Source organism: Actinomadura chibensis NBRC 106107, assembly GCF_001552135.1.
Lineage (GTDB): Bacteria > Actinomycetota > Actinomycetes > Streptosporangiales > Streptosporangiaceae > Spirillospora > Spirillospora chibensis.
The window spans coordinates 1-113,002 of sequence record NZ_BCQP01000002.1; the positions used below are offsets into that span (position 1 = coordinate 1).

The window sequence follows — 113,002 nt, forward strand, 5'->3', positions numbered from 1 at the left end:
CGCGGCCCGGGAAACGGCCCCTCGCTCCGCGGGTCGTGCGGCCGGAGGGCGTGGCCGCCCTCCGGCCGCACGACCCGTGACCCCGGCTCAGGTTCCCTCCAGGGGGGTGTAGAGGCTGTTCACCGCTGGTTGGCCTGTGTAGTTGGGGCCTGCTTGGTCGTCGGCGCCTATGTAGGTGTAGGGGAGGGTGATCTCTTTTCGGCCTCGGCGGGAGATTCGGTGGGTTCTTGGGGTGTAGGTGAAGCCTGCCTGGCGGAGGGCCCTTGTCAGGCGGCGTCCGGCCGGGGTGCCGTCGGGGTGGCGGATGCTTTGTGTGTCGAAGTTCGCTATTAGGAGGCCGTTTTCGGTTAGCCAGTTCGCCGCCTTGGTCAGGACGCCCAGCTTGTCGCCTATGTAGTGCAGGCCGTGGACGCAGGTGATCAGGTCGAAACGGGTTTTCGGGGCCCAGGCGGTCGCCGAGGCGGTGATCAGGTGGAGGGCGGCCGGGTGCGGGCCGGGGACGAAGTGGTCCACCAGGTCCACGCCCACGATCTCCGCGCCGGGGGGCAGGGCGAGGGCCGCCTCGGTCAGGGCGCGGGCGGATCCGCAGCAGAGGTCCAGCCAGCGGCCGGAGCCGGTCTCCGCGAGGGGCGCGATGCCCAGTTCGCGCGCATAGGCGGAAAGAGTTCGCCCGCGGTTCATCTCGCAGTTGGCCACCACGGGCGAGCGTTCCAGAGTGGTGTCGTCCAGGGGCATGGGGGGATTCTGTCAGCGTGGGTCAGGCGGCCACGGTGTGGTCGGCGGCGGTGGCCACCACGGCTGTCAGGTCGCCGGTGGCCGCGTAGGCGGCGCGTTGGATGCGGGCGCCGTTGCCCCGGTCTAGGACGTTGCGCAGGAGGGTCCCCACGGTTTCCAGGTCGCCCGCCCGGTCCAGGGCGGGGGCGGTGTGGTCGAGGAGGGCGGCGACGACCTCGCGGGCGGGCGCGGCGCGGCGGGTCGCCGGGTGGACGAGGTCGTCGCGCAGCCCGGAGCGTCCGGCCCGCCACATCGCGAGGCGCATCAGGTCGGCGCGGACCGGGTCCGGCGGCTCGCCGTCGCGCCAGGCCGCGGCCGCCGTGTCGACCAGGGCGCGGACGAGCGCCGCCATCAGCACGGCGTCGTCGGCTTCCAGGCACACGTCCGGGACGCGGATCTCCACCGTCGGGTACCGCCGGGACAGCCGCGCGTCGAAGTAGATCATGCCCTCGTCGAGGATCGCGCCGGTGGCGAGCAGGCTCTCGACCGTGGCCCGGTACGCCCGGGCGGAGCCGAACAGCTCGGTCGGGCCGCTGGACGGCCAGCGCCCCCAGACCTGGTGCCGCCAGCTGTCGTAGCCGGTGTCCGCGCCCTGCCAGAACGGCGAGTTGGCGCTGAGGGCGAGCAGCGGGGGCAGCCACGGCCGGATCCGGTCCAGGACGGCGACGCCCTCGTCCGGCGACTCGACCCCGACGTGGACGTGGCAGCCGCAGGTGAGCTTCTCGTCCATCGCGGGCCCGTAGGCGTCCGCCATCCGCGCGTAGCGCTGCGACGGGGTGAGCGACGGCCGGACGGCGACCGGCGACGTCGCGAGCGCCGCGACCGCCACCCCGACGCCCGCCGCCGACTGCGCCGCCGCCAGCCGCGCCGACCGGACGTGCTCCGACAGCTCGGCCGGGGACACGCAGACCGGGGTGGCCGTCTCCAACTGCTCGCGCTGCAGCTCCGTCTCCAGCGTCCTCGACCGCCGCCCCCCGGTGAGGAACAGCTCGTCGTGCCGCTGGGCGTACCGGATCACCGACCCCGACACCGCCTGCGGGACGCCGGTGTCCGGATCGACGAGGAGAAGCTCCTCCTCCACCCCGAATGTCCGGCAATGCGTGTGATGTGCCACCAGATGGTTGTGCCCTCTGGTGCACGGGTCTACGTCCCCCGGGAGGGTCCTCGTGGGGAGAACGCCCTGCTTACAATGCGTGCGCTTGACCTAACGCTTGGTCGGAAAGTGGTGATATGTCGTACCTCGTTGGGCACTGGTCCGCCGGACGTCTCGGCAGGCGGGCGCTGCGCGCCATCATCGAGCACCCGGACCTCGAACTCGCGGGCGTCGTCGTCGACGGCCCGCGCGAGGCCGGGCTGGACGCCGCCGTCCTGGCCGGGACCGGCCGCCCCACGGGCGTGCTCGCCACCGCGGACCCGGCCGCCCTGCTCGCCCGCCGCCCGCACGCGGTCTGCCACACCGCGGCCGCCGATCCGCGCCGTCCCGGACGGGTGGCCGACGACCTGTGCCGCGTCCTGGCGTCCGGCGCGGGCGTGGTGTCGGCGGCGCTGCCCCCGCTCGCGCACCCGCCGTCCGCCGACCGGGCGCTCGTCCGGCGGCTCCGCGCGGCCTGCGCGACCGGCGGCTCGGCCTTCCTCGCCCCCGCGCCGGGGCCCGTGGCCGACATGCTCCCGCTGCTGCTCAGCGGCGCGTCCCGGCGGGTCGGGGCCGTCACGATCACCGAGATCGCCTGCCACGGCCGTCACGGCGCCCCGGCGCCGCGCGACCTCGGCTTCGGCGGGCCGATCGGGCACCGGCCGCCCGCGCTGCGGCCGGGCGTCCCGGGGCTGACCTGGGGGCCGGTCGTCCGGCTGATCGCCGATCAGCTCGCCGTCCCGCTGGACGAGCTCGCCGAGGACCACGAGCTCTGCCCGGCGCCCGAGGCGTTCGACGGCCCCGCCGGGCGGATCGAGAAGGGGACGGTCGCGGGCGTCCGGTTCCGGGTGTCGGGGCTGTGCCGCGGACGTCCCGTGATCACCGTCGAGCACGTCGCCCGGCTGCGCGAGGACATCGCCCCGCACTGGCCCGCGCCGCCGTTCGGCGAGCCCGGCGGCCACCGGATAGAGATCGCGGGCGAGCCGCCCTGGCGGCTGGACCTCGGCCACCCCGGCGCCGCCGTCCCGGACCCGCTCGCCACCGCGTCGCGCCTGGTCAACGCCCTCCCCGCGGTCGCGGACGCGGCGCCGGGCCTGCACACGCCGCTGACCCTGCCCGCGGTCACCGGGCGTCGACTGGTCCGTCCAGCCAGGAGCTGAGCAGCCTCCCGGTCTCGGCGAGCCGGTCGACGTAGAGCATGTGCCCCGACTCGATCTCGCTGATCGTGAGGCCCGGGCCGAGCGTGGCGCGGCAGTCCACGACGAACTCCGGGCGCACCAGGTCGGCCTGCGTCGCGATCACCAGGTGGGTGGGGACCTCCACCGGCGGCGGCACGTGCGGCCGGGCCATCTCCGAGTACGCGCCCACGATCGCGGCGGGCTCGAAGCGCCAGCGCAGCCGCCCGTCCGGGGTGGGTTCGAGGTGGGCCTCGACCTCCTCGTCCAGGAGGCCGGGGGACGCCTTCGGCCAGCGGGCCGCGCGGAACGCCCGCGCCTCGGCGGCGTCCGCGAACGACACCGGGACGAGGAACCCGCGCGCCTCCCGCGCCGCGAACGCCGGGTCGAGCCCGATCGCCGGGTCGAGCAGGACGAGCCGCCGCACCCGCTCGGGGGCCGTCCGCGCCAGGTGCAGGGCGATCATCCCGCCGAAGGAGTGGCCGACGACGTCCGCCCGCTCGACGCCCTCCACGTCCAGCATGGCGAGGACGTCCGCGACGTGCCGGTCGACGGTCCACGGCGGCTCGTACGGCGACCGGCCGTGGCCGCGCAGGTCGGGCGCGATGACGCGGCGGTCCGCGAGGTGCCCCTCGGCCGTCCGCCGCCACCGCGCCCCGTGTCCCGTGACCCCGTGCAGCAGGACGACCGGCGCTCCCGCCGAATCCCCATACCGATGCACAAACAATGCCGCGTCCGTCATGGAGTGAAGCGTAACGACCTGCCCTCTCCCTCAGGAGCGTTCCCAGCGCACCGAGCTGAGCGCCAGGAGGGCGACGTGGAACGAGACGCACGACTCCACGTCGTCGAGGTCGGCGTCAAGGACGCGTTCGATGCGCCGCAGCCGCTCGTAGAACGCCGGCCGCGACAGGTGCGCCTGCTGCGCGGCGACCGCCTTGTTGCGCCCCGATTCGAGGTAGAGCTCCAGGATGCGGGTCAGGTCGCTGCCGCGCTGGGCGTCGTACTCCAGAAGCGGGCCGAGCTCGCGCTCGACGAACGTCTGCACGCGGGCGTCGTCGCGCAGCAGGTGCAGCAGGCCGCGCAGCCGCAGGTCGGGCAGCCGGTAGAAGAGCCGCCCGCCGGACCCGCGGGCGGCGACGTCGGCGACCTGCTCGGCCTCCAGGAACGAGCGGCGCACGTCCCGGATCGTCTCCACGACCGAGCCCGCCGCCATGACCGTCTCGCCGGACTGCTCGCGGATCCGCGTCGCGACCGCGCCGAGCGCCGTCTCCACGTCGGCGCGGGCGGGCAGCGAGGCGAGGACGCCGACGCGGGCGTGCGGGCCGCCCTCGTCCAGCACGCCGACGAGGGCGGCGAGCCGGGCGTCCTTGCAGGCGGCGGCGGCCGTCTCGGCGAGCGCGGACAGCTCCCCGACCGGCGGCGGGGTGCCCGGGCCGCGGTGCCGCAGCACCACGCCGAGCAGCCTGCGGCCGGACAGCGGGACGCCGAGCGCGCGGGCCCGCGCGGCGGCCTCCTGCGGGTCGGAGTAGGCGTGCGCGAGGATGCGGGCGATGATCGTCCCGTGCGCCTGCCGCTCGACGCTCTCGGCGTGCCGGTCGAGCAGCCGGCCGAGCGCGAGCGTGGTCGCGGCCCGCTCGATCAGCACGGTCTCGCGGGCGGACGGCGGCGCGCCGAGGTCGATGATCAGGCGCCCCCAGTCCTCGCCGCGCGCGCCGACCATGGTCACGAGCCAGCCGGACGTCGCGTCGAACCCGGTGCGGCGGCCCGGCCGGACGGCCCGCGACCGCGTCTCCCACGCCGACAGCAGCTCGGCGGGGTCGGCGCCCGCCGCGTCGGCGGCGAGCACCTGGTGGGCGAGGTTCTCCAGCACGACGGGACGCCCGCCGAGCGTGGCGACCTGCCGGACGACCTCGTCCGTGGACGCGCCCTCCACCGAGAGCTGGGTGAAGATCTCGTGCAGCCGCTCGGACGCGCGCAGCTCGGCGAACTGGTCCTGGACGATCCGCGCGTGCACCGACTCGGTGATGTCGACGAACGCGGGCTCGTGCGCGAGGACGATCACCGGGAGCCGGTGGTCCTCGGCGGCCGCGATCAGCGCGGGCGGCAGGACGCTGGCGTACCGCCGGCCCAGCTCGATCATCAGGCCGCTGACCCCGACCTCGGCCAGCTCGGTGATGTAGGCGCGCAGCCGGTCCGGCTCGTCCGGCAGGGCTATGCCGGTGGTGAGGACCAGCTCGCCGCCGTGCAGCAGGTGGGCGATGTCGGTGACCTCGGCGACGTGCACCCAGCGGACGCGGTTGGCCGTCCGGTCGGCGCCCGCGACGACGTGCGGCTGGCCGCGGCGTACCGCGTCGAGCTGGAGGACGTCGTCGAGGGTGGGCAGCATCACCTGGGATGATATCCGGACAAGGCGTCAACGGCGCTGATCGGGCGGTCACCCCCTGTCGGGCGCCAGCAGAGCGTTAACGGGACGCCCGGGGTCCTGACACTCTGCGGGTTTCCGCAGCGTCCGGGAAGAACAAGACTTGAGACATGTCGGAACACGCGAATCTGCTCCGGCGCCACCGGGCGGTCATGCCGTCCTGGATGGCGCTCAACTACCAGGACCCCATCGAGATCGTCGGCGGCAAGGGCAACCGCGTGACCGACGCCGAGGGGAAGGGCTACCTCGACTTCTTCACCGGCATCCTGACCAACATGCTCGGGTACGACGTGCCCGAGGTGCGGGAGGCGGTGGAGCGGCAGCTCGCCACCGGCGTCGTCCACACGTCGACGGCGTACCTGCTGCGCGGGCAGGTCGAGCTGGCCGAGAAGATCGCCCGCCTGTCGGGCATCCCGGACGCGAAGGTGTTCTTCACGAACTCCGGGACCGAGGCCAACGAGACGGCCCTGCTCCTCGCCGCGTACGCGCGGCGCAGCGACCAGGTCCTCGCGATGCGGCAGAGCTACCACGGCCGGTCGTTCGGCGCGGTCGGCGTCACGGGCAACCGGGCGTGGACGAACCTGTCGTACTCGCCGCTGAACGCCCACTTCCTGCACGGCGCCGACCGGCACCTCCCGCAGTTCGCCGGGATGACCGACGAGCAGTACGTCGACGCCTGCGTGCAGGACCTGCGGCACGTGCTCGCGACCGCGACCGGCGGGGACGTCGCCGCGCTGATCGCCGAGCCGATCCAGGGCGTCGGCGGGTTCACGATGGCGCCGGACGGCCTGTTCGCCGCGTACAAGAGCGTCCTGGACGAGTTCGGCATCCTGTTCATCTCCGACGAGGTCCAGACCGGCTGGGGACGGACGGGCCAGGGCTTCTGGGGCATCGACAACCACGGCGTGACGCCGGACATGATGACCTTCGCCAAGGGCCTCGGGAACGGCTTCGCGGTCGGCGGCGTCGTCGCCCGCGGCGACCTCATGGACGGCCTGCACGCGATCGGGCTCTCCACGTTCGGCGGCAACCCGATCTCGATGGCCGCGGCCAACGCGACGCTCGACTACGTCCTCGACCACGACCTCCAGGCGAACGCCGCGAAGCAGGGGGCGACGATCATCGGCGGGCTGGCGGCGGCGGCCGGGCGGTTCCCGGTGGTCAAGGACGTCCGGGGCAAGGGCCTGATGTTCGCTATCGAGCTGGCCGACCCGGGCACCGGCGAGCCGAGCCCGCCGCTCGCCGCCGCGCTGATGGAGGCGGCCCGCGAGCGGGGCCTGCTGGTCGGCAAGGGCGGCCTGTACGGCAACGTGGTGCGGATGGCGCCGCCGATGACCCTGACCGAAGCCGAGGCCGCCGAGGGCCTCGGCATCCTGATCGCCTCGCTTGAGGCGGTCAACGAGCAGGCCACTTCTTGACGGAGCGAACTGGGGGTGTGGGGGACGTCCCCCCACAAGGAGGAAGCGGAAGCATGAGTGAGAGCAAGCACGTCACCCACTGGATCGGCGGGAAGCCGTGGGACGGGGAGGCGGCGCGGCGGGGCGACGTCTACGAGCCCGCGTCCGGCCGCGTCGCGGGGACGGTCGACTTCGCCGCCCAGGAGGACGTGGACGCCGCCGTCGCCGCCGCGAAGGCCGCGTTCCCCGGCTGGCGGGACACGTCGCTGTCCAAGCGGGCGCGGATCCTGTTCCGGTTCCGCGAGCTGGTGGAGGCGCACCGGGACGAGCTGGCGCGGCTGATCTCGTCCGAGCACGGCAAGGTCGTCTCGGACGCGGCGGGCGAGGTGGCCCGCGGCCTTGAGGTCGTGGAGTTCGCCTGCGGCATCCCGCACCTGCTCAAGGGCGGGTTCTCGGAGAACGTGTCGACGCGGGTGGACGCCTACTCGATCCTCCAGCCGGTCGGGGTCGCGGCCGGGATCACGCCGTTCAACTTCCCGGCGATGGTGCCGATGTGGATGTTCCCGGTGGCGATCGCGTGCGGGAACACGTTCGTGCTGAAGCCGTCGGAGAAGGACCCGTCGGCCTCGGTCCGGCTGGCGGAGCTGTGGGCCGAGGCGGGGCTGCCGGACGGCGTGTTCAACGTCGTCCACGGCGACAAGGCGGCGGTGGACGGCCTGCTCCGCCACCCGGACGTCAAGGCGGTCAGCTTCGTCGGCTCCACCCCGATCGCCCGGTACATCTACGAGACGGCGGCGGCGAACGGCAAGCGGGTGCAGGCGCTCGGCGGCGCGAAGAACCACATGCTGGTGCTGCCGGACGCCGACCTCGACCTCGCCGCGGACGCGGCCGTGTCCGCCGGGTTCGGCTCGGCGGGGGAGCGGTGCATGGCGATCTCCGTCGTCGTCGCCGTCGACCCGGTCGGGGACGAGCTGATGGCGAAGATCCGCGAGCGGGTCGCGAAGCTCAAGGTCGGGCCCGGCGACAACGCCGAGTCGGAGATGGGCCCGCTGGTGACGCGGGCGCACCGCGACAAGGTGGCGTCCTACCTGGACGGCGCCGCCGCCCAGGGCGCCACGCTCGCGATCGACGGACGCGACCCGGACGTGCTCGGCGGCGCGGGCGACGGCTTCTGGCTCGGCCCGAGCGTCCTCGACCACGTGACCCCGGAGATGGACGCCTACAAGGACGAGATCTTCGGCCCGGTGCTGTCGGTCGTGCGGTCCGGCTCGTACGCGGAGGCCATGGAGCTGATCTCCGCCAACCCGTACGGCAACGGCACCGCGATCTTCACCAACGACGGCGGGGCGGCGCGCCGCTTCCAGAACGAGGTGGAGGTCGGGATGGTGGGCGTCAACGTGCCGATCCCGGTCCCGATGGCTTACTACTCCTTCGGCGGCTGGAAGGACTCACTCTTCGGTGACAGCCACGCGCACGGGATGGAGGGCGTCCACTTCTACACGCGGACGAAGGCCGTCACGGCGCGTTGGCTCGACCCGAGCCACGGGGGAGTGAACCTCGGGTTCCCGACCAGCGGCTGAATCGGATCGCGGGCGCGGGCGACGCGCGGGTACGGCCGGTCGTCATGACCGGCCGTACACGCGTCCGCCTTGATAACGGTTAAACATCACCACATAGCGACAAACTCCCCCAAAGAGCGCTAGGTGGGGTCGCGCGGCGTGAATACCGGCCGTCCCACCGTGAGAACCCGCAGGTCGCCCCGCATGGGACTTTCCCACCGCGGGCGGCTTTCGTCGTAGATTTTCGTCGGCCGGCGGCGGGCGAATAATGCCAACAACCATTGACGCGCTCTGTGCCGGGCGACACAATCTGACTGTCTCCATTAATTGAGACCAAATTAAATGTCAGGGTCCGCCGTCAGAAACGCCGACTCCGGAGCCGCGGGGCCGGTGGGCGGGACGTGCAGGAGAGCCGCGCTATGACCGCAGTCGACCACCGGGCAGAGGTGGACGCGCTCGGAAGGCGATTTCCGGGCTGGACCATTTGGTTCGGCCCGTTCACCGGCCGCTGGTGGGCGCTCCCTCCGAAGGACCGTGACGTCGGCGACTTCCTCGAAGCCGACACGCCGCAGCTGCTCATCGCACGGATCGAGGTGGTCACTGACTCGGCATCGAGACGACCCGCGGTTCGGCCCGCCCGCCCGCGGCCGTCCCGCGACCCCCGCGACTCTCGCGACTCCCGGCCCGACGTGCGACGTCCCTCTAACCTCCGCCGTCTTGAGGGCGTCACACCGTCGCCGTTCGGCCGGGTGCCGGCGATCGCGTGGCCAGGCAGCACTGCAAGGTGATCCGCTGTTCCCCAACCTCGCCACGTCCGCCGGTGCCGCCGCGGCCCCGGGAAGGGCGGCAGCCCGCGCCATATCCCTCTCCAGCAACCTCCGTTATGGCGCGGACGCCAGCACCCGCCGTTCCCCCGGGGCCGTGGCGGTCTTTTCACGCCCCGGCCGGCTGAATCGGCCGGCCGGGAAACCGCCCCGCATTCGCGGGCATAATCGGTGGCCGAAAGGAAAGGCCGACCTTACCTCCGCGATATGAGAACCCCCGAGACCAGGTCGTGATCTTTGGTGGGCGAGGGCCGTTTCCCGGCTCGGCGGCGGCCGAATCCCGGATAACCGGTGATAAACGCGTCCGCCGTCGCGAGGGCTGAGGAGAATGGCGGGTCCGCCGGGTGCCGGACGCGGCCGCGCGGGGTCCGCGCCGCTCCGCCCCCGCCGAGGCGCTACGCTGCCGCTTGGCGCCGATCGGGGAGCGAGATGCGGTTCAAGGCCACGACACGGGTCAAGGCGGGGGCGGCCGTCGCGGCTGCCGTCGCGGTGGCCCTCGCGCTCGCCGCCGCGGGCCTCGGCGGCGGCGACGGCGACGACGAGCCGGTCGGCGTCGCCAAGGCCGCGAGCACCCTCGGGCCCGGCGAGGGCATGCTGAACCTCCTCGCGCTGCCCGGCTCGATCGAGAGCGGCGGCACCGACCCCCGCGTCGACTGGGTCACCCCGTTCCAGGAGCGCACCGGCTGCAAGGTCGGGCTGAAGGCCGTCAAGACCCCCGAGGAGATGGCCGACCTCATGCGCGACGCCGACCGCCGGTACGACGGCGTCGCCGCCCCGCCCGAGGTCGCCGGGCGCCTCGTCGCCGAGCACCAGGTCGCCCCCGTCAACACCGACCTCGTCGACGGGTACAAGAAGCTGGAGCCGAGGCTGCGCGGCCTGCTGCGGCGCGACGGCAAGACCTACGGCGTCCCGTACGTGTGGGGCGTCAACCTGCTCATGTACGACACGCGGGCCGTCCCGCCGCCGAGCGGCTGGTCCGCGCTGTTCGACCCCGCCCAGGCCCGCCGCTACTCCGGCAAGATCGTCATGCGCGACAGCCCGCTCGCCATCGCCGAGGCCGCGCTCTACCTCAAGGGCCGCGACCGCAAGCTCAAGATCCGCGACCCGTACTCGCTGACGCCCGCGCAGCTCGCCGCGGCCGGTCGCGTCCTGAGCAGGCAGCGGCCGCATGTCGGGGAGTACTGGGAGCGGCCCGCCGACGCCGTCAGCGCGTTCGCGGGCGGCCGGGCCGTGCTCGGGCAGGCGGGGCCCTACCAGGTGGACGTCCTGAACCGCGCGTCGCGTCCCGTCCAGGGGGTGCTGCCGTCCGAGGGCGTCACCGGCTGGACGGACGCCTGGATGATCGGCGCCCGCGTCCAGCACCCGAACTGCATGTACCAGTGGCTCCAGTGGACGGCGTCGCCCGACGTCCAGCAGCAGGTGGCCGAGTGGACCGGGGTGGCGCCAGCGAACCCGCAGGCGTGCTCGGGCGACCGGCTGAAGCCCGGCTTCTGCGCCGCCTACCACGTCGGCGACCGCGACTACCTGGAGAAGATCATCTTCGCCCACGCGCCCGCCAAGGCGTGCGACGCCAAGGCCAAGAAGAACGACTGCACCGACTACGCCGAGTGGACGAAGACGTGGATCGAGTCCACGAAGCTGTAGCGCGCTGACGCGCGCGGTCCGGAGAGGGGCCCTCCGGCGCGCCCGGCCGCCCCCAGCCGGGCGCGCCTATCGGGTGGTCCCGGACTTCCCCCCGAACGCCCGGGTCACCCTTCTCCCTGGAGAGCCCTCCATGGCGGCGGCTTCGGCCCAGCCGGTGTCCGGCACGGCGCCGGTCGGTACAGCGCCCTCCGTCCGTCCGGCGGGCGCCGCCGCCCTCGCCGGCGGCCGCTCTCCGGCGGGCCGTCCGACGCTCGTGACCGCCTCCCCCCGCCGCCGCGGGCGGCGGCGGGGCGCCGGCGGGGCGGGCGCGCACTCGTCGCACGCGAAGACCCCGGTCGAGTCCGGCAGCCGGCCGACGCGCACGCGCGGCCGGGGCCACTTCTTGCGGCAGACGACGCACGCCTCCCCGAAGCGCTGGGCCATGCTCAGCCCGCGCGGGTCCACCGTCGGCTCGTCCGGCTGGCCCATGTCCCCTCCCCCTTGGCGGGAGTCAACGTCACGTGACTTCCTTTATAGGGCGGTGAGGGTGTTGCCATTGTTACCGTGCGTGAAAAGGGCGGCAAAGGCTCACGTGTCGGGCGGCCGTCCACGATCGTCCGCGCTACGCGCCCGCGCGCGCGGGCTCCGCGCGGGCTCCGTGCCTCGGACTCCCTGGCGACCAGGGCATACGCGGACCATGCGGATACGCTCCGCGGTCGGGTCTTTTGCTGTTCCTTTGACGGATATTGCGTAGAAAGGAGGCATGTCGGTCCGGAACGCCGGGACGCGCGTCCGGCCGCGCGGGTCCGGTTCCGCGCGGGCGCGCGCGACGGCGCGGGCGCTCGCCGCGACCGCGCCCCCGCTGGCGGGCGCGGTGGTCGTGGCGGCCGGCGCGCTCTACCTGCTCGCCGACGTCCGCCGCACCGGCGTCCTGCTCACCGTGACCGCGCTGCTGTGCGCCGTCGCGGCCGGGCTCGCGGCCTGGGGCGTGCGGAGCGCGGTCGGCCGGGCGCTCGGGCCGGTGGAGCGGCTCGACGCCGACCTCGACCGGCTGCGCGGCGCCGACCTCGCCCGCCGGGTCGCGGTGCCGGCCAGCGGGGACGAGGTCGAGCGCCTCGCCGGCCGGGTCAACTGCCTGCTCGGCCGCCTGCAGGACGAGGCGCTGGAGCGGCGCGCGTTCATCACCGACGCCTCGCACGAGATCCGCACGCCCCTCGCCGGCCTGCGCACCCGCATCGAGGTCGCGCTCGCCGAGCCGGCCGACGCCGACCTCGTCGACACCCTGCGCGGCGCGCTCGGCGACGTGGACCGGCTGCACCAGATCGTCGACGACCTCCTCGTCCTCGCCCGGCTGGACTCCGGGGAGCGGGCGCCCCGCGAGCGCCTCGACCTCGGCGCGCTCGTCGAGGACGAGACCCGCCGCCGCGCGCCGCCCGTCCCGCTGTCGGTCAAGGCCGAGTCGGGCGTGCTCGTCGACGGCAACCGCGCGCGGCTCTGCCGCGTCCTGCTCAACCTGCTCGCCAACGCCGAGCGGCACGCCGCCACGGCGATCGGCGTCGAGGTGCGGGCCGAGGCGGGTGAGGCGGTCGTGGAGGTGCGCGACGACGGCCCCGGCATCCCGCCCGCCGACCGCGACCGGGTGTTCGAGCGCTTCGCCCGGCTCGACACCGCGCGCAGCCGCGCGGACGGCGGCAGCGGCCTCGGCCTCGCGATCGCGCGGGAGGTCGCGGTCGCGCACGGCGGGCGCCTGTACGCCGGGGACGCGGCGCACGGGGCGCGGCTCGTCCTGCGGCTGCCGCTCGCCCCGGCCGGGCCCGGGGAAGATCAGGGCGGCTGAGTGGCGGCGGGGGCGCGCCCCGCGCGCGGCGATGTCCGACAATGGTCCGGTGATGTCTCCCTCAAGCCCCGACGGGGCGGCCCGCGAGCTGGTCGTCCTCGGCTCCACCGGCTCGATCGGCACGCAGGCGCTGGACGTCGTCCGCCGCAACCCCGGCAGGTTCCGGGTGGCCGGCCTCGCGGCGGGCGGCGGGCGGGTCGACCTGCTCGCCGCGCAGGCGCTGGAGTTCCGGCCCGAGGTCGTCGCCGTCGCCAAGGCGTCCGCCGCGCAGGAGCTCCAGCTCGCCTTCTACGCCGAGGCCAAGCGGCGCGGGTACGCCTCCGGCGACTTCGCCATCCCGAAGATCGTCGCGGGTCCGGACGCGGTGGCCGAGACCGCCGCCTGGCCCTGCGACGTCGTGCTGAACGGGGTGACCGGGGCGCTCGGGCTCGCGTCCACGCTCGCCGCGCTGGACGCGGGCCGCACGCTCGCGCTCGCCAACAAGGAGTCGCTGATCGTCGGCGGGCCGCTGGTCAAGGAGCGGGCGCGGCCGGGGCAGCTCGTCCCGGTCGACTCCGAGCACTCGGCGCTCGCGCAGTGCCTGCGCGGCGGGCGCCCGGACGAGGTGCGGCGGCTCGTCCTCACCGCGAGCGGCGGACCGTTCCGCGGGCGGAGCCGCGCCGAGCTGGCGGACGTCACGCCCGAGGAGGCGATGAACCACCCCACCTGGGACATGGGCCCGGTCATCACGATCAACTCCGCGACCCTCGTCAACAAGGGGCTGGAGGTCATCGAGGCGCACCTGCTCTTCGACGTCCCGATGGACCGGATCGAGGTCATGGTCCACCCGCAGTCGGTGATCCACTCGATGGTGGAGTTCACCGACGGGTCCACGCTGGCGCAGGCGAGCCCGCCCGACATGCGGCTGCCGATCGCGCTCGGCGTCGACTGGCCGCACCGCGTCCCGGACGCCGCGCCCGGCCTCGACTGGACGAGAGCGCACACCTGGGAGCTGTTCCCGCTCGACGACGAGGCGTTCCCCGCCGTGGCGCTCGCCCGCCGGGCCGGTGAGCTCGGACGGACGTTCCCCGCCGTTTACAACGCCGCGAACGAGGAATGTGTGGACGCGTTCCGCGCGGGCCGCCTCCCGTTCCTCGGGATCGTCGACACGATCGCGCGCGTGATGGACGAGCACGAGCGCGGGGACGGCGGGGGCCGCGCGGGGGAGCCGACGCTGGACGGCGTCCTCGCGGCGGACGGGTGGGCCCGCGGCAGGGCCAGGGAACTGACCGGAACCGACTGAGACACCGGGGGCCCGCCTCCGGACGACGCCAAGGGGACCCGGATGGCCTTCTTCCTCGGCGCGGCGGCGTTCGTCGTCGCGCTCCTGGTGTCGGTGATGCTGCACGAGGGCGGGCACCTGCTCACCGCGAAGCGGTTCGGGATGAAGGCCACGCAGTACTTCGTCGGCTTCGGCCCGACGCTGTGGTCGACGCGCCGGGGCGAGACCGAGTACGGCGTCAAGGCGATCCCGCTCGGCGGGTTCGTCAAGATCGTGGGCTACACGCCGCTGGAGGAGGTCGCGCCGCGGGACCGTCCGCGCGCGTTCTACCGGCAGCCCGCGGGGCGCCGCGCGGTCGTGATCGGGGCGGGCGTCGTCGCCAACTTCGTGTTCGCGTTCCTCCTCCTCATGGTCATGGCGATGACGATCGGCGTGCGCGACCCCGGGACCGTGACGAGCACCGTGGACGAGGTGACCCGGTGCGTGCCGTCCGGGCTGCGGGCCGAGTGCGCGGCGGGGCGCCCGCCGTCCCCGGCCGCGCGGGCGGGGCTGCGGGCGGGCGACCGCGTCGTGTCCTTCAACGGCACGCCCGTCTCCGACTGGCACGACCTGACCAAGGAGATCGGCAGGGCGAAGCCGGGGCAGACGGTGCCGGTCGTCGTGCAGCGCCCGGGCGTGGCGCGCCCGGTGACGCTGCCCGTCACGCTCGCGGACGTGGACGGCGCGGCGTTCGTCGGCATGTCCGCGAAGGTCGTCGGCGCGGGCTACGACCGGACCGGCCCGATCGGCGCCGCCGTGTTCGCCGGCCGCGGCATCGGCCGCACCGTCGCGGGCATCGGCGAGGTCGCGGCGGACCTGCCGGCCGCGATCCCGCGGCTGTTCTCGCCGGAGCGGGAGAGCACGCCCGGCGGGCAGGTCGGCAGCGTGGTCGGCGCGACGGACGTGTCCGGCCAGATCTTCGCGTCCGACACGTCGGCCCGCGACAAGGCCGCGCTGTATCTGTCGCTGGTCGTCTCGGTGAACATCTTCCTTGGCGCGCTGAACGTGCTGCCCCTGCTGCCGCTGGACGGCGGCCATCTCGCGGTCGTCGGATACGAGCGGCTGCGGGCGGCGGTGAACCGGGTCCGCGGGCGTCCGGATCCGGGCACGGTCGACATGACCAGGCTGCTGCCCTTGACGTATCTCGCGGTGCTGTTGCTCGTGGGCCTCGGGGTGCTGCTGATCCTGGCCGATCTCGTCAATCCGCTCCACGTACCGGAATGACACAAAATGTTGACCTAGAGTAGTTGAATGGTCACGTGGCCGGTCGCGGGGCGCCGTCTCCCCGGCCGCGGACGACGCTTAGGCTTGTACGGGGCCCTGAGTAAGAGGAGAGGGATGAGCGTTTCACTGGGAATGCCGAACATCCGCGGCGAGGGCGATGGTCAGGGGGCGCCGCGGCTCGGAACTCCCCGCCGCGAGTCCCGGCAGATCATGGTCGGGAACGTGCCGGTCGGGGGCGACGCGCCGGTGTCGGTGCAGTCGATGACGACGACGCTGACCGCCGACGTGAACGCCACGCTGCAGCAGATCGCAGAGCTGACCGCCGCGGGCTGCCAGATCGTGCGGGTCGCGGTGCCGTCCCAGGACGACGCCGACGCGCTCCCCGCGATCGCCCGCAAGTCGCCGATCCCCGTGATCGCCGACATCCACTTCCAGCCCAAGTACGTGTTCGCGGCGATCGACGCGGGCTGCGCCGCCGTCCGGGTGAACCCGGGCAACATCAAGAAGTTCGACGACAAGGTCGGCGAGATCGCCCGCGCGGCGACCGACGCCGGGGTCCCGATCCGGATCGGGGTGAACGCCGGGTCGCTGGACAAGCGGCTGCTGGAGAAGCACGGCAAGGCCACGCCCGAGGCGCTGGTCGAGTCGGCGCTCTGGGAGTGCTCGCTGTTCGAGGAGCACGGCTTCCGCGACATCAAGATCTCGGTCAAGCACAACGACCCGGTCGTGATGATCGAGGCGTACCGGCGGCTGGCCGCGGCGTGCGACTACCCGCTGCACCTCGGCGTGACCGAGGCGGGCCCCGCCTTCCAGGGGACGATCAAGTCCGCGGTCGCGTTCGGCGCGCTGCTCGCCGAGGGCATCGGCGACACGATCCGGGTGTCCCTTTCCGCGCCGCCCGTGGAGGAGGTCAAGGTCGGCACCGCGATCCTGGAGTCCCTCGGGCTGAGGCAGCGCGGGCTGGAGATCGTGTCGTGCCCGTCCTGCGGGCGCGCGCAGGTCGACGTCTACACGCTGGCCGAGCGCGTCACCGCCGGGCTGAAGGACTTCCCCGTCCCGCTGCGCGTCGCGGTGATGGGCTGCGTGGTGAACGGCCCCGGCGAGGCGCGCGAGGCCGACCTCGGCGTCGCGTCCGGGAACGGCAAGGGGCAGATCTTCGTGAAGGGGCAGGTCGTCAAGACCGTCCCGGAGGCGCAGATCGTGGAGACCCTGATCGAGGAGGCCATGCGCATCGCCGACGAGATGGGCGTCGAGATCGGCGAGGACGGCGCCGTCTCCGGTCCGGGCGCCGAGGTGGTCGTGAGCTGACCGGCGGCCGCCGCGGGAGCGGCTGAGGGCTGACAAGAAGGCTGTACGAGGGCTCCGGGTGACATCACCCCGGGGCCCTTTTCGGTATGCCCGGACGCTTGGTTTCGGGCCGCTGAATATACGCGCCGCACGGCCCCGGATCCGGAACGTCCGCGGTGATCACGAAGTTCCGCTGATCTTGTCACGATTCCGCATCCACTCATGGGGGGCCCTGTCGGGCCCCGAGCGCAGGACGCCACAATCTTCACTCATTTACCCGTATGTCTGACTCAATCGGAGTCGGCACGTTTAGGGGGATTTGTGAAGAGGATCGTTGTCATGGCCGCGGTGGCCGGGCTCGGTCTCACCGGGCTGGGCGCCACAAGCGCGCAGGCCGCGGGCCCCTCCGCCGGATCGGCCGGAGGCTTCGAACCCGCCGCTGCGAAGTGGCACGCCTGTCCGGCGGACTTCGTCAAGCAGGTGCACGACCTGTACGACGTGATCTACCCGGTGTCGAAGATCGTGCAGTGCGCCGAGCTGTCGGTGCCGCTGGACTACGCCAAGCCGGGCGGCAAGAAGATCACGCTCCAGCTCACCAGGACGCCGCACACCGGCAAGGGCAAGGCCAAGGGCGACATCGTGGTCAACCCCGGCGGTCCCGGCGGCGGCGGCGCGCTCTTCGGGCCGCGGGTGTTCGCGCAGAACTCCGCTCCCATGCGCGACGCGTACAACGTCATCGGGTTCGACCCGCGCGGCGTCGGCATGAGCGTTCCGGCGCTCACCTGCGACAGGAACTACTCGAACGCCCCGCGGCCCGACTACGGCACCGGCGACCGCGCGTCCGTCAAGACCTGGCTGAAGCTGACCAAGGGCTACGCCGAGAACTGCGCCAAGAACGACAAGATCGGGCTCCTGAACCACATCAAGACCATCGACTCGGTCTACGACATCGAGTCGATCCGGCGCGCGCTCGGCAACGACAAGCTCGACTACTACGGCGCGTCCTACGGCACCTACCTCGGCTCGGCGTACGCCACGGTGTACCCGAAGAAGGTCGACAAGATGGTGCTGGACGGCAACGTCGGCCCGTCGGACGCCTGGTACGACGCGAACCTCAACCAGGACGTCCAGTTCGACAAGAACTTCGAGTACTACCTCGGCTGGATCGCCAAGTACGACTCGGTGTACCACCTCGGCAAGAAGCAGAGCGACGTGCGCGCCTTCTTCTACGGCCTGCGCGGCGCGCTCGCGAAGAAGCCGCTCCGCTACACCGACCCCGACACCAAGCAGACCCTCGCCGTCGGGCCGGACGAGCTGACCGACGTGATCCTCAACGCGGGCTACCGGCGCAGCCAGGCCGTCTGGCACGGGTACGCGGCCGGGCTCTCGGCGCTCGTGAAGGGCGACGTCGCGACGTTCGCGCAGACCTTCGGCGCGCCGACCACCGGCGGCTCCGACGACAACGGCAACGCCGTGTACCTCGCCGTGCAGTGCACCGACGTCCAGTGGCCGCTGAGCTGGAAGAAGTGGCAGCGCGACAACGACCGGATCCAGCGCAAGCACCCGTTCGAGACCTGGGCCAACGCCTGGTTCAACGCGCCGTGCCTGTTCTGGGGCGCCAAGCCCGGCAGGCCGGTCGACATCGGCCGCACGCGCGACCTGCCGAACAACATCCTGATGTTCCAGTCCACCGAGGACGCCGCCACGCCGTACGCGGGCGCCCTCGACATGCAGCGCCGCCTCAAGGGCTCGCGCCTCGTCGTCCAGGACGGCGACCGCACGCACTGCATCGTGCACCGCGGCTCGGCGGCGGTCGACGCCTACTTCGACGCCTACTTCCTGCGCGGCGAGCGCCCGAGCGCGCGGACGGTCCACGTCCCGCAGCTCGGCGACCCGACCCCGCCGGCGGCGGCGAACGCGAAGAGCCTCACGGGCGCCGGCGCGGCCGTCCGCATCGAGGCGGACGTCATCCGCTGACGTCCCCCCGCGGGACGTGACACCCGCGCCGGTCCACGGGCCGACGCCCCGCACCCGCCCGTCGCAGCACACGCGGCGGGCGGGTCGCGCCGGGGGGCGAACGCCCGGCCGCGTCACGAAGTTCCGCTGATCTTGTCACGATTCCGCATCCACTCTTTCCCGGCACTGCCGTCACACACGGCTGGACCGTCACAATCTCCACGCAATCCGCATCCGCTACGCATCGGTGGGGCTCCCCCCTCCGGCCCTCCGACCGGGGCCGCGGAGCCGCCGATCTGAGGGGGTCAGGTGAAAAGGATTCTTCTCGTCACGGCCGCGGCGGCCGTCGCGGCGGGCGGCACCGGAGCCGCCGTCGCCGCGAACGCCGACACCGGGCGGGCCGGCGCCGCGCCGGTCGCGGCCACCGGGGTCGACTGGGGCAAGTGCGAGGTCAGCGGGCCGGACGACCCGATGAACAAGGCGCAGTGCGCCCAGGTCGAGGTCCCCCTCGACTACTCCCGCCCCGGCGGCCGCAAGATCTCCATCGCGGTGTCGCGGTTCAAGCACACCGACGACAAGAACTACAAGGGCGTCCTGTTCGTGAACCCGGGCGGCCCGGGCGGGTCCGGCCTGCCGTACGCGCCCGCCCTCGCCCGCTGGATCGCCGGGACCGGGCACGCCGACGTCGCCGCCAAGTACGACATCATCGGCTTCGACCCCCGCGGCGTCGGCTCCAGCAAGCCCGCGCTGACCTGCGACCCGCACTTCTCCGACCCGATCAGGCCGGACTACGTCCCCTCCTCGAAGAAGGAGGAGGCGGCCTGGGTCGCGAAGTCGGCGAAGTACGCCAAGGACTGCGCGACCAAGTTCGGCTGGCTGCTGCCGCACATGCGCACCACCGACGCCGCGCGCGACATCGACACGATCCGCGCCGCCCTCGGCCAGCAGAAGATCAGCTGGTACGGCTTCTCCTACGGGACGTACTTCGGCGCCACCTACGCCACGCTCTTCCCCAAGCGCGTGGACCGGATGGTCCTCGACGGCAACGTCAACCCCAAGACGGTCTGGTACGACTCCCAGCTCGAACAGGACAAGGCGTTCGAGAAGAACATGAAGTCCTGGTGGGCGTGGATCGCCAAGTGGGACTCGGTCTACCACCTCGGCAAGACCGAGAAGGCGGTCGAGGCCACGTACTACGCGACGCGCGCCGGGGCGAAGAAGTCCCCCATCGCCGGGAAGATCGGACCCGACGAGCTGGACGACATCGTCCTGAGCGCCGGGTACAACACCGGCTACTACATCCCGTTCGCGCAGGCGCTGTCGGCGTGGGTCAACGGCAAGGACGCCTCGGGCCTCCTCGACTGGCTCAACACCGGCGGGGACGACAACGGCTTCGCCGTGTACAACGCCGTCCAGGCGGCGGACGCCAAGTGGCCGCGCAACTGGAGCAAGTGGCACAACGACGCGGTGAAGCTGTACAAGCAGGGCTACCGGTTCAACACCTGGAGCAACGTCTGGTACAACGCGCCCATCGCGTTCTGGCCGTTCAACGGCGGGCCGAAGCTCAAGCTGCAGGGTGCCAAGGGCCTGCCGGGGATGCTGCTCGTCCAGTCCACGCAGGACGCGGCGACGCCGGTCGCGGGCGGGCTTGAGATGCACAAGGTGTTCCCGTCCTCGCGCCTCGTGTTCGAGGTCGGCGGCAAGACGCACGCCAACACGCTGAACGGCAACGCCTGCCTGGACGACAAGGTCGCCGCGTACCTCGACACGGGTGCGCTGCCGGGCAGCCACCGGGGGCCGGACGCCTACTGCAAGGCCGTCCCGGAGCTGAACGACCCGAACCCGACGGCCATGCAGGCGAAGGCCGCCGGAGCGCGCGCGGGCAAGGACCTCCCGGTCGGACGCCCGTAGCACGCCGGACCACGACCGCGGCGTGCCCGCCCGTCCCCGAGCGCGGGCGGGCGCGCCGCACGATCGTGTGACACATCCCGGTTCGGAGGGGAATCGCGTGATCCCGGGGATGCACTGGTCAGACGCGTCCCTCCGGTAGAAAGCGGGTGTGCTGAACGATGCTTCGAAGAGGGCCGCCGCCGGGACGGCCGCCGCCGCGATCACGCTCGGGGCCGCCGCCCTCGCGGCGCCCGCCGCCGCCGCGCCGCGGGCCGACCCCGAGCCGCGTCCCGCCGGGCCGGCCTGGCGGGCGTGCCCCGCCAAGGACCCGGTCGAGGGCGGGCGGCTCAAGGGCCTCCAGTGCGCGTCGGTGCGCGTCCCGCTCGACTACGCGCGGCCGCGCGGCGAGCAGATCACGCTCGAACTGACCCGCGCCCGGCACACCGCGTCCCGCTCCCAAGGCGTCGTCCTGCTGAACAGGGGCGGCCCGGGCGCGCACGGACGCGACCTTGCCGCTTTCTTCAAGTCCTCGCTCCCCAAGGGGGTCGCCGCGTCCTACGACTGGATCGGTTTCGACCCGCGCGGCGTCGGGGCGAGCGAACCGTCCATGATCTGCGACCCGGCCTACCAGGACCCCGGCCGCGCACGTCCCGACACCATTCCGGCCGACGCCGCCGAAGAGCGGGCCTGGACGAACCGCGCCAGGGCGTACGCGAACGACTGCGCCCGCAGGTACGGAAGGCTCCTCCCGCACATGGGCACGGCCGACTGGGCGCGCGACATGGACCAGATCCGCCAGGCCCTCGGCCAGGAGAAGCTCAACTACTTCGGCTACTCCTACGGCAGCTACCTGGGCGCGGTGTACGCGACGATGTTCCCCGGACGGGTCCGCCGCATGGTGCTCGACAGCGTCGTCCGTCCGAGCGGGGTCTGGTACAAGGACAACCTCGACCAGAACGTCGCGTTCGAGAAGCGGATCCGCGCCTACTTCGCCTGGATCGCCCGCCACCACGAGGTCTACCGGCTGGGCGCGACGGAGCGGCAGGTCGCCGCCGCGTACGCCAAGGCGCGGCGGGCGCTCAAGGCCGACCCGCTCGACGGGAAGATCGGCCCGTCCGAACTGGACGACGTGTTCCTCGCCGACGGCTACGGCGACTACGCCTGGGACGCGCACGCCAGGGCGCTGTCGGCCCTCGTCGTCCGGCACGACGCGGGTCCGCTGCGCAGGGCGTGGCAGCCGCCGGGGCGGCTCGACCAGAACAACTACGCGGTCTACAACGCCGTCCAGTGCCGGGACGCGGCCTGGCCGCGCGCCTGGGGCCGCTGGCACGCCGACAGCGACCGCCTCTACCGCCAGGGCTACCGTTTCGAGACCTGGAGCAACACCTGGTACAACGCGCCCTGCGCGTTCTGGCCGGGGCCCGGCGGCCCGCCGCCCCGCGTGGCCGGGACCGCGGCGCTGCCGCCGCTGCTGCTCGTCCAGGCGACCGAGGACGCGGCCACCCCGTACCCGGGCGCGCTCGAAACGCACCGCGCCTTCCCGTCGTCGCGGCTGATCGCGCAGGTCGGAGGGCGCAACCACGGCGTCGCGATGTCCGGCGACCGGTGCGTCGACGGCGCCGTCGCCGGCTACCTCGCCGACGGCCGCGTCCCCGCGGGCAGGCCGGGGCCGGACGCGACCTGCGCCGCCCCGCCCGAGCCCGAGCCCGCCGGGGGCAAGCGGCCGGCGCGGGCGGAGCACCCCGCCGCGCAGCACTGAGCGGTCGCCTCCGGGAGGCCGCCGGCGGCCGGTCCGCGCCGTCTCCGGGGCCGCGGGGGGTGCGCGGACCGCCGACCACATAGGCTTGGCCACGTGGAGCTTTCAGTGGTGAGGGCCCAGCGGCGGCCGTTCCCGTCCCGGAGCCGGTAGCCGTGCGCATGCTGGGCTCGCTGCCGGTCCGCGTGCTGGACGACCGGCACCGCGCGGAGGCCCTCGCGATCCTCGACGCCGACCCGGTCTCCAACGTGTTCGTCGGGTCGCGCGTCCACGCCGCGGGGCTCGACCCCCGCCGGCTCGGCGCCCAGATGTGGGGTTACATGCGCGACGGGCGGCTCGTCTCGCTGTGCTACTCGGGCGCGAACCTCATCCCGGTCGCCGCGGGCCCCGAGGCGGTCCGTGCGTTCGCCGAGCGGGCCCGGGCGCAGGGGAGGCGGTGCTCGTCCATCGTGGGGCCCGTGGGGGCCGTGGGGGAGCTCTGGGAGATCCTCGCGCCCTACTGGGGGCCGCCGCGGGCGGTGCGGGCCGCCCAGCCCGTCATGGCGACGTCCGACGTTCCGGACGTGCCGCCCGACCCGGCCGTCCGCCGCGTCCGGATGGACGAGTTCGACATCGTCTACCCCGCGTGCGTGTCGATGTTCACCGAGGAGGTCGGCGTCTCGCCGAACACCGGGGACGGCGGCGTCCTCTACCGGGCCCGCGTCGCCGAGCTGATCCGCGACGGCCGCGCCTTCGCCCGCATCGAGGACGGCCGCGTCACGTTCAAGGCGGAGGTCGGCGCCGTCACCCCCCGCGCCTGCCAGGTGCAGGGCGTGTGGGTGCCGCCGGATTTGCGCGGGCAGGGCCGGTCGGTGTCCGGAATGGCGGCGGTGGTCGGGGAGGCGCTGCGCGCGATCGCGCCGACGGTGTCGCTCTACGTCAACGACTACAACACGCGGGCACGCGCCGCCTACCGGCGTGTCGGATTCACCGAGCTCGGTTCGTTCATGTCGATTCTTTTCTGACGTCGGCATTCTTTGCATACATGCCGCGTTCCACGTCGTCTGTCTGATTCAACTGACTTGTCATTGCCTGCCTGGTCTATCCGGATCCCTGAATCGATCTTCGCGGACGGGTACCATCCGGCCGTGGAGTTTGCCGGGGCATTACGCCAGGCCATTCAGGCCAGCGGGCTGACTCTGGAACGGATCCGCCACCGGCTCGGCAGGCGCGGACTGGCCGTCAGCGTGGCCACGCTCAGCTACTGGCAGCGTGGTCGCAGCAGGCCGCGCTCGCGCGCAGTGGTCGTCGCGCTGGAGGAGATCCTCCAGGTGCCGCCGGGTACGCTGACCGAATTGCTGGACGATCCCGCGCCCACCGCGCCGCAGGTGCGCGGCGGGCTCGCGGCGGGTCCGCCGGGCACGGGGGAGCGCAACCGCCCGGCGCGCGATCTGTGGCCCGACCCCGAGCGGTACGCCGACCTCGTCGGCCAGCTCGACCGGTCGGGCGACCACCGCCTCGAACGCCTCAGCATCCACGACGTCTTCCGGCTCAACGAGGTCCGCCGCTCGTGGACGCTGTCGGTGCGCACCGTGCTGCGCGCTGCGGGCGACGACATCGACCGGGTCGTGTGCGTCCACCAGATCGCCGGGGCGCGGCAGCCGGGCAACACCGGCGACGGCCACGCCGCGGGCTTCTCCGAGGACGGCGTGGGCGCGGCGGGGACGGCCGGCGCGTCCGGCGTGACGGCGAGCGGCGTGATGGCCGCCGCCGACCCGGCGGCGGCCGCAACCGGTCAGGCCGCCGCGACCGCCAGCGCGACGGCGGGGCTCGCCGAGGTGCGGTACTGCCGTCCCGGCCGGGTCCGCGCCGAGGGCGGGATGGTCGCGTTCGAGCTGGTCTTCGACCGCGTCCTGTCGGCGGGGGACACCGCCGTCGTCGAGTACGAGATCGGCCCCGTCGAGGAGCCCGCCTATGACAGCTACGACCGGCGCTTCGCCCATCCCGTCCACGACTACGTGGCGATCATCCAGTTCGAGGGCGAGCGGCTGCCCGCCCGCTGCTACGGCTACACCGCCGAGAGCTCCGAGGCGCCCCGGCAGCGGCTCGGCGAGCTGTGGATCGGGACGTCGGGCAGCGCGAACATCGCGGTCGGGGCCGTCCGGCGCGGCATCGTCGGCATCGAATGGGAATGGCATTGACGCAATGGCATGGGAAGGAGGAATGGCAGCCACGTGTCCGATTTGCGGGCATCTCGCGGACGGCGCGGGTAGGATGCGTCGCCAGGCACGGTCCGGGGTTCCGGTGCTCGGCGATGCGGTCGCCGGGGCTCACGGTTGTAGCAAGTTGCCTGTTGGCATCGGGCCACGGGGGACTTACAGTGAGCGCTGAAGTTGCAATTGCAGTAGTCAAGGCCGTTGTGCGGGGGCCGGCCGGAGCGGATCCGGAGGCCGAAAAATGCAGAGTGTCGCAGAGGACGATCTCCTACAGGTCCTGCAGTACGGTCCCTTCAACGTCGCCCTGCACGCGGCGATCCAGGCACGCGGGCTCAGCCTCGACTCGCTGCGCCGGCGCCTGGAGGAGCAGGGCATCGCGGTCAGCCTGTCCACGCTGAGCTACTGGCAGCGCGGCCGGACGAGGCCGGAGCGCGCCGACTCGATGCGCGCCGTGCGGGGCCTGGAGGTCATCCTCGAACTGCCGCGTCATTCATTGCTGACGCTGCTGAAGCCCACGGCAGAACGCTCCACCGGGCCGTGGCTGCCGGTGGAGGAGCTGTGCCCGGAGCCGGGCGTCCGCGATCTGCTGAACGAGATCGGCGATCGCGGCGAGCGGCAGCTCACCGGGCTCAGCATGCACGACCAGTACCTCATCGGCCGCCGCCGGGAGCTGCACGAGGTCCGCGTCCGCGCGGTCTTCCAGGCGCAGCAGCGCGGCGTCGACCGGTGGATCGCCGTGTACCACCATCCGCAGGGCGTCCTGCCGTCCTCGCGCACCGTGCGCGGGTGCCGGTTCGGGCGCGTCCGGATGGACGAGGCCAGCGGCCTCATCGCCGCCGAGCTGCTGTTCGACCGGTCGCTCGGCCGCGGCGAGACCTACCTGCTGGAGTACGGGTTCGGGTTCGACGAGACGGGCCCGCCGGTGAACGAGGAGGGCCGCGGCTTCCGCGCGCCCCAGCACGAGTACCTCATCGAGGTGCGGTTCCACCCGTCGGCGCTGCCCGCCCGGTGCTACCGGACGTGGCGCCCCGACGGCCACACCGCGCTCAAGGACTCCGCCGACCTGCGGCTGTCCAGCTACCACAGCGTCCACTTCATCGAGTTCGGGATGGCCGCGGGCTACCACGGCATCCGCTGGGAGTGGACGTGATCCGCGCTACCTGACCAGGAGGTCGAGGAGCCGATCCAGCTCGGCGGCCGGGTCGTCGGTGAGCCCGGCGTGCACCGGCCCCGGCTGGACGATCGTGCTGCGCGGCGCGGTCAGCCACCGGAACCGCGCGCCCGGCGGCTCCGCGGCGGCCTGCCCGGCGCGCTCGCCGCCGCAGCAGACCGCGTCCACGCCCTTGAGCGCCGCGCGGACGCCCTCCATGTCGAGCGAGGGGTCGAGGGCCAGCAGGCGCGGCTCGTCCAGGTGGACGCGGCAGCCGAGGTAGTCGAGGGCCCGGCAGTACACGACCACGCCGACGTTCATCGCCTCGCCGCGCTCGACCCGCGGCACGACCCGCAGCACCGCGTACTCGAACACGGTGGGCTGGTCCGCCGTCCTGATGTTGCTCCCGGGGCTCATGGCGCGCCGCCGCCGAGCCAGTCCGGCCGGTTCCGGCCGCGCGGCGCGGGCGTCCCGGACGCCCGCCCGGCGACGTCGAGGTCCGGCAGCCAGTCGCGCGGCTTCCCGGCGCGGGGCAGCAGGATGTCGACGTAGGCGTCGCGCAGCGCCTGCGGGCCGGCGAAGCCGGGCTCGCCGTCCAGCCACGGGTCGGGCACGAGCGCGGTCACCTCGCGCAGCAGGCCCTCGGTGAGCTTCGGCGCGAGCTCGGCCTCGGCGGCCTCCAGCCGGGTCGCGTACGGGGTGAGGACGTGGTCGTCCACGTCGTAGGGGCCGGAGAACAGGCGGGTCGCGTTCGTCCAGGCGTGGTGGAAGATCAGGCTCGCGCCGTGGTCGATCAGCCACACGTCGCCGTGCCAGACCAGCATGTTCGGGTTGCGCCAGCTCCGGTCGACGTTCCCGATGAAGGCGTCCAGCCACAGCACGCGGGACGCGAAGTCGGGGTCGGGGCTCCAGCCGAGCGGGTCGAACCCGAGCGACCCGGGCAGGAAGTCGACGCCGAGGTTCCAGCCGGGGCTCGCCTTGAGCAGGTCCTGCACGTCGGGGTCGGGCTCGTGCCGCCCGATGGCGGGGTCGAGGTCGATGAGCACCTGGTCGGGGACCCGGAAGCCGAGCCGGCGCGCCAGCTCGCCGGCGATCACCTCGGCGATCAGCGCCTTGCGGCCCTGCCCGGCGCCGTGGAACTTCATGACATAGGTCCCGAGATCGTCGGCCTCGACGACGCCCGGCAGCGACCCGCCCTCGCGCAATGGCGTGACGTAGCGGATGGCCGTCACATGTGGCAACACGTCGCAACGCTACCGGGTCGGCGGCGGGCCGGGATAATCGGCGGCATGGGCGTTGAGCTGCTCGACCTGTCCGTGCCGATCACCACGGGCATGCCCGTGTACCCGGGCGACCCGGAGGTGGAGGCCGTCCCGGCGCTGACCGTCGCGGACGCGGGCGTGAACGTGCTCCGCCTGCACATGGGCTCGCAGACCGGCACGCACGTGGACGCGCCGTTCCACGTCGACGACGCGCTGCCCCGCCTGGACGAGCTGCCCCTGTCCCGCTTCACCGGACCCGCCGCCGTCATGGACGCGCGCGGCCTGCCGCCCCGCGCCCCCATCGGCCCCGACCTGCTCCCGGACGGGCTCGCGCCCGGCGTCGTCCTGCTCATCGCGACGGGCTGGTCCGAGCACTGGGGGAGCGACGACTACCTCGCCCACCCGTACCCGGCGCCGGAGACGGCGGAGGCGATCGTCGCCGCCGGGGTGCGGACGGTCGGCATCGACGCGCTCAGCGTCGACCGCACTCCGCCGCCCGGCGCGGACGACTTCTCCCTCGCGGCACACCGCGTCCTGTGCGGCGCGGGCGCGGTGATCGCCGAGAACCTCACTGGGCTCGGCCGCGTCCTCGCCGCGCGCGACGCGGGCCGCGCGATCGAGGTGTCGCTGTTCCCGATCGCCCTCGCGGGCGCCGACGGCGCCCCCGTCCGCGCCGTGGCGCGGGTCGGATGGTGACCCATACTGGGAACGGGCGAGCGGAGGGACGGTGCCGTGAGGGTCTCGTGGGCGACCGAGCTGGGCAGCGCCGAACGCGGCAACGAGGACTTCGTGGCGGCGGCCGCGGGGGCCGTCGTCGTCCTCGACGGGTGCGGGCTGCCGCTCGGCACCGACCTCGGCTGCGTCCACGGCACCGCCTGGTACGCGCGCTCGCTCGGCGCCCGGCTGCTCGCCCGGCTGCTGGACGGCCTCGGCCCGACCGCGGGCGCGCCGGTCGGCCCGCCGGAGGGCGCGCACCGGCCCCGGGAGCGCCCGCTCGTGGCGCGGCTCGCCGGGGCGATCGCGGACGTCGCCGCCGCGCACCGGACCACCTGCGACCTGCGCCTCGCCACGACGCCCGCGGCGACCGTGCTGGCGGTGCGGCGGCGCGGCGAGCTGGTCGACTACCTGGTCCTCGCCGACTCCACGCTGATCCTGGACGGGCCCGGCGGCCTCCGGCCGATCACCGGCGGGCCGTACTACGCGGCGGCCGACCCGGCGGTGGCGGACGCGGCGATCACCGGGACCGTCCCGGCGGCCGAGCTGACCCGCGTCCTGCTGCTGACCGACGGCGCCACCCGGCTCGCCGACCTGTTCGGCGTCACCGACTGGAAGGGCCTCGCCGACCTCGCCTCGGGACCGGCCGGGCCCGGGGCGCTGATCGAGCGGACGCGCGCGGTCGAGCGCACCGACCCCCGGGCCGTCCGCTGGCCGCGCGGGAAGCCGCACGACGACGCGACGGTCGCGGTCTGCGCGTTCTGACCGGGTGTCCCGTCCCCAACCGAGCGGCTGTTTGGTTCGGTCGGTAGGGTGGGCGGCCGGATGTCCGCCGCCGAGAGGAGGCCGCGGGATGCGGCTCGGGATCACGATGTTCGCGACCGACCGGACCATGGCGCCGCACGAGCTGGCGCGCGCGGCGGAGGAGCGCGGGTTCGCGTCCGTCTACGTGCCTGAGCACACCCACATCCCGGTGTCCCGCGCGACGCCGCCGCCGACCGGCGACGCGGCCCTGCCCGCCGAGTACGCGCGGACGCTCGACCCGCTCGTCGCGCTCGCCGCCGCGGCCGCGGTGACGGAGCGGATCACGCTCGGCACGGGCGTCCTGCTCCCCGCCCAGCGCGACCCGATCGTCACCGCGAAGGCCGTCGCCACCCTCGACCGGCTCGCGGGCGGGCGGCTCGCGCTCGGCGTCGGCTTCGGCTGGAACGCCGAGGAGGGCGCGGACCACGGCGTCCCCTGGAAGCGGCGGCGGGCGATGGCGCGCGAGCACGTCCTCGCCATGCGCGCCCTGTGGACGGACGACGAGGCGTCCTTCAAGGGCGAGTTCGTGGACTTCGACGCGTGCTGGTCGTGGCCGAAGCCGTCCCGGCGGGTGCCGGTGCTGCTCGGCGGCGCGCCGGGGCCGACGCTGTTCGCGCACATCGCCGAGTACGGCGACGGGTGGCTGCCGATCGGCGGGGCGGGCGTCCGCGAGGCGCTGCCCGACCTGCGCCGCGCCTGCGCGGCGGCCGGGCGCGAGACGGTGCCGGTCGTCCCGTTCGGCACGAGCCCGACCCCGGAGAAGCTGGACTACTACGCGTCCCTCGGGATCGAGGAGGTCGTGCTGCGCGCGCCCGGCGCGGGACGCGACGCCGTCCTGCCCCTCCTGGACGAGTACGCCCGTGCCTACCTCTGACCCCGCGCCCGTCGGCTAGCGGATCATCCGGAAGCAGAAGAACGTCGGGAAGCGGACGTACTCCCCCTTCCCGGCCTTCACCGCGCCGATGATGGCGAACACGAACTGCCCGATCAACGACTCCAGGTACGGGGCGGCGAGCGCGACGAGGAACCAGGGCGACAGCACGATCGCGGGCGGCACGCAGAGGGCGGCCACCGCGAGCATGTGGATCAGCAGGGTGATCTCGTAGTTCAGCGCCTGCGCCGCGTGGTACCTCGTGAACGGCGAGCTGTTCTTCTTCACGCAGTAGATGACCAGCGGCGCGAGGAACCCGATCACGACGATCCCGATGTAGGAGAAGAGCGCCCAGGTCGTCTCCTCGCCGTGCCCGGGCCGCGGCATGCCGTTCGGGACCCCGGGCGGCCCGTACCCCCAGCGCGGGTCGTAGTGCCCGCCGGGCGGGGGCGGCCCGGGCGGCTGACCTGGCGGCGGTCCGTACGGGGGCTGGTCGGTCACTGCTCGTTCCCTCTGGTCCGGGGGCGGTCGGGAGTCACGCAGAACCTATCCAAAACCGGGCGCGCCGGGCATGCGACCGTCCAACTGATCGACCCCGGCGTTCGGAACGGTCCGCCGGACATCTTAGAATCGCGTTCGACTCATCGGGACGCAGGGGGCGTCCCGCTCGGGAGGGATGCATGACCGCGATGCCGGACGACCGCCGAAGGCTCGACGCGGCCGGGGCCGCGGCGCTGGCCGGGCTCGCCGCGCGCGTCCGCGAGCTGACCGAGGCAGCCGTGCTCACCGGCGTGGACGCCGCCGAGGCGGCCGCCGTCGCCGCCGAGGTCGCCGCCCTCACCGCCCGCCTCGGCGCGGAGCGCGACGGCGCGCCGCCGTTCGCCGCGTCCCCGGACGGCGTCCGCATGGACCGGCAGCTCGCCAACCCCGTCACCGGCCCGCTGAACCCGCTCGCGCCGCCGATCGAGCTGGAGGTCACCTCGGACGGCATCGTCCGCGGCGAGTTCACGCTCGGCCCCGTCTACGAGGGGCCGCCGTCGTACGTGCACGGCGGCGTGTCCGCGATGGTGCTCGACCAGGTCCTCGGCATGGCGGCGGCCGCGACCGGGACGCCCGGCATGACCGCGTCCCTGGAGCTGCGCTACCGGCGGCCGACGCCGCTCGGCGTCCCGCTGCTCGCCGAGGCGAAGGCGAGCCGCGTGGAGGGCCGCAAGGTGTTCGCGTCCGGGACGATCGCCGCCCCGGACGGCCGCGTCACCGTCGAGGCCACCGCCCTGTTCGTCATGCCGCAGCGCTTCGTCACGTCCCAGTACTGAGACCGGGACCGCTGACGGGCCGTCGGTAGACAGGGCGTCAGTACTCGTAGACCTTGACGGTCGGGTCGTGCCCGTACCAGGACGCGACCACCGACGACGTGTGCTTGTCGTCGAGGAAGTCGACGCGGAGCCAGCCCTCGGTCTGCGTGACCCGCGTCTCGTAGCCCGGGTTGGGCGTCGCCGACACGAGCCGCACCCGGTCCTTCTCGAAGGACATCGCGGCGCGCCCGCCGCGGGTCGCGAAGCTGCGCACGTTGTCCGGCGGCTTCGGCGGCGGCGCCTTGCCGGGCGGCCGGACCGTCGGCCTCGACGGGCGCGGCGCCACGTCCTCGCCGGTCACCGGGCCGGGCCGGGACGTCGGCGAGCCGATCGACGTCGGCCCCGGCGGCGTCGCCGGACTGGAGTGGATGACGGGCCCGGCGATCGGCGGCGGCGCCGACCGCTCCGACACCGCGCCGCGCACGACGTCGCGGACCCCGAGCCAGGAGAGCGCGACCGCGAGCGCCGTCGCCCCCGCCCACGGGGCAACATACGACATCGCGCGACGCATGGGCACATGGTGGCATACGGTTCCGCCATGGCGAGTGTTCTGGTGGTCGAGGACGACGCGAACGTCCGGACCGCCTTGATCAGGGAACTGAGCGCCCGGTCGCACGTCGTCCGCAGCGTCGGCACCGCGATGGACGCGCTGCGCGAGGTGACGCAGTCGCCGCCCGACGTCGTCGTCCTCGACCTCGGACTGCCCGACCTCGACGGCGCGGAGGTGCTGAAGATGCTGCGCGGCATCTCCGACGTGCCGGTCATCATCGCGACCGCGCGCGACGACGAGCCCGAGATCGTCCGGCTGCTGAACGCGGGCGCCGACGACTACCTCATCAAGCCGTTCTCCATCGAGCACCTGAGCGCGCGGCTCGCCGCCGTGCTGCGCCGGTCGGCGCGGTCCGGGCCGACCGCGGAGCTGAGCGTCGGAGGGCTGCACATCGACCTCGACCGGCGCGAGGCGGCGCTCGACGGCGCGCCGCTCGAACTGACCCGCCGCGAGTTCGACCTGCTGGCCTACCTCGCCGCCCGGCCGGGCCGCGTCGTCGCGCGGCGCGAGCTGCTCGCCGAGGTGTGGCGGCAGGCGTACGGCGACGACCAGACCATCGACGTCCACCTGTCCTGGCTGCGCCGCAAGCTCGGCGAGACCGCCGCGGCGCCCCGGTACCTGCACACGGTGCGCGGCGTCGGGGTCCGCCTCGCCGCGCCCGACCCGAGATCATGAGGCGGACGCTCGTCCTCGTGTCGCTGGCCGTGACCTCCATGGTCGCGCTGGCGTTCCTCATCCCGCTCGCGCTGACCGTCCGGGAGATCGCCCGGGACCGCGCGCTCACCACCGCCGAGCGGCAGGCGAGCGCGCTCGGCCCCGTCCTCGTCGTCACCGAGGACCCGCCCGCCCTCGAACGCGCCGTCGCCAGCACGCAGGCGGGCGCCGCCGGGCGGATGACCGTGCACATGCCGGACGGCGGCGTCGTCCCGCGCGACGCCCGCGGCGACGGCTCCGCCGACCCCGAGCAGCTCGCCGAGGCCGGCCGCCGCGGCCGCTCCTACACCGCCCGCGTCGGCGGCGGCTATGCGCTCCTGCAGCCCGTGGCGCTGGACGCCGGGCGCACCGCCGTCGTCGAGGTGTACCTGCCCGACGACGACCTCTCCCGCGGCGTGTGGAAGGCGTGGCTCGTGATGACGACCGTCGCCGCCGCGCTCGTCGCCGGGTCCGTCGCCGTCGCCGACCGGCTCGGCAACCGCATGATCCGCTCCACCCGGCGGCTGGCGGAGGCGGCGGGCGCGTTCGGGGACGGGGAGCTGTCGGTCCGCATCGAGCCGGACGGCCCGCCCGAGCTGGTCGAGGCCGGGCTCGCGTTCAACGCGATGGCCGACCACGTCGTCCAGCTGCTGGCCGCCGAGCGGGAGATGGCCGCCGACCTGTCGCACCGGCTGCGCACCCCGCTCGCCGCGCTGCGGCTGAACGCCGAGGCGCTCGGCGACGGCCCGGTCGCCGAGCAGACCCGCGAGGCCGTCGACCGCATCGAGCGCGAGGTCGACCAGATCATCCGGACGGTCCGGCGGCCGACCGGCCGGGGGAGCTGCGACGCCGCGAAGGTGCTGCGCGACCGCGTCGCGTTCTGGTCGGTGCTCGCCGAGGACGAGGGCCGCTCCTGCGAGCTGATCGGCGCGGAGCGCCCGGCGCCGCTGCCGCTGCCCGGCACCGAGCTCGCCGCCGCCGTGGACGCCCTGCTCGGCAACATCTTCCGGCACACGTCCGAGGGCACCGGGTTCGCCGTCACCCTCCACCAGGGCCAGGGCGTCACCGGCATCCTCGTCGCCGACGGCGGCCCCGGCATCGCCGACCCGGACGCGGCGCTGAAGCGCGGCAGCAGCGGCGGCGGCTCCACCGGGCTCGGCCTGGACATCGCCCGCCGCGCCGCCGAGTCCACCGGCGGCTACCTGCGCATCCACCGGAGCGTCCTCGGCGGGGCGCAGGTGCAGATGTGGTTCCGGACGAAATGGCTCCCGCCCGCCCGCCGCTCCCGCCGCCTCGTCCGCCGCCGCCACTCCCGCTCCCGCGGCTAGCGGTTCTCGACACGGGGGGATCGCCCGCCCGGCGTGCCCGAGCTTTTACGTCGGCAGATCCGGGACGTCCCGGTGGTAGCCGGTCGTGCTGTCGATCAGCTCGCGGACGATGTCCATGTGCCCGGCGTGCCGCGCCGTCTCCTCGATCATGTGGAGCAGCACCCACCTCAGCGACACGGTCACGCCGCGCCAGGAGGTGCCGAGGGCGTCGAGGTCCAGCTCGTCGATGGTCCGGTCGGACGCCGCCCGCGCGCGCCGGTAGTAGGCGACGATGTCCGCCGTCGTCTCGTGGGGCTCGGCGCGCATGTCGGCGTCGGGGTCGTCCTCGTCGTACGGGACGGCGTCGGACTCGCGGCCGAACGTCTCGCAGAACCACCCGTACTCGACGGACGCCAGATGCTTGGTCAGGCCGAGCAGGCTCGTCCCGGTCGGTGTCATCGGCCGCCTGGCCTGCTCCTCGTCCAGCCCTTCGAGCTTCCACAGCACCACGTCGCGGTGCCGGTCGAGGCTGGACCTCAGGTTCTCCTTCTCACCGCCGGTGTACGGCACGCCTTCCATACCGGCAGACGCTACCAACGGAGGCCGGGGCCGGCGCGCGGGCGCCGGCCCCGGCGCCGGCTCAGCAGTTGGAGTACCGCACGTACCACTTGCCGTTGTTGCCGGTGCCGAGCTTGTAGTCGGCGATCCAGTGCGTGCTGTTCGCGAGCCGCACCCAGAGGTAGCCGTCCCGGCGCTGGATGGTGTCCCAGTCCGTCGTGACGCGCGCGCCGCGGTTGAAGTGCCCGACGATGCCGAAGTTGCGCCCCGGCCCTCTGCGGATGTTCAGCCGCTCGACGACGACCGTCCCGCGGCAGAGGCGGACCCGCTGCTCGTCCTGGTCCACCATCCGCTGCAGCGCGATGGCGTTGCCCTCGGGCCCGACGAAGATCGCGCCGGGGCCCTGGCCCTCCTCTTCGACCGGCGCGGGCGCGGCCTGCGCCGACTGGTTCTGCCCCGGCTGCGGCGGGGGCGCCGAGGCCCCGGCGACCGCCCCGTGACTCAGCGCGCTCCCGGCCAGCACGAAGGCCGCCAGCCCCGCACCGAGCTTGACACCTAGCTCCATCTGTTCCCCTCCAGTGTGTTCCGACCTACACCCCGTCAAGTACCCAGTGTCATCGAGTAAATACTCTAAGTAATGGAGACTCTTCGTGAAGCAAGCCCCAAGCCCGAAAGCAAGGCCCGGCGGCGGGGACGCGGGTCGGATCACCAGGCCGCAGGAAGGGGCGAGCCGCGACTCGCGGCGATCTCGCAGGTGGAAATCACCAGCCATTGACGTTCTGGTGACTTAGCCGCACATGCGGGCCGTTCCCGTCCGGCTCAGCGACAACTCAACTCGTGAACCGGGGGCAACGAGGGGGTTCTTCTTGGTCGGCGACTTGGGCGGTGACGGAGGGGTGGGCGTTAGCGGTACTCGTTTCGCGCCTTCAGCAGGTCGAACAGTTCGTCGAACCGGTCGAAGCCGGGCGGCAGCACTTTGTGCAGTTCGCGGGCGAGAGCACGCTCTTTCCTGCGATTGCCGACCCAGTCGTGCTCCTTCTCGTGGCGCACGGTCTCGTCAATCAGCGCGGCCATGCCCGGATCGGGGAAGTTGAAGTCGATCAATGCCCGCTGCGCCCCGTCCTTGGCCCATTCCGGATACCGGGTGTCCGACTCGCCCGTGCCGACCTTCTTGGCCAGGTTGAGGAGCTGCTTCAAGTAGACCTCGTACTCCACGGCCTCCTGGCGGCGCTGCCGGATGAGGTCGTCGAGCAGTTCGGACATGCGGTCGTAGTACTTCGGATTCATCGCCCGCTCGTCGACGATCGTCTTGCGGACGTTGTTGACGATGGTCTCGGCCGAGGCCTCGGGATTCCCGCGGATGTTCGGGGGAAGGGCGTCGAGGGCGTCCTCGCCGCGCTCGACGATCAGCTCCACTATGCCCTTGTCGAAGGTCGCCACGACCTCGGACGGGTCGGCTTGGATATAGGTGTCGAGAAGGGCGCGCATGCCCGCCTCGAACCTTTTCGTGTCGACGTTCTCGCGGGCGCCCAACTTGACCTCGTCGCGGACGGCCACGTAGTGCGTGACCTCCGCCTTGATCGATGCGGCTTCGGCCGCCGTGTAGCCGGCCTCCGCCATCTCGTTGGCGATGGCGCCGTAGGCGCGGACCAGAGCGGAAACGGACTTGTAGAGCTCGACGCGCTTCGGCTCATTGCCCTTGATCTGAGCGGCGTCACCGGCCACGGCGGCCACGAAGTGACGCTGGTATTCCAGGGTCCCCTTCGGCGGCGCGACCGGCTCGGTAAGGGCGCGGATCCGCTCCAGCGCCTTGTCGAGATCCTTGCGGGCCTGCCCCACGCGGTCCTTGAGAAGGCCCTTGACGTCCCCCTCCTCGTAGCCGCCGAGGGCTCCCGAGGTGTAGTCGGTGATGGCGCTCTCAAGCGAGTTGAACAGGTCGCGGTAGTCGATGATGTAGCCGTAGGTCTTGTCGTCGCCGTCGAGCCGGTTGACGCGGCAGATGGCCTGGAAGAGCCTGTGGTCGCGCATCTTCTTGTCGATGTACAGATAGGTGGCGCTCGGGGCGTCGAAGCCGGTCAGCAGCTTGTCGACCACGATGAGCAGGCGCATCTGGCCCGGCTCCTCGACGAAGCGGCGCTTGACCTCCCTCTCGAACTCCTCGATCCGCGCGACGCCTTCGTCCTCGCCCACGCCGAAGAAGTCGGCCAGCATCCTGCGGTAGATGTCGTACTGGCGGAGCTTCTCGGTGGCGCCTTCCCCCGAGTCGTCCTTGGAGATGTCGCCGGGGTTGGGCACGTAGCTCGTGACGATGGCGGCCTTGCCCTTGAAACCGGCGTTGACGAACATCTCGTAGAACTTGCACGCCTGGTAGATGCTCTCGCCGACGAGCATGGCGTTGCCGCGGCCGCTCACCAGGCGCGGTTCGGTCTCCATGTCGAGCAGGATGTCCTGGACGATCTGCTTGGCCCGAGGCTCAGCGGATACGATCTTCTGAATCGTGCCCCATTTCCTCTTGAGCGTGGCCTTGCTGAGGTCGGTGAGGCCGGTCGTCTTCGCCTCGAACCATTTGTCGACCTTTCCGGGGCTGGTCAGGTCCTGGTCGATGTCGCGGGCCTCATAACGCAGGTCGAGCACGACGCCGTCGGCGACCGCTTCGTCGAACTTGTAGGTGTGGATGAACGAGCCGAAGGTCTCGATACTGGTCGCCTTGTCGGCCTTGAGCAGCGGCGTACCGGTGAAACCGATGAACATCGCGCCCGGCAGCAATTTCTTCATGGCGCGGTGCATCTTGCCCGACTGGGTGCGGTGCGCCTCGTCGACGAAGACGAACAGATTGCCCTTGGGCGCGAAGCCGGCCGGAAGGCGTGAGCGCAACTCGGAGATGAACTCCTCGCCCGCCTCGTCAAGATCCTCGTCGTCGTCCCCGCCACGGAATTTGTGGACCAGAGAGCAGATCAGCCACGGGTCGTGCTTGTTGAGCTGGGTCAGCAGGTCGGCGCCCGAGGTGGTGCGGTAGATCTGCTCGTTGACACCGCCGAAGACCTTCTCGATCTGGTCGTCGAGTTCGGTGCGGTCGGTGATGATCAGGACGCGGGGCTCGTCCCGCTGGTTCTCGCGGATCCACTTGGCGAGCCAGACCATGGTCAGGCTCTTGCCCGACCCCTGGGTGTGCCAGATGATGCCGCCCTCGCGCTCGGCGACGCGGGCCTGGGCCGCCTTGACGCCGAAGAACTGGTTGTGGCGGGCGGTCTTCTTGACACCGGAGTCGAAGACCATGAAGTCGTGGACGAGTTCGAGGAAGCGGTCCTTGGAGCACATCTGCGCGATGGCCCGGTCCAGCCGGCCGGGCACACCGGCCCCGACCGGGCTGTCCTCGGGTTCCTTCCACTCGAGCCAGTACTTCTCGGGCGTCTCGATCACGCCGTAGCGCAGGCCCTCGACGTCGTTGCCCGCGAACAGGAGCTGGACGGTCGAGAAGAACGGCCGGATGAAGTGCTCGCTCTGGTTGCCGATGTGCTGCCGGATGCCCTCGCCGACGCTCACCTTCGAGCGCTTGAACTCGATGACGCCGAGGGCCAGGCCGTTGACGTAGAGCACGACGTCGGGCCGCTTGTTGTGCGCGCCCGCGATGGCGACCTCCTCCGCCACGACGAAGTGGTTGGCCCTCTGGTCGCCCCAGTCGATGGGCCAGACGGTCTCGAACTGCTCGCCGACGCCGCGCTTGATCTTCACGCCGTAGCGCAGCAGGTCGTAGACCTCGCGGTTGGCTCCGTAGAGCGAGCGCGCACCGCCCACCGAAGCGGCCTTGCGCAGTTCGTTCACGGTCTTGCCGACGATCTCGTCGTCGTAGCCGCGGGCCAGCAGGTTCTGGCGCAGCAGGGCCTCCTCGATGTTCGAGTTGCCCGCGCGGTCCTCCCAGTCGCCGCCGTACTCGTAGCCCAGCCTCTCCTGGAAGAACGTGACGACGCGGTTCTGCGTCGCGCGCTCCAGCTGCCCGACGTCACTTCGTCCTACGTCGCTCTGCCCCGCGTCACTCATGCCGCGCCTTCCGCCACCAGGCGGGTGCGTCCGGTCAGAAGCTCCTGTGTCATGCCCTGCTTGATCGCGCGAGCGGTTTCGAGGCGACGTCCGAGGGCTTCGATCTCGGCGTCGGCGTCGAGGAGATATCCGGCGATCGCCCGCTGCTCGTCCGGCGGCGGCAACGTGACCTCGATGTTGGCGAGCACCCGCCAGTTGATATGGACGACCGCGTCTCCCTGCCCGCCCTGAGCCTTCCGGCTCGCGACTTCGGGGCTGTTGAGCAGCACCGCCAGAAAGACCGGGTCGTACCCGTCGCCTCGCAGCACGATGATGTCTCCACCGGCCACGGCCGGCGCGTCACCGATGTACGCGACGCTCATGCCGATCTCTTCCTTGGTCTCACCCGAGCCTGCGAACAGGATGTCACCCGGACGGATCGGGAGTGCGGTAGCGGCGACGGACGGATCGACATAGGAGACCGTTGACGCGGTGTAGTCCGCGTACGTCGTGTAGAGCTCGCCGTATCGGATGCAGGGCACTCCCGATGGGCGGACTTCGTCGCGCTTGATGCCACGGCCGCGCAGGAAGTTCCCGAGGTCCGACAGCCTGTGCGTCGTCCATTCGCCGGAAAAGCCCGGAAGCCGCGTGCGGCCGGTCAGCAGCTCCTGCGCCAGGCCCTGCTTGATCGCGCGCTTCTTGGCGATCAGCCGGTCGAGGCGCCTGATCAATTGATCGACGTCGTTGAGCGCGGTGGCGATGAGTCGTTGTTCGGCACGGTCGCCGGGCAGCAGCAACTCGAATTTCTTGATGCGCCCCAGCGCGAGTTTCGGCTGTGCGCCGACAGTGCGGATCGAGTCGATCTCGTTCTGGATCGGAGCACTTCGCAAGTAGTGCGAGAGGTAGTCGACGTCGCACTTGATGTCGGTCAGCCTGTCGGCGTTCTCGGTGAGGTTCGCGCCGTCGAGCCGAGGCGGGATCCTCCCGACGATCCCGAGGGTGCCGGCGACGCTGATGAAGATGTCGTTCTTGAAGATCCGGTAGGCGCGGATGGCGGGGGCGGCGGCGACCGGCACGTATCTGATGCCCGACTCGTCCACACCGCCGTCGCGCATGTCGGTCACCCGAATGTACGGATGCGGGGTCGGGTCGTCCTGAAGGGCGAACCCGGCGGGCAGCCGCTTTCCGCCCTTGACGCTGGCCACGGCGCCCACCGTCGTGGTCACCCAGTCCCGGGTCATTCCACGACCCCCATCGTCGTCAGGTGCCCCATCACTCTCGCGCTGAGCTTCTCGACCTCGGCGTCGAGGTCGCCGAGGGTCTCGGCGTAGCGGTCGGCCAGCACGGTCAGGCGGTCGACGAGCTTGCGGATCAGGACGCCCAGCTCAGCCTGCGCGCCGCGCTCGAAGCGGGCTCCCCACTTGTCGTCGATGACGAGGCTCTGGATCTCCTCGATCGAGAGCTCGGCGTACCGCGCGAACGTCCTGCGGTCGAGCTCGGCCTGGGCTTCCTTGGCGGCCTTCTTGGCCTCGGCTTCGGCGTTGTACAGCCCGATGAGCTCCTGGAGCGCCCTGGTCTCGTCGCCCTTCGGGTCCGCGTACCTCGCGGCCTTCAGCCGGGCGGAGGCCAGCGCCTTGCTGATCTTGTCGTTCTCCATGGCGGCGGCGAGCGGGCCCTCTTCGCCCGAGTTCTCCTCGATGAACTCCTCGACGGCCTGCCCCGCCTGCTCGGCGAGAGTGTTCAGCTCGTCGACCGCGGCCTGCTCGGCGGCGAAGTAGCGCGCCACGATCAGGCTCGGCGGAATCAGGTCGATCTTGTACTTCTTGGCGCCGCGGCCACTGCCGATGACGAGGTCCGGAGTCTCGTTGAGCCTGCGCGCCTTGTTCTCGATGGTCGGCCGCGGCTTGGCGGCGTCGTCCCAGCCCTCGGCCATGATCAGGGCGACGTCGTCGTGCATGACGTTGTTCCAGTAGCTCATGAGCTGCTCGTACACGCCGTACTCGTCGATGAGCGGGCGCTTGCGGAAGGCGTCGAGCAGGGTCTCGCCGAGCTCGTGGATCAGGTCGGCCGGCCGGGTGGTGGCGGTGATGCCTTCGAGCAGCTCGCGCTGCGTCCTCCACCAGTGCTCGACCGTCCCGGTCGTGGTCGAGGCGAACGCCTCGTACTCGGGCGAGCCGTTGATCGTGCTCTGGATCTCGGCGCGCTCGACGGCCAGCTCGCTGTAGCCCTCCCGCAGCGGCTTGAAGAGCGCGGTGCGCAGGCTCGGGAAGGCTTCCCAGTACGGCCGCAGGGCGTCCAGGTCGCGGTTCGGGACACCGCCCTTGATGTGGGCGCCGAGGTCCTGGACGTCCTCGGGCTCCGAGCCGTCTATGTAGCGCGGGATGTTGAGGTTGTAGTCGTTCTTGGCGTCGGCGATCTCGCTCAGCGGCACCATGCGGCTGTAGCCCTCGATCTCCTTCTGGTTCACGAAGGCGTCGATGATCTGGTGCATGTCGCGCGGACGCAGGCGGTTCTTCGGACCGTCCTTGGCGAAGCCCCGGCTGGCGTCGATCATGAAGATGCCCGTACGGTCCCGAGCGTCGCGCTTGTCGAGCACGATGATGCAGGCCTGGATCCCGGTGCCGTAGAAGAGGTTCGCCGGAAGACCGATGATCCCTTTGATGTAGCCCTTCTCGATCAAGGTCTTGCGGATGGTCGCCTCGACGTTCCCGCGGAAGAGCACGCCGTGCGGCAGGATCACCGTCCCGCGCCCGGTCGGCTTGAGGCTCTTGATCATGTGCAGCAGGAAGGCGTAGTCGCCGTTCTTCTCGGGCGGGCGGCCATAGCCATCGAAGCGGCGGTAGTCGTTCTCCAGCCCGCTCGTCCAGCTCTTGACGCTGAACGGCGGATTGGCGACCAGGAAGTCGAAGGTGTCCAGCTCGTCGTTCCGGACGAACCGCGGACTGGTCAGGGTGTCGCCCTGCTTGATGTCGGCGGTGGCGTTGCCGTGCAGGATCATGTTCATGACGGCCAGCGCCCGGGTCGCGTTGTCCTTCTCCTGGCCGTAGACCGTCAGGTTGTTCGGCGCGGCGTCGGCCACCTTGAGCAGCAGCGAACCCGATCCGCAGGTGGGGTCGTAGACGGTCGTCGAGCGCGGCGCGTCCGCCGGGATCTGCAGCAGCGCCGCCATCACACGCGAGACCTCGGCCGGGGTGTAGAACTGCCCCTTGCTCTTGCCCGACTCGGTGGCGAAGTGCCGCATCAGGTACTCGTAGGCGTCGCCGAGCAGATCGTCGCCCTCGGCCCGCGAGCCGGTGAAGTCGAGATCCTGGAAGATGCCGACCAGCTTGGTCAGGCGGTCGACGAGCTCCTTGCCGCGACCGAGTTTGTCGGGGTCGTCGAAGTCGGCGTTGTTGATGATGCCCTGCAGGTCGTTGGCGTCCGCCAGCCTGCGGATGGCGTCGTTGATCTTCTCGCCGATGTCCGGCTTGCCCTTGAGGTCCACGAGGTCGTCGAACGAACCGCCCTCAGGCACTTCAATGCTCGCGTAGGGGTCGGCCTTGGCCTTGTCCGACACGTACTTCACGAAGAGCAGCGTCAGGACGTAGTCCTTGTACTGGCTCGCGTCCATGCCGCCGCGGAGTTCGTCAGCACCGGCCCACAGCGAGCTGTACAGGTCCGACTTCTTCAACGCCAACGCCACTGCTCCAAGCCCTCATGCGCGCCCCAGGTGCGCCGCCCCGCCTACCGTGCCGATCCACCCGTAGAGGCTGGCCAGACCCCCCCGAGGCCGATCGCCATCACCCTACCGACGCCCACCGACACCCGCGGGCCGAACCACACGCCCCCGGCATGGAAGCGCGGCGATGACGAGTGCGAACCCGCCCGCGATCCAAAGCGCGCCATGGCTGCGACGCCTATCATGCATGGGTGCTCCCCGTGAACACGGGGTTGGTCCCTATAGCAGCCCAGGTGGTGAGTGCTCCCCGTGCACGCGGGGATAGCCGGTTGGCGCAGGGATCGCCTGCGCCACCCGTTTGCTAAGGCGCTGATTGGACGCGCTATTTGGCGACGAAATCCGTCAGCGTCTTAATTACCCAGTATGTCGCTTTCGCAACGACCCCTAAGAGAACAACCACCTTCGTGATCCCCTTGAGGCTGACCTTGGGCTTCTCTCGAACCAACTCTCCTCCTCCACTCCCATGATCGGGAGCTAACTATAGAAGCCCAGGTGGACGGTACGGCGAGATACGATTCGAGATTGGCATATCTCTGCGCTCCGATGATTCTTTTGGTAGAGCGCAATTTGTGAGTGGCCGGTGGCCCCTTTCTCCGAATTTAGGGCGATTTGCTGGACCTTGCGACGGTCGATGCCGCGTTCCTCGGCGAGGTAGAGCTGGGAGAGCGGGCGACCCGGACCGTTGAGGCTCGCTCTGTACCCGTCCAACATCGACGTTGCCTGGATGGGGCCGTCCACCGTGAACGGGACGAGCCGTGCGAGGGGGTTGGCCATGTGATGACGCGCCAGACCGCCCGGATGGTCCCCATGGCTTCCCCTTTCTGTTTTCGCAGGTCAGCGGCTCCCGAAGCGACTTCCCCGGACCTCCCTGGGCGGTGGCTGAATAAGGGTGGCTCAGCCCTTCCCTAAGTGAGGGTTAAGGGGGTTCTTTGTGAGGGTGGGGCGGCTTAGCGTTCTGGGTGTCACATCGGAGACACGGCCGGAGGTGCACAGGCGGAGAGCAGAGCGAACGTCGGCTGAGGTTCCGACTGAGGTTCCTGTATGAGACAGGTTTCTGGCCCGCACGGCCTTGTAACCCCGCTCTGGGGCCGTGCGGGCCAGAATCCTCTCTACGTGCGGGGGAGGGCGCCCTGGAGGAGCAGGCGGAAGGCGTCGGCGGTGCCGGTGGCGGCGGTGTCGCCGGTGGCGAGGCGGCGGACGGCCAGGCCGTAGAGGAGGGCGACGACCGCGGGGGCGTGGCGTTCGGCGTCGGGGATTCCGAGGGCGGTGAGGACGGCCGCGGCCAGGCGGTCGTACGCCTCGACGGAGCGGGCCGAGGTCTCGCGGAGGGACGGTTCCCGGGCGGCGTGCAGGTGCAGTTCCAGGTTGGCGATCTGCTCCGGGCCGTGGGCGAAGGCCGCGACCGCTTTCTCCACCTCGTCGGGGGCGTCGGCCGGGGTCAGGGCCGTGAGGGCCGAGACGTGGGCCGTGATGCGGGCGATCTCGGTCTCGACGAAGGTCTGCAGGGCCTCGCGGAGAAGGTCCTCCTGGCTGGGGAAATGGTAGGTGAGGGAGCCCAGGGAGACGCCGGCGGCGCGGGCCACGGCGCGGTTGGTCACGGCGCCGATGCCCCGCTCGCCGATCAGGCGGAGGGCGGCCTGGACGATCTCGTCGCGCGCGCTCATCGGTGCACAGTCTTCCGCAGGATCGGCGGCTTCTGTATCGTTCGTTCGAACGAACGATACACCGGGAGGCGTGTGTGGTGCTGGGGCTGGCCGGGCAGGCGGGCGCGCTGGCGCGGGGGGAGGCGTCCGCGCGGGAGCTGGTCGAGGCGTCCCTGGAGAGCATCGGGCGGCAGGAGTCGCTCGGCGCGTTTCGGGTCGTGCGGGCGGAGGCGGCCCGGCGGGAGGCGGTCGAGGCGGACAAGCGGCTCGCGGCGGGGGAGCGGCTGCCGCTGCTGGGCGTTCCGGTCGCCGTGAAGGACGACACGGATGTGGCCGGGGAGACGACGCCGTTCGCCGTGGCCGGGGACCATCGTCCGGCGGCGCGGGACGGGGAGGTCGTGCGCAAGCTCCGGGCGGCCGGGGCGATCATCGTGGGGAAGACCACGACGTGCGAGCTGGGGCTGTGGCCGTTCAGCGAGTCGCCCGGATTCGGGGCGGCGAGGAATCCGTGGAATCCCGAATACACGCCGGGCGGGTCGTCGGGCGGATCGGCGGCCGCCGTGGCGGCGGGAATGGTCGCGGGCGCGGTCGGTTCCGATGGCGCCGGATCGATCCGCATTCCGGCGGCCTGGACGGGGCTCGTCGGCATCAAACCGCAGCGGGGACGGGTCTCCGCCCATCCGCACACCGATCCGTTCAACGGGCTCACGGTCTGGGGGCCGCTCGCCAGGAACGTCGCCGACGCGGCGCTTCTGCTCGATGTGCTGAGCGGGAGCCATCGCGAGGATGTGTACCGGCTCGACCCGTCGGCGACGCCTTTCGCGGAGGCGGCGAGGAGGGAGCCGGGGAGGCTGCGCGTCGCCGTTTCGTTTCGGACGGCGTTCGGCGTCAGCGGGAAACTCGATCCGGAGATCCGGGGCGCTGTCGAGCGGGTGGCGCGGAGATTGACGGGGCTCGGGCACAAGGTCTTCCCCGCCGATCCCGATTACGGGTTGGTGGGGCTCGGGCTCATTCCTCGCGGCACGGCCGGGGTCGCCGAATGGCTCGACTCCATTCCGGGGGCGCGTCCGGAGCGGCGGACGGAGGTCGAGGCGCGGATCGGTCGCACGGTCGGCAGACGCCTGCTGCCCTTGGCGAAACGCATGGACCCTTATCTAAGAAGAAGGGTCGGGCGGATCTTCCAGGTCGCCGACGTGGTACTGACCCCGACGACCGCGCGCCCGCCGCTGAAAGTGGGCGCCTTCGACGGGAAGGGGTACCGGGAGACGCAGTCCGGAGTCGCCGCCGCGTGCCCCTACGCGTGGACGTGGAACGTGCTCGGCTGGCCCGGAATCAACGTCCCGGCGGGATTCACCGGGCACGGGCTGCCGATCGGGGCGCAGCTCCTCGGGCACGACTCCGATGAGGCGACGCTGATCTCGCTCGCCGCGCAGTTGGAGGCCGCCGAGGGATGGGCCGAACGGCGCCCGCGCGAACTCAGTAGCCCGCTCCGGTGAGCATTCCGCCGTCGACGAGGACTTCGCTGCCCGTGCAGTAGGACGAGTCGTCCGACGCGAGGTAGACGACGAGTCCCGAGACCTCTTTCGACTTTCCCATGCGGCCGAGGGGAAGGGCTTTCAGGAAGGCGTCGGCGCTGTCCGCGGTGGCGGCGACGACGTCCTCCTGGAGGGAAAGCGGCGTCAGGACGCCACCGGGATGAATGGAGTTCACCCGTATCCCGTATTGGCCGAGTTCCCGCGCGGCGGCCTTGGTGAGGCCGCGGACGCCGAACTTGCTGGCGCTGTAGGCGGCGAGGCCGGACGCGCCGATGAAGCCCTCCGTCGAGGACACGTTGACGATCGATCCGCCGCCCGCCGCCCGCATCGGCGCGATGACGGACTTCACCCCGAGCCACTGCCCGAGCAGGTTCACGTCGACGACCCGGCGGAACTCCTCGACGGACATCTCCTCGATGGTCTTGTGCCGGATGATCCCCGCGTTGTTGACGAGGACGTCCAGCCGACCGAAGACGGAGGTGGCGGTCTCGACGGCGGCGGTCCAGTCGTCCGGGCGCGTCACGTCCATGGCGACGAAGCGGGCGTCGGCGCCGAGGTCGGCGGCGAGCTTCGCGCCCTCGTCCGCGAGGACGTCGCCGAACACCACCTTGGCGCCCTCGTCCAGGAACCGGCGGACGTGGGACTTGCCCATCCCGCGCGCGCCGCCGGTGATCAGCGCCACCTTGCCGTCCAGTCGCCCCATCAACGCTCCTCCAGCCGTGCCGTGCCGCGCGCCCGTATGACCGTCAACCTAGCGAACGCTTGGTCAAGGGAACAAGCCTAGCCGGTGCGCAGGCCGTCGAAGAGGAGCGCCAGCATCCGGTCGGAGTAGGCGGACGGGTCGGAGGTGCGCTCGGCGGCGACGCCGATCGCGTTGGTGATGCGCAGCAGGTCGCGCGGGCCGACCTCGGGACGGATGGCGCCCGCGCGCTGCGCCCGGTCCAGCAGCCGCCCGAGCGCGTCGCAGATCGCGGCGGCGGCGGCGCCGAGCCCGGTGTGCGCCCATTCCGCCGACATCGCCTCGATGATCACCGTGGCGGTGCCGCGCGGGGTGGCCGCGCCGGTCAGGTAGGTGCGCAGCCAGCGGCCGAGCGCGGCCTCGGCGTCCAGCGCCTCGGCCTCCGGGTCGGGCGCGGGCTCGGCGAGGAGCTCGTCGGCGTGCGCGAGCAGCGCGTCGATCCGGTCGCGCAGGACGGCGTGCAGCAGGGCGTCCCTGGTCGGGAAGTGGCGGTAGAGCGTCCCGGAGCCGACCCCGGCCCGCTTCGCGATGTCGTCGAGGGACGCGCCCGTGCCGTGCTCCATGAACGCGGTGCGGGCCGTCGTGATCAGTCGTTCGTAGTTGCGGCGGGCGTCGGCCCGCATCGGCCGGGTGTCCAAGGGCACCGTCCAGCGGGTGTCGCGGATGACCTGGGGTTGTCACCGTCTACTTGCAGATGAGATTGCCATTTTCCGCAACTCCGCGCCACCCGCCGCCGCGCCACCCGCCCGGGCCCCGCCGTCCGGCCCGCCTCACGAGGCAAGGGCGTCGCGGGACAGGCGGTCCGCCCTGCGGGTCGTCTCCGGCAGCCGGTACCGGGGCGACAGGGCGAGGACGTTGCGGCACGCCGTGTCGAGGTCGGTGCGGTGGCCGACCGACACGAACACCGGTTTCACGCCGTCCTGCGTGCGGAGGACGCGTCCGACGACCTCGCCGCCGTCCACGAGCGGGCTGGTGTCGCCGCGCCGCGGTCCGGGCGGCGCGTACGTCCCGACGAACGCGGTCTTGCCCACGCCGACGCACGGCAGGCCGGTCAGCACGCCGAGGTGGCACGCGAGCCCGAACCGGCGCGGGTGCGCGACGCCGAACCCGTCGCAGACGAGCAGGTCGGGGGACGTCCTGAGGCCGCGCAGCGCGTCGAGCAGCGCGGGCAGCTCGCGGAACGCGAACAGCCCGGGGACGTAGGGGAACGCGGCCGTGCCGACGACGACCGACTCCTCGACGACGTCCAGGGTCGTCCCGTCGAGGACGACGACCGCGGCGGCGAGCCGGTCGCCCCGCCCGTCGCCCGCGTAGGAGACGTCGAGGCCCGCGACCGCGCGCGGCTCGGCGGGGCCGGGGACGTCCAGTTCCAGGAGCGGGCGCAGCCGGTCCTGGACCGCCTCGGCGGCCGCCGCGCCGGACGGCCACTCGTGCAGGTCCCGTACCTCCATGAATCCGAACATTACGCCGGATGTTATGTATTGATCGAACGGGATTCGGAGGTGGGCATGGACGGGATCAGCCTGACCGGGACGAGACTCGACGGCCGCACGGCGGTGGTGACCGGCGGCGCGGGCGGCATGGGACGCGCGATCTGCGCCGACCTCGCCGCGCTCGGCGCCCGCGTCGTCGTCGCCGACCGGGACGAGGCGGGCGCCCGCGAGGTCGCGGACGCGCTCGGCGGCGTCGCGGCCCCGGTCGACCTCGCCGACACCGGCGCCGTCGACGCGTTCGCCGCCGGGATCGGGCCGGTCGACGTGCTCGTCCACAACGCGGGCATCGCGATCATCGAGCCGTTCACCGCCAGCGACCCCGCGCACTGGGACCTGATGTGGCGCGTCAACCTGCGCGCGCCCATGCAGCTCACGCACCGGCTCCTGCCCGGCATGACCGAGCGCGGCTGGGGACGGCTCGTGTTCGTCTCCTCGGACGGCGCGCGTGCGGGCGGCGGCGGGGAGGCGGCCTACGCGGCGACGAAGTCCGGGCTGTTCGGGCTCGCGAAGACGCTGGCGCGGGAGGCGGCGCGCGGCGGCGTCACGTCCAACGTCGTGTGCCCCGGGCCGACGGACACGCCGATGCTGCGCCGGGGCGGCGCCGACCCCGACTCCGGGATGCTCGACAAGTTCGTCAAGCAGATCCCGCTGCGCCGGATCGGGCGTCCGGACGACGTCGCCGGGCTGGTCGCCTTCCTCTGCACCGACCGCGCCGGATACATCACCGGCCAGACGATCTCCGTCAGCGGCGGCATCACGATGCAGTGAGCCCCCGGCCGGCGGCCCGCGTCAGCCGAGGTGGTGGACGGGCTCGGTCGCCGGGTCGGCGGCGCGCCGGGCCGGGCGCGTGCGGCCGAACTCCAGCGTGAGCAGCGCGGCGGCCAGCCAGGCGATGTCGAACCACGACCGGAACACCACGTTGCGCGGCTTGTAGGACGGCCTGAACTTCTTGTCGAACAGGTACAGCGACTCCACCGCGATCCACGGGTCGAGCAGGTGCAGGGCGCGGTAGCCGACCTTCTCCAGGGGTGTGCGGTCCGCGGCGTCGAGCAGCTCGCGGAACGCGGCGAAGTTCAGCGACACGACGCCGTGCCCGCGCTCGCCCGCGTACTCGATCATGTCGACGATCAGCCGCTCGTTGACGCCGTTGGGCCCGTCCGGGTCGCGGCGCATCGCGTCCAGGCTGACGCCCTCGCCCGCCGTCACGTACCGCTGGAACGCGATGGGCTCCTTGTCGCGGTCGTAGGCGACGGCGACGAGCGCGCCGGGGTGGTAGCCGGTGAGCAGCTCGTCCAGGTTCATGGAGAAGCCGCGCTCGGCGGCGCCGCCGAGCGAGCGGGACGCGACCTCCAGCAGCCGGTCGCGCAGCGCGGGCGCGAGCTCCCGCTCCGGGACGATCTCGGACGTCACCCCCGCGTTCTCCGTCCGCCGCACCGCCTGCCGGACGTTGCGCATCGCCCGCCCGGACAGCGTGAACTCCTCCGGTCGGACCACGACCTCGTCGCCGAAGCCGATGGAGCGGAACCGCCCCCACACCGGGAGGAGGCCGTCGCTCGCGCCGAGCACGGCGGGACGCCAGCCGGTCGTCCGGCACAGCGAAAGGAACGCGCGGACGGCGGCGGCGTGCGAGGCGGGGTCGCCGACCGGGTCGCCGCCCGCCACCGCCAGCCCGAACAGGACGCGGTAGCCGATCGCGGCGCGCCCGTCCGGGCTGAACACGTACGCCTTGTCGCGGCGCAGCGCGAACGGGGCGAGGGTGTCGGAGCCGGGATGCGCGACGAGGCCCGCGACGCGGCGGCGCTCGGCCTCGTCGCCGGGCGGCGGCGCCGGGTCGGAGGCGAGCAGCGTGACGACGATGACGAGCAGCCCGGCCGCGCCCGCGAGCGCGAGCACGCCGGGCAGCCACGACGCGCCGTCGATGGGCGCGCCGGTCGCGCCGAGCCCGCCCGCGACCTGCCCGACCGACCGGACCGACAGGCCGCCGAGGACGAGCGACCCGGCGACCGCGCCGACCACGAGGAACGCCCCGGTCTTCACGGCCGCGCGGACGCGCTCGGGATGCGGCCGCACCGGGAACCGCCCGCGCTCCAGCCACAGCCCGCCGAGGACGGCGGTGAGCAGCGGCAGCCGCCAGGCCGGGTCGTCCCCGGTCAGGACGGCGAGCAGGCCGAGCAGCACCAGCAGGACGAGCGCGTACCAGGCGGCGCGGCGGCGCAGCAGGACGCCGCGCGCGACGAGCAGCAGCGCGAGGCCGAGCGCCACGGCGTGCGCCGGGAGCAGCGGGCTGCCGGTGACCAGCCGGGACAGCCGCCCGAGCCACTCCGGCGACCCGGTCGCCGCCGGGACGACGACCAGCGCGGCGACGGCCAGCGTGACGGCGGCGAGCGGCCACACCGGCCGCGCCCCGCCCAGTCGCGCGGCGGACGGGGCCCGCGTCGCGCCGTGCGCCGCGCCGTGCGCCGCGCATCCCGGCCGCGCCGGGAGTGAGGGGTCGTCCCCCCAGGATGAATCGCCTTGCACGAAGGACACCTCCGCTGGGCCCACAACCAAGATCCTTAGGAACTCATTCCCCGGACCGGACGTTGGTCATGTCCCCACACTTCAGGTTACGGCGGGGGCGGGCGCGCCCGGAAACAGATCCCTTCCCACGTCGGGGCCCTTCGCACACGGTCTAGTGTCGGAGTGGTGAAGAGGCTGCTGATCGTGCACCACACGCCGTCGCCGAACGTCCAGGCGATGTTCGAGGCGGTCCGGTCCGGGGCGGGCGCCGACGAGATCGAGGGCGTGGACGTCGTGACCCGTCCGGCGCTCGGGGCCACCGCCGTGGACGTCCTCGAAGCGGACGGCTACCTGCTCGGCTCGCCGGTCAACCTCGGCTACCTGTCCGGGGCGCTGAAGCACTTCTTCGACCAGGTCTACTACCCGTGCCTGGAGGAGACCGTCCGGCGGCCGTTCGGGGCGTACCTGCACGCGGGCAGCGACGCGGCGGGCGCGCTGCGCGCCCTTGAGTCGATCACCACGGGGCTGAAGTGGCGGGCCGTGCGTCCGCCCGTGGTCGTGACCGGGGAGCCGTCCAGGGCGGATCTGGAGGCGTGCTGGGAGCTCGGCGCGGTCACGGCGGCGGAACTCGCCGCCCTCTGAATGACCGGCGCCCGCTGACCTACGGTGCCAGGGCGGGCGGGTCCCGATAGCGTGCCCCCATGAGCGGATTCCGGCATGTGGCGATGTTCAGGTGGGCCGAGGGCACGACCACCGGCCAGCAGGACGAGGTCGCGGCGCGGCTGGGCGAACTGCCCGGCGTCGTCCAGGAGATCCGGGAGTACAGCCTCGGGACGAACGCCGGGGTGAACCCGGGCGGGTACGACTTCGTCGTGGTCGCCGACTTCGCCGACCGCGACGGCTACCTGGCCTACCGCGACCACCCGGCGCACCGGGCGATCGTGGAGGAGTACGTGACGCCGATCGCGGCGGAGCGCGCGGCCATCCAGTACGAGCTGTAGCCGCGCGCTCGCGGGGCGCCGACCTCGGCCGGACGCGCCGCGCCCGACCCCCTCGGGCGCCCCGCAGAATCCCCTAGCAAGCGCTTGTGCCTGAATGATTTTCAGGTTACGTTCCTGGAAGACGCCCTCCGGGGACGGATCGCGCCCCGTCCCCGGTGGGCGCCACGCCGTCCCTTTCCGCGTCCCGCCTCCCCGCGAGGGCTCAGCCCCTGCTCCGGATGCTGAGGATCTCCTCGCGGAGCTGCTGCGGAGTCGGCGCCTCCGCCAACCGCGGACCCCCGCGCGTCGGCACCAGCGCCCACCACGACCCGGTCGACTCGCCGTACCAGACCCGCACGCCCGGGAACTGCTCCTGCAGGCCGCGCGCTGTGGCGGCCCGCATGGCGGCGGGCGTGGGCTCGTCGCGACCGGCGGCGCCCCGTTGAGCCGTCATGCCGCCCTCCCCCCGTCGATCTCTCCGGTAACAGCGTCCCCACGGGCCAAAGCGTCACCCCTACTCGGCAAATTGTGACTAAGCACACTATGGGGCTTAGGGGACTCGCACCGTGGGATACCGCGCCGGGTGTACTCCAACGGATGTACACGGCCGGGCGGATGACACCGCGCGTCCGATGTGTCGGGGCCCGCCTAGAGGCAACGCTGTACCAGCCGTCACATTCCCCAGTGCCCGGACGTCAGGTCACCGACGGCGGCATGCGGACGGACGCATCCAGCCGGACGCACACAGACGACGCGGCACGCACACGAAGGTGGTTCCCCATGAGGCTGGCCCGGCTCGCCCGATTCTGCTATCGGCGGCGGCGCCTGACGGTGGCGGGCTGGATCGCCGGCCTGGTCGTCGCGCTGGTGGTCGGCTTCGGCTTCGCGGCCGAGCCGCTGAACGACTTCTCCGGCGGGAACTCGGGGTCGGCGAAGGCGAGCGACATCCTCGACGAGCACTTCCCGAAGCAGAGCGGCGACGAGATCACCCTCGCCGTCTACGCCCCGGGCGGCGTCCAGAGCCCCGAGGTCAAGGCGAAGGTCGAGCAGGCGATCGGACGGCTCGCCAAGACGCCGCACGTGTCCTCGGTGTCGTCGCCCTACGCGACGCCGGGGCAGGTGTCCAAGGACGGGAAGACGGCGTTCGCCGCCGCGAACCTGGACGTCACGTCCGACGAGATGCCGAAGTCCGACGTGAAGAAGCTGCTGGACGACGTCCGCACCGACTCCGGCCCGGTCCAGATCGAGCTGGGCGGCTCGGCCGTGGACTCCGCCGAGACGCCGGGCGGCGGGCCGTCCGAGGGCATCGGCGTGATCGCCGCGATGGTGATCCTGCTCGTCGCGTTCGGCTCGGTGCTCGCGATGGGCCTGCCGATCCTGACCGCGCTGTTCGGCATCGGCACCGGGCTCTCGCTGATCATGCTGATCGGGCACCTGCTGCCCGCACCGTCGTTCAGCCCGATCGTCGCGGCGCTCATCGGGCTCGGCGTCGGCATCGACTACGCGCTGTTCATCGTCACCCGCTACCGGGAGGAGCTGCACGCCGGGAACGACCCCGAGGACGCGACCGTCACCGCCGTCACCACCGCCGGGCGCGCCGTCCTGTTCGCGGGCACCACCGTGGTGATCGCGCTGATGGGCCTGTTCGTCATGCAGCAGAGCCTGCTGAACGGCGTCGCGGTCGCGGCCGGCGTCACGGTCCTGATGACGATGTTCGCCGCGGTGACCCTGCTGCCCGCCCTGCTCGGCTTCGCCGGGCGCGCCATCGACCGGCTCCGGCTGCCGGGCACCCGGCACGGCGCCGGGGGCGGGCGCCGCCCGCTCGCCGAGCGGTGGGCGCGGGTCGTGCAGCGGCACCCGGTCCTCGCGGGGCTGTGCGCGGCCGGGATCCTGCTGGTCCTCGCGGTGCCCGCGCTGTCGATGCGGCTCAGCCTGCCCGACTCCAGCGTCCAGCCGCACGACCACAGCGGCTACCAGGCGAGCCAGATCATGGCGCGCGGCTTCGGGCCCGGCACGGCCGCGCCGCTGATCCTCGTCACCGAGGGCGGGACGCCGGCCGACGCGGGACGGCTCGCCGAAGCGGTCCGGCGGACGCCGGGCGTCGCGGCGGTCCAGCCGCCGCGCACCAGCGCGGACGGCGCCGCGTCCATCGTCGTCGCGTTCCCGACGACCGGCGTGCAGGACGAGGCGACGCCGAGGCTCGTCCACACGCTGCGCGACGACGTCATCCCCGGCGTGAGCAAGGGGACGGGCGCGCACACCTACGTCGGCGGGCAGAACGCCGCGTCCATCGACTTCGCGGAGAGCGTGAGCACCCGGCTGCCGTGGCTGATCGCCGTCGTGGTCGGCCTGTCGCTGCTGCTGCTCGTCGTCCTCGTCCGGTCGCTGACGGTGGCGCTGCAGGCGGCGGTGATGAACCTGCTGTCGATCGCGGCGGCGTACGGGGTGGTGACGGCGGTCGTCCAGTGGGGCTGGGCGGGGCGCCTGCTCGGGTTCCCGACCGACATGCCGGTGACGACGTGGGTGCCGCTGATGATGTTCCCGATCCTGTTCGGGCTCTCGATGGACTACGAGGTGTTCCTCGTGTCCCGCATCCGCGAGACGTACGAGTCGGGCGTCGCGACCCGGGAGGCGGTCGCGCTCGGGCTGTCCCGCACCGCCCGCGTGATCACCGCCGCCGCGGCGATCATGGTGATGGTGTTCCTGTCGGTGCTGCTCGGCGCGGACGTCGCGGTCAAGCAGATGGGCCTCGGGCTCGGCGTGGCGATCCTGATCGACGCGACGGTCGTGCGGCTGGTGCTCGTCCCGGCGCTGATGGAGCTGTTCGGCGAGGCGAACTGGTGGCTTCCGCGCCCGCTGGCGAGGCTGCTGCCCCCGCACCGGGGCGAGTCCGCCGCGGCGCGGCCCCCGGCGGAGGTGCGCGGCTAGGGCGCCGGGGACGCGGCCGGGTGGACGTTGATGCCGTCGAACATCACCTTGAGGTAGTGCTCGGCGAGCCCCTCGGCGTCCAGCCGGCCGCCCGGCCGGAACCAGCGGACCGCGACCCAGATCGTGTCGCGGATCATCCGGTAGGTGAGCTGGGGGTCGAGGTCGGCGCGGAACAGGCCGCGCCGCTGGCCGGACGCGAGGGCGTCCACCCAGATCTTCTCGACCTCCTCCTCGGACCTCGTGAGGTAGGCGAACCGGTCCATGCCCTTGAGGTAGTTCCAGTCGTTTTGCATGACCGTGATCGCGGCGCGGTGCGGCTCCAGGCTCTCGAACGCGACCCGGACGAGCCCCGCGACCGTCTCGCGCGGGTCCGCGCTCTCGTCGACCACCCGCTGGTAGGCCGCCATGATCTCGGTGAAGAAGCCCGCGAGGATCTCGTCGACGATCGACTCCTTGGAGTCGAAGTGGTGGTACAGGCTGCCCGACAGGATGCCCGCCTCGTCGGCGATGTTGCGGACCGTCGTGGCCTGGAAGCCCTTCTCGGCGAACAGTTCCGCGGCCAGCCGCACGAGGTGCTCGCGCCGCTCCGACGCCGGGCCGGACGAGCCCCTGCCGCGGCGGCGGGACCCGCCCTCGCCGGCGGCGCGGCTTCTCGATCGTCCGGAGTCAGCGCTCGTGGTCGTCACCCCCTCATTATGCCGTGCCGGCATCGCCCGGTCGCCCAACCGCTTGCTCGGTAGGGAGTACCAGGGTAGGGGCTGCACCAAGCGCTTGGTACGGCCCGCCGAGGGGTTCGGCGGGGGCGCGTCCCGCATAGGGTCTGGGACATGTCCGATGTGATCGTTTTCGACCTGTTCGGAGTCATCGCCCGCGGCCAGGCCCCCGAGTCGGTGCGGCGGATCGAGGAGATCGCCGGGACGGGCGGCGCGCCGTTCTGGGAGGCGTACTGGTCGTGCCGCCCCGCCTACGACGCCGGGCGGGAGAGCGCGGCCTACTGGGCGGACGTCGCGGCCGTCCTCGGCACCGCGTTCCCCGACGTCCCGGCCCTGATCGAGGCCGACCTCGACAGCTGGACCGAGGTGGACGAGGAGATGGTCGCCCTCGTCCACGAGCTCGCCGACGGCGGCCGGACGCTCGGGCTCCTGTCGAACATCATCGACGACCTCGTGCCCCGCTTCGAGGCCCGGCACGGCGGCTGGCTCGGCCGGTTCGACGCGCTCACCTACTCCTGCCGCATCGGCGTGGCCAAGCCCGATCCGCGCGCCTACGAGATCTGCGCCGAACGGCTCGGCGTCGCCCCGTCGGACGTCCTGTTCATCGACGACACCGAGCGCAACATCGCCGCCGCCCGCGCCCTCGGCATGCGCGCCGAGCTGTTCGAGTCCCCGGCGCAGGTCCGCGCGTTGCTATGAGCGGGGCGGGGACTCCGGCGGGGGCGGCAGCTCCTCGGCGGCCTCGGCGGCCTTGGCGAGGCGTTCGCGCAGCGTCCTGACGAGCTCGTGACTCTGCCCGTTCAGCCGCTGGATCGCGGGCAGCGCGAGGTCCTCGCGGACGGTGTCGGCGAGCAGCTCGTCGTACTCGTGCGCCTTCTCCGCGATCGTCTCCAGGTGGCGCTGGGCGTGCAGGGCCTCGTCCGCGGCCCGCGCGCTCCGCGCGTACCGCTCCAGCGCCTCGACGCGGCGCGTCACGGCCGCGACGGACACGTCGAGCTTGTCGCGCAGCGGCCGCAGCGCCGCCTCCACCTCCGGCAGCGTCGCGCCCTCGGCCAGCTCCCGCTGCTCGGTCCGCAGCCTGGACTGCCGCGCGAGGACCTGCGCGATCTCCCATTCCTCGCGGGGGAGCGTGACGGCGTTGGCGACCGCGTCCAGCATGCCCTCGCGGTTGACCTCCGAGGCGGTGACCGCGTCCACCGCCGCCTGGACGCGGGCGAGCAGCGCCCGCCCCTCGTCGTCGAAGTCGTCCGGGACGAAGTAGCGGTCGCGGCTGCGTTCCAGCTCCCGGGCGCGCCGCAGGTCGAGCGACACCGACGGGGTGCCGAGCGCGACCAGCACCGCGAGCATGCCGAGCGCGATCAGCCACAGCGAGCCGAGCAGCGGGTGCCCGACCAGCCCGAGCCCGAGGACCGACAGCGGCGCGAGCCACACCAGCGGGCGGCGGCGCGCGACGAGCGTGTCCAGCTCGGCGCGCAGCGCCGGGTCGGCGACCGGGCGCGGCTCGGCGGGGGCGGCGTCCGCGGCGGCGCGGGGCGGCGCGATCCGCCGCCAGTACGTGGACACGTGCGTCTCGAACGCGAAGTCGGTCCGCGCGATCTCGATCTCGACCGGGCCCGCGGGCAGCGGCCACGAGCCGACCGGGTCGCCGCCGCCGGGACCGGTGAAGCGCACCCACCAGCCGCCCTTGCCCTGGTCGCACCGGTAGCGGCCGGGGGCGACGTCGATCCCGACGAAGAACGTCCCGACACCCGGTATGGAATCGCTCCACGTGCCACTGGTCACCGGCGACCTCCGACCCGACTGCTCCGCCGTGCCACCCCGCCCGTCACGGCGGGGACCGTCAAGCCCGTGACAGGAGGAACGTCCGGGGGACGGCACAAGTTGCAGTACCCACTACCGGGTCGGGAAAGCCGCGTTCGGTTTGGAATACTCCACGCGTGCGTCCTGAATACGACCCCCGCGACGATCCGCCCTGGGCGATGCAACTGGTGGTGCGCGCCGAGAAGGCCGACCCGCCGGGCCATCGCGCCGTGTGCGAGGCGGCGGCCACGGCGGTCGTGCGGCTGCTCACCGACCCGCGCGCGGCCGAGCCCGGCGGGGAGTGGCACGGCGCCGTCCTGGAATGGGAGTCGCGCCGCATCCGGAAGGTGACGCGGCGGGCGCGCGGGGTGCGGTGGCCGGAGGCCGGGGCGCTGCCGGGCGTGACCGTCGAGCACGCGGACGCGCAGGTGCGGGCGTTTCCGCCGGGGCCGGTGGCCGACGTCCCGCCCGCGCTGGCGAAGCTCCAGGTCGCCGGGCTCGACCTGGCGGACGAGGGCGCCGGGCCGCCGCCCGCCCCGCCGTACGCGGTGATCGCGATCAACCCGGACGTGACGATGACCACCGGGAAGGCCGCCGCGCAGTGCGGCCACGCCGCCCAGCTCCTGCTGCGCGGGGGGAAGCGCAAGGACGTCGCCGCCTGGGTGGACGGCGGCGCCCGCGTCCACCTCGCGACGGACGTCCCGTGGAAGCGGTGCGTGAAGGAGGCGGCGGTGGCGGTCCGCGACGGCGGGTTCACCGAGGTCCCGCCCGGCACGATGACGGCGATCGCCTGGATCGTCCGGAAGTAGCGCGCGGCGCGCCGGGCCGCCCCCGGCGCGCCGCGCGGCCGTCACGGCAGGACGACGGCGACCGGGTCGATCCCGGCCTTCCGGATCAGGGACGGCAGCCGTCCGGCGAACGGATGGTGGTCGGTGGGCAGCCCGCGCGGGTTGTCCACCACGTAGTGGACGACCCCGCCGCTCCGGCGCTCGGTCCACGTCGCGCCGGCGGCGCGCAGCACGGCCGCGGCCTTCGCCGCGTCCGCCGCCCTCACCGACACGCGGATCGGCGACTCGTACGACGGCAGCCCGGCCGCCTGCTCCGCCGCCTTCGCGGTGGCGGCCGCCTGCGGCGCGCGCGCCGGGTCAGGGCCGAGGATCGCGTTGTAGAGCAGCTTGGCCGTCCCGTCGCTGAACGCGCGGAAGTTGGGGTCGGCCGCGAACAGCACGGACCGCCCCTTGTCCACGGCCTGGTCGACGACGGCGGCGGTGCCGCCGAGCTCGGCCGCGCCCCGCTCGAACCCGGACACGAACCAGTCGGGCGAGTCCGCCGCCGGGTAGGACACGGCGACGCCGCTGGACGCCCGCATGACCATGTCGTAGGACGTGAAGTTCCACGCTGTCGCGCCCACGCCCTTCGCGAGCGGGCTGCTCCCGTCCACCTTGACGCGGAACAGCGTGCCGGGGATGTCGGACGTCGGCTCGGCCAGCGTCGCCGTCGTCAGCCCGAGGCGGGCGGCGAGCTGCGTGCCGCCCTGCCAGCCGATGTAGCGGCCGCCGTCGCGCGTCCACCGCTGGAGCGCGGCCCGCCCGGCGTCGCCGAGCGCGGTGTAGGCGGGGCCCGCCGGACCGTCCGGCGTCACCAGGACCTCGATCCCGGCGAGCCCGCCCGCCGCGACGTCGGCCGGGGTGAGCAGGGTGAACGGCAGCTTCCACTCGCGGTCGAGGCGGCTCCGCAGCCAGCCGGTCGACTGGCGCGCGGCCGACGACGTCGCCGACAGCTGCAGCACGCCGAGCCCCGGCGCCCTGCCGTCGTGTCCCGGACGCGCGGCCGGGAGCGTCCCCACCGGCACGGCGGTCGGCCGCAGCACCGCGCCCGACGACCCGCCGGACACGTTCCCGAGCAGCGGCAGGCTCCACGCCGTCACGTCGTAGAAGTAGGGGAACGGCGTGTAGGAGTCCTCGTTGAGCATGGCCTGGATCCAGTGCTTCTGGCCCTGCGCCATCGAGATCCAGTAGGTCCCGGCGGGCAGCGTCGTCCTCGCCTCGGCGCGCCCGTACTCCTTGAAGTCCGGGACGGTCAGCGGCCGGACGAGCCGCTCCACCCGCACGCCCATCCGCTGGAGCCGCCGCACGATCAGGCCGACCTGGGCGTGCTTGGCGGGGACGTCGTCCCGCAGGAAGTAGCTCCGCACCTTCCGGTCGGGCACCGGGCGGTCGATCTGGTTCGGCGGGTTGTAGATCTGGTTGGGCTCCAGCCTGCCCGCCCTGCCCTGCTCGTAGGCGTCCACGGTCATCTGCCGCCACTCGCCGAGGATGCGGTGCCGGTTGCGCGCCGCCGCCGACAGCGACACCCACTGCGTGAGGTACTGCTCCTTCACGCGCTCCGGGTACGGGCTCTCGTCGCCCTTCTCGTACGTCATCCCGGCCGCGTGGAACGCGCTGGTCGGAACCGAGTCGCCGTAGCCCTGGTAGAAGAGGTCGTACACGTCGCGGTTGAAGAAGTCGATGCCCTGCCGGGTGAACTCGGCGGCCATCGCCGCGCCGTACAGGTCGTTGATCCAGCCGACCGCCTGCTCGGGCGTCTCGTGGTAGATCGGGTCGGCGTTGGGCGGGAAGAAGAACGACGTCCCGCCCATCTCGTGCGCGTCGATGTAGAGCGCGGGCGGGTACTGGTTCAGCATCGCGAGCTTGCCGTCGGTCTCCGGCTGGGTGCGCGCGAACCAGTCGCGGTTCATGTCGAAGCCGTAGGCGTTCTGGCGCGTCGCCGCCTCGCGGCCGTCCGGGTTCTGCGTCGGCAGGACGATCACGAGCGCGTTGTCCAGGACCGACGCGGCGGCGCAGTCGGACCGGTCGCCGAGGTCGCGGAGCACCCTCAGCGCCGCGTCCGTGCCGCTCGGCTCGTCGCCGTGGACGTTCCCGCTGACCCACAGGATCGGGACGCCGCGGTCGGTGATCCGCTTCGCGAGCGCGGCGGGCGTGCGCGGGTCGCGCAGCAGCCCCGCCTCCCGCCGCACCGTCGCCAGGCCCGCCTTGGAGACGAGGGCGGGACGCCCGACGATCGCGTACTTCAGCGGACGGCCCCGCGCCGTCGTCGCCAGCGTCCCGGACACGACCCGCTCGCTCTTCGCGGCGACCGTCTCCAGGTACCTGTCGGACTCGGCGGCGGTCGCCTGCCGCTCACCGAGGTCGAAGCCGAGGACCTGCTTGGGGGAGGGGACCTTGCCCCGGTAGACCGGTGCGGTCTGCGTGGGGTCGCAGCTCCCCGGAGGGGACGCCGGGGGCCGGGGCTGCGCGGCGGCGGGCGTCAGCAGCGACGCGGGCACCGCCAGGGACGCCGCCAGTGCCAGCGGCAACGCCAGTTTTCGGGCTCTCATGAGCCACAACGTGGCACCGGCCGGAAGGCCCACCAAGGGCAACTTCTGCCAAGATCAGTCGTTCCGCCCCGGACGGGGCCGGGGGCCGGTCAGCCCGGTCGGGATCCGGTTGATCGCCTGGAGCGCGAACTCCTGCGTCCGGGTGAGCCCGCGCGAGCCGGCGGCCGGGCCGCCGTCCGGGGCCTCCCGCGCCGCCCCCGCGAGCTGCGCCTTCGCGCTCAGCCCGTAGGACAGGAACAGCAGCAGGACGAATCCGCCCAGGTAGACGAGGTGCTCGGCGAGGCCGCCCCAGCGCGCGGTGAAGACGTCCAGGACGGCGAACATCGCGAACCCCGCCATCCAGCCCGCGAGCGCGGGCACGAACAGCATGTCGCGGCGCAGCGCCACGCCCGCGACGGCGGCGAGCACGAGCGCCGCCTCCACCGCCTTCACGAGGACGAGCACGCCGGTCGCCGCCCCGGACCCGGCGGAGGCGAAGTAGCCCTCGATCTCGTCCCGCCGGTCGGTCCACAGGAGCAGGCCGGTGGCGAGGCCCGTCACGCCGTAGGCGATGAGGAACACGCCGACCGCGTAGTGGAAGCGGTGCCACGTCCGGCCCGCCCGCGTCCGCGCGCCCGCCGCCCCCGGCCCGACCGGTCCGGGGCCGACCGGGCCCGGCACGCCCGGGCCGGGCGGCGCCGGTGGGACGGCGCCCGCCGGGGTGCCGACGATCGGAGTGGCGTCCGGGTCGGCTGCCGGCTCCGGGCCCAGCGTCATCTTCGCCCCCATGCTCCCGTTCCTCTGCCTACGCGCAAGATATCCCGGAACCGCGCACGATATGTCGAGGAGGCTCCCGCGCTTGCCGTCCGTGCCCCGCTACCGCGCTGCCCGGGCGCCGTCCGCGCCGCGCCGCACCGCGCTGACCTGCGGGGTGCTTGCTTCCCGCGCGGGGAAGGGGGAGGCTGTGATCTCGTCGGGCCATGCGGAGTCCGTGAGGGGACTGAGGATGACGCCTGACGATACGGGAACCGCCGCGCCGTCGAAGACGCGGGTCGAATATCTGGAAGAGCTCGGCGAGGAGCTCGTGAAGCGCGGCTTCCGGGTGCGGATCGTCCTGCCCAGGGGCCAGACGCCCGCCCTGCACGTGCTGAACCCGGAGGCGTCCGCGCTCACCGAGAACATCATCGCCGAGCGGGGGCCCGACGGCTGGTGGTACTGGTGGTCGTGGGCCGAGCGCATCGTGCCCGCCGACGACGCGTCCGCCGCCGCCGACCGCGTCGCGCGCGTCCTCGCCGTCTGAGCGCGGCGCGCGCCTCTCCGTCCCGCACCGGGTCCGTCCCGCACCGGTCCGTCCAGCACCGGCGCCCCGCCTCGGCCCGGCGGCCCATCGCCGCCGCCGGGCCCGGCGGCGGCTGAATGTTGAGCCTCCGAACATTCGCCCGCACCCGCGCCCTCGCGCGCCTTCCCGCCTCTTCCGCCCGCAGGGTCCGGTTCCGCACGGGTGAACTCGCGTTACTTGATTGTTATCGCCAGCAACAAATCGACCGTCCGGCAGGTCTGGCGCAACGGACATGCGCGACATAAGTTGCGGGGCACAACATTCTCGTCCGGGGCCGCGCGGAGCACGGCCACCGGCACCGGCCCTCCCCCCGGCCGCGGCACGGCGGCCGCCCCCAGAAAGGACCCGGGCAAATGCGCAAGGGGATCCTCTGCCTGACGGCCGTCGCGGCGGCCGCGGCGCTCACTCTCACCGCGTGCGGGGACGACTCCGGCGACGGCGCCGCCGCGTCCGGCTCCGGAGCGGTCAAGGGCAAGGTCGGCGTGATCCTGCCGGACACGACGTCGTCCGTCCGCTACGAGAGCTTCGACCGGCCCTACCTGGAGCAGGCGTTCAAGGCCGCCGGGGTCGGCTACGACATCCAGAACGCGGAGGGCTCGACCCAGCGGTTCCAGACGATCGCCGACCAGATGCTCACGAGCGGCGTCACCGTCCTCATCGTGGACGGCCTCGACTCCAACTCCGCCGCCGCCGTCCAGCGCAAGGCGCAGGCGCAGGGCGTGAAGACCATCGACTACGACCGGCTGGCGCTCGGGGGCGTGTCCGACTACTACGTGTCGTTCGACAACGTGAAGGTCGGCGAGGAGCTCGGCAAGGGCCTGCAGAAGTGCCTCGGCGACAAGAAGAGCAACATCGTCTACCTGAACGGCGCGCCCACCGACAACAACGCGACGCTGTTCGCGAAGGGCGCGCACACCGTGCTCGACCAGGCCGCGTCCTACACGAAGGTCGCCGAGCAGGCCGTCCCGGACTGGAAGGCCGAGAACGCCGCCACGATCTTCGAGCAGATGTGGACGGAGCGGAAGGGCGCCATCGACGGCGTCGTCGCCGCCAACGACGGGCTCGGCAACGCCGTCGTGTCGATCCTCAAGAAGAACAAGGAGGCCGGCAAGGTCGCCGTGACCGGCCAGGACGCGACGCTTGAGGGCCTGCAGAACATCCTCGACGGCAACCAGTGCATGACCGTCTACAAGCCGGTCAAGCAGGAGGCCGACGCCGTCGCCAAGCTCGCCGTCGCCCTGATCAAGGGCGAGAAGGGCGAGACGAACGGGACCGTGAACGACCCGGAGGGCAAGCGGGACGTCCCGTCCGTGCTGCTCAACCCCGTCCCGATCTTCAAGGACGGCGTCAAGCGGGTCGTCGACGACGGCTTCATCAAGAAGGCCGACCTCTGCAAGGGCGCGTACGCCGCCAAGTGCAAGGACGCGGGCATCGAGTAGCCCCGTCCGCGCCGACCTCGTGGCGGGCCCCGGACCACTGGGGACCCGTCCCGGGCCACCCGGAAACCCGGGACGACCGGGGCCCGCCACGAGCACACGCCGCGCCCGCGGCGCACGCGCCGACCCCTCGAAAAGGAGACACGTGGCAGAAAACGGAGACCCCGTCCTCCGCCTGACCGGGCTCAACAAGAGCTTCGGCGCCGTCCATGTGCTGCACGACGTGGACTTCACCGTGCGGCTCGGCGAGGTGATGGCCCTCGTCGGCGACAACGGCGCGGGGAAGTCCACCCTGATCAAGTGCATCGCCGGGATCCACCCGGTCGACTCGGGGCGGATCGAGTTCGACGGCCGCGAGGTGTCGATCGACAGCCCGCGCGCGGCGTCCGCGCTCGGGATCGAGGTCGTCTACCAGGACCTCGCACTTGCCGACAACCTGGACATCGTGCAGAACATGTTCCTCGGCCGCGAACGGCGGAAGGGGATCGTCCTGGACGAGGCGTCCATGGAGGAGGCGGCGAGGCGGACCCTCGCCCGGCTCTCGGTGCGGACGGTGCGGTCCGTCCGGCAGCGGGTCGCGAGCCTGTCCGGCGGGCAGCGGCAGACCGTCGCGATCGCCAAGGCCGCGCTCTGGGAGTCCAAGCTCGTGATCCTGGACGAGCCCACCGCCGCGCTCGGCGTCGCGCAGACCCGGCAGGTGCTCGACCTCGTCCGGCGGCTCGCCGACACCGGGCACGCCGTCGTCCTCATCTCGCACAACATGAACGACGTGTTCGAGGTGGCCGACCGCATCACCGCGCTGTACCTCGGCCGGGTCGCGGCGGACGTCGCCCGCGCCGACGTCACCCACGGCCAGGTCGTGGAGCTCATCACCGCCGGCCGTTCCGGCGATCTCGGCCTCGCGCCGCAGACCGCCGCCGAGAGCATCTGAAGGGGGGCCAGGTGTCCACCGACATCCCCGGGAACCGCCTCGCGAAGGGCGGCGAGCCCGCCATGGCGCTGGCGGACGGCGACTTCGCCACCGACCGCCGCGAGCACGACATGCGCTCCGCGCTGCTGGACTACTGGAACCGGATCAGGTCCGGCGAGCTCGGCGCGCTGCCCGCCGTCCTCGGGCTGATCTCCCTGGTCGTGCTGTTCGCCGCGCTGAAGCCCGACACGTTCCTCAGCAAGGGGAACATGGCGAACCTGTCGGTGCAGGCGCTGCCGATCACGATCCTCGCGATGGGGCTCGTGTTCGTCCTGCTCCTCGGCGAGATCGACCTGTCGGCGGGCGTCGCGAGCGGGCTGTGCGCGGCGGTGCTGGCCAAGCTGATCACCGACGCCGGGCAGCCCTGGTACGTCGCCGCGCTCAGCGCCGTCGCGATCGGGATCGTGATCGGAACCACGATCGGCTGGCTCGTCTCGGTGCTGCGGATCCCGTCGTTCGTCGTCACGCTGGCGTTCTTCCTCGGCCTGCAGGGCGTCACGCTGAAGCTGATCGGGCAGGGCGGCACGGTGCCCGTCCGGGACGACGTGATCTACGCGCTCGCCAACAAGAACATGCCGGTCTGGCTCGGCTGGGTCCTCGCCGCCGGCTGCGCCGCCGCGTACACGGCGACGCAGGTGCTGCGCTGGCGGCGGCAGCGCGTCCGCGGGCTGCACTCCAGGCCGCTGGAGTTCGTCCTCGCGCAGAGCGCGGTCGTCTCGGCGGCCCTGCTGGTCAGCGCCTACGTCCTCAACCTGGACCGCGCGCCCAGCCCGCTGATCACGCTCGGCGGCATCCCGTGGGGCGTGCTGCTCGCGGGCGTCCTGCTGGTCGTGTGCTCGTTCGTGCTCGGACGCACCGCCTACGGGCGGCACATCTACGCGGTCGGCGGCAACGCCGAGGCGGCCCGCCGGGCCGGGATCAACGTCACCCGCATCCGGATCTCGGTGTTCATGATCGGGTCCGGGCTGGCCGCGATCAGCGGGATCGTCGCCGCGTCCCGGCTCAGCTCCGTCGCCACCGACGCGGGCGGCGGCAACACGCTGCTGTACGCGGTCGGCGCCGCCGTCATCGGCGGGACGAGCCTGTTCGGCGGGCGCGGCAAGGCCCGCGACGCCGTCCTCGGCGGGCTCGTCATCGCGCTGATCGCCAACGGGCTCGGGCTGCTCGGCACCAGCGCCTACCTCAGCTACCTGATCACCGGCCTGGTGCTGCTGCTCGCCGCGAGCATCGACGCGCTGGCCCGGCGGCGGCGCTCCACCGCCGGGCGATGACCCCGTGACCCCGGCGCGGGACGGCGGCGGGGAGCCGGTGGCCCGCCCCATCGGCTCCCCGGCCGTCCCGGACGGCCCCGGTCCGTTCCGGGGGGCGTGGGGGGTCGTCCCCCCACCGGACGCCGGTCCGGACCGTTTCGGCGCTCCGTACGCTGCTGATACGCTCACTGACCACGACCGCCTGGCGCGCGGGGGCGGTGTGGCACGGTGGGAGCCCCTCGGGATGTCAGTGACGCCAGCCCTGGATCTGCGCGGCGTCGACAAGAGCTTCGGTTCCGTCCGGGTGCTCCACGACGTCGCGTTCACCGCCTATCCGGGCGAGGTCACCGCGCTCGTCGGCGACAACGGCGCGGGCAAGACCACCCTCGTGAAGTGCATCGGCGGCATCCACCCGTTCGACCGGGGCGAGTACCGCTTCGAGGGGCGCCCGGTGCGGGTCGGCAGCCCGCGCGACGCCAGCCGGCTCGGGATCGAGATCGTCCACCAGGACCTCGCGCTCTGCGAGAACCTCGACATCGTCCAGAACCTCTTCCTGGGGCGGGAGCGGCGCCGCGGCCTGTCCCTCGACGAGGACACGATGGAGGAGATGGCGCGGACGGCGCTGTCCGGGCTCGCCGTCCGCACGATGGGGTCGGTGCGGCAGCGGGTCTCGACGCTGTCCGGCGGGCAGCGGCAGACCGTCGCGATCGCCCGCGCCGTCCTCTACGACAGCAAGGTCGTCGTCCTGGACGAGCCCGCCGCCGCGCTCGGCGTCGCGCAGACCCAGCAGGTGCTGGAGACCGTCCGGCGGCTCGCCGACCGCGGCCTCGCCGTCGTGCTGATCTCGCACAACATGAACGACGTCTTCGCGGTCTCCGACCGGATCGCCGCGCTCTACCTCGGCCGGATGGTCGCCCAGGTCAGGACGGCCGACGCCACCCACCGGCAGATCGTGGAGCTGATCACCTCGGGCGCCGCCGGAGACCCGGGGCCGCGCCGATGATGAAGGGCGGCCCGTCCCAGGAGGACATCCGGCGCCACAACCTCGGCACGCTGCTGCGGTTCGTGCACCTGCGCGGCCCGGCGTCGCGCGCGGTGCTCGCCGAGTCGCTCGGGCTCAACCGGAGCACGATCATGGCGCTGACGGCCGACCTCACGGCGGCGGGGCTCGTCCGGGAGGAGCTGCCGCGCGGCCCAGGACGGCGGGCCGGGCGGCCGTCCCTGGTCGTCCGGCCCGAGTCGACCCGCGTGTACGTGCTGGCCTTCGAGGTCGGCGTCGACCGGCTCGTCGTCGCCCGGGTCGGGCTCGGCGGCGTCGTGCTGGACCGGCGCGAGGGCGTGCGCGCCCGCGACTCCGACCCCGCCGACCTGCTGGGCGTGCTCGTCGCGGGGGCGCGGTCGCTCGTCCGCAAGGCCGAGCGGGACGCGGTGTGCGTCGGCGCCTCGGTCGGGTTCCCGGGCACCGTCCGCCGCTCCGACGACATGATCATGTTCGGGCCCAACCTGGACGTCGGCGACCTGCGGCTCGGCGACGCGCTGTCCCGCCGGCTCGGGCTCGGCATCCCCGTGTCGGTCTGCAACGACGCCAACCTCGGCGCGCTCGCCGAGCACGAGCGCGGCGCCGGGGTCGGCTGCGACAACCTGATCTACCTGCACGGCGACGTCGGCGTCGGCGGCGGCATCATCGCGCACGGGCGGCTGCTCGGCGGGGACGAGGGCTACGGCGGCGAGATCGGCCACATGATCGTCAACCCGGGCGGGCGGCCCTGCGCCTGCGGCTCGAACGGCTGCCTGGAGGCCGAGGTGGGGGAGCGGACGCTGCTGCGCCACGCGGGCCGCGAGGAGGTCCCCGGCCAGGCCGGGCGGGACGCGGTCCGCGACATCGTCGCCGCCGCCGACGCGGGCGACATCGCCGCGCGGGAGGCGCTCCAACGGGTCGGAAAGTGGCTCGGGCTCGGCGTCGCCAACCTCGTCAACGTGTTCAACCCCGGCATGGTCGTCTTCGGCGGGACGCTCCGCGACATCTACCTCGGGTCGGCGGCGCAGATCCGCAGCGTCCTCGCGACCGGGGCGCTCGCCGCCCCGCGCGAGAAGGTCAAGCTCCGCACCGCCGCGCTCGGGGACGACACGACCCTCGTGGGGGCGGCGGAGTTCGCCTTCGCCGAGGTCCTCGCGGACCCGCTCCAGGTGCTGGCCCGCCTCCGCGCGCCCGAGGACTCGACCGTCAGCTGAACGTCCCGTAGGAGCTGCGGTAGAAGACGAGCGGCGCGCCGTCGTGGTGCTCGGCCAGGTCGAGGACGCGCGCGACGACGATCACGTGGTCGCCCGCGACGTGCTCCTGCTCCACCGCGCACTCGATCCAGGCGATCGCGTCGTCGATCATCGGGGCGCCGCCGGGGGACGCCGTCCAGCCGATCCCGGCGAACTTGTCGCCGCCCCGCAGCGCCAGCCGCTCGGACACCTCCAGCTGCGACTCGCCGAGGATGCTGACGCACAGCAGGTCCGCGCTGCGGAGCCGCGGCCAGGTGGTGCTGGTGTGCGCCACGCAGAACGCGATGAGCGGCGGGTCGAGCGAGACGGACGTGAACGAGTTCGCGACGAGGCCCGCGGGGCGTCCCGTCCCCGGCTCGGCGGCGGCGACCGCGACCACGCCGGTCGCGAACCGGGCCAGCACCGAGCGGAAGGCGGCGGGGTCGACGGCGGTCAGCGGTCGTCCGGACGGGCCGTTGGGCGATCCGTACATGGCAGTCCGTTTCATGGCCGGGGCACTGTCGCTGACCACTAAAGCCCCTCATGCGGCGTTCTGATTCCCCGGACCCCCGATCTCGGCCGAAGGTCCCGCCCCGACCTCCGACCATCGACCGAACCGCGGCGCCGCTTGCCGAACGGCGGGTCAGGGGCGGCGGAGCTCGGCGGGGGCGTTCATGATGACGGCGGCGTAGGGGGTGAGCGCGACCTTGGTCGTGCCCTCCAGGAACGCGCGCATGGCTCCGGCGAGCCGGGCCTTGACGCGGGCCGGGACGCGCGGCCCCTCGTGCAGCGCGAACCACGCGATCCAGCCGACCGTGACCACCGCCCAGTACGACACCAGCCGGTAGAGGCCCACGGCCGCGACGGCCGGGGACAGCGCCGCGCCCAGCGTGACCAGCGACGCGGCCATGCTGCCCTCGATCGCGCCGAGGCCGCCGGGCAGCAGCGGCAGGATGCTGCCCGCCGCCTGCGCGGCGAAGTAGGTGAGGGCGACGCCGTCGAGGTCGACGCCGATGCCGACCGCGTGCGCCGCCGCCAGCAGCGCGAGGATGTCGAACACCCAGTTCAGCGCGGACAGCGCGATCAGCGCGGCCCAGTCGCGCCGGGTCGGGCGCAGCACCGCGGGGACGCCCGCGAGCCGCTCCGCGTGCGGCGCGATCCGCGGATGGGCGACCGCCGCCCGGTACAGGCGCCGGAGCGGCGCGGTGACCAGGGCGCGCGTCGGCCGCCAGGCGAGCGCGGCGGCGAGCAGCGCCGCCGGGACGAGCGGCACCGACAGCGCCACCAGCGCCGGGCCGCGCGAGCCCGGCGCGACGAGCAGCGCGGCCACCCCGATCAGCGAGTACGCCGACGTGGTGATCACCCCGCCGGCCAGGATCACGGCCGTGGCGAGCTGCGCCGACGCCCCGCCGCGGCGGAACTGCCGGAAGGTGTAGACGACGCTCACCGCGGGCCCGGCGGGCAAGGTCGTGGACAGCGCGTTGCCCGCGTAGGTGATCGCGAACGCGCGGCGCAGCGACATCCGCAGCCCGCCGATGCGCAGCAGCCTGCGCTGGAGCCGGGCGAACGCGCCCATCGACCCCGCGACGGCGAGGACGACCACCGTGAGCCAGCCCGGATCGGCGTGCGAGGCGGACGTCCACATGACGCTCAGGTCGGGCAGTTGGTCGCGGTACAGCGGGAACGCGGCGAGCACCCCGAGGAGCAGCCCCCACTGCGCGAGCACTCCGGCCCGTCGCCATCGCGGCCGCGCCTGTGCCTGGGCCTGTGCCTGCTCCGGCTCGGCCACCGCGAGGCTCGCGTCGGCGCCGGAGTCGGTGCCGTTGGTGCCGTCGGCGGCGTCCTGCGTGCGGGGGGCGGTGGCTTCGGCCTGGGGGCGGACCGGTGCCGTGACTGTGTCGTGCATGTCCCGGTCACCTCGCAAGCTAGCCCCGCTTTGCGCAACCTATGCCGCGCCTATGACATTCCCCGCGGTGCGAGGCCGAACCGCGAAGAAACTCTCGCCACACCCGTTACCCGGGCGGTGCCGCTCAGTTTGATCAGGGACTTCGGGCGGCCCGGCCGGGCGGCCGTGACCGGAGGCGGCCGGACGGCCCCGGCCGCCTCCGGTCAGGGCCGCCGGGTCGGGTTGACGGCGTCGGTCTCGGCGGCGACGTCCGGTCGCGGACGCTCGTCCTCGCCCGGCCGCGCGGCCTCCCGCTCGTACTCGGAGATGCTGAGCCCGTCCCTGCTCTCCTCGGGCTCCTCGATCCGCAGCCCCTCGGGCGGGTCGGTGACGTACTCCTCCGTCAGGCCGATCTGCTCGTCCTGCGTGTTGTCGCCCATGTCGTCCATGTCCGCGCGGAAGTCGCGGGACTCACCGGGCTCGCGCGCCCTCATGGCTCCTCCCCGGTCCGGTTGGTTTCACCTGGTTCATTCGGTCTTCGCCAGGTTTTCGGGTGTTGGACCGTTATCCCCGGTGTCCGGGCCGCTATTCGCGGGTCCGCGGACGGCGACGCGGTCCTGGCCGAAAACAGGGGTGGTCTGTCGTACCCGGATGGTTACGATCCGGTCATGGGCGTAGAAGCTGTGATCTTCGACTGGGGCGGCACGCTGACCCCGTGGCACGACCTCGAACTGGCCGACATGTGGCGCGCGATCTGCTCCGCCCACCTCCCCCCGGACGACGTCGAGAAGGCCGCGACCGAGCTGGCCCGCGCCGAGCTCGACCTGTGGCAGCGCAGCGACCGGGAGCACCGCAGCGGCACCCTGGACGAGCTGTTCGACCTCGCGGGCGTCCAGCCGACCGGCGAGATGCTCGCCACCCACTTCGAGGTCTGGACGCCCCACACGCACACCGACCCGGCCGTCCCCGCGCTGTTCAACGCCCTCCGCGAGCGGGGGATCAAGGTCGGCGTCCTGTCCAACACGATCTGGTCGCGCGACCTGCACGAGCGCATCTTCGCGCGCGACGACGTCCTGCACCTGCTCGACGGCGCCGTCTACACCAGCGAGATCCCCTGGACGAAGCCGCACGAGAAGGCGTTCCGCGCCGCCATGGACGCCGTCGGCGCGGCGGACCCGTCGTCCTGCGTGTTCGTCGGGGACCGCCCCTACGACGACATCCACGGCGCCAAGTCCGCCGGGCTGCGCGCCGTGCAGATCTGGCACCAGACGACGCACGCGTTCGAGCGTCCCGGCCTCACCCCGCCCGACGCGCTCATCCACGACCTCGACGAACTGCTCCCGCACGTGGAGCGCTGGCACGCCGCGTGACCGCCCGGCCGGTCAGGGCTTGCGGGCGGTGATCAGGTCGCGGGTGATGGCCTGGTCGACGCGGTGCCGGAAGCCCCGGTAGGCCTCGGAGTCCCGCACCTCCAGGCCGCTGGAGGCGAGGATGTCGGCGAGGTCCTCGCGGCGTCCGACGTAGGTGTTCCAGGAGATGCCGACCGCGCCGCCCGGCCGCAGCAGCGCCGCCCATTCCGGGACGGCCGCCGCCAGCAGCTCGACGGGGCTGCGCGAGAGCTGCGGCTTCCCCCGGCGGCCCGGCTGCCCGCCCTTCGGACGGCTCCCGTGCCGCACCCCGTACGGCGCGTCCGTCACGATCAGGTCGAACGAGGCGGGGCGGAAGAACCTCCCCGCGTCGAGGGAGTCGGCGTTCACGACGGTGATCTCCATCGTCTCGCCGCTCTTGTACCGCTCCCTGGACGCGCCGAGCGTCACGTGCAGGCGGCGTCCGAGCACGGCCTTCTCCCGCCGGATGGGGGCGATCTCCGCCTGGTGCTTCACCCGGTTGTTCTTCAGCCAGGTCTTGATGAAGGCGGCGTAGGCGTCGAAGTCCTTGGCGTCGATGTCGATCCCGGCGGCGTCCAGGCCGTACATCATGGCCTGGTTGAGTGTCGTGCCCCGGCCGCACATCGGGTCGAGGACGCGGGGGCGTCCCGTCACCAGGTCCATGGGGGAGCCGGACGCCATCGCGGTGACGTTCAGTAGCAGCTTGGTGAAGTACTCGTTCGTCTTGCCGGAGTACTTCTGGATGGTGAGCAGGTCGCTGCCGAACAGGTCGAGCGGCTGCAAGGTGACGGGACGCAGCAGTCCGCCGTCCTCGATCCGGAACAGCGCGTAGAGCGACGACAGGTTCGACAGGAGGCGGACGTCCTGCTCCGACAGCTCGTCCGCCGTGAACGTCACGTACGGGACGCCGCCGATGGCGGTCTCGCGGATGTCGCGGACGCGTCCGTCCATGGCCCGTTCGCCGAACACCGCCAGCTCCGCCTTCACGAGCCCGGCGGCGGCCTGTGCGTAGACCCGGTTGTGCGAGGGGGAGACGAGGAGGCCGTACGCGGTCATTCGCCCGACCCTACCGGCTCATCGCCCCCTCCTCGCCGCCGCTGCGGGAGGCCGCCGGGAGCCGTGCTCCCGGCGGCCTCCGCACGGCCCTTGTGCGGGCCGTTCCCTCCCGGTTCAGGCGGCCCGCGCCGGACGCTCCCCGCCACCGGACTCGCCGGACGGGGAGGCCGCGGGCAGGGCCCGCCGGGCGGCGGCCGGAAGCTCCGGCGGCCCGTCCGGCTCCAGGTCGGGAAGGTGCCGCGCGGCGGCGGCCAGCAGTTCCTGGACGCTGCTCTTCAGGCTGGCGAGGTCGGCCCGCGCCACGTCGGCCTGCGCCTGGGCCCGCCGCGCCTGGCGGCGCGCGGCGTCCCGCTCGGCGGCGAGCCGGGTCAGCTGCTCGTGGTAGGCGGCCCGCAGTTCGTCGAGGGCGCTGCGCTGCGGAGTGGTGGACATGCCGGTCTGGACTCCCTCCCCCGAGATCATCCCTTCGAATGGGACTAACGCGATCAAACAGGCGTTTCGTTCCCGCCGTGCGGCAGATCACTCGCCCTGATCGACACGGAATCGGAACGGCTCGCAAAGGGGCCGGTCGAAGATCATTCGCCGGGTTCGGGACGCGGCTCGACCGCCGCGTCCGGCAGCCCCGGGAACGCGTCCGACGGCATCGCGGCGCCCGCCCTGGAGCGCCAGCCCGCTGACCGCGCCACCGCCCGCCGCGCCCCGTCGGCGGCGAAGGCGCGCAGGTCGGGGGACGAGACCCCGGCGAGCCCCACGTAGGCGGGGACGAGCCCGTCCTCCAGCGCCGCCGCGAGCTGCGCGGCGCTGCGCGCGGACGTCGGCCGGACGGGCAGCCGGTAGGCGGGCGCGGCCGCGACCGGCGTCCCGGACGCGATGGCGATCAGCCGGTCGCGCTGGGCGCGGTGCGCCGCCCAGACCGATTCGGCGATCCCGCGCAGCGTCCCGGCGAGCCGGGCGCCGAGCACCCCGTAGCCGTACACCGCCGCGTGCTCGGCGGCCAGCGCCCGCTGGAGCGCCTCGGCGGCCGACCGCGTCCCGACCGCAGGCGGCTGGCCCTTCACCGTCACGGCGTGGCCCGCCTCGCACGCGCCGATGCTCGCCAGCAGCTGGGCGAGCGCCGGGGTGGCCTTCGCCGCGTCCGCCGTGCGCGCCTCGGCGGCGCGGTTCTCCAGGTCGCGCAGCAGGGCGAGCGCGCCGCCGCCGAGCGGCACCGGCACCGCGCGCGGGGGCGGGATCGCGCCGCCCTCGTCCGCCCGGTCGCCCGAGCCGGGCACGTAGTGCCGCCGCAGGGCACCGAGGTGCGCGCGATGGTGGGCGAGGACCGGCGCCAGCCGCTTCGCCAGCCAGGACTCCGCCGCCCTGGCCGCCGCGTACGCCGCCTCGTAGGTGGCGACGAGGTCCTGCTCGGACGCGATGGCGCCCGCCAGCGTCGACACGTCCGTGCGCGGGGCCGCCGAAGCGGCGCAGCCCGCCAGCCACGGCGCGGCGAGCGCGCCGCCCGCCAGCGCGGCGCCCCGGCCGAGCAGGGCCCGGCGCGACAGGGTTTCGGGGGACAGGGTTTCGGGCAGGCGCGGCTGAGGTCCCGGCCGGGTCTCCGAGGGGGGTCCCGGCGTGCGCGTCCAGGCCTCTGGCAAGGGAGTCTCCTCACCCGGTGACGTGGTGGCGGCGGCCTGGCGCGGCCCCGGGAGCGGGGGCGTCCATCAGGCCAGCTCAAGCATTCCATATCCGCCGCGCCGGTGAGCCGTCCGAAAAACCGCTGCGGTCTCCGGCTGTCGATAGTCTTGAGGTGTCAACGGACGAGCGGCGACATCCGCCCATCACGGGCGGCACAACAGGAGGAGGTCCCATGAGCGTCGAGTCCCGCGGTGGCCGCGCTCAGGGGAGGCGCGGCGGGGCGGGCGGCGAGGCCGCCCGGACGGACGCGCCCCCGCGCCCCGGCCGGGCCGCCGCCGTCGCCGAGCTGACCGCGCTGCTCGCGCCCGCCGTGGCCGCGGCGGGCTTCGACCTGGAGGAGGTCGAGGTGCGCCCCGCCGGGCGGCGCCGCCTGGTCCGCGTCGTCGTCGACGGCGACGACGGCGTCGGCCTCGACGACATCGCCGCGATCAGCGAGCGCGTCTCCGCGCTGCTCGACGCCGCCGACGCCATGGGGACCACGCCCTACGTGCTGGAGGTGTCCTCCCCGGGCGTCGACCGCCCCCTCACCGAGCCGCGGCACTGGCGCCGCGCCGTCGGGCGGCTGGTCGTCGCCCCGCTGGCCGAGGGCGGCCAGATCGAGGGCCGGGTGGTCGCGGCCGACGACGCGGCCGTGGAGATCGACGTCGTGCCGAAGCGCCGGGGCAAGGGAGCCGGCGCGGGCGGCGCCGGGTCCGCCGGGAAGCAGGCCGCGAAGTCCCCCGGGAAGCCCGCCGGGACCGTGCGGCGCCGGTTCGGCCTGGACGAGCTGGGGCGCGGCCGCGTGCAGGTGGAGTTCAGCCCGCCGCGCACGGCCGAGGGAACGCGTTCTCCGGCTGAGCCGGACTAGAGGGGGGAACCTCGTGGACATCGACATGACCGCCCTGCGGTCCCTGGAGAGCGAGAAGGACATCTCGCTCGACGTGGCCGTCAAGGCCATCGAAGACGCGCTGCTGATCGCCTACCACCGGACGGAGGGCGCCGCGCCCCGGGCGCGCGTCGAGCTCGACCGGCAGAGCGGGCACGTCACCGTGTGGGCGACCGAGACCGACGACGAGGGCGAGAACGCCCGGGAGTACGACGACACCCCGTCCGGGTTCGGGCGGATCGCCGCGACCACCGCCAAGCAGGTCATCCTCCAGCGCCTCCGCGACGCCGAGGACGAGCTGACCTTCGGCGAGTACGCGGGCCGCGAGGGCGACATCGTCAGCGGCATCATCCAGCAGGGCAAGGACCCGCGGAACGTCCTGGTCGACCTCGGCAAGATCGAGGCCGTCCTGCCGCCGCAGGAGCAGGTGCCCGGCGAGCGCTACGAGCACGGCGAGCGGCTGCGCGCGTACGTGGTGCAGGTCCGCAAGGGGCACCGCGGCCCGTCGGTGCAGCTCTCCCGGACGCACCCGAACCTCGTCCGCAAGCTGTTCGCGCTGGAGGTCCCGGAGATCGCGGACGGCACCGTCGAGATCGCGGCGATCGCCCGCGAGGCGGGCCACCGCACCAAGATCGCGGTGCGCTCGCGCAAGGCCGGGGTGAACGCCAAGGGCGCCTGCATCGGCCCGCTCGGCAGCCGCGTCCGCAACGTGATGGCCGAACTGCACGGCGAGAAGATCGACATCGTCGACTGGTCGGACGACCCGGCCGAGTTCGTCGGGAATGCGCTGTCGCCGGCGCGGGTTTCCCATGTGGAGGTCGTGGACGCCGACGCCCGGGTCGCCCGGGTCGTCGTCCCCGACTACCAGTTGTCCCTGGCCATCGGCAAGGAAGGGCAGAACGCCCGGCTAGCCGCGCGGCTGACCGGGTGGCGGATCGACATCAGGTCCGACACCGAACCCGAGCAGACGCCCCCCAAGGTCGCCGAATCCGACGAAACGGGATCTTCTACGCCAGGGGCCCATGCGACCGGCCCCGCCGACGCGTCGGCGCGGTAGACTCATGAAACGTGGCCGGGCGGCCCGAGACAGGTTCGGGCGGTGAACTCAGTTCGCACGTGTGTGGGTTGCCGGGTTCGCACGGTCAAGTCCGACTTGCTGCGCCTTGTCGTGGTCGAGGGCGTCATCGTCCCCGACCCGCGTGGGCGGCTGCCGGGGCGGGGCGCGCATCTGCACCCCGATCCGGAGTGCCTTGAGCTCGCAGAGCGGCGTCGGGCGTTCCCGCGGGCGTTCCGCCTGCCGGGGCCGCTCGACAGCGCGGCGCTGCGGGCACGGCTTGCGGCCCGCGCCGCGCGGCAGCAGGATGGCCGAATGGAAAGCGACGTCTAGTCGGAAGCAGGTCGAGATTGCTATGAGCGCTCGATGAGCACGCCGCGATGAGTACGGCAAGGTAGCGACGGTCCGGAGGCCGCACCCCCGGACCGAGTTAGGGAGTGCAGTGGCGAAGGTCCGGGTGTACGAACTCGCCAAGGAGTTCGGTGTAGAGAGCAAGGTCGTCATGGCCAAGCTCCAGGAGATGGGCGAGTTCGTAAGGTCGGCGTCCTCCACGATCGAGGCGCCGGTCGTCCGCAGGCTGACAGAAGCCTTCTCAAATTCTTCTTCCTCCAAGCAGGGGGACAGGCGGGCCGCGCCGAAGCGTCCTTCGGCGCCGCGGCCCGCCGCGCCGCGTCCGGGTCCGCCCGGCGGCGGCGATTCCCAGGGTTCGCGCCAGCAGGCCCCGCGGCCCGCCGCGCCGCGCCCGCCCGCGCCGAAGCCGGGTCCGGGCGTTCCGGCCCCCGGCCCCGGCGGCCAGGGCGGTCCCGGCGGCCAGGGCGCGCCGGGCGGCGGCCCGCGGCCGGGTCCGCCCCGGCCGGTCCCGCCCGCGCCGAGCACGCCGGTGAACGCGCCCGCGGCGCAGGGCCCGAGCGCCCCGCCCGCGGCCGGTCCCGGCGCCCAGGGCGGTTCCGGCGGCGCCGGAACCCGCGCCCCGGGCGGCGGCGGCCCGAAGCCGGGCCCGCGCGGGCCGAAGCCGGGCCCGCGCCCCGGTCCTCGCCAGGGCGGCGGGGGCGGCGGCCGTGGCCCCGGTGGGCCGCGTCCCGGCAACAACCCCTTCAGCTCGACCAACACCGGCATGGGCCAGGCGCCCAAGCCCGGTCCGCGTCCCGGCCCGCGTCAGGGCGGCGGTGACCGTCCGGGCGGCGGGGGCGGCGGCGAGCGCGGCGCCCGTCCGGGCCCGCGTCCCGGCGGCGCTCCGGGCGCCGGCGGCCCGCGTCCGAACCCGGGCAGCATGCCGCCCCGGCCGGGCGGCCCGCGGCCCAGCCCGATGAACATGCCGTCCTCGCGGCCGTCCGGCGCCCCCGGGCGCGGCGGTCCCGGCGGCGGTGGCGGCGGTCGCGGCCCGGGCGGCGGCGGTCGCGGTCCCGGCGGCGGTGGCCGCGGTCCCGGCGGCGGCGGTCGTCCCGGTGGCGGCGGCGGCTTCGGCGCGCCCCGCGCGGGCGGCGGTGGCGGCGGCGGCCGTCCGGGCTTCGGGCCCCGCCCCGGCGGCGGCGGTCGCGGACGCGGCGGCACGCAGGGCGCCTTCGGCCGTCCCGGCGGACGTCCCGCGCGCGGTCGCAAGTCGAAGCGGGCGCGTCGTCAGGAGTTCGAGAACATGCAGGCCCCCGCGGTCGGCGGCGTCTCGGCTCCGCGCGGCGGCGGCAAGACGATCCGGCTGCCGCAGGGCGCGTCCCTGACCGACTTCGCCGAGAAGATCGGCGCCAACCCGGCGTCGCTCGTCGCGATCATGATGCACCTCGGCAAGATGGTCACCGCGACCCAGTCGGTCGACCCCGACGACCTCATGGCGCTCGGGCTCGAACTGGACTTCGACGTCCAGGTCGTCAGCCCCGAGGACGAGGACCGCGAGCTCCTCGAGTCGTTCGACATCGAGTACGGCGAGGACGAGGGCGGCGAGGAGCACCTCCAGTCCCGTCCGCCGGTCGTCACCGTCATGGGCCACGTCGACCACGGCAAGACCAAGCTGCTGGACGCCGTCCGCCACGCGAACGTGCAGGCGGGCGAGGCCGGCGGCATCACCCAGCACATCGGCGCCTACCAGGTGGAGACGGAGGTCGACGGCGAGAAGCGCGCCATCACCTTCATCGACACCCCGGGCCACGAGGCGTTCACCGCCATGCGGGCCCGCGGCGCCGACACCACCGACCTGGTGGTGCTGGTGGTCGCCGCCGACGACGGCGTCAAGCCGCAGACCACGGAGGCGATCGACCACGCCACCGCGGCCGGGGTGCCGATCGTCGTCGCGGTCAACAAGATCGACGTCGAGGGCGCCGACCCGAACCGGGTGCGGGCGCAGCTCACCGAGTACGGCCTGGTCGCCGAGGAGTTCGGCGGTCAGACGCAGTTCGTCGACGTGTCCGCCCGCGAGCGGATCAACATCGACGGGCTGCTGGAGGCGATCATCCTGACCGCCGACGCCGAGCTCGACCTGAAGGCCAACCCCGACATGCCCGCCCAGGGCTCCGCCATCGAGGCCCACCTCGACAAGGGCCGGGGCGCCGTGGCGACCGTGCTGGTGCAGCGCGGCACGCTGCGGGTCGGCGACTCGATCGTCTGCGGCGTGGCGCACGGCCGCGTCCGCGCGATGCTCGACGAGAACCTGGAGAACGTCACGGAGGCGGGGCCGTCCCGCCCGGTGGAGGTGCTCGGCCTCGCGGCCGTGCCCGGCGCCGGTGACAACTTCCTCGTCGTCGAGGACGACCGGATCGCCCGGCAGATCGCCGACAAGCGGGTCGCGCGCAAGCGCAACGCCGAACTGCTCAAGAGCCGCAAGAGCAGCTCCCTCGAAGAGCTGTTCAAGGACCTGGAGCGCGGCGAGCGGCAGGAGCTGCTGCTCATCCTCAAGGGCGACGTGTCCGGCTCCGTCGAGGCGCTGGAGGACTCCCTGCTCAAGATCGACGTGGGCGAGGAGGTCAACCTGCGGATCATCCGCCGCGGCGTCGGCGCGATCACGCAGGACGACGTCAACCTGTCGCTGGCGTCCGAGGGCGCGGTCATCATCGGCTTCAACGTGCGTCCCGAGCGGAACGCGCAGGAGCTGGCCGACCGCGAGGGCGTCGACATCCGGTACTACTCGATCATCTACCAGGCGATCGAGGAGATCGAGGCGGCCCTCAAGGGCATGCTCAAGCCGGAGTTCGAGGAGGTCCAGCTCGGCCAGGCCGAGATCCGCGAGATCTTCAAGGTGCCGCGGATCGGCAGCGTCGCGGGCTCGATGGTCACCTCGGGCGTCATCCAGCGCAACGCCAAGGCCCGGCTCGTCCGCGACGGCGTCGTCGTCGCCGACAACCTCACGGTGTCGTCGCTGCGCCGCTTCAAGGACGACGCGACCGAGGTCCGCGAGGGCTTCGAGTGCGGTATCGGCGTGGGCTACAACGACATCAAGCTCGGCGACGTCATCGAGTGCTTCGAGATGCGGGAGAAGCCGCGCGACTGAGGCCGCGTGACTGAGGCCGCGCGATCGGGCCGCATGATCAGGCCGCGCACGTCCGCGCGGCACCGGCCGGACACCCGTCCGGCCGGTGCCGCGCGGCGTCCGGCCGGGCGTTCCCCTCGGGCGCGCCGACGTGACCGTCCAATGCCGACGTGATCGTTTAATCCGGTGACACGACGCCAGGCGGATCTTCTAGCCTGGCGTCTGTCATGTCCGGCTCGTCCCCGTCCCGGGACGGGTCGGGAACACGGCGGGCAGGCACCGTCGTTCAGTCTTCTGAGAATCCCGAGGTGATCGACCAGGTGTACGTGGGTGCGCTGACGCTCGACCTGCTGTTGGGGGACGTCCGCTCGCTGAAGCAGAAGCGGTCCGTCCTGCGGCCGCTCATCGCGGAGGTGCAGAAGCACTTCCCGGGGGTGGCCGTCGCCGAGACCGGCGGCAACGACCTGTACCGCAGGGCGGAGATCGGGGTGGCGGTGGTCTCGGGCACCGCCGCGAACTGCACCCAGGTGCTCGACCGGTGCGAACGGCTCGTTGCCGGGCGGCCGGAGATAGAACTGCTGTCCGCGAGGCAGCGGCTTTTCAACGACGACGACGAGTGAGTGTGTCCCCCCGGAGTGGGGGGCGCGGACGGGCGTCGTTGGACCATAGAGGGGTCGGCAGACCACAGAAAGGGAGTGCGATCATGGTGGACGCAGCCCGGGCGCGCAAGCTCGCCGACCGCATCCAGCAGATCGTGGCCGAGATGCTGGAGCGGCGGATCAAGGACCCGCGGCTCGGCTTCGTGACCGTGACGGACACCCGCATCACCAACGACCTGCGCGACGCCACCGTGTACTACACGGTGTACGGGTCGGACGGCGAGCGCGCCGAGACGGCCGCCGCGCTGGAGAGCGCCAAGGGCGTCATCCGGTCGGAGGTGGGCAGGAAGACCGGGGTCCGGCACACGCCCAGCATCACGTTCGTCATGGACTCCCTGATGGAGAACGCGGCGCACATCGACGACCTGCTGGCCAAGGCCAGGGCGAAGGACGCCGAGGTGGCGAGGACGGCGCAGGGCGCGTCCCCGGCGGGCGACCCGAACCCCTACCGCGTCGCCGACGAAGACGAAGACGAGTCCGAGGACGACGAGGCCGACGACACCGGCGCGGACGCGGACACCGGCGCGGACGACTCCGCCGGGCGGCCGGGAGCGGCGGACGGCGCGGACGGCCGCCCGGGCCGCCCGCCGTCATGACCGGGGACGAGGGGCGCGCGGAGGCGCCCGGCCCCGGAAGTTCCGGGGAATGGCCGCCGCACGACGCGGGCGGGCATTCCGTCACCGGGCACGACGTGGTCTCGCGCAACGGCGCGGGCCGCCGCGTCACCGACCCCCCCTTCGCGTCCGCCGCGCCCACGCCGCCGACCGCCGTCCCGCTCGGCCCCGCGCTCCCGGCGTCCGGCGCGCCCTCCACGCCGACCGCTCCCGCGCCGCCGCCCGCCGACCTGGAGTGGGAGCGGGCCGTCGAGCTGATCCACGCGGCCCGGGAGGTGTCCCTGGCCTGCCACGTCGCCCCGGACGGCGACGCGCTCGGCTCGATGCTGGCGCTCGCGCAGGCGCTCCGCGCGCTGGGCAAGCGCTGCTACGCCTCCTTCGGCGAGCCGTTCGCCGTCCCGGCCATCCTGCGGTTCCTGCCCGGCCAGGAGCTGCTGGTCGAGCCCGCCGAGATGCCGCCCGCGCCGGAGCTGATGATCTCCCTGGACGCGGCCGGGCGGGCCCGCCTCGGCGCCCTCGCGGGCGCGGCGGACCGGGCGGGCGCGCTGATCGTGGTCGACCACCACGCGTCCAACACCGGGTTCGGCGGCGTGCGGCTCGTCGATCCGGCCGCGGCCGCGACGGCGGTGCTGGTCGAGGAGCTGATCCGCAGGCTCGGCGTCCCGCTCGACCGGGACATCGCGCAGGGCCTCTACGCGGGCCTCGCCAGCGACACCGGCTCGTTCAAGTACCCGTGCACGACCCCGAAGGTCCACGACCTCGCGGGACGGCTGCTCACCGCGGGCGTCCGGCCTGAGGCCGTCAGCCGCGAGCTGTGGGACCGGGCGCCGTTCGGCTACCTCCAGGTCCTCGCGGGCGCGCTGTCGCGGGCCCGGCTGGAGCGCGACGCCGCGGGCGGCCGCGGCCTCGTCTGGACGACGATCGCCCGCTCCGACCGCCGCTCCGTCCCCTACGACCAGCTTGAGGGGATCATCGACCAGCTCCGCCGGACGGACGAGGCCGAGGTCGCGGTCGTCTGCAAAGAGACCGACGACGGGCGCTGGTACTTCTCCGTCCGGTCCAAGGGCAACATCGACCTGAGCGTGGTGTGCGCGGCGCTGAACGGAGGCGGCCACCGCGAGATGGCGGGCTTCCTCTGGTCGGGCACCGTGGACGAGGCGCTCGACCGCCTCCGCGCCCTCCTCCCCGCCGAGAGCTGACGGCCCGGCCCGGCGGCCCGGCCCGGCGGCGATGGCGCGGGCCGGGGGGCGGAGGCCGTTAGAATCGGCGTCCGTCCGTTGTCCGCCGAGGTCGAGGTGAAGCCAGAGCCATGGAATCGGGGCTCGTCATCGTGGACAAGCCGGCGGGCTGGACGTCCCACGACGTCGTCGGCCGGATGCGGCGGCTCGCGAAGACCCGGCGGGTCGGGCACGCGGGCACCCTGGACCCGATGGCGACGGGCGTCCTCGTCATCGGCGTCGGGAAGGCCACCCGCCTCCTCGGGCACCTGGCGCTGACCGAGAAGGCGTACGACGGCACGATCCGGCTGGGCGAGTCGACCAACACCGACGACGCCGAGGGCGAGGTCACGGCGACGTCGCCCGCCGACTCCGTCACCGACGCGGAGCTGCGCGCCGGGGTCGCCGCGCTCACCGGGCCGATCCGGCAGGTGCCGCCGCAGGTCAGCGCGATCAAGGTGAACGGGGAGCGGGCCTACAAGATGGCGCGCAAGGGCGAGGAGGTCGATCTCGCCGCCCGTCCGGTCACCGTGCACGGCTTCACGGTGACCGAGGTCAGGCGGCGGGGCGAGCTGATCGACGTGGACGCGACCGTCGTCTGCTCGTCCGGCACCTACATCCGCGCGCTGGCCCGCGACCTCGGCGCGGCGCTCGGCTGCGGCGGGCACCTCACCGCGCTGCGCCGCACCCGCGTCGGCCCGTACGACCTGTCCATGGCGCGGACGCTCGACCAGCTCGCCGAGCATCTGGAGATCATCCCGATGGAGGACGCGGTGGCCGCCGTGTTCCCGCGCCGGGACGTGTCCGACGACGACGCCCGCAAGGTCGCGCACGGCGGGCGGCTCCCGGCGGCCGGACTCGGCCCCGGCCCCGTCGGGGTCTTCGCGCCGGACGGCTCGCTGCTCGCGCTCGTCGAGGAGCAGGGCGAGGTCGCGAAGCCCCTGGCGGTCTTCGTCCCCTGACTCGGGGGAAGAAGGGGCTGGACGGGACGCCTGTCACGTGGCGATCATCACCGGGGAAACCGGTGCGCACTCAACCTACGCTCGCGTAACCTACGTTTCCGTAGGTTAGTTGCCCGAGGAGGTGGCCCATGATCTCGGTGGAGGAGACCCAGGCGGCGTCCCCGACCCGCCCGATGCTGCGCGGCTGGCTGCACGTCGGGGCGTTCCCCGCGGTGCTGGTGGCCGGGCTCGTGCTGGTCGCGCTCGGCCCGTCGACGCAGGCGCGGCTCGCGTCCGCGCTGTACGTGGCGACGTCGGCGATGCTGTTCGGGATCTCGGGGACCTACCACCGGCAGACCTCGGTCCGGCTCCTGGAGGCGCTGCGCCGGTTCGACCACGCCAACATCTACCTGATCATCGCCGGGACGTACACGCCGTTCGCCGTCCTCGCGCTGGACGGCGGCGTCCGCGTCGCCGTCCTCGCCATCGTCTGGACGGGCGCCGTGGCGGGCGTCGTCTTCCGGACGACGTGGATCGGCGCCCCGCGCGCTCTCTACGTCACCCTCTACATCGTCCTCGGCTGGGTGGCGGTGTTCTTCCTGCCGCAGTTCGTGTCCGGAGCGGGCCTCCTGGCCTGCCTCATGGTCGCGCTCGGCGGCGTCTGCTACAGCGTCGGGGGAGTGGTGTACGGGCTGCGCCGCCCGAACCCGTCGCCGCGCTGGTTCGGGTTCCACGAGGTCTTCCACGCCTGCACGCTCGCCGCGTACGTCCTGCAGTACATCGCCGTCTCGCTGGTCGTCTACCGGTCCGCCTGAACCCGGCGGCCGTTCCGCCTGAACCCGGGTGCCACCCCGTCCGCCCGCGCATGGCACTCTTAGGGACGGCAGGAAAGTCCGGGCAGGCACGTCCTACGCAGGGAGAGAATGGTGCGGCGCTGGAATGGCCTCGGCGAGGTCCCCGCTGACTGGGGCCGCTCGGTGGTCACCATCGGGGTGTTCGACGGCGTTCACCGCGGCCATCAGCGGATCGTCGGCGCCGCCGCGGACGAGGCGCGCCGCCGCGGGCTGCGGTCCGTCGTGATCACCTTCGACCCGCACCCGGACGAGGTCGTCCGGCCGGGCACCCACCCGCCGCTGCTCGCGAGCACCCGGCGCCGCGTCGAGCTGCTCGAAGGGCTCGGCACCGACGCCGTCGTGGTCGTGCCGTTCACGCTGGAGCTGTCGAAGATGGCGCCGGACGAGTTCGTCCAGTCGGTGCTGGCCGACCGGCTGCACGCGGCGCACGTGATCGTCGGCGAGGACTTCCGGTTCGGGCACAAGGCCAAGGGCGACGTGGCGCTGCTGCGCGACCTCGGCGACAAGTACGACTTCACCGCCGAGGGGATGCCGCTCGTGGCGAACGGCGACACGATCACCTCCACCTACATCCGCGGGCGGCTCGACGCGGGCGCGGTGGAGGAGGCGGCGCGGGCGCTCGGCCGCCCGCACCGGGTCGAGGGCGTCGTCGTGCGCGGGCACCAGCGGGGCCGCGCGCTCGGCTTCCCCACGGCGAACCTGGAGACGCAGCCGCACACCGCGATCCCGGCGGACGGCGTGTACGCGGGCTGGCTCGTCTGCGACTCCGACCGCTACCCCGGCTTCCGCTGGCCCGCCGCGATCTCCATCGGCACGAACCCGACGTTCGAGGGCGCCGGGGAGCGGACCGTCGAGGCGTACGCGCTGGACCGCGACGACCTCGACCTCTACGGCGAGCACATGGCCGTCGACTTCGTCGCCCGCATCCGCGACACGCTCAAGTTCGAGTCGGTCGAGGCGCTGATCGAGGAGATGCACCGGGACGTCGACCGCGCCCGGGAGATCACCTCCGGCTGAGCCGGGCGCGGCGCCGCGGCGGCTGCCTCCGCGAGCGGCGCATACCCTGCGACAACGCCGCTTTCCGCAACGTGACCGGGGGGCTTTCCGGCATGGTACGGTGAATAGTCGCCGGGAAGGGCCCCGGCGCGGCTGGCTGCACCCTCATGCGGCCCGCCACTCTCTTAACACGCACCATGCGGACCCGCGCGCCCACCGGGCCCGGATCTGCGGGTGTCGATCCATCGAAGGAGCCACGTGTCGCTCGACACCGCCACGAAAAACAAGATCATCTCCGAGTACGCGACCACTGAGGGTGACACCGGTTCCCCGGAGGTCCAGGTCGCGCTGCTCACGCGTCGGATCAACGATCTGACCGAGCACCTCAAGGAGCACAAGCACGACCACCACAGCCGCCGCGGCCTGCTGCTGCTGGTCGGCCGTCGTCGCCGGCTCCTTAAGTACCTGTCCAACAAGGACATCAACCGCTACCGGCAGCTCATCGAGCGACTCGGACTGCGCCGCTAGCAGGGTGCGGGAGTGGCCCCCGGGGCCACTCCCTTCCTTTTTGGCCGGACGGGGAGGCGCCGGAGCACGGCGCGCCCCGACCGGCGCGCCGGAGGCCCGGCCGACACGGTTCGGCCTTCCGGCGCGCCCGGCCGCCCGGGCCCCCGTGCGAGGGGCGCGGGCCGGCCAGTAAAACTGGAGACAAGCCTCGCGGACACCGCTGGTGCGGGCCGGTCCTCGGTAGTGGCCTCCGGATCGCGAAGCGATCCGGGCGCTTCGATCGAAGACCGGCAGCGTGACAAACCACGGGAAACGGCCGCGAGGACCGACATGGAACCCTGAGGAGGTTTCCCGTGACAGAAGCCGTTCGCATCGACGGCGCGCACAGCACCGAGGCCGTGATCGACAACGGCACGTTCGGCACCCGCACCATCCGGTTCGAGACGGGCCGGCTGGCCCGGCAGGCGGCCGGCTCGGCCGTCGCCTACCTCGACGACGACACGATGGTGCTCTCGGCGACGACCGCGTCCAAGAAGCCGAAGGACAACCTCGACTTCTTCCCGCTGACCGTCGACGTCGAGGAGCGCATGTACGCGGCCGGGCGCATCCCCGGCTCGTTCTTCCGGCGCGAGGGCCGCCCGTCCGAGGACGCGATCCTCACCTGCCGCCTGATCGACCGGCCGCTGCGCCCGTCGTTCACCAAGGGGCTGCGCAACGAGATCCAGGTCGTCGAGACGATCATGGCGCTGCACCCCGACCACCTGTACGACGTCGTCGCGATCAACGCGGCGTCGATGTCCACGCAGCTCGCGGGCCTGCCGTTCTCCGGCCCGATCGGCGGCGTCCGCGTCGCGCTGATCGAGGGCCAGTGGGTCGGCTTCCCGACCCATCCCGAGCTGGAGAACGCCACCTTCGACATGGTGGTCGCCGGGCGCGTCCTGGAGGACGGCGACGTCGCGATCATGATGGTCGAGGCGGAGTCCACCCGCGACACCCTGAAGCTCGTCGGCGACGGCGCGACCGCCCCGACCGAGGAGACCGTCGCCCAGGGCCTGGAGGCGGCCAAGCCGTTCATCAAGGTGCTGTGCAAGGCGCAGAGCGACCTCGCGGCCGTCGCCGCGAAGGAGACCGCCGAGTACCCGATCTTCCTCGACTACCAGGACGACGTGCTCGCCGCCGTCACCGAGTCGGTCAGCGAGGACCTCGCGCAGGCCCTCACGATCGTCGGCAAGCAGGAGCGCGAGTCCCGGCTGGACGAGCTGAAGGCCGGCGTCGCCGAGAAGCTCGCCGAGCAGTTCGAGGGGCGCGAGAAGGAGATCTCCGCCGCCTACCGCGCCGTGACCAAGAAGCTCGTCCGGGAGCGGATCATCCGCGACGGGGTGCGCATCGACGGCCGCGGCCCGAAGGACATCCGCCAGCTCACCGCGGAGGCGCACGTCATCCCGCGGGTGCACGGGTCGGCGCTGTTCGAGCGCGGCGAGACGCAGATCCTCGGCGTGACGACGCTGAACATGCTCCGCATGGAGCAGATGATCGACACGCTGAACCCCGAGCGCACCAAGCGCTACATGCACAACTACAACTTCCCGCCGTACTCCACCGGTGAGACGGGCCGGGTCGGTTCGCCGAAGCGCCGCGAGATCGGGCACGGCGCGCTCGCCGAGCGGGCGCTGATCCCGGTGCTGCCGAGCCGCGAGGAGTTCCCGTACGCGATCCGGCAGGTGTCGGAGGCGCTCGGGTCGAACGGGTCCACCTCGATGGGCTCGGTGTGCGCGTCCACCATGTCGCTGCTGGACGCGGGCGTCCCGCTCAAGCAGATGGTGGCGGGCATCGCGATGGGCCTGATCAACGAGGGCGACGAGTACGTCACGCTGACCGACATCCTCGGCGCCGAGGACGCCTTCGGCGACATGGACTTCAAGGTCGCCGGCACCCGCGACGTCATCACCGCGCTCCAGCTCGACACCAAGCTCGACGGCATCCCCGCGTCGGTGCTGGCCGCCGCGCTGCGCCAGGCCAAGGGCGCCCGCCTCGCGATCCTCGACGTGATGCAGGAGGCGATCGAGGCCCCGGCCGAGATGAGCCCGAACGCGCCGCGGATCATCACGATCAAGGTCCCGGTCGACAAGATCGGCGAGGTCATCGGCCCCAAGGGCAAGATGATCAACTCGATCCAGGACGACACCGGCGCCGACATCACGATCGAGGACGACGGCACCATCTACGTCGGCGCCACCGACGGGCCGTCCGCGGAGGCCGCGCGGCAGGCGATCAACTCGATCGCGAACCCGCACATGCCGGAGATCGGCGAGCGCTACCTCGGCACCGTCGTGAAGACGACGACGTTCGGCGCGTTCGTGTCGCTGCTGCCCGGCAAGGACGGCCTGCTGCACGTCTCGCAGATCCGCAAGCTGCACGGCGGCGCCCGGATCGAGAACGTCGAGGACGTGATGAGCGTCGGCGAGAAGATCCAGGTCGAGGTCACCGAGATCGACCAGCGCGGCAAGCTGTCGCTGGTCCCGGTCGAGGTGATCGAGCGCGAGTCCGCGGGCGACGCGGGCGACGGCGGGGCCCCGGCGGGCGGCGCGTCCGGCGACGGCGAGTCCGGCGAGCGCCGGGAGGGCCGCGACGACGGCGAGCGGCGGCCGCGCCGCCGCCGCACCCGGCGCGGCGGGGACGACGAGTCCCGCAACTCCTGACCCCTCGGCGATGACCGGCCGGCCGTCCCACCCATGACAGCCAAGCTCAGCTCGTCCCTCGACGGGGCGGTTGGGCGGGGGCTGCGGGACGGCCGGTCGGCGCTTTCCAACAACGGAATGTGAGCGACACGTGACCCTGCCGGCGAGGGCGCAGGAGCCCGGCACCACCACCACGATCCACACCGAGGGCGCCGGCGCGGTGCGGCGCACCGTCCTGCCCGGCGGGCTGCGGATCATCACCGAGACGATGCCGACGGTGCGCTCCGCCGCGTTCGGCATCTGGTCGGCGGTCGGCTCCCGCGACGAGGCGCCCGCCGACGCGGGCGCCAGCCACTACCTGGAGCACGTGCTGTTCAAGGGCACCGCCCGGCGGACGGCGCTGGAGATCTCCGCGGCGGTCGACGCGGTCGGCGGCGACCTCAACGCGTTCACCGCGAAGGAGTACACCTGCTACTACGCGCGGGTGCTCGACTCCGACCTGCCGCTCGCGGTGGACGTGGTGTCCGACATGGTCGCCGGGTCGGTGAACCGGCCGGAGGACGTCGAGGCCGAGCGCGGCGTGATCCTCGAAGAGATCCACATGCGCGACGACGACCCCGGCGACCTGATCCACGACGAGTTCGCGACCGCGCTGTACGGCGACACCCCGCTCGGCCGTCCGATCCTCGGCACCGAGGAGTCGATCAACGCGCTGTCGCGGGACCGCATCCACGGGTACTACCGGGAGCACTACGTCCCGTCCAACCTGGTGGTGTCGGTGGCGGGCAACATCGACCACGACGAGGTCGTGCGGCTCGTGTCCGGCGCGTTCGCCGGGTACCTGACCGGCGACGCCGAGCCCGCCCCGCCCCGGTTGGACGGCGCGCCCGCGCCGGTCGACCCGCGCAGCGTGGTGATCGACAAGGACACCGAGCAGGCGCACATCATCCTCGGCGGCGCGGGGGTGTCGCGCACCGACGACCGGCGGTTCGCGCTCGGCGTGCTGAACGCGGCGCTGGGCGGCGGGATGTCGTCCCGCCTGTTCCAGGAGATCCGGGAGAAGCGGGGCCTCGCGTACTCGGTGTACAGCTACACCGCGCAGTACGCCGACTCCGGCGTCTTCGGCGTCTACGCGGGCTGCCAGCCCGCCAAGGCGGAGGAGGTGCTGTCGATCTGCCGGGACGAGCTCGGCAGGGCCGCCGCCGAGAGCCTCACCGACGAGGAGCTGGAGCGCGGGAAGGGGCAGCTCCGCGGCGCCATGGTCCTCGGCCTCGAGGACACCGGGTCCCGGATGAGCCGCATCGGCAAGAGCGAACTGGTGTACGAGTCGCTGCTGCCGGTGGACGAGGTGCTCGCCCGCATCGAGGCCGTCACGCTCGACGACGTCCGCGCGATCGCCCGCGAGGTGCTGACCGCGCCGCAGGCGCTGACCGTGATCGGCCCGGTGGGGGACCGCGACTTCGCGGCCTAGCGGCGGACTTGATAAGCGGACCAGGGTCCGTTACTCTCTCGAGGAGTAACCGGACCCTGGTCCGCATGTCTTTTGGAGGACTTCCTCATGTCCCGTCTGCTGCACATCTCCGCCTCGCCCCGGGGCGCCGCGTCCGAGTCGCTGGCGATCGCCGAGACCTTCCTCGGCGCCTACCGGGAGACCCACGGCGACGTGGTCGACCACCACGACCTGTGGGACGGCACGCTCCCCGAGTTCGGCCCCGCCGCGGCCGCCGCCAAGATGGCCGTGTTCGCGGGCGAGACGCCGGCCGGGGACCAGGCCGCCGCGTGGACGGCCGCCCGCGAGGTGTTCGAGCGCTACGACTCCTACGACCGGTACCTGTTCAGCGTCCCGATGTGGAACTCCAGCGTCCCCTACATCCTGAAGCAGTTCGTCGACGTCGTGTCGCAGCCCGGCTGGGTGTTCTCCTTCGACCCGGAGGAGGGCTACACCGGCCTGCTGCGCGGCAAGAAGGCCGCCGTCGTCTACACCAGCGCCGTGTACGGCGAGGGGCGTCCGCCCGCGTTCGGGACCGACAACCAGCGGCCCTTCCTCGAAGGCTGGCTGCGCTGGACGGGGATCGCCGACATCGAGGTGGTCGAGTTCCGCCCGGACCTCGCCACCGCCGACGCCGAGTCGGGCCGCCGCGCCGCGCACGCCGAGGCGCGGGAGCTCGGCAAGCGCTTCTGACGATAGGCTCTGCGGCGGAACGCCGTAGGGGAGGAACACGTGATCAAGGTCGGGGTGCTGGGCGCGCGGGGCCGGATGGGCGCCGAGGTCTGCCGTGCCGTGCGGGACGCGGACGACATGGAACTGGTCGCCGCCGTCGACCAGGACGACGCCCGCGCCCCCCTCGCCGGGGCCGAGGTCGTCGTCGACTTCACCCACCCCGACGCCGTCATGGGCAACCTCGAATGGTGCGTCGCGCGCGGCCTGCACGCCGTCGTCGGCACCACCGGGTTCGACGCGCCCCGCCTCGACACCGTACGGTCCTGGCTGGCGGCGGACGGCGCGTCCGGCAACGTGGTCATCGCGCCGAACTTCGGCATCGGCGCGGTGCTCATGATGCACTTCGCGCAGAAGGCCGCGCCGTTCTTCGACTCCGTCGAGATCGTCGAGACGCACCACCCGAGGAAGGCCGACGCCCCGTCCGGCACCGCCCGCCGCACCGCCGAGCTGGTGGCCGCGGCCCGCGCCGAGGCGGGCCGCGCGCCGTCCCCGGACGCCACGACGTCCGGACTCGACGGCGCCCGCGGCGCGGACGTGGACGGCGTCCACGTGCACGCCGTCCGCATGTCCGGCGCCGTCGCGCACCAGGAGGTCGTCCTCGGCGGGCACGGCGAGCTGCTCACCGTCCGGCACGACTCGATGGACCGCTCGTCCTTCATGCCGGGCGTCCTCCTCGCCGTCCGCCGGATCCCCGAGCTCGACCGCCTGACGATCGGCATCGAGTCCCTCCTCGGCCTGTGACGGAGGCGTGAACCCGGCCTTTCGCGGGGCGGGCCTCGGCCGCCGCCTCTACGAGGCGTTCTTCGCTCTGGCCGCCGCCGATGAGCGCCGTCAGTCGAGGACGGTCAGGTCGAGGGCGGCGAGGCGGTCGGGGTCGGCGAGGATGTCGATGGCGGCGACGCGGCCGTCCACCACCGTGAAGGACAGCACCGACCGGGCGCGGCCGTTCACGATGCCGACCACGCCGGCCGCGCCGTTGACGAGGGCCGGGCGCGCGTCGCCGCCCGCGCTGCGGAAGAGGAGGGCCTGCCCGGCGACGGCCCGCGCGCCGCGGAGCTCGGTCCGTCCGACGGCGGGGCCGGCGTCGGCGCGGAGCACCACGTCCGGGGCGAGGACGGCGACGAGCGCGTCGAAGTCGCCGCCCCGGGCCGCGGCGAGGAAGGCGTCCACGACCTCGCGCTGGCGCACGGGGTCCGGCTCCGGGACGGGCGCCGCGCCGCGCACCCGGCGGCGGGCCCGGCTGGCGAGCTGCCGGGCGGCGGCGGGGGAGCGCCCGATGATCGCGGCGATGTCGTCGAACGGGACGGCGAACGTGTCGTGCAGGACGAACGCGAGCCGCTCGGCCGGGCTGAGCGACTGGAGCACCACCTGCAGCGCGAGCCCGACCGAGTCGGCCATGAGCGCCTCGTGCTCGGGGTCGACGCCGGACACGGGGTCGAGGATCGGGTCCGGCAGCGGCTCGTCCAGGGGGTCCTCGCGGCGGGACGTGCGCGAGCGCAGCATGTCCAGGCAGACGCGCCCGACGACGGTGGTCAGCCAGCCGCCGAGGTTGTCGATGCCGGACGGGTCGGACTTGGCGAGCCGCAGCCACGCCTCCTGGACGGCGTCGTCGGCCTCGGCGAGCGAGCCGAGCATCCGGTACGCCACGGCCCGCAGGTGGCCGCGGTGCCGCTCGAACCGGTCGGCCAGGTAGTCGCGCTCGTCCATCGGGTCCCCCTCGTCGGCTCCGTCACCAGCCTTGACGGAGCGGCCGGGGCCGATGTGACATCCGCCGGTCAGCCGCCCGCCGGCCGGGCGGCCGGGGTGGCGAACCCGTACTTGTTGAACAGCTCGCGGGCGTCCGGGGAGACCAGCCAGGAGAGGAACTCGTCCGTCTCCGCCGGGTGGCCGCCGTCCTTGATCGACGTGGCGGGGAAGGCGGCGGTGACGTTCAGCCGCGCCGGGATCGGGACGCTGCTCGCCGCCACGCCCGCCGAGGCGAGGTCGGTGACGTAGACGAGGCCCGCGTCCGCCTCGCCGGAGCGCACCCGGTCCAGGACGGCCCGCGCGCTGATCTCCTGCGAGCTCCACCGGACGGCCACGCCCGCCTTCGCGAGCACCTGCCGCGTGTAGCGGCCCACCGGGACCGACTCCGCGCCGACCGCCACCCGCAGGCCGGGCCGCGTGAGGTCGCGCAGGTCGCGGATGCCGCGCGGGTCGCCGGGCGCGACGGCGATGGTCATCGAGGTGAGCGCGACGACTCTGCGCTGCGGGCCGAGGTAGCGGCTCTCCTCGTCCAGGCTCGCGAGGTCCGTCGTCACGAGGACGTCGCCGGGCTCGTGGCGGGTCAGCCGGTTCGCGAGCTCGGGCGCCGCGCCGAACTCCAGGCGCAGCCGGACGCCGGGGCGCTCCTGCGCGTAGGCCGTCCCGATCTCGCCGAACACCTCGGTCAGCGACGTGTTCGCGAGGACGGTCAGCGTCACGGGCCCGGACGTCCCGCCGCAGCCCGCGCCGAGCAGCGGCACGGCCGCCAGCACGGCGAGCGGCACGCGGGCGCGGAGCCGCCGCCGTCGGGGGGAGTCGAGCATATGACGTCATCCTAGGGTCGGGTCAGGCGCGCTCCCGGGATTGCGGCCAGCGTGTCAGCCGGCCGGTCCTCGGCCCTCGCGCCACGGCCGTTCCGGCCGGGTCCGCGGGACGCCGGAAAAGCGTCGGTGGGCGCGGCTAGGGTTTCCGGCAAGTGGAGATCCCGTCCCGGAGGCCCGAGAATGTCGCTCGACCTGATGGAACTGCTGCCCGCCGACTGGCGGGAGCGGCTCGACCCCCTGCTCGACCCGCTCGGCACCGCCGCGCTGGCCGCGTTCGTCGAAGGGGAGTACGCGGAGCAGACCGTCTACCCGCCGCGGGACGACCTGTTCAGCGCGTTCCGGCACTGCCCGTACGACCGGGCCCGCGTCCTGATCCTCGGGCAGGACCCCTACCACGGGCCCGGGCAGGCGCACGGGCTCAGCTTCAGCGTCCGCGACGGCGTGCGGCTGCCGCCGTCGCTGCGCAACATCTACAAGGAGCTCGCGACCGACCTGGAGGTCCCGGTCGCGACGTCCGGCGACCTCACCCGCTGGGCCGACCAGGGGGTGCTGCTGCTGAACGCGGTGCTGACCGTCCGCGCGGGCGACGCCGGCTCGCACGCGGGCAAGGGCTGGGAGGACTTCACCGACGCCGCGATCCGCGCGCTGAACGACAAGACCGAGCGGGTGGTGTTCGTGCTGTGGGGCGCCTACGCCCGCAAGAAGGCCCGGCTGATCACGGGCCCGCAGCACACCGTGATCGAGTCGGCGCATCCGAGCCCGCTCAGCGCCAAGAAGTTCTTCGGGACGCGCCCGTTCAGCGCCGTCAACAAGGCCCTCGTCGACGCCGGGCTCCCGGAGATCGACTGGGGCGCGGCGGCGCGGGCCGACTGACCGCGTAGCCCGCGCGGGGGAGGGGCCGCGCCGGATTCCCCCCGCGGCGGGAAGAGCCGCCCGCCGGGTCTCCGCCATCGTCGGGGCATGACCGTTTCAGCTCTGCCGCCCGTCCGGCGGGTGTCCGCCGCGCCCGGCTCGCCCGGACGCCTCCGGCTGGCCGTGTGCGCGGCGACCGTCGCGGCGTGCGTCCCGTACCTGTCCATCAAGGCCGCGTGGCTGTCCGGCAGCACGGTCGGGTGGAACGACGCGGACGCCGCCCGGGAGTCGGCCCTCTACGTGGGCAACGCGATCAGCCTGGCCATGGACGCGACGGCCGTGCTGGTCGCGCTCGCGTTCACGTTCCCGTGGGGACGGCGCGTCCCGGCGTGGCTGGTGCTCGTCCCGATGTGGGTCGCCGCCGGGCTGCTCGCGCCGATCGCGCTGGCCGTGCCGCTCGGGTCCGTGCTGCAGGTGCTGTTCTCCTCGCAGCCGCTGGTCGAGCCCGGCGGCGCGCTCCAGGGGTGGGTGTACGGCGTCGTGTACACCGGCTTCACCCTGCAGGGGGCCGGGCTGGTCACGGCGTTCGTCCTGTACGCCCGCGACCGGTGGGCGTTCGTGTTCGCCGTCCGCGCCGAGGACGTCCCCAGGGGCGCGACGCACCGGCTCCAGGTCCTGCTGGCCCGGACGGCGGCCGTGTTCGCCGCGCTGTTCGCGGCCGTCCACCTGTTCTGGGCGTTCGGCGGGACGGCCGGCCTCATCGCGGAGGAGCACCTGAGCCGGGGCCCGGCCAGGCAGACCGTCGACGGCGTGATGGGCCTGCTGGCGCTGGTCGGCGCCGCCGCGCTGCTGGCGCTCGTCGGACGCGCGCGAAGGTTCGCCGTCCCGCTGGCGGGGGCGTGGGTCGGGGCGGCCGCCACGTTCTCCTGGTCGCTCTACCTGCTGATCGTGACGGTCGCCCAGCCGGGCCACCTCGGCGCGCACTCGACGGCGGCGGTCAACCTGACGCTGCTGTGCGGCGTCCTGGCCGGGCTGCTGATGGGGGTGACGGGGGCCGTCCTGCTCGCCGAACTCGCCGAGCGGGACGCTCAGATCGCCAGCCCGACGGCGAGCAGTACGCCGTAGGCGATCTGGAGCCGGCCGGTCTCGCCCAGCACGGGGATCAGGGCGGGGCCGGTCGCGCCGTTCAGCACCTTCTGCGTCGGCGGCAGCGACAGCGGCGCGGAGAGCAGCGCGATCAGCGCCCACGGGTGCGGGGCGGCGAGCACCAGCACGACCATGAACGGCAGCGCGGTGCACGCCGCGTACAGGATCCGGGTCCAGCGGTCGCCGAGGACGACGGCGAGCGTCCGCTTGCCCGCCTCCCGGTCGGTCGGGATGTCGCGCAGGTTGTTCGCGACGAGCAGCCCGCAGGCCAGCATCCCGATCGGGACGGCCGCCGCCCACGCCTCCCACGGCAGGCCCTCGACCTGCACGTAGACCGTCCCGACGACGGCGACGAGGCCGAAGAACACGAACACCGACACCTCGCCGAGCGCCCGGTACCCGTACGGCGTCTTCCCGCCCGTGTAGAACCAGGCGGCGAGGATCGCGCAGGCGCCGACGAGCAGCAGCCACCAGGTCGTCACGGCGGCGAGGACGAGTCCGGCGACGGCGGCGGCGAGGAAGCAGCCGAGCGCGGCGGCGAGCACCTGGCGCGGCGGCGCGACCTTCGACCCGACGAGCCGCAGCGGGCCGACGCGCTCCTCGTCGGTGCCGCGGACGCCGTCGCTGTAGTCGTTGGAGAAGTTCACCCCGATCTGCAGGACGAGCGCCACGGCCGCGGCGAGCAGGGCGCGCCACCAGACGGCGCCGCCCTCGCCCGCGGCGACGCCGGTTCCGACGACGACGGGGACGAGGGACGCGGGCAGGGTGCGGGGCCGCGCTCCGGCGACCCATTGGGACAGCGTGGCCACAGTTACCGCTCGTTCTCGTGGGGCGACAGGGGGACTATCCCTTCGATTCTTCCGGATGAAGATCACCGCTCGGACGCAGCCGCAGCGACATCGCGAGGCCGAGCGCGAGGATCGCGGCGGTGGTCAGGGCGGCGTTCCTCGTCGCGGCGGCGAGGCTCGCGTCCGCGGCGCGGGCCTCGGCGGCGCGCGCGGGCGCCGCGTGCAGCTCGCGCCCGTAGGTCCCGGCGCTCTCGCGCAGCTCGTGGGCGACGGCGGCGCGCCGCTCGGGCGGCAGCGCGGACCCCGACAGCCGGTCGGCCATCGCGTGCCCGAGGCTCGTGGCGAAGACCGTCCCGATGGCGGCGATGCCGAGCGCGGCGCCGACCTGGCGGGCGGTGGACTGCGTCCCGGCCGCCTGCCCCGCCCGCTCCGCCGGGACGTCCGCCAGCGACACGTTCGTGAGCTGCGCGGACGTCAGCCCGAGGCCGAGCCCGTAGAGCAGCATCCAGGGCGCGAGCCCGAGCCCGCCGGTGGAGGCCGACACGGTCGCCGCGAGCCCGAGGACGGCGGCGACCTCCAGCGCCATCCCGATCCGCACGACCCGGTGCGGGCCGCGCCGGTTGGCGAGCCGTCCCGCGTACCCGCCGGACACGAACGAGCCGAGCGCGAGCGGCAGGATCGCGAGGCTGATCTGCAGCGGGTTCGTCCCGTGGACGCCGAGCAGGAACAGCGGCAGGACGAACAGCAGCCCCAGCTCGCCGACGTTGATCAGCGCGGCCGCGAGGTTGCCGCGCCGGAAGTTCGGGACGCGCCACAGGTCCAGGTCGAGCATCACCGGGCGGCCGGCCGCCGCCCGCGCCCGCTCGACGACAACCAGCGCCGCGAGCAGCACCGCGCCGAGCGCGAGCACGACCGGCACCGGCGACAGCCCGGACGCGGGCCAGTCGAACCCGGCGACCGAGAACGGGCGGGTCGCCGCCCACCAGCCGTACGTCTGGCCCTCGATGATCCCGGCCACCAGCGCGCCGAGCCCGAGCGCCGACAGCGCGCCGCCCGTCCAGTCGATCTCGTGCCGCGCGGGGCCGCCCGCCCGCGCGCGCCGGGTCTCCGGCATGAACCGCAGCGCCCCCGCGACCAGCAGCGCGCCGAGCGGCAGGTTGACCCCGAACGCCCAGCGCCAGCCGCCGCCGGTGGCGAGCGCGCCGCCCGCGAGCGGCCCGAGCGCGGCCATGCCGCTGATCATCGAACCCCAGATCCCGAACGCGACGGCGCGGTCCCGCCCGGTGAACACGGCGTTCAGCGTGGACAGCGTGGCGGGCATGACCATGGCCCCGCCGACGCCCTGCCCGGCGCGCGCCGCGACCAGCGCCGCGCCGCTCCCGGCGAGCGCGGCGGCGACGCTCGCCGCCGCGAAGACCGCGACGCCGAGGACGAACATCCGGCGCCGTCCGAACAGGTCGCCCGCGCGCCCGAACGGGATCAGCAGCGCGGCGAAGACCAGCGCGTACACCGAGGTGACCCATTCCGCGTCCGTGGTCGTGAGGCCGAGGTCGGCGACGATCCGCGGGGTCAGGACGCCGACGATCGTCGCGTCCACGACGATCAGCGAGACGCCGAGGCTGATCACCGCCATGGCGAGCCAGCGGCGGCGCCCGGCGGGCGGATCCGCCACGGCGGGAGGCGGTGGGGTCAGGGAGGTGGACTCGGGCACGGCTTCAAAGATATGGCCGGTCGCGAAGGGGTCGGCACCGCCCCCCGGCTCAGCCCCCGGCTCAGCCCCCGGCGTCGTGGGCGCTGATATCCGTGTGCAGGCGGATCTGCCGGACCGGCTCGCCCATGTCGAGGGTGCGGGCCGTCCCGTCCGGGGCCCATCCGGCCGAGCCGAGGAACGTCCGGGTCACGTCGTCGGCCTCGAAGACCCAGCTCGTGAGGACGGTGAAGCCGTCCTCGCGGAGGAGGTCGGCGGTCGCGGCGAGCAGCCTGCTGCCGTGCCCGGCGCGGGTGTGCGCCGGGTCGACCAGCAGCGTGATCAGCTCGGCGGCGGAGCCGGGGTCGAGGTCGGCGTCCTCGGCGGGCCCGTGCGCGGCGAACCCGACGACGAGGTCGGAGGCGACCGCGACGAGCAGCCGGTGCCGCGGCGACGGCGGCGCGGTCGCGGCCTCGGCCCACCGGTCCCGCCACACCTCCACGGCGGCGGGCCCGGTCACCTCGGCGAGGACGGCCGCGGGCAGCAGGTCGCGGTAGCCGTGCCGCCACGCCCGCACCTGGATGCCGGCGACGGCGGCCGCGTCGGCCCGCCGGGCGGGCCGGACGCCCACGTCGGCCATGGCCCCGTCCTCTCCTCGACGACTCTCGGTGATCTCCGCGCTCACCCTAGCGAGCGGCGGGCCGGCGGCGCGCCCGGTAGGCCCGCGTCTTGGTGCGGTTCCCGCAGACGCGCATCGAGCACCAGGACCGCGACCGGTTCTTGGACGTGTCGAGGAACGCCCAGCGGCAGGTGTCCTCCTGGCAGACCTTGAGGCGGGGCCACGTCCCGGCGGCGGCCGCGTCCATGATCGCGGCGGCGAGGCGGGCGAGCCCGGCGGCGGCCGTCCCGGGCGGGTCGAGCGGGACGAGTTCGGGCCGCGCCCCCGCCAGCGTGATCCGCAGGGGGAGGGCGGCGAGCGCGTCGTCCAGCTCCTCGGGGAGGTCGGCCTCGCGCGGGCCGTGGTGCCCGGCCATGGCCTCGCGCAGCCCCTCCCGCAGTGTGACCGCCGTGTGCAGGTCGGCCGCCGTGGCGGCGGCGCCGTCCGGGACGAGCCCGCGTCCGGCGAGCCACGCGCCGAGGTCGGCGGGCGTCGCCAGCCGGTCGTCGCCGTCCTCGACGTTGAGCGTGTTGACGAAGTCCGCCAGCAGCAGCGCGGGGTCGTCCTGAGCGCCGGTCATCGCGCCTCCTGCCTGTCCGTCGCGGAGTCTACCAACCGGCGACACCGTCTTTCCGTTTTCACTGGTTGCACGTCGCGCGACACCGGCGTTAGGCTTTGGCCGGTGTCAATCCACGGAAGGGACGCGATGACCGACATCACCCCCAAGGTCACGACGCTTGTGATCGACTGCGCCGACCCCGACGTCATGGCCGCCTTCTGGGGAGGGCTCCTCGGGATGAAGCCGACCGGGCGCGAAGAGGGCTGGCTCGACCTGGAACCCCTTGCGGGCAACGGCCCGGTGCTGGCGTTCCAGCGCGTCCCGGAGGGCAAGACGGCCAAGAACCGGCTCCACCTCGACCTGGACGTCCCCGACATCCACGCGGCGGGGGCGCGGGCCCGGCGGCTCGGCGCGACGCCCGCTGGCGAGCCGATGGGCGACCCGCGCACGCCCTTCCAGGTCTGGCACGACCCGGAGGGCAACGAGTTCTGCTTCTGCACCGCCCGCTGACGCGGACCGCTCAATCGGGGAGGACGGCGGCGAGCCGCCGCACGCCCTCGGCCAGCTCCGCCGCCGAGGCGGCCGTCCCGTAGCTGATCCGCAGGTGCGGGGCGGGGGCCTCGGCGGGGAAGAACGGCCGTCCCGCGCTGACGAGGACGCCGCCGCGCAGCGCAGCCTCGGCGACGGCGGTGTCGTCGAGCCCGTCCGGCAGCCGGACCCACAGGTGCAGCCCGCCGCCCGGACGGCTCGCCCGCAGCCCCGGCAGGTCGCGGGCGAACGCGGCGAGGGTCGCGTCGCGGCGCTCGCGCAGCGCCGCCCGGACGGCCCGCAGGTGCCGCGCCCAGCCGGGCGAGCTGACGAGTTCGAGCAGCGTCTCCTGCAGCGGCCTGGCCGGGAAGAACTCCTCGACGAGCTGGGTCGCGCGGATCCGCGCGGCGGCCGGGCCGCGGGCGATCACCGCGGCGACGCGCAGGCTCGGCGCGGTCGCCTTGGTCAGCGACGCGATGTGCACGACGCGGCCCTCGCCGTCCCGCGCGACGAGCGGCGGCGGGGGAGCGGCGACGCCGAGGTGGCGGGCGAAGTCGTCCTCGATCACGAACGCGCCCGCCGCGCGGGCCACGTCCAGCACCTGGGCGCGGCGCTCCTCGCTCAGCACCGCTCCCGTCGGGTTGTGGAAGGTCGGCTGGGTGTAGAGGGCGCGGGCCCCGCTCAGCGCGAACGCCTCGGCGAGCAGGTCGGGGCGGACGCCGTCCGCGTCCACCGGGACGGGCACCGGGTGCAGCCCGCTCGCCCGCGCGACGGCGAGCGCGCCGAGGTAGGTCGGCGACTCGACCAGCAGCGGCGCGCCCGGCGGGAGCAGCGCCCGCAGCACGGTCGTGAGCGACTGCTGCCCGCCGCTCGTGATCACCACGTCGGCGGGGGAGACGGCGCCGCCGACCGTCCGGGCGAACCAGGCGCGCAGCTCGGGCAGGCCGCCGAGCGCGGGCATGTCCCAGGCGTCCGGCCGCCGGGCGGCCCGCGCCGCCGCCGTCGCGAGCGCCCGCGCCGGCTGGAGCGACGGGTGCAGGTAGCCGCCGCTGAGCGCGACGACGCCCTCCGGGGCCGGGGTGAGCAGCCACGACACGCCGGACGGATCGACGGCGCGGTCGCCGAGGGTCACCGCCTGCCAGCCGAAGTCGGCCGGCTCCGGCGCGGCGGCCGGACGCTCCGCCGCGAACGCGCCGCTGCCGGGCCGCGTCACGATGAGCCCCTCGGCGGCGAGCTGCCCGAGCGCCCGCGACACCGTCACCGGGCTGACCCGGTGCCGCTCGACCAGCGCCCGGCTCGACGGGAGGCGCTCGCCCGGCCCCATCCGGCGGACGTCGCCGCGCAGCGCGTCGGCCAGCGCCGCCACACTGCTATCCTTTTTCATGAAGGCCAAGGATAGCGCTACTGTCCCCGCGCCGATAGCGGACGACCGGCCGGGGCTCGGCCTCGGGCTCGCCGCGATCGGCGTCCTGATCTACTCGTTCACCATCCCCAGCACGGCCGCCGTCCTCGCCGACCTCGACCCGTACCTCATCGGCGTCGGCCGCTCCGCCGCCGCGGCCGTGCTCGCCGCCGGGGCGCTGCTCGCGGTGCGCGCCCGCCCGCCCCGGCGCGACCAGCTCGCCGCGTTCGCGGTCGTCGTCGGCGGGGTGGTCTTCGGGTTCCCGGTGCTCAGCACGCTCGCGCTCGACCACGGCGCGTCGTCCGCCCACTCGGCGGTCGTGGTCGGGCTGCTGCCCGCCGCGACCGCCGTGCTCGGCGCGCTGCGCGCGGGGGAGCGGCCGTCGCGGGCGTTCTGGCTGGCGGGCGCGGCGGGCGCGGCGTGCGTCACCGGGTTCGCGCTGATCCGCGGCGCGGGCCGGGTCACGGCCGCCGACCTGCTGCTGTTCGGCGCGCTGCTCGCGGCGGCGGCCGGGTACACCGAGGGCGCGCGGCTGTCGCGGGACATGCCCGGCTGGCGGGTGATCTCCTGGGCGACCGTGCTGGCCGCGCCGATCACGGTCCCGGTGACCGGGTGGCTGCTCGCGACGACCGGCCCGCACTGGACGGGACGCGCCGTCCTCGGCTTCGGCTACGTCGCCGCCTTCTCCGCCTACCTCGGCTTCTTCGCCTGGTACGAGGGCCTCGCGCGGGCGGGGATCGCCCGCGCGAGCCAGCTCCAGCTCGCCCAGCCGGTGCTGACCCTCGCGTGGTCGGCGGTCCTGCTGGCCGAGCGGGTCGACGCGACCACGGCGCTCGCCGCCGTCGCCGTCCTGGTCTGCGTGGCGCTCACCCAGCGCGCCCGCGTCCGCCGGTCCCCGCCGGCCGCGCGCGGCCATCGGGAGACCGTCACGCCCGGGTGACCTCCTCCACGGTCCTCAGTCCTTGACGATCTGGGCGAGCAGGGTGACGACGCCGACGCCGACCCCGATCGGGAGCGCGAGCCCCGGGGCGGCGAAGGTGAGCGCGGCGGCCCCGACCGCCACGAGGACGATCACGAGGGCGCGCGTGCTGATCAGAGGTCTCGGCTCGGCCTGCTTCGGTCGTCGCATGTCGGTTCGCATGGCGGTTCGACCTCCATCCCCTTGGACGGGTTGGGTCCGGGGCGGCTCCCCGTGAGAGTCCAGCGGGCCGAGCCCAGCGGGCCGACCCGAGCCGCCGCCTCGTCACAGCGTGGACCCGCTGTCAACGGCCCGCCGCGCGCGGCGCGCGATCCCGTCCGGATCTTGGACGGCGCGTGACCGGATGCTGGACGGCCCGAGGGGGAACCCGGAGTTCGGTGTCCGGTCCGCCCGGAACATCGGAGATCATTGCCGGATGGCGCGACGCGGATGGGCCCGGCGCGGGCGGCGGTGGCTCGGCTGGACGGCGGCGTACGTCCTCGGCCTGGCGGCGCTCGCGGTCACGGGCGCGTGGACGTGGTGGCAGCCGGACCCGTCCGCGCCCGGCACCGACACGAACGCCCTGTGGGCCCGGCACCAGTGGGTCGGCGAGGCGCACACCGACGCCGAATACCGGGCGTTCGGGACGCTGCTCAAGCAGAACCGCATCAGCGACGTCTACTTCCACGCGGGCCCGGTCGAGGCGGACGGGACCGTCCCCGCCGCCAAGTACCGCTACGCGCGGCAGCTCATCGACGCCGTCCGCAAGTACGCGCCCGGCGTCCGCGCCCAGGCGTACCTGGGTCAGGTCCGGAAGGTGGACGGCTCAGGCGTCATCGACCTGGACGACCCCAAGGTGCGCCAACAGGTCGTCAAGACCGACGCGGTCTTCCTCGACCTCGGCTTCGACGGCATCCACTACGACTTCGAGCCCATCTACCCCGACGACCACGGCTTCCTCAAGCTGATGGACGCCACCCGCGAGCTGACCCGGCCGCGGGGGCGGCTCCTGTCCGTCGCGCTGGAGCAGCCCGCGCTCGTGGACGCCCTCCAGCCCGTCTACAAGGCGCTGATCCCGCGCACCGGGCCCGTCCACTACCCGCCCCGCCCGACGCGCGGCTTCCTGCGCGCCGTCGCCGACCGCGCCGACCAGGTCGCGATCATGACCTACGACGTGTCGCTGCCGACCGACGCCCTCGCGGGCTGGCACTTCGCCCGGCACACCCGCACCACGCTGGAGCTGATCGGCGACCGTACGACGGTGTTCATGGGCGTCCCCACCTACCGCCCGCTCGCGGAGTGGTCGGAGACCCTGGACGTCGCGCTCCGTGGCGTCCGGCGCGGCGTCGGTGACCTGAGGCGGCCGCCGAAACGCCCGTACGGCGTCGGCGTGTACGCGGATTGGACGACCCGGCCCGAGGAATGGGCCCGTTATCGCGCTCTGTGGCCCTCCCCGACGGCCTCCGCGCCCGGCGGCTGACTTGACCCGAGATGACCGCGGGGTCACGTTATGCGATCGAGTCCGGGAAGTGGCCGGACTGACCCCGTAACGCGGCTTTTGCGTGCCACGATGTGTTCTGGGAGCCGTCGCCACGCGTACCCCCGAGCGTGTGGCGGCGGCTTCTTCCCTCGCCCGCCGGAGCGCGCCGCCGGTACCCGTCCGATGTCAGCTTGGACCTGCGGGTCCACCTGGTACGGCCGGAACGGTACCGTTCGATGCATGGCACCCAGCACAACACCTGACGCTCCGTTCGGGCGGATGCTGACCGCGATGGTCACCCCGTTCCTGCCGGACGGCGGCGTCGACTACGACGGCGCCGCGCGCCTCGCGACCTACCTGGTCGACGAGCGGCGCCACGACGGCCTCGTCGTCAACGGGACGACGGGCGAGTCGCCGACGACGAGCGACGACGAGAAACAGCAGCTTCTGCGCGCGGTGATCGACGCGGTCGGCGACCGCGCCGTGATCGTCGCCGGTGCCGGGACCAACCACACGGAGCACACGCTGAAACTCGCGCGGGAGGCCGAGGCCGCCGGCGCGCACGCCCTGCTCGTGGTGACGCCCTATTACAACAAGCCCCCGCAGGAGGGGCTGATCCGCCACTTCACGGCGGTGGCGGACGCCACGGGCCTGCCCGCCATGCTCTACGACATCCCCGGCCGCGCCGGGGTGCCGATCGAGAACGCGACGCTGGTCAGGCTCGCCGAGCACCCGCGGATCATCGCCGTCAAGGACGCCAAGGGCGACCTGTTCGGCGCGTCCCGCGTCATGGCCGAGACCGACCTCGTCTGGTACTCCGGCGACGACAACCTCAACCTGCCGTGGCTGTCGGTCGGCGCCGCCGGGTTCGTCAGCGTGATCGGCCACGTCGTCGGCGCCGAGTTGCATGAGATGATCGACGCGCACCGCGCCGGCGACAACGCCCGCGCCCTGGAGATCCACCGGCGGCTGCTGCCCGTGGTCGCCGCCATCATGACCCGCACGCAGGGCGCCATCGCCGTCAAGGCAGCGCTGAACCTGCTCGGCCTGCCCGGCGGCGGCCCGCTCCGCGCGCCGCTCGTGGAGGCCCCGCCGGAGTTCGCCGCGCGCCTGCGTGAAGACCTGACGATTGGGGGAGTGAAAGTGCCGGAGGTTGTCATCCCGGAGGTCAGCCGATGACCGCCGCGAAGCGAGGAGCGTCGGGTGACCGGCCCGGAGGTCTAGGGGGCGCCCCTCGGAAAGGCGGGGGCCGGTGAGTCATCCCCACCCGGAGCTGTCGGACCCGCCCGCGCCGCCCGAGGGCGGGCTGCGCATCGTCGCGCTCGGCGGGCTCGGGGAGATCGGCCGCAACATGACGGTGTTCGAGTACGGCGGACGCCTGCTCGTCGTCGACTGCGGCGTCCTGTTCCCCGAGACCGAGCAGCCCGGCGTCGACCTGATCCTGCCCGACTTCGAATACATCAGGGACCGCCTGGACGACATCGAGGCCGTCATCCTCACGCACGGCCACGAGGACCACATCGGCGCCGTCCCGTACCTGCTGCGGGAGCGGCGCGACGTCCCGCTCGTCGGCTCCAAGCTCACGCTCGCGCTGCTGGAGGCCAAGCTCACCGAGCACCGCATCAAACCCGTCACCAGGGTGGTCGCGGAGGGCGAGCGGTGCGCCCTCGGGCCGTTCGACTGCGAGTTCCTCGCCGTCAACCACTCGATCCCGGACGCGCTCGCGGTCGCGATCCGCACGCCCGCGGGGCTCGTCCTGCACACCGGCGACTTCAAGATGGACCAGCTCCCGCTGGACGGCCGGCTCACCGACCTGCCCGGCTTCGCGCGGCTCGGCGGGGAGGGCATCGACCTGCTGATGTCCGACTCGACCAACGCCGAGGTGCCCGGGTTCGTCACGAGCGAGCGCAACATCGGCCCCGTCGTGGACGAGGTGTTCCGCACCGCGCGCGAGCGGCTCATCGTCGCCTGCTTCGCCTCCCACATCCACCGCGTGCAGCAGGTCCTGGACGCGGCCGTCGCCAACGGCCGCAAGGTGTGCTTCGTCGGACGCTCGATGGTCCGCAACATGGGCGTCGCGCGCGAGCTCGGCTACCTCAACGTGCCCGACAACGTCATGGTCGAGCAGAAGGAGCTGGACGACATCCCGGGCGACCGGCTGGTCCTCGTCTGCACCGGGTCGCAGGGCGAGCCGATGTCCGCGCTGTCGCGGATGGCGAACCGCGACCACTCGATCCGGATCACCGACCGCGACACCGTGATGCTCGCGTCCTCGCTGATCCCGGGCAACGAGAACGCGGTCAACCGCGTCATCAACGGGCTCACCCGCTGGGGGGCGCGGGTCGTGCACAAGGGCAACGCGCTGGTGCACGTGTCCGGGCACGCGTCGGCGGGCGAACTGCTGTACGTCCTCAACGTGACGAAGCCCGGCAACTTCATGCCGATCCACGGCGAGTGGCGGCACCTGCGCGCGCACGCCAAGCTGGCGGCGCTCACCGGCGTCCCCGAGGACGGCATCGTCATCGCCGAGGACGGCGTCGTCGTCGACCTCGTGGACGGGCGCGCCGCCATCGTCGGCGCCGTCCCGGCGGGCTATGTGTACGTCGACGGCCTGTCGGTGGGCGAGGTCACCGAGACGTCGCTGAAGGACCGGCGCATCCTCGGCGAGGAGGGGTTCGTCTCCATCGTCGTCGGGATCGACTCGACGTCCGGCAAGCTCGTCGCCGGGCCCGAGGTCCACGCCCGCGGCGCGGGCATCACCAACGAGGACTTCGACGAGGTCATCGCCCGCATCGAGGGCGTCCTGCGGGACGCCGCCGGGGACGGCGTCAACGACCTGCACCAGTTGAGCCAGCTCATCAGGCGGACGGTCGGCAAGTGGGTGAGCGACAACTACCGCCGCCGCCCGATGATCGTCCCCGTGGTCGTCGAGGTCTGACCGCCGCCCGCGAGGTGAGCGGGGCGGGCGGGCGCGTGTCAACACGCCCGCCCGCCATCCCGGGAACCTCTTGGGTCCTTGGTTACTCTCATAATCATGGCCACACGTGCGTCTGGGGGTACCAAGGGGACGGCTGGGCGTAGCCATGGGACGCGGACCTCCGCGCGGACGGGGGGCACGGCCCGCAAGTCCGCCGGGACGTCCGCCCGCAAGCGGCCGAGCACGGCCGCCAAGGGCGGCCGCGGCTCCGGCAGGGCGCGCGCCCAGCAGAAGCCCGACCCGATCTCCCAGGCGGTGCTCGGCTTCTTCAAGCTGCTGTTCAAGCTGTACCTGCTCGCCGCCGTCGCGGTCGGCTCGATCTTCCGCGCGTACGGGAACGGCGCCCGCAACCTCGACGCCGAGCACCGCCGCGACGGGCTCGGGCTCGCGCTGCTCGGCTCGTCCATCGTGCTGGCCTCGGTCACCTGGTTCCGGCCGGACGGCGTCGTCACCATCGCGCTGGAGAAGGTCGTGCGCGGCGGGCTCGGCATCCTCGCGATGGCGCTGCCCGTCCTGCTGGCCCTGCTCGCGTGGCGGACGCTGCGCCACCCCGAGCAGCACGAGGACACCGGGCGCGTCGTCATCGGCGTGACCGCCCTCGGCGTCGGCGTGCTCGGCATCCTGCACATCGCGGCGGGCGTCCCGTCCCCGGCCGAGGACATGCGCGGCGTGCGCGGCGCGGGCGGCGTCGTCGGCTGGGTCGTGTCCGCGCCGCTGGACGCCGCGCTCAGCGGCTGGGTGGCCGTGCCGCTGCTGCTCCTGCTGTCCGGCTTCGGGCTGCTGGTCGTCACGGCGACGCCGATCAACCGCGTCCCCGAGCGCGTGTCGGACCTGTGGGCCGTGGCGACGCTGCAGGGGCGGCCGCAGCGCGAGTCCGGCGACGAGGCCGAGGCGAAGGGCGAGGACGGCGACGCGCCGAAGAAGCGCCGCCGCAAGAAGAAGTCCGACGAGGACGCGGACGAGCTGGAGGTCGGCGAGCACTCCCGCCCGTACGACACGCCCCTCCTGGAGGACGAGCCGAAGAAGCCCGCGCGCCCGCGCCGCGACCTCGCCGACGAGCTGTTCGAGCCCGACCCGTTCCAGGCGGACGTCCCGCCGCCCGCCCCGCCCGCCGACGACGTCCCGCCCCCGCCGGAGGACGGCGACGAGCACGTCGCGGGCGGGCAGCCGTTCGGCGACCAGCCGTTCGGTGAGCACGGGGAGGCGCCCCGGTCGGAGGTCCGCGACCCGACGCCAGCGCCGCGCCGGTCCGAGCAGCTCCCGCTGTCGTCGTCCGGCGAGATCTACGTGCTGCCCGACCCGTCGGCCCTGCGGCCGGGCAGCGTCTCCAAGCCGCGCACCAAGGCCAACGACACGGTCGTGAACGCGCTGACCGGCGTGCTGGAGCAGTTCGACATCGACGCGCAGGTCACCGGCTTCACCCGGGGCCCGACGATCACCCGCTACGAGATCGAGCTCGGCCCGGCGGTGAAGGTCGAGAAGGTCACCGCGCTGACGAAGAACATCGCCTACGCGGTGAAGAGCGCGGACGTGCGCATCATCTCCCCGATCCCTGGCAAGTCGGCGATCGGCGTGGAGATCCCGAACACCGACAAGGACATCGTCAGCCTCGGCGACGTGCTGCGCTCGCCCGCCGCGACGAACGAGCACCACCCGATGGTCGTCGGCCTCGGCAAGGACGTCGAGGGGCGCACCGTCGTCGCGAACCTGGCGAAGATGCCGCACATCCTCATCGCGGGCGCGACCGGTGCGGGCAAGTCGACGTGCATCAACGGGCTCATCACCTCGATCCTGATGCGCGCCACCCCGGACGAGGTGCGGATGATCCTCGTCGACCCCAAGCGGGTCGAGCTGACGATGTACCAGGGCATCCCGCACCTGATCACGCCGATCATCACCAACCCGAAGAAGGCCGCCGAGGCCCTCGAATGGGTCGTCGGGGAGATGGACCGCCGCTACGACGACCTCGCCGCGTCCGGCTTCCGGCACATCGACGACTTCAACAAGGCGGTCAAGGCCGGCAAGCTCACCGCGCCGCCCGGCAGCGAGCGCGTCTACACCCCCTACCCGTACATGCTCGTCATCGTGGACGAGCTGGCCGACCTGATGATGGTCGCGCCGCGCGACGTGGAGGACTCGGTCGTCCGCATCACCCAGCTCGCGCGCGCCGCTGGGATCCACCTCGTCCTCGCGACGCAGCGCCCCTCGGTGGACGTCGTCACCGGGCTCATCAAGGCGAACGTCCCGTCCCGGCTGGCGTTCGCGACGTCGTCGCTGTCGGACAGCCGCGTCATCCTCGACCAGCCCGGCGCGGAGAAGCTCGTCGGGCAGGGCGACGCGCTGTTCCTGCCGATGGGCGCGAGCAAGCCGATGCGCATCCAGAACGCCTACGTGGCCGAGAAGGAGATCCACGGGATCGTCGACCACTGCAAGGGGCAGATGGAGGCGAACTACCGGGAGGACGTCGCCGAGTCGTCCGCGCCGAAGAAGGAGATCGACGAGGAGATCGGCGACGACATGGACCTGCTCGTCCAGGCGATCGAGCTGGTCGTGTCCACCCAGTTCGGGTCGACGTCGATGCTGCAGCGCAAGCTCCGCGTCGGGTTCGCCAAGGCGGGCCGCCTGATGGACCTGATGGAGAGCCGCGACATCGTCGGGCCGAGCGAGGGCTCCAAGGCGCGCGACGTCCTGACCAAGCCGGACGACCTCCCCGGCGTCCTCGCGGAGCTGCGCGGCGGCGGCTGAGCGGACGGCGCGGCGGCGGCCGAGTCGGCCGCGCGGCGACGCCCGGGTGTCGCCGAGGTGGCGCGGAGGCCACGGGACGCGACCGGGCGCGGGGCATTGCGGAATGATGCGAAATCTTGCCCTCTTTCGAACGTGTTGGCTGTCGCCCAGTGGGCATTGCCGTTCCTAGACTGGTTTCCAGAAGATCGGCCACGAGCGCCCTCAAAGGAGGCCCGGCGTGAGCATCGGTGAGACCTTGGCGGAGGAGCGCGAGCGGGCCGGTCTCTCGGTGACACAGGTGAGCCTCCAGACCCGGATACGCGAGACCGTGATCCGGAACATGGAGGCCGACGACTTCTCGGCGTGCGGCGGCAACTTCTACGCCCGCGGCCACATCCGCAGCATCTCGCGGGTCATTGGCATCGACCCGGAGCCGCTCGTCGCCGAGTTCGACGCGACGCACGGCGGCGCGCCGCAGCCCGTCTCGGCGGTGTCGGCGTTCGAGCCGGAGCAGCCCGTCGCGTTCCGCGAGCGCCGCTCGCCGAACTGGAGCGCCGCAATGGCGCTCGCGCTCGCCCTCGTGGTCATCTACGGGGTCGTCCAGGTCGTCGGGAACGGCGGGGAGAGCGAGCACCGCACCGCGCGGCAGGTCGCCGGGACGCCCGCGCCGCCGACCACCGCCCCGCCCGCGCCGCCGAAGCACGACGGCCCGGTCGCGACCGCGAAGCGCACCAAGGTGGAGGTGCGGGTCGAGGCCAAGCGGACGACGTGGCTGAACGTCCGCGACGACCGCGGCAAGACGCTGTTCAGCGGCATGCTCCGCAAGGGCGACGAGAAGGAGTTCACCGCGAAGAAGAAGGTCAGCCTGGTGATCGGCGTCGGCGGCAGCGTCGGCCTGACCGTCAACGGCAAGGACCTCGGCTCGCCCGGCAAGGGCAAGGGCGTCCAGCGGGTGAGCTTCGACCGGAACGACCCCGAGCCCGCCTGACCCGCCCCGCCGCGCCGGGCGGACGCCGCGCGGCCCGGATCGGACGGGTTGCTGGTCTTCCCCGGGGTCCGGGCGCATTACCTTAGGGGCATGTCAACTCGCCGCAAGGTCTCGCTCATCACCCTCGGCTGCGCCCGCAACGAGGTCGACTCCGAGGAGCTCGCCGCGCGCATCGAGGACGCGGGCTGGGACCTGGCGGACGGCGCCGACGGCACGGACGGCGCCGACGTGGTGGTCGTCAACACCTGCGGCTTCATCGAGGCCGCGAAGAAGGACTCCATCGACACGCTGCTCGCCGCGCACGACTCGGGCGCGAAGGTCGTCGCGGCGGGCTGCATGGCGGAGCGGTACGGGCGCGAGCTGGCCGAGGCGCTGCCGGAGGCCGACGCCGTGCTCGGCTTCGACGACTACGCCGACATCGGCGACCGGCTCGACGACGTCCTCGCCGGGCGCAGGCGAGACGCGCACACGCCGCGCGACCGGCGCGTCCTGCTGCCGATCAGCCCGGTGGAGCGCGCGTCGGCGGCGGTGGCGATCCCCGGCCACGGCGGGCCCGAGGACCTGCCGGACGGGGTGGCGCCCGCGTCCGGCCCGCGGGTGCTGCGGCGGCGGCTCGGCGGCGGCCCGGTCGCGCCGCTGAAGCTGGCCTCCGGCTGCGACCGGCGGTGCACGTTCTGCGCGATCCCGGCGTTCCGCGGCGCGTACGTGTCGCGGCCGCCCGCGGAGGTGCTGGCGGAGGCGCGGTGGCTCGCCGGGCACGGCGTGCGCGAGCTGTTCCTCGTCAGCGAGAACTCGACGTCCTACGGCAAGGACCTGGGCGACCTGCGGGCGCTGGAGAAGCTGCTGCCGGAGCTCGCCGCCGTCGACGGGATCGAGCGCGTCCGGGTGAGCTACCTGCAACCCGCCGAGACGCGGCCGGGCCTGATCGAGGCGATCTGCGGGACGCCCGGCGTCGCCCCCTACTTCGACCTGTCGTTCCAGCACGCGAGCGGCCCGGTGCTGCGGTCGATGCGGCGGTTCGGCGACCGGGAGCGGTTCCTCGGGCTGCTCGACCGGATCCGCGAGCTGGCCCCCGAGGCGGGCGTCCGGTCGAACTTCATCGTCGGGTTCCCCGGCGAGACCGAGGACGACGTCGACGAGCTGGCCGAGTTCCTGTCCGCCGCCCGGCTGGACGCGATCGGCGTGTTCGGCTACTCCGACGAGGACGGCACCGAGGCCGCCGAACTCGACGGCAAGCTAGCCGAGGCGGAGGTCGCCGCCCGCGTCGAGGAGCTGTCCAGCCTCGCCGACGAATTGACCGCCCAGCGCGCCGAGGACCGGATCGGCACGGCGGTCAGCGTCCTGCTGGAGGACAAGGCGGACGACGGCCTGGTCGAGGGGCGCGCCGAGCACCAGGCGCCGGAGGTGGACGGCACGGTCCGCGTCCGCGGCGCCGGGCTCGCCCTCGGCGACATCGTCGCGGCCCGGGTGACCGGCAGCGACGGCGTGGACCTGACCGCGGACGTGTCGTGATCGCGGGCACCCCGGACCCGGTCGCGGGCTCGCAGGGCCCGCCGCCCGCCGGCGTCTGGAACGTCGCGAACGCGCTGACCCTCGTGCGCATCGCGCTGGTGCCGGTGTTCGTCTGGTTCCTGTTCCTGGACGGCGACGGCTGGCGGCTCGCCGCGTTCGCCGTGTTCGCCGCCGCCTCGATCACCGACAAGATCGACGGTGATCTGGCCCGGGCCCGCGGCCTGGTGACCGACTTCGGCAAGATCGCCGACCCGATCGCCGACAAGGCGCTCACCGGCGCGGCCCTCGTCAGCCTGTCGCTGATGGGGGAGCTGTGGTGGTGGGTCACCGTGGTGATCATGGTCCGCGAGATCGGGATCACGGTGCTGCGGTTCATCGTGATCCGGCGCGGCGTGATCCCGGCGAGCAAGGGCGGCAAGCTGAAGACGATGCTCCAGGTCATCGCGATCGGCCTGTACATCCTGCCCGGCCCGCTCGACCCGCTGCGCTGGGCCACGATGGGCGCGGCGCTGGTCGTCACGGTCGTCACGGGCGTGGACTACGTCGTCCAGGCGTGGCGGCTCGGCCGCGGGCCCGCCGCCTCCTGACCGGGGTTCGGGGTGGGCTGCGGGACCACGCCCACCCCGGTCGTGGCCCCGCAGCCCCGATCGCGGCGCCGCGATGCACGATTATCCCCGCGATCCCGCGCGCGCACGAATCGGGGGAATGAGGTCTGACTCACAATGTGACCTGCGATTCCCGAAAGGGTCGGGCGGGGGACCCGCGGGTCCGGGCGACGATGCGCGTCCCGGCCGCCGCGCCCGTCGCGCGCACTGTCGGACGGGGCGGGGACGCGGAGCACAATGCGCGGCCGTCCCTTTCACCGGCGACGGAAATGGGAAATGGGGTTGGACCGGTTCGATCTTCCGGGGGCGCCGCCGTCCGCATTCGGACTCTTTCCCCCGTCAACCGGCGGGCGGCCGGGTCCGTCCCGCGACCGGGCCGCCGGTAGATTCGGGACGCCCGGGACCCAGCCCCTGGACTGCCGAAACGAGGACGCGATGCGGGTCGAACTGCTCACCGTCGGGGACGAGCTGCTCCTCGGCGACACGGTCAACGGCAACGCCGCCTGGCTCGGCCGCAGGCTCGCCGACCACGGCGTCGACGTCACCCGCAGCGTGGTCGTCGGCGACGAGCTGGACGTGATCGTCGAGGCGGTGGAGGCGGCGCTCGGCCGCGCCGACGCGGTGATCACGACCGGCGGGCTCGGCCCCACCTACGACGACCTGACCCGCGACGCGCTCGCCAAGGCGGCCGGGGTCGCGCTCGTCCGGGACGCGGGCCTGGAGCGGCGGCTGCGCGAGCGGGTCGCGCGGGCCGGGCGCGAGCTGCGGCCGATGGCGCTGCGGATGGCGGACGTCCCCGCGGGCGCGCGGATCCTGCGCAACTCGGCCGGGTCGGCGCCCGGCCTGCGGGTCGAGCTGCCCGGCGGGGTCGTCTACGCGCTGCCCGGCGTCCCGTTCGAGATGCGGACGATCGTCGACGAGGTCGTCCTGCCCGAGCTGGCGGAGACCGCCGGGCTGCCCGCGGTGGCGCGCCGCACGCTGCGCACCGCCCGGATGTGGGAGTCGGTGGTCGCGTCGCGGCTCGCCGAGGTGGAGGCGATGGACGGCGTCCGGCTCGCCTACCTCCCGGACCCGGCCGAGGTGAAGGTCCGGATCACGGTCGCGGGCCGGGACGCCGCCGGACGGCTCGCCGGCGTCGAGGCGCGCGTCCGGGAGCTGCTCGGCGACGCCGTGTACGGGGCCGAGGACGAGTCGCTCGACCGGGTCGTCCACCGGCTGCTCGCCGAGCGGTCCGCGACGGTCGCGACGGCGGAGTCGCTGACCGGCGGCCTGATCGGCGCGGAGCTGACCGCGATGCCCGGGTCGTCGGCGACGTTCGCGGGCGGCCTCGTGACGTACGCCACGGACGCGAAGCGGGACATGCTCGGCGTCCCGGCGGACCTGCTCGCCGCGCACGGGGCCGTCCACCCGGACGTGGCCGCCGCGATGGCGGCCGGCGCGCGGGACGCGCTCGGCGCGACCTACGGGCTCGCGGTGACCGGCGTCGCCGGACCCGAGCCGCAGGACGGCCGCGAGGTCGGAACGGTCTACATCGGCGTGGCCGGTCCCGGAAAATCGCCCGTCGTGGCCGCGCCGCGACTTCCCGTGCCCGGCGCCGGGCCCGAGACCCGGGCGGTGATCCGGCGGATGACCGTCGTGCACGCGCTTGAGCTGCTGAGACGCGTCCTGCTCGGGCTCTCGGGGCCGGATCCGGAGGACCCGGCTCGGGAAGATCGGGAAGATCCGGGCTGATTACAGCGTTACGTTCCGAGCGAACACGAAATCAACGGTCTGCCATGGCCGCCGTCAAGGCGGGTACGGTGGAACCGGCAGATGGTCCGAACTGAGGGAGGGAGCGAGACGATGGTCCTGCTTCGCCAGCTGCTCGGTGACGTACTGCGGCAGCTGCGGCTGCGCCAGGGACGCACCCTCCGTGAGGTGTCCGCGGCGGCGCGGGTGTCACTCGGCTACCTGTCCGAGGTCGAACGGGGGCAGAAGGAGGCTTCTTCGGAACTGCTCTCCTCGATCTGCAAGGCGCTCGGGGTCCCGCTGTCGCACGTGCTCAGGGAAGTGGCGGACCAACTCGCCCTCGCCGAGCTGCAGCACGAGCCGGTCATGGCGGGCGCGCCGGAGCACGAGCGCATCCCCACCGAGCGCATCCCGGAGACGCCCGAGGAGATCACCGGGGAGTTCCGCGGCGACATGGTCGCCGCCTGACGCTCCTGGATATACGTACATTCCTCGTCCGCGGGGTTCGTGCGGGGGCTCGCCCCTCCGCGCCGTCCCGCCCGAGCTGAGGCCGCGCGGTGTGCGCGGCCTCACGTATGACCGCGGCATTTGCGGGGATGGTCCCGTGTTGTACCGGACAACCGTAACGACGCGGAAGGAGCCCATCATGGCGGCGGTCAAGAGCCCGCTCAGCGACGAGGCCCTCAAGGTCACCGGGGACGCCCTACAGGGCTCCCTCATCGACCTCATCGATCTGTCCCTCCTCGCCAAGCAGGCCCACTGGAACCTCACCGGGCGCAACTTCAAGGTCGTCCACGAGCACCTGGACGAGATCGTCGCCCTCGCGCGCGGCGGCCAGGACGACGTGGCGGAGCGCGCCATCGCGATCGGCGTGAACCCGGACGGCCGCTCCCGCACGGTCGCCGACCGCACGACGCTCGCGCAGCTGGAGGCCGGGTACCTGGCCGACGACAAGGTCGTCGCCGCGATCACCGACATCCTGGCGCAGATCATCGGCCGGTTCCGGGAGCGCATCGAGGCGACCGACGAGGCCGACCCGGTCACCCAGGACCTGCTGATCAGCCTCGCCGCGCAGCTTGAGAAGCAGCACTGGATGTTCCAGGCCCAGGTCTGACGCGTCCGCGCCCCGTCGCGGGCGCGACGAGGCCCCGGTCCCCGCCGCCGTCACGGCGGGGGCCGGGGCTTCGCCGTTCTCGCCTAGTGGTCAGGGCGGCAGGTGCGCGAGGACGGTCTCCGCGAACTCGGCGGCGAGCGGGCTCAGCGCGTCGAACCGGCGGGCGGCCCACCCGGCGGAGAGCGGCGGCAGGTCCGGTACCGGGACGAGCCGGACGCCGCCCCGCCCGCGTCCCCAGCCGGGCAGCGCGGGCAGGATCGCGTGGCCGAGGCCGAGCTCGGCGAGCAGGAGGGCGGTGTCCCAGTCGGCGACGCTCGTCGTGGACGTCAGCCGCACCCCGTGCCGTCCGAGGTGCTCCTCCAGGTGGACGCGGGACGTCGAGTGCTCCG

General features: G+C 73.3%; 102 protein-coding genes (1 of these 102 cut by a window edge). 63 read left to right on the forward strand and 39 right to left on the reverse strand.

Annotated elements, in window-relative coordinates:
- Window positions 1-87: 87 nt before the first annotated feature.
- Together ACH01S_RS00855 and ACH01S_RS00860 are read right to left on the reverse strand one after the other, a co-directional pair.
- Entirely contained in the window at window positions 88-735 is a 648-nt protein-coding gene (locus tag ACH01S_RS00855; RefSeq protein ID WP_148344550.1) for a class I SAM-dependent methyltransferase, read from the reverse strand.
- A 22-nt stretch (window positions 736-757) separates the two neighbouring features.
- Window positions 758-1,888, reverse strand: a complete 1,131-nt coding sequence (locus ACH01S_RS00860; protein ID WP_067884085.1) for a glutamate--cysteine ligase — start codon at window positions 1,886-1,888, stop codon at window positions 758-760.
- 116 nt (window positions 1,889-2,004) lie between these two features.
- Between ACH01S_RS00860 and ACH01S_RS00865 the strand changes: the two genes are divergently transcribed.
- Complete coding sequence (locus ACH01S_RS00865) at window positions 2,005-3,066, forward strand: NAD(P)H-dependent amine dehydrogenase family protein (RefSeq protein WP_067884096.1); 1,062 nt, start codon at window positions 2,005-2,007, stop codon at window positions 3,064-3,066.
- Here the strand turns inward: ACH01S_RS00865 and ACH01S_RS00870 are convergent.
- Together ACH01S_RS00870 and ACH01S_RS00875 are read right to left on the reverse strand one after the other, a co-directional pair.
- Window positions 3,029-3,823 (reverse strand): alpha/beta hydrolase, encoded by a 795-nt coding sequence (locus ACH01S_RS00870; RefSeq protein ID WP_067884099.1) that lies wholly within the window; start codon window positions 3,821-3,823, stop codon window positions 3,029-3,031. The two genes, ACH01S_RS00865 and ACH01S_RS00870, sit on opposite strands and share 38 nt — an antisense overlap.
- Window positions 3,824-3,853: 30 nt before the next feature.
- The gene (locus tag ACH01S_RS00875; protein WP_067884469.1) at window positions 3,854-5,467 is read right to left on the reverse strand and encodes a PucR family transcriptional regulator; all 1,614 of its coding nucleotides are present in this window, start codon (window positions 5,465-5,467) and stop codon (window positions 3,854-3,856) included.
- A 146-nt stretch (window positions 5,468-5,613) separates the two neighbouring features.
- Here ACH01S_RS00875 and ACH01S_RS00880 point away from each other — a divergent pair, with 146 nt between their 5' ends.
- The 3 genes from ACH01S_RS00880 (at window position 5,614) to ACH01S_RS00890 (ending at window position 10,927) form a co-directional block, all read left to right on the forward strand.
- A complete protein-coding gene (locus ACH01S_RS00880; protein ID WP_067884101.1) occupies window positions 5,614-6,921 on the forward strand; it encodes an aspartate aminotransferase family protein in 1,308 nt (435 codons plus the stop codon).
- Window positions 6,922-6,974: 53 nt separating this feature from the next.
- Window positions 6,975-8,480, forward strand: a complete 1,506-nt coding sequence (locus ACH01S_RS00885; protein ID WP_067884103.1) for a CoA-acylating methylmalonate-semialdehyde dehydrogenase — start codon at window positions 6,975-6,977, stop codon at window positions 8,478-8,480.
- A 1,232-nt stretch (window positions 8,481-9,712) separates the two neighbouring features.
- Window positions 9,713-10,927: an ABC transporter substrate-binding protein gene (locus tag ACH01S_RS00890; protein ID WP_067884104.1), complete on the forward strand. Its 1,215-nt coding sequence runs from the start codon at window positions 9,713-9,715 to the stop codon at window positions 10,925-10,927.
- Window positions 10,928-10,993: 66 nt separating this feature from the next.
- Here the strand turns inward: ACH01S_RS00890 and ACH01S_RS00895 are convergent, their stop codons facing one another.
- Complete coding sequence (locus ACH01S_RS00895) at window positions 10,994-11,395, reverse strand: hypothetical protein (RefSeq protein WP_067884107.1); 402 nt, start codon at window positions 11,393-11,395, stop codon at window positions 10,994-10,996.
- A 274-nt stretch (window positions 11,396-11,669) separates the two neighbouring features.
- Between ACH01S_RS00895 and ACH01S_RS00900 the strand changes: the two genes are divergently transcribed.
- The 10 genes from ACH01S_RS00900 (at window position 11,670) to ACH01S_RS00945 (ending at window position 25,501) form a co-directional block, all read left to right on the forward strand.
- On the forward strand, window positions 11,670-12,743 hold the full coding sequence (locus ACH01S_RS00900) for a sensor histidine kinase (RefSeq protein WP_067884110.1): 1,074 nt from the start codon (window positions 11,670-11,672) through the stop codon (window positions 12,741-12,743).
- A gap of 52 nt (window positions 12,744-12,795) precedes the next feature.
- Window positions 12,796-14,025 carry a 1-deoxy-D-xylulose-5-phosphate reductoisomerase gene (gene dxr, locus ACH01S_RS00905; protein WP_067884471.1) on the forward strand — a complete coding sequence of 410 codons (1,230 nt, stop codon included), beginning with the start codon at window positions 12,796-12,798 and terminating at the stop codon, window positions 14,023-14,025.
- A gap of 42 nt (window positions 14,026-14,067) precedes the next feature.
- Window positions 14,068-15,267, forward strand: a complete 1,200-nt coding sequence (locus tag ACH01S_RS00910; RefSeq protein ID WP_067884111.1) for a M50 family metallopeptidase — start codon at window positions 14,068-14,070, stop codon at window positions 15,265-15,267.
- A gap of 114 nt (window positions 15,268-15,381) precedes the next feature.
- Complete coding sequence (gene ispG, locus ACH01S_RS00915; protein WP_370671554.1) at window positions 15,382-16,575, forward strand: flavodoxin-dependent (E)-4-hydroxy-3-methylbut-2-enyl-diphosphate synthase; 1,194 nt, start codon at window positions 15,382-15,384, stop codon at window positions 16,573-16,575.
- 300 nt (window positions 16,576-16,875) lie between these two features.
- Complete coding sequence (locus tag ACH01S_RS00920; RefSeq protein WP_187414055.1) at window positions 16,876-18,531, forward strand: alpha/beta hydrolase; 1,656 nt, start codon at window positions 16,876-16,878, stop codon at window positions 18,529-18,531.
- A gap of 288 nt (window positions 18,532-18,819) precedes the next feature.
- Complete coding sequence (locus ACH01S_RS00925; RefSeq protein ID WP_067884116.1) at window positions 18,820-20,421, forward strand: alpha/beta hydrolase; 1,602 nt, start codon at window positions 18,820-18,822, stop codon at window positions 20,419-20,421.
- A 148-nt stretch (window positions 20,422-20,569) separates the two neighbouring features.
- Window positions 20,570-22,159 (forward strand): alpha/beta hydrolase, encoded by a 1,590-nt coding sequence (locus ACH01S_RS00930; RefSeq protein ID WP_067884119.1) that lies wholly within the window; start codon window positions 20,570-20,572, stop codon window positions 22,157-22,159.
- A 158-nt stretch (window positions 22,160-22,317) separates the two neighbouring features.
- Window positions 22,318-23,160 (forward strand): GNAT family N-acetyltransferase, encoded by an 843-nt coding sequence (locus ACH01S_RS00935; RefSeq protein WP_067884122.1) that lies wholly within the window; start codon window positions 22,318-22,320, stop codon window positions 23,158-23,160.
- Window positions 23,161-23,283: 123 nt separating this feature from the next.
- The gene (locus ACH01S_RS00940; protein WP_148344551.1) at window positions 23,284-24,336 is read left to right on the forward strand and encodes a helix-turn-helix domain-containing protein; all 1,053 of its coding nucleotides are present in this window, start codon (window positions 23,284-23,286) and stop codon (window positions 24,334-24,336) included.
- Window positions 24,337-24,592: 256 nt separating this feature from the next.
- The gene (locus tag ACH01S_RS00945) at window positions 24,593-25,501 is read left to right on the forward strand and encodes a hypothetical protein (protein ID WP_067884128.1); all 909 of its coding nucleotides are present in this window, start codon (window positions 24,593-24,595) and stop codon (window positions 25,499-25,501) included.
- Window positions 25,502-25,507: 6 nt separating this feature from the next.
- Here ACH01S_RS00945 and ACH01S_RS00950 read toward each other — a convergent pair whose 3' ends face one another.
- A complete protein-coding gene (locus ACH01S_RS00950) occupies window positions 25,508-25,918 on the reverse strand; it encodes a DUF3037 domain-containing protein (RefSeq protein WP_067884133.1) in 411 nt (136 codons plus the stop codon).
- On the reverse strand, window positions 25,915-26,745 hold the full coding sequence (locus ACH01S_RS00955) for a HipA family kinase (RefSeq protein WP_067884140.1): 831 nt from the start codon (window positions 26,743-26,745) through the stop codon (window positions 25,915-25,917). Before ACH01S_RS00955 ends, ACH01S_RS00950 begins: the two co-directional genes overlap by 4 nt.
- Before the next feature lie 45 nt (window positions 26,746-26,790).
- On the opposite strand from ACH01S_RS00955, the gene ACH01S_RS00960 reads away from it, so the two are divergent.
- The 3 genes from ACH01S_RS00960 (at window position 26,791) to ACH01S_RS00970 (ending at window position 29,155) form a co-directional block, all read left to right on the forward strand.
- Window positions 26,791-27,459, forward strand: coding sequence for a cyclase family protein (locus ACH01S_RS00960; protein ID WP_067884142.1), 669 nt, complete (start codon window positions 26,791-26,793; stop codon window positions 27,457-27,459).
- Between the two features lie 36 nt (window positions 27,460-27,495).
- Window positions 27,496-28,242, forward strand: coding sequence for a hypothetical protein (locus ACH01S_RS00965; RefSeq protein WP_067884144.1), 747 nt, complete (start codon window positions 27,496-27,498; stop codon window positions 28,240-28,242).
- An 88-nt stretch (window positions 28,243-28,330) separates the two neighbouring features.
- Window positions 28,331-29,155, forward strand: coding sequence for a TIGR03619 family F420-dependent LLM class oxidoreductase (locus ACH01S_RS00970; RefSeq protein WP_067884146.1), 825 nt, complete (start codon window positions 28,331-28,333; stop codon window positions 29,153-29,155).
- Window positions 29,156-29,170: 15 nt separating this feature from the next.
- On the opposite strand, the gene ACH01S_RS00975 is transcribed toward ACH01S_RS00970, so the two are convergent.
- Entirely contained in the window at window positions 29,171-29,653 is a 483-nt protein-coding gene (locus tag ACH01S_RS00975) for a DUF4870 domain-containing protein (protein ID WP_148344552.1), read from the reverse strand.
- Window positions 29,654-29,832: 179 nt separating this feature from the next.
- On the opposite strand from ACH01S_RS00975, the gene ACH01S_RS00980 reads away from it, so the two are divergent.
- Entirely contained in the window at window positions 29,833-30,468 is a 636-nt protein-coding gene (locus ACH01S_RS00980) for a PaaI family thioesterase (protein WP_083980125.1), read from the forward strand.
- A 37-nt stretch (window positions 30,469-30,505) separates the two neighbouring features.
- On the opposite strand, the gene ACH01S_RS00985 is transcribed toward ACH01S_RS00980, so the two are convergent.
- Window positions 30,506-31,018 carry a hypothetical protein gene (locus tag ACH01S_RS00985; RefSeq protein ID WP_067884150.1) on the reverse strand — a complete coding sequence of 171 codons (513 nt, stop codon included), beginning with the start codon at window positions 31,016-31,018 and terminating at the stop codon, window positions 30,506-30,508.
- Between the two features lie 27 nt (window positions 31,019-31,045).
- Here ACH01S_RS00985 and ACH01S_RS00990 point away from each other — a divergent pair, with 27 nt between their 5' ends.
- Together ACH01S_RS00990 and ACH01S_RS00995 are read left to right on the forward strand one after the other, a co-directional pair.
- Window positions 31,046-31,732, forward strand: coding sequence for a response regulator transcription factor (locus tag ACH01S_RS00990; protein ID WP_067884152.1), 687 nt, complete (start codon window positions 31,046-31,048; stop codon window positions 31,730-31,732).
- Window positions 31,729-33,078 (forward strand): sensor histidine kinase, encoded by a 1,350-nt coding sequence (locus tag ACH01S_RS00995; RefSeq protein WP_067884154.1) that lies wholly within the window; start codon window positions 31,729-31,731, stop codon window positions 33,076-33,078. Before ACH01S_RS00990 ends, ACH01S_RS00995 begins: the two co-directional genes overlap by 4 nt.
- Before the next feature lie 45 nt (window positions 33,079-33,123).
- On the opposite strand, the gene ACH01S_RS01000 is transcribed toward ACH01S_RS00995, so the two are convergent.
- From ACH01S_RS01000 to ACH01S_RS01025, 6 genes are all read right to left on the reverse strand, one after another.
- Window positions 33,124-33,636 (reverse strand): DinB family protein, encoded by a 513-nt coding sequence (locus tag ACH01S_RS01000; protein ID WP_067884156.1) that lies wholly within the window; start codon window positions 33,634-33,636, stop codon window positions 33,124-33,126.
- A gap of 61 nt (window positions 33,637-33,697) precedes the next feature.
- Complete coding sequence (locus ACH01S_RS01005) at window positions 33,698-34,180, reverse strand: SH3 domain-containing protein (protein ID WP_067884158.1); 483 nt, start codon at window positions 34,178-34,180, stop codon at window positions 33,698-33,700.
- Window positions 34,181-34,518: 338 nt separating this feature from the next.
- Window positions 34,519-37,653: a type I restriction endonuclease subunit R gene (locus ACH01S_RS01010; protein WP_067884160.1), complete on the reverse strand. Its 3,135-nt coding sequence runs from the start codon at window positions 37,651-37,653 to the stop codon at window positions 34,519-34,521.
- A complete protein-coding gene (locus ACH01S_RS01015) occupies window positions 37,650-38,858 on the reverse strand; it encodes a restriction endonuclease subunit S (RefSeq protein ID WP_169809186.1) in 1,209 nt (402 codons plus the stop codon). Before ACH01S_RS01015 ends, ACH01S_RS01010 begins: the two co-directional genes overlap by 4 nt.
- 11 nt (window positions 38,859-38,869) lie before the next feature.
- Window positions 38,870-41,308, reverse strand: a complete 2,439-nt coding sequence (locus ACH01S_RS01020) for a type I restriction-modification system subunit M (protein WP_067884475.1) — start codon at window positions 41,306-41,308, stop codon at window positions 38,870-38,872.
- A 1,151-nt stretch (window positions 41,309-42,459) separates the two neighbouring features.
- Window positions 42,460-43,014, reverse strand: a complete 555-nt coding sequence (locus ACH01S_RS01025; protein WP_067884165.1) for a TetR/AcrR family transcriptional regulator — start codon at window positions 43,012-43,014, stop codon at window positions 42,460-42,462.
- 74 nt (window positions 43,015-43,088) lie between these two features.
- On the opposite strand from ACH01S_RS01025, the gene ACH01S_RS01030 reads away from it, so the two are divergent.
- Entirely contained in the window at window positions 43,089-44,489 is a 1,401-nt protein-coding gene (locus ACH01S_RS01030) for an amidase (protein ID WP_067884167.1), read from the forward strand.
- Here the strand turns inward: ACH01S_RS01030 and ACH01S_RS01035 are convergent.
- The 3 genes from ACH01S_RS01035 to ACH01S_RS01045 form a co-directional block, all read right to left on the reverse strand.
- Complete coding sequence (locus tag ACH01S_RS01035) at window positions 44,470-45,231, reverse strand: glucose 1-dehydrogenase (RefSeq protein WP_067884169.1); 762 nt, start codon at window positions 45,229-45,231, stop codon at window positions 44,470-44,472. The genes ACH01S_RS01030 and ACH01S_RS01035 overlap by 20 nt on opposite strands.
- A gap of 77 nt (window positions 45,232-45,308) precedes the next feature.
- Window positions 45,309-45,911, reverse strand: coding sequence for a TetR/AcrR family transcriptional regulator (locus ACH01S_RS01040; RefSeq protein ID WP_246178850.1), 603 nt, complete (start codon window positions 45,909-45,911; stop codon window positions 45,309-45,311).
- A gap of 126 nt (window positions 45,912-46,037) precedes the next feature.
- The gene (locus ACH01S_RS01045; protein ID WP_067884480.1) at window positions 46,038-46,718 is read right to left on the reverse strand and encodes an endonuclease V; all 681 of its coding nucleotides are present in this window, start codon (window positions 46,716-46,718) and stop codon (window positions 46,038-46,040) included.
- Between the two features lie 57 nt (window positions 46,719-46,775).
- On the opposite strand from ACH01S_RS01045, the gene ACH01S_RS01050 reads away from it, so the two are divergent.
- A complete protein-coding gene (locus ACH01S_RS01050; protein ID WP_067884172.1) occupies window positions 46,776-47,528 on the forward strand; it encodes an SDR family NAD(P)-dependent oxidoreductase in 753 nt (250 codons plus the stop codon).
- Between the two features lie 21 nt (window positions 47,529-47,549).
- Here ACH01S_RS01050 and ACH01S_RS01055 read toward each other — a convergent pair whose 3' ends face one another.
- Complete coding sequence (locus tag ACH01S_RS01055) at window positions 47,550-49,280, reverse strand: bifunctional lysylphosphatidylglycerol flippase/synthetase MprF (RefSeq protein WP_148344553.1); 1,731 nt, start codon at window positions 49,278-49,280, stop codon at window positions 47,550-47,552.
- Between the two features lie 165 nt (window positions 49,281-49,445).
- Between ACH01S_RS01055 and ACH01S_RS01060 the strand changes: the two genes are divergently transcribed.
- Window positions 49,446-49,901, forward strand: coding sequence for a flavodoxin family protein (locus ACH01S_RS01060; protein WP_148344554.1), 456 nt, complete (start codon window positions 49,446-49,448; stop codon window positions 49,899-49,901).
- A 59-nt stretch (window positions 49,902-49,960) separates the two neighbouring features.
- The gene (locus ACH01S_RS01065; protein WP_067884178.1) at window positions 49,961-50,260 is read left to right on the forward strand and encodes a Dabb family protein; all 300 of its coding nucleotides are present in this window, start codon (window positions 49,961-49,963) and stop codon (window positions 50,258-50,260) included.
- A gap of 202 nt (window positions 50,261-50,462) precedes the next feature.
- Here ACH01S_RS01065 and ACH01S_RS01070 read toward each other — a convergent pair whose 3' ends face one another.
- Window positions 50,463-50,693, reverse strand: coding sequence for a hypothetical protein (locus ACH01S_RS01070; protein ID WP_067884182.1), 231 nt, complete (start codon window positions 50,691-50,693; stop codon window positions 50,463-50,465).
- Window positions 50,694-51,019: 326 nt separating this feature from the next.
- Between ACH01S_RS01070 and ACH01S_RS01075 the strand changes: the two genes are divergently transcribed.
- Window positions 51,020-53,167 carry an MMPL family transporter gene (locus tag ACH01S_RS01075; RefSeq protein ID WP_067884186.1) on the forward strand — a complete coding sequence of 716 codons (2,148 nt, stop codon included), beginning with the start codon at window positions 51,020-51,022 and terminating at the stop codon, window positions 53,165-53,167.
- Here ACH01S_RS01075 and ACH01S_RS01080 read toward each other — a convergent pair.
- Window positions 53,164-53,853, reverse strand: a complete 690-nt coding sequence (locus ACH01S_RS01080) for a TetR/AcrR family transcriptional regulator (protein ID WP_246236893.1) — start codon at window positions 53,851-53,853, stop codon at window positions 53,164-53,166. The genes ACH01S_RS01075 and ACH01S_RS01080 overlap by 4 nt on opposite strands.
- Before the next feature lie 141 nt (window positions 53,854-53,994).
- Between ACH01S_RS01080 and ACH01S_RS01085 the strand changes: the two genes are divergently transcribed.
- Entirely contained in the window at window positions 53,995-54,579 is a 585-nt protein-coding gene (locus ACH01S_RS01085) for an HAD family hydrolase (RefSeq protein ID WP_067884191.1), read from the forward strand.
- Here the strand turns inward: ACH01S_RS01085 and ACH01S_RS01090 are convergent.
- Window positions 54,574-55,662, reverse strand: coding sequence for an Rv1352/Rv1906c domain-containing protein (locus ACH01S_RS01090; protein ID WP_067884195.1), 1,089 nt, complete (start codon window positions 55,660-55,662; stop codon window positions 54,574-54,576). The genes ACH01S_RS01085 and ACH01S_RS01090 overlap by 6 nt on opposite strands.
- Window positions 55,663-55,817: 155 nt before the next feature.
- On the opposite strand from ACH01S_RS01090, the gene ACH01S_RS01095 reads away from it, so the two are divergent.
- Window positions 55,818-56,489 (forward strand): peptidyl-tRNA hydrolase, encoded by a 672-nt coding sequence (locus ACH01S_RS01095; RefSeq protein WP_067884198.1) that lies wholly within the window; start codon window positions 55,818-55,820, stop codon window positions 56,487-56,489.
- Window positions 56,490-56,530: 41 nt separating this feature from the next.
- Here ACH01S_RS01095 and ACH01S_RS01100 read toward each other — a convergent pair whose 3' ends face one another.
- Window positions 56,531-59,056 carry a M14 family zinc carboxypeptidase gene (locus tag ACH01S_RS01100; protein ID WP_148344555.1) on the reverse strand — a complete coding sequence of 842 codons (2,526 nt, stop codon included), beginning with the start codon at window positions 59,054-59,056 and terminating at the stop codon, window positions 56,531-56,533.
- 54 nt (window positions 59,057-59,110) lie between these two features.
- Window positions 59,111-59,824, reverse strand: a complete 714-nt coding sequence (locus tag ACH01S_RS01105; protein ID WP_067884209.1) for a hypothetical protein — start codon at window positions 59,822-59,824, stop codon at window positions 59,111-59,113.
- A 217-nt stretch (window positions 59,825-60,041) separates the two neighbouring features.
- Between ACH01S_RS01105 and ACH01S_RS01110 the strand changes: the two genes are divergently transcribed.
- From ACH01S_RS01110 to ACH01S_RS01135, 6 genes are all read left to right on the forward strand, one after another.
- Complete coding sequence (locus ACH01S_RS01110; protein WP_067884489.1) at window positions 60,042-60,335, forward strand: hypothetical protein; 294 nt, start codon at window positions 60,042-60,044, stop codon at window positions 60,333-60,335.
- 392 nt (window positions 60,336-60,727) lie between these two features.
- Window positions 60,728-61,813: a sugar ABC transporter substrate-binding protein gene (locus ACH01S_RS01115; RefSeq protein WP_067884211.1), complete on the forward strand. Its 1,086-nt coding sequence runs from the start codon at window positions 60,728-60,730 to the stop codon at window positions 61,811-61,813.
- 142 nt (window positions 61,814-61,955) lie between these two features.
- Window positions 61,956-62,741: an ATP-binding cassette domain-containing protein gene (locus ACH01S_RS01120; RefSeq protein ID WP_067884215.1), complete on the forward strand. Its 786-nt coding sequence runs from the start codon at window positions 61,956-61,958 to the stop codon at window positions 62,739-62,741.
- 11 nt (window positions 62,742-62,752) lie between these two features.
- Window positions 62,753-64,051 carry a sugar ABC transporter permease gene (locus ACH01S_RS01125; protein WP_246236895.1) on the forward strand — a complete coding sequence of 433 codons (1,299 nt, stop codon included), beginning with the start codon at window positions 62,753-62,755 and terminating at the stop codon, window positions 64,049-64,051.
- A gap of 223 nt (window positions 64,052-64,274) precedes the next feature.
- On the forward strand, window positions 64,275-65,033 hold the full coding sequence (locus ACH01S_RS01130; protein ID WP_067884218.1) for an ATP-binding cassette domain-containing protein: 759 nt from the start codon (window positions 64,275-64,277) through the stop codon (window positions 65,031-65,033).
- Window positions 65,033-66,262, forward strand: coding sequence for an ROK family transcriptional regulator (locus ACH01S_RS01135; RefSeq protein ID WP_067884494.1), 1,230 nt, complete (start codon window positions 65,033-65,035; stop codon window positions 66,260-66,262). Before ACH01S_RS01130 ends, ACH01S_RS01135 begins: the two co-directional genes overlap by 1 nt.
- Here the strand turns inward: ACH01S_RS01135 and ACH01S_RS01140 are convergent.
- The 3 genes from ACH01S_RS01140 to ACH01S_RS01150 all read right to left on the reverse strand — a co-directional run bounded on the left by ACH01S_RS01140 (window position 66,255) and on the right by ACH01S_RS01150 (window position 68,659).
- On the reverse strand, window positions 66,255-66,773 hold the full coding sequence (locus tag ACH01S_RS01140) for a flavin reductase family protein (protein WP_083980131.1): 519 nt from the start codon (window positions 66,771-66,773) through the stop codon (window positions 66,255-66,257). The genes ACH01S_RS01135 and ACH01S_RS01140 overlap by 8 nt on opposite strands.
- A 150-nt stretch (window positions 66,774-66,923) precedes the next feature.
- Window positions 66,924-68,186, reverse strand: a complete 1,263-nt coding sequence (locus ACH01S_RS01145) for a lysylphosphatidylglycerol synthase transmembrane domain-containing protein (protein WP_067884224.1) — start codon at window positions 68,184-68,186, stop codon at window positions 66,924-66,926.
- 203 nt (window positions 68,187-68,389) lie between these two features.
- Window positions 68,390-68,659, reverse strand: coding sequence for a hypothetical protein (locus tag ACH01S_RS01150; protein ID WP_067884226.1), 270 nt, complete (start codon window positions 68,657-68,659; stop codon window positions 68,390-68,392).
- 174 nt (window positions 68,660-68,833) lie between these two features.
- Between ACH01S_RS01150 and ACH01S_RS01155 the strand changes: the two genes are divergently transcribed.
- Complete coding sequence (locus ACH01S_RS01155; RefSeq protein WP_067884231.1) at window positions 68,834-69,535, forward strand: HAD family hydrolase; 702 nt, start codon at window positions 68,834-68,836, stop codon at window positions 69,533-69,535.
- A gap of 12 nt (window positions 69,536-69,547) precedes the next feature.
- Here the strand turns inward: ACH01S_RS01155 and ACH01S_RS01160 are convergent, their stop codons facing one another.
- From ACH01S_RS01160 to ACH01S_RS45685, 3 genes are all read right to left on the reverse strand, one after another.
- Window positions 69,548-70,609, reverse strand: coding sequence for a TRM11 family SAM-dependent methyltransferase (locus tag ACH01S_RS01160; protein ID WP_067884237.1), 1,062 nt, complete (start codon window positions 70,607-70,609; stop codon window positions 69,548-69,550).
- 114 nt (window positions 70,610-70,723) lie between these two features.
- The gene (locus ACH01S_RS01165; protein WP_148344556.1) at window positions 70,724-71,041 is read right to left on the reverse strand and encodes a hypothetical protein; all 318 of its coding nucleotides are present in this window, start codon (window positions 71,039-71,041) and stop codon (window positions 70,724-70,726) included.
- Window positions 71,042-71,184: 143 nt separating this feature from the next.
- The gene (locus ACH01S_RS45685) at window positions 71,185-72,240 is read right to left on the reverse strand and encodes a ferritin-like domain-containing protein (RefSeq protein ID WP_246236897.1); all 1,056 of its coding nucleotides are present in this window, start codon (window positions 72,238-72,240) and stop codon (window positions 71,185-71,187) included.
- Between the two features lie 212 nt (window positions 72,241-72,452).
- Here ACH01S_RS45685 and rimP point away from each other — a divergent pair, with 212 nt between their 5' ends.
- The 15 genes from rimP to dapB all read left to right on the forward strand — a co-directional run bounded on the left by rimP (window position 72,453) and on the right by dapB (window position 89,081).
- Window positions 72,453-73,127 (forward strand): ribosome maturation factor RimP, encoded by a 675-nt coding sequence (gene rimP / locus ACH01S_RS01175; RefSeq protein ID WP_067884242.1) that lies wholly within the window; start codon window positions 72,453-72,455, stop codon window positions 73,125-73,127.
- 25 nt (window positions 73,128-73,152) lie between these two features.
- Window positions 73,153-74,202 (forward strand): transcription termination factor NusA, encoded by a 1,050-nt coding sequence (gene nusA, locus ACH01S_RS01180; RefSeq protein WP_067884500.1) that lies wholly within the window; start codon window positions 73,153-73,155, stop codon window positions 74,200-74,202.
- 63 nt (window positions 74,203-74,265) lie between these two features.
- Complete coding sequence (locus ACH01S_RS01185) at window positions 74,266-74,532, forward strand: YlxR family protein (protein ID WP_067884244.1); 267 nt, start codon at window positions 74,266-74,268, stop codon at window positions 74,530-74,532.
- Between the two features lie 109 nt (window positions 74,533-74,641).
- On the forward strand, window positions 74,642-77,674 hold the full coding sequence (infB, locus tag ACH01S_RS01190; protein ID WP_067884247.1) for a translation initiation factor IF-2: 3,033 nt from the start codon (window positions 74,642-74,644) through the stop codon (window positions 77,672-77,674).
- A gap of 287 nt (window positions 77,675-77,961) precedes the next feature.
- A complete protein-coding gene (locus ACH01S_RS01195) occupies window positions 77,962-78,273 on the forward strand; it encodes a DUF503 domain-containing protein (RefSeq protein ID WP_246236900.1) in 312 nt (103 codons plus the stop codon).
- 83 nt (window positions 78,274-78,356) lie between these two features.
- Entirely contained in the window at window positions 78,357-78,908 is a 552-nt protein-coding gene (gene rbfA, locus ACH01S_RS01200) for a 30S ribosome-binding factor RbfA (RefSeq protein ID WP_067884249.1), read from the forward strand.
- The gene (locus ACH01S_RS01205; RefSeq protein ID WP_083980133.1) at window positions 78,905-80,125 is read left to right on the forward strand and encodes a DHH family phosphoesterase; all 1,221 of its coding nucleotides are present in this window, start codon (window positions 78,905-78,907) and stop codon (window positions 80,123-80,125) included. Before rbfA ends, ACH01S_RS01205 begins: the two co-directional genes overlap by 4 nt.
- 110 nt (window positions 80,126-80,235) lie before the next feature.
- Window positions 80,236-81,105, forward strand: coding sequence for a tRNA pseudouridine(55) synthase TruB (truB, locus tag ACH01S_RS01210; protein WP_067884251.1), 870 nt, complete (start codon window positions 80,236-80,238; stop codon window positions 81,103-81,105).
- 128 nt (window positions 81,106-81,233) lie between these two features.
- Window positions 81,234-81,899: a PAQR family membrane homeostasis protein TrhA gene (gene trhA, locus ACH01S_RS01215; protein WP_067884253.1), complete on the forward strand. Its 666-nt coding sequence runs from the start codon at window positions 81,234-81,236 to the stop codon at window positions 81,897-81,899.
- A gap of 111 nt (window positions 81,900-82,010) precedes the next feature.
- Window positions 82,011-82,955 carry a bifunctional riboflavin kinase/FAD synthetase gene (locus ACH01S_RS01220; protein ID WP_067884506.1) on the forward strand — a complete coding sequence of 315 codons (945 nt, stop codon included), beginning with the start codon at window positions 82,011-82,013 and terminating at the stop codon, window positions 82,953-82,955.
- Window positions 82,956-83,192: 237 nt separating this feature from the next.
- On the forward strand, window positions 83,193-83,462 hold the full coding sequence (rpsO, locus tag ACH01S_RS01225) for a 30S ribosomal protein S15 (RefSeq protein ID WP_067884254.1): 270 nt from the start codon (window positions 83,193-83,195) through the stop codon (window positions 83,460-83,462).
- A gap of 350 nt (window positions 83,463-83,812) precedes the next feature.
- The gene (locus ACH01S_RS01230) at window positions 83,813-86,140 is read left to right on the forward strand and encodes a polyribonucleotide nucleotidyltransferase (RefSeq protein WP_067884509.1); all 2,328 of its coding nucleotides are present in this window, start codon (window positions 83,813-83,815) and stop codon (window positions 86,138-86,140) included.
- A gap of 130 nt (window positions 86,141-86,270) precedes the next feature.
- Window positions 86,271-87,590 carry a M16 family metallopeptidase gene (locus tag ACH01S_RS01235; RefSeq protein WP_067884258.1) on the forward strand — a complete coding sequence of 440 codons (1,320 nt, stop codon included), beginning with the start codon at window positions 86,271-86,273 and terminating at the stop codon, window positions 87,588-87,590.
- An 87-nt stretch (window positions 87,591-87,677) separates the two neighbouring features.
- Window positions 87,678-88,301 carry an FMN-dependent NADH-azoreductase gene (locus tag ACH01S_RS01240; RefSeq protein WP_067884261.1) on the forward strand — a complete coding sequence of 208 codons (624 nt, stop codon included), beginning with the start codon at window positions 87,678-87,680 and terminating at the stop codon, window positions 88,299-88,301.
- 39 nt (window positions 88,302-88,340) lie between these two features.
- Window positions 88,341-89,081, forward strand: a complete 741-nt coding sequence (dapB, locus tag ACH01S_RS01245) for a 4-hydroxy-tetrahydrodipicolinate reductase (RefSeq protein ID WP_067884265.1) — start codon at window positions 88,341-88,343, stop codon at window positions 89,079-89,081.
- 90 nt (window positions 89,082-89,171) lie between these two features.
- Here dapB and ACH01S_RS01250 read toward each other — a convergent pair whose 3' ends face one another.
- Window positions 89,172-90,047, reverse strand: coding sequence for a sigma-70 family RNA polymerase sigma factor (locus ACH01S_RS01250; protein WP_067884267.1), 876 nt, complete (start codon window positions 90,045-90,047; stop codon window positions 89,172-89,174).
- A gap of 68 nt (window positions 90,048-90,115) precedes the next feature.
- Entirely contained in the window at window positions 90,116-90,907 is a 792-nt protein-coding gene (gene modA, locus ACH01S_RS01255; RefSeq protein ID WP_067884271.1) for a molybdate ABC transporter substrate-binding protein, read from the reverse strand.
- Between the two features lie 180 nt (window positions 90,908-91,087).
- On the opposite strand from modA, the gene ACH01S_RS01260 reads away from it, so the two are divergent.
- Together ACH01S_RS01260 and ACH01S_RS01265 are read left to right on the forward strand one after the other, a co-directional pair.
- Window positions 91,088-91,780 (forward strand): uracil-DNA glycosylase, encoded by a 693-nt coding sequence (locus ACH01S_RS01260; RefSeq protein ID WP_067884274.1) that lies wholly within the window; start codon window positions 91,088-91,090, stop codon window positions 91,778-91,780.
- Between the two features lie 87 nt (window positions 91,781-91,867).
- Window positions 91,868-92,884 carry a hypothetical protein gene (locus ACH01S_RS01265; protein WP_148344557.1) on the forward strand — a complete coding sequence of 339 codons (1,017 nt, stop codon included), beginning with the start codon at window positions 91,868-91,870 and terminating at the stop codon, window positions 92,882-92,884.
- Here the strand turns inward: ACH01S_RS01265 and ACH01S_RS01270 are convergent.
- From ACH01S_RS01270 to ACH01S_RS01285, 4 genes are all read right to left on the reverse strand, one after another.
- Window positions 92,848-93,714 carry a 1,4-dihydroxy-2-naphthoate polyprenyltransferase gene (locus ACH01S_RS01270; protein ID WP_067884279.1) on the reverse strand — a complete coding sequence of 289 codons (867 nt, stop codon included), beginning with the start codon at window positions 93,712-93,714 and terminating at the stop codon, window positions 92,848-92,850. The two genes, ACH01S_RS01265 and ACH01S_RS01270, sit on opposite strands and share 37 nt — an antisense overlap.
- Before the next feature lie 34 nt (window positions 93,715-93,748).
- Entirely contained in the window at window positions 93,749-95,404 is a 1,656-nt protein-coding gene (locus ACH01S_RS01275) for an MFS transporter (protein WP_246236901.1), read from the reverse strand.
- 61 nt (window positions 95,405-95,465) lie between these two features.
- The gene (locus ACH01S_RS01280; RefSeq protein WP_067884282.1) at window positions 95,466-96,020 is read right to left on the reverse strand and encodes a GNAT family N-acetyltransferase; all 555 of its coding nucleotides are present in this window, start codon (window positions 96,018-96,020) and stop codon (window positions 95,466-95,468) included.
- Between the two features lie 46 nt (window positions 96,021-96,066).
- Window positions 96,067-96,618, reverse strand: a complete 552-nt coding sequence (locus tag ACH01S_RS01285; protein WP_067884285.1) for a CGNR zinc finger domain-containing protein — start codon at window positions 96,616-96,618, stop codon at window positions 96,067-96,069.
- Between the two features lie 126 nt (window positions 96,619-96,744).
- Here ACH01S_RS01285 and ACH01S_RS01290 point away from each other — a divergent pair, with 126 nt between their 5' ends.
- Window positions 96,745-97,107 carry a VOC family protein gene (locus ACH01S_RS01290; protein ID WP_067884288.1) on the forward strand — a complete coding sequence of 121 codons (363 nt, stop codon included), beginning with the start codon at window positions 96,745-96,747 and terminating at the stop codon, window positions 97,105-97,107.
- Between the two features lie 10 nt (window positions 97,108-97,117).
- On the opposite strand, the gene ACH01S_RS01295 is transcribed toward ACH01S_RS01290, so the two are convergent.
- Window positions 97,118-98,509 carry an aminotransferase-like domain-containing protein gene (locus ACH01S_RS01295; RefSeq protein WP_067884292.1) on the reverse strand — a complete coding sequence of 464 codons (1,392 nt, stop codon included), beginning with the start codon at window positions 98,507-98,509 and terminating at the stop codon, window positions 97,118-97,120.
- Between ACH01S_RS01295 and ACH01S_RS01300 the strand changes: the two genes are divergently transcribed.
- A complete protein-coding gene (locus tag ACH01S_RS01300) occupies window positions 98,508-99,467 on the forward strand; it encodes a DMT family transporter (protein WP_067884295.1) in 960 nt (319 codons plus the stop codon). The genes ACH01S_RS01295 and ACH01S_RS01300 overlap by 2 nt on opposite strands.
- Window positions 99,468-99,482: 15 nt before the next feature.
- On the opposite strand, the gene ACH01S_RS01305 is transcribed toward ACH01S_RS01300, so the two are convergent.
- Window positions 99,483-99,656: a hypothetical protein gene (locus ACH01S_RS01305; protein ID WP_157406263.1), complete on the reverse strand. Its 174-nt coding sequence runs from the start codon at window positions 99,654-99,656 to the stop codon at window positions 99,483-99,485.
- A 265-nt stretch (window positions 99,657-99,921) separates the two neighbouring features.
- On the opposite strand from ACH01S_RS01305, the gene ACH01S_RS01310 reads away from it, so the two are divergent.
- The 10 genes from ACH01S_RS01310 (at window position 99,922) to ACH01S_RS01355 (ending at window position 112,613) form a co-directional block, all read left to right on the forward strand.
- Window positions 99,922-100,965: a glycoside hydrolase family 18 protein gene (locus ACH01S_RS01310; protein ID WP_246236902.1), complete on the forward strand. Its 1,044-nt coding sequence runs from the start codon at window positions 99,922-99,924 to the stop codon at window positions 100,963-100,965.
- A 240-nt stretch (window positions 100,966-101,205) separates the two neighbouring features.
- A complete protein-coding gene (dapA, locus tag ACH01S_RS01315) occupies window positions 101,206-102,144 on the forward strand; it encodes a 4-hydroxy-tetrahydrodipicolinate synthase (RefSeq protein WP_083980135.1) in 939 nt (312 codons plus the stop codon).
- 73 nt (window positions 102,145-102,217) lie between these two features.
- On the forward strand, window positions 102,218-103,903 hold the full coding sequence (locus ACH01S_RS01320; protein ID WP_067884304.1) for a ribonuclease J: 1,686 nt from the start codon (window positions 102,218-102,220) through the stop codon (window positions 103,901-103,903).
- Between the two features lie 96 nt (window positions 103,904-103,999).
- A complete protein-coding gene (locus tag ACH01S_RS01325; RefSeq protein WP_067884312.1) occupies window positions 104,000-106,687 on the forward strand; it encodes a DNA translocase FtsK in 2,688 nt (895 codons plus the stop codon).
- A gap of 217 nt (window positions 106,688-106,904) precedes the next feature.
- Complete coding sequence (locus ACH01S_RS01330; protein WP_067884313.1) at window positions 106,905-107,654, forward strand: helix-turn-helix domain-containing protein; 750 nt, start codon at window positions 106,905-106,907, stop codon at window positions 107,652-107,654.
- A gap of 90 nt (window positions 107,655-107,744) precedes the next feature.
- Entirely contained in the window at window positions 107,745-109,166 is a 1,422-nt protein-coding gene (gene rimO / locus ACH01S_RS01335; RefSeq protein WP_067884315.1) for a 30S ribosomal protein S12 methylthiotransferase RimO, read from the forward strand.
- On the forward strand, window positions 109,163-109,753 hold the full coding sequence (gene pgsA / locus ACH01S_RS01340) for a CDP-diacylglycerol--glycerol-3-phosphate 3-phosphatidyltransferase (protein WP_067884318.1): 591 nt from the start codon (window positions 109,163-109,165) through the stop codon (window positions 109,751-109,753). Before rimO ends, pgsA begins: the two co-directional genes overlap by 4 nt.
- 453 nt (window positions 109,754-110,206) lie before the next feature.
- Window positions 110,207-111,502 carry a CinA family nicotinamide mononucleotide deamidase-related protein gene (locus tag ACH01S_RS01345; RefSeq protein WP_067884325.1) on the forward strand — a complete coding sequence of 432 codons (1,296 nt, stop codon included), beginning with the start codon at window positions 110,207-110,209 and terminating at the stop codon, window positions 111,500-111,502.
- 111 nt (window positions 111,503-111,613) lie between these two features.
- Entirely contained in the window at window positions 111,614-111,967 is a 354-nt protein-coding gene (locus ACH01S_RS01350; protein ID WP_067884328.1) for a helix-turn-helix domain-containing protein, read from the forward strand.
- Between the two features lie 178 nt (window positions 111,968-112,145).
- Window positions 112,146-112,613, forward strand: a complete 468-nt coding sequence (locus ACH01S_RS01355) for a Dps family protein (protein WP_067884333.1) — start codon at window positions 112,146-112,148, stop codon at window positions 112,611-112,613.
- Between the two features lie 90 nt (window positions 112,614-112,703).
- On the opposite strand, the gene ACH01S_RS01360 is transcribed toward ACH01S_RS01355, so the two are convergent.
- On the reverse strand, window positions 112,704-113,002 hold the final stretch of the coding sequence (locus ACH01S_RS01360) for a LysR family transcriptional regulator (RefSeq protein WP_067884337.1). It continues 586 nt past the right edge of the window; 299 of the gene's 885 nt are visible here — the last part of the coding sequence; the start codon falls outside the window, past its right edge; it ends in the stop codon at window positions 112,704-112,706.

What these genes read in the sequence shown, in the direction of transcription:
- ACH01S_RS00855 (WP_148344550.1), bottom strand. Translation starts at nt 735, where the DNA reads ATGCCCCTGGACGACACCACTCTGGAACGCTCGCCCGTGGTGGCCAAC.
- ACH01S_RS00865 (WP_067884096.1), top strand. Translation starts at nt 2,005, where the DNA reads ATGTCGTACCTCGTTGGGCACTGGTCCGCCGGACGTCTCGGCAGGCGG.
- ACH01S_RS00870 (WP_067884099.1), bottom strand. Translation starts at nt 3,823, where the DNA reads ATGACGGACGCGGCATTGTTTGTGCATCGGTATGGGGATTCGGCGGGA.
- ACH01S_RS00875 (WP_067884469.1), bottom strand. Translation starts at nt 5,467, where the DNA reads ATGCTGCCCACCCTCGACGACGTCCTCCAGCTCGACGCGGTACGCCGC.
- ACH01S_RS00880 (WP_067884101.1), top strand. Translation starts at nt 5,614, where the DNA reads ATGTCGGAACACGCGAATCTGCTCCGGCGCCACCGGGCGGTCATGCCG.
- ACH01S_RS00885 (WP_067884103.1), top strand. Translation starts at nt 6,975, where the DNA reads ATGAGTGAGAGCAAGCACGTCACCCACTGGATCGGCGGGAAGCCGTGG.
- ACH01S_RS00890 (WP_067884104.1), top strand. Translation starts at nt 9,713, where the DNA reads ATGCGGTTCAAGGCCACGACACGGGTCAAGGCGGGGGCGGCCGTCGCG.
- ACH01S_RS00895 (WP_067884107.1), bottom strand. Translation starts at nt 11,395, where the DNA reads ATGGGCCAGCCGGACGAGCCGACGGTGGACCCGCGCGGGCTGAGCATG.
- ACH01S_RS00900 (WP_067884110.1), top strand. Translation starts at nt 11,670, where the DNA reads ATGTCGGTCCGGAACGCCGGGACGCGCGTCCGGCCGCGCGGGTCCGGT.
- dxr (WP_067884471.1), top strand. Translation starts at nt 12,796, where the DNA reads ATGTCTCCCTCAAGCCCCGACGGGGCGGCCCGCGAGCTGGTCGTCCTC.
- ACH01S_RS00910 (WP_067884111.1), top strand. Translation starts at nt 14,068, where the DNA reads ATGGCCTTCTTCCTCGGCGCGGCGGCGTTCGTCGTCGCGCTCCTGGTG.
- ispG (WP_370671554.1), top strand. Translation starts at nt 15,382, where the DNA reads ATGAGCGTTTCACTGGGAATGCCGAACATCCGCGGCGAGGGCGATGGT.
- ACH01S_RS00935 (WP_067884122.1), top strand. Translation starts at nt 22,318, where the DNA reads ATGCTGGGCTCGCTGCCGGTCCGCGTGCTGGACGACCGGCACCGCGCG.
- ACH01S_RS00945 (WP_067884128.1), top strand. Translation starts at nt 24,593, where the DNA reads ATGCAGAGTGTCGCAGAGGACGATCTCCTACAGGTCCTGCAGTACGGT.
- ACH01S_RS00950 (WP_067884133.1), bottom strand. Translation starts at nt 25,918, where the DNA reads ATGAGCCCCGGGAGCAACATCAGGACGGCGGACCAGCCCACCGTGTTC.
- ACH01S_RS00960 (WP_067884142.1), top strand. Translation starts at nt 26,791, where the DNA reads ATGGGCGTTGAGCTGCTCGACCTGTCCGTGCCGATCACCACGGGCATG.
- ACH01S_RS00970 (WP_067884146.1), top strand. Translation starts at nt 28,331, where the DNA reads ATGCGGCTCGGGATCACGATGTTCGCGACCGACCGGACCATGGCGCCG.
- ACH01S_RS00980 (WP_083980125.1), top strand. Translation starts at nt 29,833, where the DNA reads ATGACCGCGATGCCGGACGACCGCCGAAGGCTCGACGCGGCCGGGGCC.
- ACH01S_RS00985 (WP_067884150.1), bottom strand. Translation starts at nt 31,018, where the DNA reads ATGCGTCGCGCGATGTCGTATGTTGCCCCGTGGGCGGGGGCGACGGCG.
- ACH01S_RS00990 (WP_067884152.1), top strand. Translation starts at nt 31,046, where the DNA reads ATGGCGAGTGTTCTGGTGGTCGAGGACGACGCGAACGTCCGGACCGCC.
- ACH01S_RS00995 (WP_067884154.1), top strand. Translation starts at nt 31,729, where the DNA reads ATGAGGCGGACGCTCGTCCTCGTGTCGCTGGCCGTGACCTCCATGGTC.
- ACH01S_RS01000 (WP_067884156.1), bottom strand. Translation starts at nt 33,636, where the DNA reads ATGGAAGGCGTGCCGTACACCGGCGGTGAGAAGGAGAACCTGAGGTCC.
- ACH01S_RS01005 (WP_067884158.1), bottom strand. Translation starts at nt 34,180, where the DNA reads ATGGAGCTAGGTGTCAAGCTCGGTGCGGGGCTGGCGGCCTTCGTGCTG.
- ACH01S_RS01010 (WP_067884160.1), bottom strand. Translation starts at nt 37,653, where the DNA reads ATGAGTGACGCGGGGCAGAGCGACGTAGGACGAAGTGACGTCGGGCAG.
- ACH01S_RS01025 (WP_067884165.1), bottom strand. Translation starts at nt 43,014, where the DNA reads ATGAGCGCGCGCGACGAGATCGTCCAGGCCGCCCTCCGCCTGATCGGC.
- ACH01S_RS01035 (WP_067884169.1), bottom strand. Translation starts at nt 45,231, where the DNA reads ATGGGGCGACTGGACGGCAAGGTGGCGCTGATCACCGGCGGCGCGCGC.
- ACH01S_RS01045 (WP_067884480.1), bottom strand. Translation starts at nt 46,718, where the DNA reads ATGGAGGTACGGGACCTGCACGAGTGGCCGTCCGGCGCGGCGGCCGCC.
- ACH01S_RS01050 (WP_067884172.1), top strand. Translation starts at nt 46,776, where the DNA reads ATGGACGGGATCAGCCTGACCGGGACGAGACTCGACGGCCGCACGGCG.
- ACH01S_RS01065 (WP_067884178.1), top strand. Translation starts at nt 49,961, where the DNA reads ATGAGCGGATTCCGGCATGTGGCGATGTTCAGGTGGGCCGAGGGCACG.
- ACH01S_RS01070 (WP_067884182.1), bottom strand. Translation starts at nt 50,693, where the DNA reads ATGACGGCTCAACGGGGCGCCGCCGGTCGCGACGAGCCCACGCCCGCC.
- ACH01S_RS01075 (WP_067884186.1), top strand. Translation starts at nt 51,020, where the DNA reads ATGAGGCTGGCCCGGCTCGCCCGATTCTGCTATCGGCGGCGGCGCCTG.
- ACH01S_RS01085 (WP_067884191.1), top strand. Translation starts at nt 53,995, where the DNA reads ATGTCCGATGTGATCGTTTTCGACCTGTTCGGAGTCATCGCCCGCGGC.
- ACH01S_RS01100 (WP_148344555.1), bottom strand. Translation starts at nt 59,056, where the DNA reads ATGAGAGCCCGAAAACTGGCGTTGCCGCTGGCACTGGCGGCGTCCCTG.
- ACH01S_RS01105 (WP_067884209.1), bottom strand. Translation starts at nt 59,824, where the DNA reads ATGGGGGCGAAGATGACGCTGGGCCCGGAGCCGGCAGCCGACCCGGAC.
- ACH01S_RS01110 (WP_067884489.1), top strand. Translation starts at nt 60,042, where the DNA reads ATGACGCCTGACGATACGGGAACCGCCGCGCCGTCGAAGACGCGGGTC.
- ACH01S_RS01115 (WP_067884211.1), top strand. Translation starts at nt 60,728, where the DNA reads ATGCGCAAGGGGATCCTCTGCCTGACGGCCGTCGCGGCGGCCGCGGCG.
- ACH01S_RS01130 (WP_067884218.1), top strand. Translation starts at nt 64,275, where the DNA reads ATGTCAGTGACGCCAGCCCTGGATCTGCGCGGCGTCGACAAGAGCTTC.
- ACH01S_RS01135 (WP_067884494.1), top strand. Translation starts at nt 65,033, where the DNA reads ATGAAGGGCGGCCCGTCCCAGGAGGACATCCGGCGCCACAACCTCGGC.
- ACH01S_RS01140 (WP_083980131.1), bottom strand. Translation starts at nt 66,773, where the DNA reads ATGTACGGATCGCCCAACGGCCCGTCCGGACGACCGCTGACCGCCGTC.
- ACH01S_RS01145 (WP_067884224.1), bottom strand. Translation starts at nt 68,186, where the DNA reads ATGCACGACACAGTCACGGCACCGGTCCGCCCCCAGGCCGAAGCCACC.
- ACH01S_RS01150 (WP_067884226.1), bottom strand. Translation starts at nt 68,659, where the DNA reads ATGAGGGCGCGCGAGCCCGGTGAGTCCCGCGACTTCCGCGCGGACATG.
- ACH01S_RS01155 (WP_067884231.1), top strand. Translation starts at nt 68,834, where the DNA reads ATGGGCGTAGAAGCTGTGATCTTCGACTGGGGCGGCACGCTGACCCCG.
- ACH01S_RS01160 (WP_067884237.1), bottom strand. Translation starts at nt 70,609, where the DNA reads ATGACCGCGTACGGCCTCCTCGTCTCCCCCTCGCACAACCGGGTCTAC.
- ACH01S_RS01165 (WP_148344556.1), bottom strand. Translation starts at nt 71,041, where the DNA reads ATGTCCACCACTCCGCAGCGCAGCGCCCTCGACGAACTGCGGGCCGCC.
- rimP (WP_067884242.1), top strand. Translation starts at nt 72,453, where the DNA reads ATGAGCGTCGAGTCCCGCGGTGGCCGCGCTCAGGGGAGGCGCGGCGGG.
- nusA (WP_067884500.1), top strand. Translation starts at nt 73,153, where the DNA reads ATGACCGCCCTGCGGTCCCTGGAGAGCGAGAAGGACATCTCGCTCGAC.
- rbfA (WP_067884249.1), top strand. Translation starts at nt 78,357, where the DNA reads ATGGTGGACGCAGCCCGGGCGCGCAAGCTCGCCGACCGCATCCAGCAG.
- ACH01S_RS01205 (WP_083980133.1), top strand. Translation starts at nt 78,905, where the DNA reads ATGACCGGGGACGAGGGGCGCGCGGAGGCGCCCGGCCCCGGAAGTTCC.
- truB (WP_067884251.1), top strand. Translation starts at nt 80,236, where the DNA reads ATGGAATCGGGGCTCGTCATCGTGGACAAGCCGGCGGGCTGGACGTCC.
- trhA (WP_067884253.1), top strand. Translation starts at nt 81,234, where the DNA reads ATGATCTCGGTGGAGGAGACCCAGGCGGCGTCCCCGACCCGCCCGATG.
- ACH01S_RS01240 (WP_067884261.1), top strand. Translation starts at nt 87,678, where the DNA reads ATGTCCCGTCTGCTGCACATCTCCGCCTCGCCCCGGGGCGCCGCGTCC.
- ACH01S_RS01250 (WP_067884267.1), bottom strand. Translation starts at nt 90,047, where the DNA reads ATGGACGAGCGCGACTACCTGGCCGACCGGTTCGAGCGGCACCGCGGC.
- modA (WP_067884271.1), bottom strand. Translation starts at nt 90,907, where the DNA reads ATGCTCGACTCCCCCCGACGGCGGCGGCTCCGCGCCCGCGTGCCGCTC.
- ACH01S_RS01260 (WP_067884274.1), top strand. Translation starts at nt 91,088, where the DNA reads ATGTCGCTCGACCTGATGGAACTGCTGCCCGCCGACTGGCGGGAGCGG.
- ACH01S_RS01265 (WP_148344557.1), top strand. Translation starts at nt 91,868, where the DNA reads ATGACCGTTTCAGCTCTGCCGCCCGTCCGGCGGGTGTCCGCCGCGCCC.
- ACH01S_RS01280 (WP_067884282.1), bottom strand. Translation starts at nt 96,020, where the DNA reads ATGGCCGACGTGGGCGTCCGGCCCGCCCGGCGGGCCGACGCGGCCGCC.
- ACH01S_RS01285 (WP_067884285.1), bottom strand. Translation starts at nt 96,618, where the DNA reads ATGACCGGCGCTCAGGACGACCCCGCGCTGCTGCTGGCGGACTTCGTC.
- ACH01S_RS01290 (WP_067884288.1), top strand. Translation starts at nt 96,745, where the DNA reads ATGACCGACATCACCCCCAAGGTCACGACGCTTGTGATCGACTGCGCC.
- ACH01S_RS01300 (WP_067884295.1), top strand. Translation starts at nt 98,508, where the DNA reads ATGAAGGCCAAGGATAGCGCTACTGTCCCCGCGCCGATAGCGGACGAC.
- ACH01S_RS01295 (WP_067884292.1), bottom strand. Translation starts at nt 98,509, where the DNA reads ATGAAAAAGGATAGCAGTGTGGCGGCGCTGGCCGACGCGCTGCGCGGC.
- ACH01S_RS01305 (WP_157406263.1), bottom strand. Translation starts at nt 99,656, where the DNA reads ATGCGACGACCGAAGCAGGCCGAGCCGAGACCTCTGATCAGCACGCGC.
- ACH01S_RS01310 (WP_246236902.1), top strand. Translation starts at nt 99,922, where the DNA reads ATGGCGCGACGCGGATGGGCCCGGCGCGGGCGGCGGTGGCTCGGCTGG.
- dapA (WP_083980135.1), top strand. Translation starts at nt 101,206, where the DNA reads ATGGCACCCAGCACAACACCTGACGCTCCGTTCGGGCGGATGCTGACC.
- ACH01S_RS01325 (WP_067884312.1), top strand. Translation starts at nt 104,000, where the DNA reads ATGGCCACACGTGCGTCTGGGGGTACCAAGGGGACGGCTGGGCGTAGC.
- rimO (WP_067884315.1), top strand. Translation starts at nt 107,745, where the DNA reads ATGTCAACTCGCCGCAAGGTCTCGCTCATCACCCTCGGCTGCGCCCGC.
- ACH01S_RS01345 (WP_067884325.1), top strand. Translation starts at nt 110,207, where the DNA reads ATGCGGGTCGAACTGCTCACCGTCGGGGACGAGCTGCTCCTCGGCGAC.
- ACH01S_RS01350 (WP_067884328.1), top strand. Translation starts at nt 111,614, where the DNA reads ATGGTCCTGCTTCGCCAGCTGCTCGGTGACGTACTGCGGCAGCTGCGG.
- ACH01S_RS01355 (WP_067884333.1), top strand. Translation starts at nt 112,146, where the DNA reads ATGGCGGCGGTCAAGAGCCCGCTCAGCGACGAGGCCCTCAAGGTCACC.